The sequence below is a fragment of the Methylopila turkensis genome (genome assembly GCF_027922325.1).
Lineage (GTDB): Bacteria > Pseudomonadota > Alphaproteobacteria > Rhizobiales > Methylopilaceae > Methylopila > Methylopila turkensis.
The window spans coordinates 501,326-611,249 of the sequence record NZ_BSFL01000002.1; the positions used below are offsets into that span (position 1 = coordinate 501,326).

Sequence of the window (109,924 nt, forward strand, 5' to 3'; positions counted from 1 at the left end):
TCGGCTTCTACGTTAACGCTCGAGACTGCCGCGCCATGCTGAAGCTCGCCGGGCCCTCCGGCGTGCGGTTCAAAGAGACCTGGTTCAACGTCAGCGACGGCCTCGAGCTGAAGTTCGTGCCGGTGACCGGCGGCTTCCCGCTCGACCGCATCGAGGTCGCAGGCGCCGAACTGCCGTTCGAGCGCTCGATCCACACCCGGTTCGACGAATGGCCGGGAAAGAAGGGAGCGCGGGTGACGCTCGGGACGGTCGCGTTCTGGAACGGCGACATCGACATTCCGATACCGGCGCCCGCCAACGACTTCGACGCGTTCGACCTTCATCGCCTCGTCGATCGCCGGATGGCGGAGCAACACGGCTGAGGGCGGCGCGGACCGAAGCGCCGCGCCTCTTCGCTGGGCAAGGAAAGGGCGGCGAAACCGGACCGATTGCTCAAAATCAGACCATTTGGTCCGATCGCGCTTCACTCGCTCCACCTAAGCTGTTGCGATAGCTGACGCTTCCTCGTCTGGCACGCCGGCTGCTTCCGTGACGCACGACCTGTCGGGCGGCGATCCGCCCGATCAGCCGGAGCAGAAGGACGCGGCCCATGAAAATCGGCGTATTCATCCCGATCGGGAACAACGGGTGGCTGATCTCCGAGACGTCGCCGCAATACAAGCCGACCTTCGAGCTCAACAAGACCGTGGTGCAGAAGGCGGAGAAGCACGGCTTCGACTTCGCGCTGTCGATGATCAAGCTGCGCGGCTTCGGCGGCAAGACCGAGTTCTGGGACCACAACCTCGAGTCCTTCACCCTGATGGCGGGGCTCGCGGCGGTCACCTCGCGCATCAAGCTGTTCGCGACCTCGGCGACGCTGGTCGTGCCTCCGGCGATCGCGGCCCGCATGGCCTCGACGATCGACTCGATCTCGAACGGGCGCTTCGGCCTCAATCTCATCACCGGCTGGCAGAAGCCGGAATATTCCCAGATGGGGCTGTGGCCCGGCGATGCGTACTTTAGCCGGCGCTACGAGTATCTGGCGGAATATGTCCAGATCCTGCGCGAGCTGTGGGAGACGGGCCGCTCCGACCGCAAGAGCGACTTCTTCCAGATGGACGACTGCCGGCTGAGCCCGCGGCCGGAAGGAGAGTTGAAGATCATCTGCGCCGGGCAGAGCGACGCCGGCATGGCGTTCTCGGCGAAGTACGCCGACTACAATTTCTGCTTCGGGAAGGGCCTCAACACGCCGACCGCCTTCGCTCCCACGGTCGAGACGCTGAGCCGCTGGACGAACGAGACCGGGCGGAACGTCACCTCCTTCGCGCTTTTCATGATCATCGCCGACGAGACCGACGAGGCGGCACGTGCGAAATGGGAGCTCTACAAGTCCGGCGCCGACGAGGAGGCGCTGAAATGGCTCGTCGACCAGTCGAACGTCGACAAGTCGTCGGGCAAGGACACCAACGTCCGCCAGATGGCCGACCCGACGTCGCCGGTGAACATCAACATGGGCACGCTGATCGGCTCCTACGCAACCGTCGCGAGGATGCTGGACGAGATCGACACGGTGCCGGGCTGCGAGGGCGTGCTGCTGACCTTCGACGACTTCGTGAAGGGCGTCGACGACTTCGGCGAGCGCATCCAGCCGCTGATGCGCTCGCGCGCGACGGTCGCGCCGCTGGCCGAGGCGATCTGATGGCCGCGCCGCTCCACGCCGGCTACGTCGCGCCGTCCGCCGACGACCACGTGATCCTGCCCGCGCGGCCTGAGCCGCTGACGCTCAGGCCGAGCGAGACCGCGGTGATCGTCGTCGACATGCAGAACGCCTACGCCTCCACGGGCGGCTATGTCGACATCGCCGGCTTCGACGTCTCCGGGGCCGCCCCCGCCATCCGCCAGATCGGCAAGACGCTCGAAGCCGCGCGGGCGGCGGGCGTCACCGTCGTCTATTTCCAGAACGGCTGGGATCCCGACTATGTCGAGGCCGGGGGGCCGGGCTCACCCAACTGGCACAAGTCGAACGCGCTCAAGACCATGCGCGCCCGGCCCGAGCTCAAGGGACAGCTGCTCGCGAAGGGCGGCTGGGACTACGACATCATCGACCAACTCAAGCCGCAGCCCGGCGACATCCTGATTCCGAAGACCCGCTACAGCGGCTTCTTCAACACCAATGTCGACAGCGTGCTGCGCTCGCGCGGCATCCGCACGCTGGTGTTCGTCGGCGTGGCGACCAACGTCTGCGTGGAGTCGTCGCTCAGGGACGCGTTCCACCTCGAATATTTCGGCGTCGTACTCGAGGACGCCGTGCACCACCTCGGACCGGACTTCATCCGCGAGGCGAGCCTCTACAACGTCGAGAAGTTCTTCGGCTGGGTGTCCACCACCGCCGACTTCTGCGGCGCGATCTCCCAGACCCCGGCCGCGAAGGCTTGAAAGGAGCTCCGATGCCGAAGACCATCATCACCCCGCCCGGAACCGGAACGCCGATCGCGCCCTACTCGCCCGGAACGCTCGCCGACGGCGTGCTCTACGTCTCCGGCACGCTGCCCTTCGACACGAACAACGACATCGTCCATGTGGGCGACGTCGCCGCCCAGACGCGCCATGTGCTGGAGATCATCAAGTCCGTCGTCGAGGCCGCGGGCGGCGCGATGACGGACATCACCTTCAACCACATCTTCCTGACGGACTGGGCGAACTACCCCGCGATGAACGCCGTCTACGCCGAATATTTTCCGCAGGACCGTCCGGCCCGCTACTGTATCCAGTGCGGCCTCGTGAAGCCCGACGCGCTGGTGGAGATCGCCTCGATCGCCCATGTCGGCCGAGCCTGAGCCGGACGGGGACCTGCGGCATGCGCTATGACGTGACGGGCCGGACAGGGCCGGACGCCGGCGCGGTCGTGCTGTCGACCGGCCTCGGCGGCTTCGGCGCCTATTGGAAGCCGCAGCTCGCCGCGCTCGAAGCGCGCTACCGCGTCGTCGTCTACGACCATCGCGGCTGCGGCGCGAACGCGGGTCCGCTGCCGGACGGCTACACGATCGGCCACATGGCCGACGACGTGATCGAGATCCTCGACGACGGCGGCTTCGGGCCGGTTCATTTCGTCGGCCACGCGCTCGGCGGGCTCGTCGGCCTCGATCTCGCGCTCAGGCGGCCGGAGCGGCTCGCGAGCCTGACGCTCGTCAACGCCTGGGCGAAGGTCGCCTCGCCCACCCTGCGGTGCTTTGAGGCCCGCACCGCGCTGCTCCGGCATGCGGGCATCGTGGCCTATGCGCGGGCGCAAGCGATCTTCCTCTATCCCGCGGAATGGATCGCGGCGAACGAGGCGCGTCTCGCCGCCGACGAGGCCCATGCGATCGAAGGCTTCCAGGGCGAGGACACGCTGCTGCGGCGGATCGCGGCTTTGAGCGCCTTCGACGTCTCGCGAAGGCTGTCGGATATCTCGACCCCCACGCTGGTCGTCGCGGCGACGGACGACGTCCTGGTCCCCTGGACCGCCTCGCGCGACCTCGCCGAAGGCCTGCCGCGCGGCCGGCTGCGGCTGGGCTCCGGCGGCCACGCTTCGACCGTGACGGAAGCCCCCGCCTTCAACGCGGCTTTGCTGGAGTTCCTCGATGACCTCTGAGACGGACGTGGGCCGGGGCGATGGGCGGTCGGCGCAGGGCGCAGGCGCGGGGCGGCGCCCATGAACGCGATGACCGGGCGTCCCGCGGCCGATCCCGAGCGCGCCGCGGTCAGCCGCGACCGGTTCCGGCAGGGCATGTCGCGGCTCTCGGCCGCGGTGACCCTCGTCACGACCGACGGGCCGGCCGGACGCGCGGGCTTCACGGCGTCCGCGGTCTGCAGCCTCTCGGACGCGCCGCCGTCGCTGCTCGTCTGCCTCAACCGCTCGGCGTCGGTGTTCGAGACCTTCGCGGGCAACGACGCGCTGTGCGTCAACGTGCTCGCTCCCGGGCACGAAACCCTGTCGCGACTGTTCGGCGGAGAGACGCCGACGCCCGAGCGTTTCGCCGCGGCGGAGTGGCGCGAAGGCGTGACCGGCGCGCCGGAGCTGGTCGGCGCGACCGCCGCGTTCGACTGCCGCATCGTCGACGTCTCGTCCTTCGGAAGCCACGACGTCCTGTTCTGCCACGTCATGAATGTGCGTCTGCACGATATCGCCGCGGGCCTGGTCTATTTCGACCGTCGCTACCACGCGGTGTGACGGATGCCGGGCGGACCCATGCCGACGAGCCTGAAGACGCGGTCGTCCGGAACGACGGCGCGACGCGAGCCCGGGCCGCCTGATCGGCCGCGGCGTCGCCAGCGCGTCGCGGAGCGCAAGTCCGCCATTCTCGACGCCGCGCTCGGGCTGTTCTCGCGCTACGGACTGCGCGGCGTCACCGTCGACCAGATCGCCGAGGCCGCCGACGTCTCGAAGACCAACCTGTTCTATTACTTCCGCAGCAAGGACGAGGTTTACGTCGCCGTGCTGAAGCGCCTGCTCGACGACTGGCTGGCGCCGCTGGAGTCGCTCACCGTCGACGCCGAGCCGCTGCAGGCGATCGAGGATTACGTGCGGCTCAAGATGAGGATGGCGCAGGCCGAGCCGCGCTCCTCGCGCCTGTTCTGTCTCGAGGTCATGCAGGGCGCGCCCATGATCGGCGAGGAGCTGCGCACGTCGCTCAAGGATCTCGTCGACCGCAAGGCGGCGATCATCAGGACATGGGCGGACGAGGGCAAGATCGCGCCGGTCGACCCGCACCATCTGATCTACGCGATCTGGGCGATGACCCAGCACTACGCCGACTTCGCGACCCAGGTCGAGGCGATCTCCGGTCGCGGCCTCGACGATCCCGCCTTTTTCGACCAGGCGACGGACAACGTGCTCCGTCTGGTGATCCGCAGCCTCGCGCCCGATCGCGCCTGAGCCGCGCGCGTCAGTCGTCGGCCTGAGTTCAGCGGGCGAACGAGAGAGCGCGCTGAGGCCTCGAAGTCGGCGGTGGCCTTCGTCGGCTGCAATCCGGCTGTCGTGATCCTGGTCGACCCTCGACCCTTGTTCTCGTCGTCGCAAACTGCCGACGTCGCGATCGAGACGGCGCAGGCCGGCGTCTCGCGGATCGAGGACGACATCCTCAAGCGTGAGCCGCCGCTTGCGAAGATCGCGAAGCCGCAAAAAGGTGAGCCGCTCGACTGCTAATATTTATACGTTCTTTATATCGGCGAACAAGCTTCCGTCTCGATCCTTTATACGGTCACTGACATCTATTGCTGCACATCGCGCAGCTTTCGCACCGGCGGATGACGTTTGCGCGCAACCCACGTGCGGGATGTTGACAATGGATATTCTGATGCTCGGTCTCGGGGGCGGCTTCTTCGCCCTCGCCATCGGCTACTGCTTCGCTTGCGACCGGCTCTGAGGAGATCCCGATGAGCTTCGAATTCACGCTCGCGGCGATCGTAACGGTCGGCCTTCTCGGCTACCTCACCTTCGCCCTGATCCGCCCCGAGCGGTTCTGACGGACATCAAGACATGACACTCAACGGCTGGCTGCAGATCGCGATCTACTTCGCGGTCCTGACGGCGCTCGCGGCTCCGCTCGGGCGCTTCATGGCGAGAACCTTCGACGGCGAACGGACCTTCCTCACCCCCGTCCTGGGCCCGATCGAGCGCGGCTTCTACCGCGTCGCGGGCGTCGACGAGCGGACCGAGCAGAGCTGGACCGGCTACGCGGTCGCGATGCTCGTGTTCAACGCCGCGGGCTTCTTCCTGCTCTACGCGATCCTGCGCCTGCAGGACGTGCTGCCGCTCAATCCGCAGGGCATGTCGGCGCTCTCGCCGGAGCTCGCCTTCAACACCGCGGTCTCGTTCGCCACCAACACCAACTGGCAGAACTACGGCGGCGAAAGCACCCTGAGCTACTTCAGCCAGATGGTGGGCCTGACGACGCAGAACTTCGTCTCGGCCGCGACCGGCGTCGCCCTGCTGCTCGCCATCATCCGCGGCTTCGCGCGCGCCTCGGCCAAGACGGTCGGCAACTTCTGGGTCGATATGACCCGCACGACCCTCTACGTGCTGCTGCCGCTGTCGATCCTCCTCGGCCTGTTCCTCGTCTGGCAGGGCGTGCCCCAGAACATGGCGGCTTACGTCGACGCCACGACGCTCGAAGGGGCGAAGCAGACCATCAGCCAGGGCCCGGCGGCTTCGCAGATCGCGATCAAGCAGCTCGGCACCAACGGCGGCGGCTTCTGGAACGCGAACTCCGCGGTCCCCTACGAGAACCCGACGCCGCTCTCGAACTTCGTCGAGATGCTCGCGATCCTGCTGATCCCGGCCGCGCTCTGCGTCACCTTCGGACGCATGGTGAAGGACGAGCGGCAGGGCTGGGCGATCTACGCCGCGATGTCGGTCGTGTTCCTGGCTTGCGTCGCCGTCTCCTACTGGGCGGAAGGCTCCGGCAACCCGCTGCTCCACGCGCTCGGCCTCTCGGGCGGCGCGATGGAGGGCAAGGAGGTCCGCTTCGGGATCGCCAATTCGAGCCTCTGGTCGGTCGCGACCACGGCGGCCTCGAACGGCTCCGTGAACGCCATGCACGACAGCCTGACCCCGCTCGCGGGACTGATGCCGATCCTGCTGATGCAGCTTTCCGAGGTCATCTTCGGCGGCGTCGGCTCGGGCCTCTACGGCATGCTGCTCTATGTCATCGTCGCGGTGTTCGTCGCGGGCCTGATGGTCGGCCGCACGCCGGAGTATCTTGGCAAGAAGATCGAGGGGCGCGAGGTCAAGTTCGCGCTGCTCGGCATCCTCGTGCTGCCGCTGTTCATCCTCGGCTTCATGTCGATCGCGACGGTGGCGCCGTTCGGCCTCTCCAGCGTGCAGGACGCGGGTCCCCACGGCTTCTCGGAGATCATGTACCTCTACTCGTCGAGCGTCGGGAACAACGGCTCGGCCTTCGCCGGCTTCACCGGCAACACCCCCTGGTACAACATCACCGGCGGCGTCTCGATGCTGGTCGGCCGCTACTTCATGATCATCCCGGTGATGGCCATCGCCGGCGCGCTTGTGGCCAAGAAGACCGCGCCCGCCTCGGCCGGCACCTTCCCGACCCATGGCGGCCTGTTCGTGGGCCTGCTGGTCGGCGTCGTGATCATCGTCGGCGGCCTCACGTTCTTCCCGGCGCTCGCGCTTGGACCCATCGTCGAACATCTCGCCATGCTCGCCGGCCAGACCTTCTGAGCCGCGCGAGGGAGCACCGAAAATGTCACGCAATTCGACAGCCAGCCTGTTCGCGCCCGAGATCGTCGGTCCCGCGGTCACGGCCTCGTTCAAGAAGCTCGACCCGCGCGCGCTCATCAAGAATCCGGTGATGTTCGCGGTCTGGGTCGTGGCGCTCCTCACCACGATCATCTTCGTCCGCGACGTGGCGAGCGGCGGAGCCGAACTCGGCTTCTCGTTCCAGATCGTCCTGTGGCTCTGGTTCACCCTGCTGTTCGCCAACTTCGCCGAGGCGGTGGCGGAGGGGCGCGGCAAGGCGCAGGCGGACTCCTTGCGCAAGGTGCGCAGCGAGACCGAGGCGAACCTGCTGACCGCCGACGGCTCCATCGAGCGCCTCGCCGGCGCGAGCCTCAAGGTCGGCGACGTCGTCGTGGTCGAGGCCGGCGAGATCATCCCGGCGGACGGCGAGGTGATCGAGGGCATGGCCTCGGTCAACGAGGCCGCGATCACCGGCGAGTCCGCGCCCGTCATCCGCGAAAGCGGCGGCGACCGCTCGGCGGTCACGGGCGGCACTCAGGTGCTGTCCGACATGATCAAGGTGCGGGTGACGGCGGCCGCCGGCTCGACCTTCCTCGACCGCATGATCTCACTGGTCGAAGGCGCGCAGCGCCAGAAGACCCCGAACGAGATCGCGCTGACGATCCTGCTCGCCGGCATGACGCTGATCTTCATCTTCGCGGTCGCCTCGATCCCGAGCTTCGTGGCCTATGCGGGCGGACAGATCGGCGTGATCGTGCTCGTCGCGCTGTTCGTGACGCTCATCCCGACCACGATCGGCGCGCTGCTGTCGGCCATCGGCATCGCCGGCATGGATAGGCTGGTGCGCTTCAACGTGCTCGCGATGTCCGGCCGCGCGGTCGAGGCCGCGGGCGACGTCGACACGCTGCTGCTCGATAAGACCGGCACGATCACGCTCGGCAACCGCCAAGCCTCGGAGATGATCCCGGTGTCGGGCGTCACCGAACAGGAGCTCGCGGACGCGGCCCAGATCGCCTCGCTCGCCGACGAGACGCCGGAGGGCCGTTCGATCGTGGTGCTGGCCAAGGAACGATACGGCATCCGCGAGCGCGACATGGCCTCGCTCAAGGCGACCTTCGTGCCGTTCACGGCCCAGACCCGCATGTCGGGCGTCGACATGGACGCCTCGAGCGTCCGCAAAGGCGCGGTCGACGCCGTGTTGAGGCACGTCGCAGAGCCGGCGGCCTCCGCCGCCTATGGGTCCCGCGTCGCCCGCGCCTTCAGCGTCGGCGCGGACGCGAAGGCCGAACAGGACGTTCGCTCGATCGCGGAGCGGGTCTCGAAGGCCGGCGGCACGCCGCTTGCGGTCGCGCGCGACGGCCGCCTGCTCGGGGTGGTCCATCTCAAGGACATCGTGAAGGGCGGCATCCGGGAACGCTTCGCCGAGCTCCGCCGCATGGGCATCCGCACCGTCATGATCACGGGCGACAACCCGATGACCGCGGCCGCGATCGCCGCGGAGGCGGGCGTCGACGACTTCCTCGCCGAAGCCACGCCCGAGGACAAGCTGAAGCTCATCCGCGACGAGCAGGCCAAGGGCAAGCTGGTCGCCATGTGCGGCGACGGCACCAACGACGCGCCCGCGCTCGCGCAGGCCGACGTCGGCGTCGCGATGAACACCGGAACCGTGGCGGCCCGCGAGGCCGGCAACATGGTCGACCTCGACAGCGATCCGACGAAGCTCATCGAGATCGTCGAGATCGGCAAGCAGCTGCTCATGACCCGGGGCTCGCTGACGACCTTTTCGATCGCCAACGACGTCGCGAAGTACTTCGCCATCATCCCGGCGATGTTCGCGGCGGTCTATCCCCAGCTCGGCGCGCTCAACGTCATGGGGCTCTCGACGCCCCAGAGCGCGATCCTGTCGGCGATCGTGTTCAACGCGCTGATCATCGTGGCGCTGATCCCGCTTGCGCTGAAGGGCGTGACGTATCGCGCGATCGGGGCCGGGCCGCTGCTGCGCCGGAACTTGGCTGTCTATGGCCTCGGCGGCCTCATCGCGCCGTTCATCGGCATCAAGCTCATCGACGTCGTCATCACGACCATCGGTCTCGCGTGAAGGAGCGCGCCATGCTGAACCATCTTCGTCCCGCGCTCGTCCTTCTCGGCGCTTTCACCCTGCTCACCGGCGTCGCCTATCCCTTCGCCATGACGGGCGTCGCCCAGGCCGTCTTCCCGAAACAGGCTAATGGCAGCCTGGTGGAGCAGGACGGCAAGGTCATCGGCTCGTCGGTCATGGGTCAGAGCTTCGTCTCCGACCGTTACTTTCAGAGCCGGCCGTCGGCGACCGTCGGCCCGGACCCGGCCGACAGCTCGAGGTCGATATCGGCTCCGTACAACGCCGCGAACTCCGGCGGCTCGAACTACGGCCCTACCTCGAAGGCGCTGATCGAGCGGGTGCAGGCCGACGTCGAGGCGCGCAAGGCGCAGAACCCGTCGCAGCCGGTCCCGATGGACCTCGTGACGACCTCGGCGTCCGGCCTCGACCCGCACCTCAGCCCTGAGGCCGCGCTGTTCCAGGCAGACCGCGTGGCCAGGGCCCGGGGTCTCGCGCCCGATCGGGTGCGCGAGCTCGTGGAAAGGACCGTCGAGCCGCGCACCCTCGGCCTTCTCGGGGAACCGCGCGTCAACGTGCTCGCCCTCAATCTCGCGCTGGACGAACTCGGCGCGCGTTGACGGCCGAAGGCGGCGCTGGGACCCTCGCGCGATGACATTTGACGACAGCGCCGATCGACGCCCCTCGCCGGACGCTTTGCTCGAGACGGCGCGGCGGGAGACGCCGGGCCGCCTCAAGATATTCCTCGGGGCGGCGCCGGGCGTGGGCAAGACGTTCGAGATGCTGTCGGAGGCGCAAGCCGCTCGCGGAGCCGGCCGGGACGTGGTCGTGGGCGTGGTCGAGACCCACGGTCGAGCCGAAACAGAAGGTCTGCTCGAAGGGCTCGAAGTCCTGCCGCGACGCGCCTCCGCGTTCGGCGGGCGCGCCTTCGACGAGATGGACCTCGACGCGCTGATCGCGCGTCGCCCCGAACTCGCTCTCGTCGATGAACTCGCGCACACCAACGCCGAGGGCTCCCGTCACGCCAAGCGCTGGTCGGACGTCGAGGAGCTCCTGTCCGAAGGGATCGACGTCTGGACGACGCTCAACATCCAGCATGTCGAAAGCCTCAACGACATCGTCGCGCAGATCACCCGCATCCGGGTGCGCGAGACCGTGCCGGACAGAATCATCGACCGCGCCGATGACATCGAGCTCATCGACATCACCCCAGACGACCTCATCCGCCGCCTGAAGGACGGCAAAATCTATCTGCCAAAGACCGCCGAGCGCGCCACCGCCCACTACTTCAGCCAAGGCAATCTGACCGCCTTGCGGGAGCTTGCGCTCCGGCGCACCGCGCAGCGCGTCGACGCGCAGCTCGTCAACCACATGCGCGCCAACGCGATCGCCGGGCCATGGGCCGCGGGCGAGCGGGTGATGGTCTGCGTCGAGGACGGCGCGCAGGCCGCGAACCTCGTAAGGGCGGCGAAGCGGATGGCCGACCGGCTGCAGGCCCCATGGCTCGCCGTCCATGTCGAGCTGCCGGGCGGCGTCCGGTCCAGCGAGGAGAACAAGGACGGCGTCGCGCAGGCGCTGCGCCTAGCCGAACGGCTCGGCGGCGAGGCCGTGATCATCCCGGCCGTGCGGCGCGAATTCGTCGACGACATTCTTGCGCTCGCGCGCGAGCGCAACGTCACCCAGATCATCATCGGCAAGTCGCCGCGGCCGCAGTGGATGCGGTGGCTCCAGAACTCGCTGACGGCCGAGCTGATCGACCGCTCCGGCGGCATCAGCGTCCACATCGTGGCCGGAGCGGTCGCCGGCGCGGCCCCTGCTGCGGCGGCGGCGACCCGCGGCCGTATCGTCAACGAGCCGACGTCGTTCGCGGCCATCGGCGCGGCGCTGGCCGCATCCGCCGTCGCGTTGGGCCTCGGCCTCGCGCTGCTGCCCTGGATCGGCGTCGAAACGGTCGACCTCCTGTTCCTGACCGCCATCGTCGTCGTGGCGGTGCGCTTCGGGCTCTGGCCTTCGCTGGTCGCGGTCGCCGCTGGGTCGCTCTGCTACAACTTCTTCTTCCTGCCCCCCACCGGGACGTTCACCATCGCCGATCCGACGAACGTCGCGGCGCTGATGCTGTTCACCGTCGTGGCGCTCGTCGTGTCGAACCTGGCCGCGCTCGTCAGCCGGCAGGCTTCCGCCGCGCGCCGGCGCGCGAAGAATACCGAGGCGCTCTACAGCTTCAGCCGCAAGCTCGCGGGGGTGACGACGCTCGACGACGCTCTCTGGGCGACCGCTTACCAGATCGCCTCGATGCTGAACCTGCGCGTCGTGCTGCTTCTGCCGTCCGCAGCCGGGCCGCTTGAGATCGGCGCGAGCTATCCGCCGGAGGACGTGCTGGACGCAGCCGACCTCGCGGCCGCCAAATGGACGTTCGAGAGCAACACTCCGGCCGGCCGCGGCGCGGATACGCTGCCGGGGGCCAAGCGCCTGTTCCTCCCGCTAAGAACGGCGCGTGGGCCGGTCGGCGTCGTCGGCGTCGACCGCGACACGGTCGGCGACCTTCTCAACCCCGAGCAGAAGCGCCTGATGGACGCGCTCGCCGATCAGGCCGCGATCGCGATCGAGCGCGTCAACCTTGTGGCCGACATCGCGATCGCCGAGCGAGCCGCCGAGACCGACCGGCTCAGGCAGGCGCTGCTGACCTCGATCAGCCACGACCTCCGGACCCCGCTCGCCGCGATCATGGGCGCAAGCTCTACGCTGCGCGACTTCCGGTCGGCCCTGGACGAAACCGCCACCGACGAGCTGCTGCTGACGATCCGCGACGAGTCCGAGCGGCTCAATCGCTTCATCGCCAACCTGCTGGACATGACGCGGCTCGAGTCAGGGGCTCTCGAACCCAACATCGGACCGCACGACGTCAGCGACCTCGTGGGCGCCGCGTTGAAGCGGGCCTCTCAGGTGCTTGGCGACAGACACGTCGACGTCGAACTCGCCGCGGAACTTCCGATGGTCAAGGTCGACGCGGTCCTGTTCGACCACGCTCTGTTCAATCTTCTCGACAACGCCGCCAAATATGCGGACGCCTCGACGATCACGATCCGAGCCGAGCCTGGACGTCGTGGGGCCGTCGTGATCGAAGTTCTGGATGAAGGCCCGGGGATTCCTCCGGGCGATCTTGATCGCGTGTTCGATAAATTCTACCGCGTGACCAAGGCTGACAGCGTCCGCGCCGGCACCGGCCTTGGCCTGGCGATCTGCAAAGGGTTCATCGAGGCCATGGGCGGCTCCATCACCGCCGGCAATCGGCGCGATCGCAATGGAGCCGTCTTCGCGATCTCGCTGCCGGGGGAGATTACGACCGGAGCCCTGCAATGAGCGCGCCTGCGATCCGGGTTCTCGTGGTCGACGACGAGCCGCCGATCCGAAAGCTCCTTCGCACGGGCTTGGGGACGCAGGGCTTTGAGGTCATCGAGGCTCAGAACGGGGCGGAAGCCCGCGTGATGCGGGCTCGCAAGCCGGCGCCGGACCTCATCATCCTGGATCTCGGCTTGCCCGACATCGCCGGGCAAGACCTGCTGCGGGAATGGCGCGCCGCCGGCGACCTGACCCCGGTCGTGATCCTGTCGAGCAGGATCGACGAGCCGGGCATCGTAGAGGCGCTCGAGCTCGGCGCCGACGACTACGTGACGAAACCCTTCGGGGCGGCCGAACTCATGGCGCGCCTGCGGGTGGCGCTGCGCCATCGGCTGCAGAGCCGAGGCGAGCGCGCGATATTCACGCTCGACGATCTTTCGGTCGATCTCGTCCGGCGGGTCGTGAGACTCGGCGATCGCGACGTGAAACTCACCCCTCGCGAATATGAGATTCTGCGGGTGCTTGTGCAGAACGCCGGGCGGGCTCTCACCCATGAATATCTCATACGGGAAGTCTGGGGGGGCTCTTTCGAAGTGCAGAACCTCCGCGTTCATGTCGCCCAGCTCCGGCAAAAGATCGAAGCCGAACCGGAGCGCCCGCGGTTCATCCTCACAGAAACAGGGGTGGGCTACCGTCTTCGGGCGCCCGACTAGCGATGCAGCTTCACGATGCTTTCCCGGCTTCTCACGCCTCCATCAACTATCCGGCGAATTCGAAATCAGAACTGATCCGCGACTTGGGCGTCCGTCTGTGCAGGGTCGCCGGCGTCGACCCCAAAGAGTGCGTCCAAGCGCTTCTCGACCGAGAAGCTCTGGGATCCACGGGAATGGGCGACGGAACCGCGATTCCCCACGCCCGGCTGGCCGCGTTGCGCGAGCCGATCGGCTTCGTGGTCCGCCTCAGGAAGGCTATCGACTTCGAAGCGATCGATGGGCGACCGGTGAGCCTCGTCTGCCTTCTCCTGCTGCCGGCGGGGAACGCGACCCTCGCTTCTGAAACGCTCGCCAAGGCGTCACGGCGATTTCGGGATCCCGTCGCATTGAAGGGCCTGCAGAACGCGGTTTCGAACGCCGCCTTCCATCAGGCATTCGTCACGCGCTGAGCCCGCCCCCCGCCAAGCCGTCCGCGCAGGACCAGCGCCCAAGCGTCTTAGGCTTGGTCTCCGCAGGTCCGCGTCCGGGGCTCCCCTGTGTGGGCGGTGACAAGGCCCGTCGCAATTGCGCAGATAGACACTATGCAAGATGAGGACGATATCCATCCGGAGGCGGCGATCGCCCCAGGATACCTCGCCAACCATGCCGCACGCGCCTTCAATCGCGGAGTGGACGCGGCGCTTAAGCCGCACGGCCTGACGATGGCCTTGATCGGGCCGCTCCTGCTTCTGTCGTGGAAGGGGCCGCTTCTTCAACGCGACATCGTCCGGTCGTCCGCCGTCAGGCAGCCGGCCATGGTGGCCATGCTCGACAAGCTGGAGACTATGGGACTGATCGCCCGCGCGCCGTCGCTGGACGATCGACGGGCGGCCCTGGTGCAGCTGACGGACGCAGGGCGGGACGCCGCCCGGATCGGCGGCGAGGCCCTGATCAACGGCAACGCTCGCGGGCTTCAGGGTTTTGAGCCCGAGGAAGTCGGCCAACTTGTCGCGTTGCTTCAGAGGCTGATCGGCAACCTTGACCGAGCCTAATCCGATTTATATCAGATATGATATTCTTTGACCGCAGAGGTCCATGTCATGTCACGCCGCATCCTCGTTTCCGGAGCCAGCGTCGCCGGCGCCACCGCAGCCTGGTGGCTCGGTCGCCTGGGCCACACGGTCGATGTCGTCGAGAGAGCCTCGGAGTTCCGCGACGGCGGTCAGAACATCGACGTACGCGGCGTCGGACGCGAGGTGCTGCGCCGCATGGGGTTGGAGCAGGCCGCGCTGGAACGGGGAACGGGCGAGGAAGGAACGGCATGGGTCGATCGGAATGGCGCCGTCAAGGCGGCGTTCTTGACCGACGAGCTGTCCGGTGACGGCCCAACCGCCGAGTTGGAGATCCTGCGCGGCGACTTGGCGCGTCTCCTTTACGAACCCGCGCGCGAGCACGCGACGTTCCGCTTCGGCGATTGGATCGAGCGCATCGAGGACGAGGCGGACCGCGCCGTCGTCACCTTCGCCGGCGGCGCGACCGAAAGCTACGATCTGGTCGTCGTTGCCGAGGGCGTCGGGTCGCGGACGCGCGAACTCGTGTTTCCCGGCGAGAACGATCCGCGTTGGATGGATCTCACCATCGCCTACTTCACCATCGCCCGCGCGCCGGACGACGATCGGATGTGGCGCTGGTGCAATGCGACCAAGGGACGGAGCATCTCGTTGCGTCCCGACAATCACGGCGCGACGCGCGCCAGCCTGACCCTTCAGCAGGCGCCGGACGGAGAGCATGAGTGGGATGTGGACCGGCAAAAGGCCTACATGCGTGAGCGCTTCGCGGACGCAGGATGGCAGACGGAGCGTGTCCTAGCAGGGATGGACGGCACGCAGGACTTCTACTTCGACGTCTTGCGCCAGGTCCGGATGAAGCGCTGGTCGAAGGGTCGCGTGGTGCTGACGGGCGACGCGGCGTGGTGCGCGACGCCGCTCGCCGGCGTCGGCACGACGCTCGCGTTGACGGGAGCCTATGTGCTGGCGGGAGAGCGCGACCGCGACGGCGACGTGTCGGCCGCGCTGGAGCGCTATGAGGCCGCGATCCGCCCCATGGTCGAGGACGGCCAAGGCGTGCCGAAGATCGCGCCCCGCCTGATGCATCCCCGTAGCCGGCTCGGCATCCGCCTTCTGCACGGTGCGTTGGGTGTCGCGAGCCGGCCAGCCGTGCGCAATCTGGCCGCCAAGCTGTTCGCGGGGGAGACGAAGGCGCCCGACCTGTCCAGCTACCCTGAACATCCGTCAGACAGCCGCACACGTCCGCCATCGAGAGGCGAAGCGGCTTGGAAATGACCGTGGGGGCTAGGCAGGCGCCTGCCCGCGGCGGTCCTTGCCGCGGCGGTGGAGCGTCGCGCCGGGCGTCGCGCTGACGCTGTCGATCGCGCTGATCGGAATCCAGTTCCGATGAAAGGCGCAAGGATCAAGCGTCGACGGCGCTCGTGTCCCGATCGGCGGAATACGCCACGCTGCGCTGCCCTCTCGCCTCGGCAAGACGCTTTTCCAGCGCGGCGGTGATGGCCTCATAGGCCGAGCCGCCGAGAACCAGACGGAAGGGAGGCGTCGCCATGTCGGCGGCTGCGATGATCGCGTCCACCGTGCGCGCCGCATCGCCCCTGACGACGAAGCTGCCGTCCGCGATGGCGCGCCGAACCGCCCCGGCCGGCGTGTCGTCGTAGACGGTCATCTCGGACGCGCGGTCGAGCCCGGCGCCGAAGTTCGTCGCCGTGGGACCTGGTTCGGCGATGATGAAGTCGATCCCGAACGGGCGCACTTCCTGAGCGACGGCTTCGATGAAGCCTTCCACGCCCCATTTGGTGGCGTGGTAGAGGCTGAAATTCGGGTAGGCGATCTGGCCGCCTTCCGACGACACCTGAACGATACGGCCGCCGCCTTGGCGGCGCAGGTGCGGGATCGCGCTTCGGATGAGCTCGATCGGGCCCATCAGGTTGGTCGCAATCTGACGGTCGATCTGCTCGCTCGTCACCTCTTCGGCCGCGCCGAACAGGCCGTAGCCGGCGTTGCTGACGACGACGTCGATCCGTCCCGCGCGGGCGAACGCGTCGTCGATCGTCGAGGAGACGGCGGCTTTGTCGGTGAGATCGAGGCGCAGCGTCGTGAGACGGTCGCCGTGGGCGCGCTCAAGCTCAGACAGCGCGTCCACGCGCCTGACCGTGGCGACCACGCGGTCGCCGCGGACGAGCAGCCGCTCGGTCGCGATCCTGCCAATACCGGAGGAGGCTCCGGTGATGAACCATGTTTTGCTCATTGGGGCTCTCGGGTGGCGACGCGCTCGGCTCGCTGGCTGAGGCGTCTCGATGCGAGGGATGGCGGACGAGACCGCAGGGGACGATCAGGCGGCGCCCAGCTTCTGCAGAAGCGATCGGACGTCGTAGCTCACCCATTCCTCGGCCAGGCGATCCTGCTCGTCGTAGCGGAAGAGGTTCATCACCTCCCACTCGACATGCCGGCCGTGGGGCCGCAGCGGCCCGACCGGCGAACGGCTGAACGTCGCCGTGAAGGTTCCGGAAAACATCGTCCGGGACGCCAGATAGCGTCCTTCGCCGACGATCGCGGCCCGCCTGATCCTGAGATCGGCGAACGCCGCCCGAAGCGCCGCGAAATAGGCCTTGAGTTCGCCGTAGGGCAGGTCTCCGCCGGGGCTATGGATGACGAAGTCCGGCGCGAAATAGGCGTCGAGCGCAGCGTCGTTCTCACGCGCGATCGCGTCTTCGCCGATGCGGATCAGGCCGGCCGCGAACCGGCTTTGCGACATGGGCCGGGGCGCGCCGGCGGCGGCGTCCGCGGATTCGCCGAACGCCACGGTCGGCGCCCCGATCAAGCCGAGAACCATGCCCATCTGGACCGCCTGCCGTCGGTTCGGCCCGGACGATCCGCCTGGGCGCACCGTCGTCGCGTCGCCGGCCATGGGTGTGGCCGAAGTTTCGGGCTCGCTCATGATCGCTCCTGCAGCCTGTTCCTCCAGCCCATATGGACGATGCCCTCTGGCGCGATAATCATCGCAATCCGGCATGACCTCGTGAGGAGCGGTCACCAATGCAAAGGCCCAGCCTCAACGACCTCGAAGCGTTCGTCGCTGTCGCCGACAATCGCAGTTTTCGAAAAGCGGCCGAGCGGCTCGGCGTCTCGCGATCGGCCTTGAGCCACGCGCTCCGTGAGCTTGAGCTGAAGCTCGGCGTCCGTTTGCTTCACCGCACGACGCGGAGCGTGTCGACGACCGATGCAGGGGCGCGGCTGCTGGCGCGGCTGAGGCCGGCGCTGGACGATCTCGACGCCGCGTTCGACGTCGTGGCGGAAGCTCGCGGAAAGCCGAGCGGGTCGCTTCGCATCAACGCAGGCAAAGTCGCGGCGCGGTTCCTTATGCGGCGTCTCGTACCTGAGTATCTGGCGCGCTTCCCCGATGTCGAGGTCGATCTCGTCTCGGAAGGCCGCCTGATCGACATCGTGGAGCACGGCTTCGACGCCGGAGTTCGGCTCGGCGAGGCCGTTCCCCAGGACATGATCGGCGTGAAGCTTCTGGATGAGACGCGCTTCGTCGCGGTGGCGTCTCCGGGCTATTTCGCCGAACACGGCCAGCCGGAGACGCCGCTTGCGCTCGCGCGGCATCGCTGCATCCGCCAGCGCCTGCCCAGCGGAAAGCGCTACAGGTGGGAGTTCGGCCGACATGGCGAAGAGATCGCGATCGACGTCCCCGGCGTTCTGACGCTCGACGACAACGATCTGATGGTCGAGGCGGCCGCGGCCGGAGAGGGCGTGGCTTACGTCCCGGAGCTCGCCGCGCTGGACCGCCTGTCGGACGGTCGTCTCGTGGCGACGCTCGACGATTGGTGCCCCTCCATCCCCGGCTTGATGCTCTACTACCCCGGCCGCCGCCACGTCCCGTCGCCGCTGCGGGCGTTCATCGATCTCGCGACGCATCAGCGGCAGGAACGAGGTTCTGAGGGCTCGGCTGCTAGGCGGCGGGGTCAACCCACCGCCTAAGAGCCGAACAGCCGGCGCTCAACGCCATCTCGGGCGTCGTCCTCTGGCGCGGACCGCGCCGCCGGGTTTCTTCGGAGCGACCTGCCGCATGCGTCACGTGCGGACGGCTGCGATGGCCTCGATCTCGATCATCGCGGCCGGATCGTAGAGCGCCCGGACCTCCGCGATCGTGTCGGCCGGATAGGGCTCGGAAAAGAACGTCCGTCGCAGTTCGACCACTTCCGAAAACTGTCCCATGTCGGTGACGAAGATGGTCACCTTGATCACGTCCTTGAGGCTCGATCCGCCGGCCTCCAGAGCGCGGCGGAGGTTCGCGAAGGCCTGTTCGCCCTGCGCCCGAAAGCCGCCCTCGACGATCTTGCCGTCGTCGCCCGCGCCCGCCTGGCCCGAGATGAACAGCAAATCTTTGAAGCGGATGCCCTGCGACAGCAGGTAGGGCGCGTAGTTGTCGGGCTCGGTGATGACGCGTTCCAGCATGATCGTCTCCTCGGGATGATGATGAGCCGCCTTCAGGCGGCGAGCTCGCGATCCTTGACGTCCGCCACGGGACCAAGGATCGCGGGGTCGAAAGCCTCGACGGCGCGTCCCTCGCGCGCCCGGACCGGAAGGTCGGGATTGGCGAGCGCGCCCTTGCCGAGCGAGACGAGGTCCGCGCCCTGGGCGATGACGTCCGCCGCGCGTGCGAGGTCGTGCAGGCCGCCGTTCGCGATGATCGCGACGTTCGGCGCGTAGCGCCTGGCGAGCGCCGCGAGGCTCGCGTCGCCGCCCTCGAAGGCGGGACGCCAGGCCTCGTGCTCGGTGACATGGATGTAGTCGGCGCCGGCGTCCTTCAGCGCGCCGAAGATCGTCTCGGCGTCGGCCTCGCCGCCCGCCCATTTGTGCGCGAAGTCGTTGACCTTTCCCTGGGAGATCCGGACCCCGACCGCGACGGCGGCGCCGACCCGCTCGCGGACGGCCCCGAAGACCGCAAGGGTCAGCTCCATCCGCCGCCGCGTGTCGCCGCCCCAGCGGTCGGCCCGCCGGTTGGTGTGGTCGGTCAGGAACTGATCTAGCAGGTAGCCGTTCGCGCCGTGAATCTCGATCGCGTCGAAGCCCGATATCTCGACGGCACGGGCGGCCGAGGCGGCGAACCCTTCGATGGCGTCGGCGATCTGCTCTTCCGTGATCTCGGAGGGCGTGGGGTATCGGCCCTCGCCGCGATAGAACGCCATCTGCTCGCCCTTGGGCCGGATCGCCGACGGGCCGACGGTGGTCGGGCGGAAGCGGTTGCCCTGGCTGAGCGCGCCGGCATGCATGAGCTGCGCGACGATGCGCGCCCCATGGCGGCGCACGGTCTCGACCACCGGCGCCCAGCTGAGCGCCTGCTCCTCGTCGGCGAGGCCCGGCTGGTGCAGGTAGCCCTGCGCGTGAGCCCGGTCGGTGTAGAGCCCCTCCGTGATGACGAGGCCGAACCCGCCACGCGCGAAGCGATCGTAGTAGCGCCGCATCCGCTCCGTCGCGACGCCGTCGGCCGTGGCGCTGACGCGCGTCATAGGCGCGACCGCGAACCGGTTGCGGAGCGCCAGCCCGTTTATATCGATTGCCGTGAAGAACGTATCGTTGGACATCTTTCGCCCGCCATGTCTTTGGGTCCGTCGCGCCTCGATGACGACGCTCGGACGGCAAGTTCCATGCGGTGAAAATAGACAGGCGTCGCGCCGCCATGAAGCGCGGCTCGACGAGAAGCAGTTTATCGTTCAGTGATATGATATGGACCTCGACGACGTCGCTCTGTTCCACGCGATCGCGTCAGCCGGAAGCCTGTCGGGCGCCGGCAGGCAGGCCGGGCTGTCGCCGATGGCGGTCAGCCGACGGCTCGCGACGCTCGAAAAGGAGCTCGGCGTCCGGCTGTTCCACCGCACCACCCGCTCCGTCGCGCTGACCAGCGACGGAGAGACGTTCCTGCCGCTCGCGCAATCGATGCTGGAGGCGCGCGAGGCGGCGGCCGCGGCCTTCGCGGAGAGCCGGGAGGCGGGCCTCAGCGGCGTCCTCCGGATCACGGCCCCGAACCTCATCGGCCGATCGATCGTGGTTCCGCTCGCCGTGCGGCTCATGGCGGAGAACCCGCTCCTCACGGTCGATCTGACCTTGAGCGACGGCATCGTGGACATCGTCGCTGGCGGCATCGACGTCGCGATCCGCGTCGCGACGCTGCAGGAATCCGGTCTGGTCGCCATCAAGGTCGCGGACAATCCGCGGATCCTGTGCGCTGCGCCGAGCCACGTCCAGGCGAACGGAGCGCCGCGCACGCTCGCCGAGCTCGACGATCATGTCTGTCTGACCCTTCACGCCATGGACGCCTGGGTGTTCGTCCAGGCCGGACGGCGGGTCGCGAAACGCGTCGTCGGCCGCCTGTCGGCGAGCAGCGTCGACGCGGTCCGGGCGGCGTGCCACGCGGGGGCGGGCTTTGCGCTGCTGACCTACTGGGACGTGGCGCAAGACCTCGCCGACGGAAGGCTTGTGGCGGCGCCGCTCGGCGACGCCGCGACCGAACCGCTCGCGATATGGGCGGTGCTTCCGACGCGGCGCCACGTGCCTGTGCGTGTGCGGCGCTTCATTGATGAGATGAAGGCCCTGCTTTCGAAACCGCCGGCCTAACGTCGACCAAGCGCGGCGCGCTGAATGAATGTCCGCTCGCCGTAGGGCTTCAGGGTCGGCTTTTGGCGCTTCGCGCCTGACCGCCATGGACCGATCCGTCGATGCGAACGCATGCGGCGGCATGCGCTGAATCCCCATGACGCTTCAGGAGCAGTCGGGCCGCCGGAACCCGGTTCCGGCGGCCCGGTCCTCAATGGGCGCCCGAGACTTTCGCCTGCAGGCGCTGGGCGGCCCAGCCGGCCGCGATGCCGAGGCTGGCGGCGGCGCAGAGCTCGGCGATCGACAGAAGGCTCGGCGCGAGGTGCGAGGCGAAGAACGTGATCAGGCCGAGGAACCAGGCCAGCACGTTCTCGAACGGAGGCGTCGACCGAAAGGCGAGCACGATGGACGCCGCCACGAACACGACGGGTATGATGGACGCTTGGCCAAGCGTCGGGGTCAGGGCGCCGAGAGCGAGCGCGGCGCCGGCGCCGAGCGTGATCCCGAGCCAGACGCAGAGGCCAGTCTTGAGGCCCTCCGCCGCGGAGATCGGGCGCGTGAAGTAGGCGACCCAGCCTACGAACATCGCCCAGGGCGCAAAGCCCATCGTAAGGGATGCGAAGGCCGAGCAGGCCGCCACAATCGCGGCGACGCTAATGAAGATCAGGGACGCGGCCGGCGCCGCACGCCGCTCCACGACGGCGTCGTTCATGGGTTCGGACATTGTGAGGTCCTTTCAGGTTCCGATTGAGGGTGTCTGGCGCGCGGGCTTCAGGGCGCGACGCGGGGCGACAGCAGGTCTTCGAGTCCGATGTTGCGGAACATCTCGCGCCGCACCCGGTCGCCGACCGCGAACACGACCTCCGCGCCGTCCTGGGAGGGGTCGACATGCACCCGGAACGGGCGCTTGCCGTGCGGCGCGTCGACGATGGCCACCATGGCGCGCGCGACGTCCGCGACGTCGGCGTCGGGGGGCTCGAGCGCCGCGAGCCGGGTCATCACCTGGTCGGCGACGCCTTTGTAGGGGCCAGCCGCGTAGTCGTCGGCGCGCTCCTGATCGTCGGGCGCGCCGGCGTTGGCGAAGTGCTGGGTGCCCTTGGTGAAGGCGCCGGGCACGAGGATCGTGGTCTCGATCCCGTAGCGCGACAGCTCCGCCGCATAGGACACCGCGACCGAGTCCATCGCGGCCTTGGCGGCGAAATAGGGCGCGAGGTAAGGCGGCGTGCCGCCGCGCGCGCTGCTCGATCCGACCCAGAGGAGCAGGCCTTCGCCCTGCCGACGTAGATGCGGCAGCGCCGCGCGGTTGACGCGCTGGGTCCCGAGGACGTTGACGTCGTACAGGGCGCCGTACTGCTCGGGCGTGAAGGCTTCCGCCGGTCCGAACACCATGTGGCCCGCATTGTGGACCACGACGTCGATCCGACCGGCTTCGCCGATTATCGCTGCGACGGCCGCGTCGGCGGACTCCTGCGACTGCACGTCGAGTTCGACGGCGCGCAGCGCGACCGAACGCTCGGCTGCATAGGCGCGGACCTCGTCGACCTTGGCGGCGTTCCGCGCGCGGGTCGCGCGCATCGCGGCGTAGACCGTGTGGCCGGCGTCGGCCAGCCGGCGCGCCGCGAGCGCGCCGAAGCCGGAGGATGCGCCGGTGATCAGGATCACCTTGCTCATGTCTGTCTCCCTTGTCCGGTGTGGTTGTTTCGCCGTGTCAGGCGATCGGCGGCCGGCGCGGGGACCGGCCGCCGAGGCTCGCGATCAGACCATTCCGCCATTGGCCCGCAGCGTCTGACCGTTGACCCAGCCGCCGTCGGGGCCGGCGAGGAACGCGACCGCCGCGGCGATGTCGGCGGGCTCGCCGAGCCGCTCCAGCGGGTTCATCTTGGCCATCCGCTCGATCACGTCCTGCGGCTTGCCGTCGAGGAACAGGGCGGTGGCGGTCGGCCCGGGCGCGACGGCGTTCACGGTGATCCCGCGGCCGCGCATCTCCTTGGCGAGGATGGCCGTCATGGTCTCGATCGCGGCCTTGGTGGCGGCGTAGACGCCGTAGGTCTCGAGATTGAGCCCGACCACGGACGTCGAGAAGTTCACGACGCGACCGCCGTCGCGCAGCCGCCGCGCGGCCTCGCGCATGGCGTTGAACGACCCCTTCAGGTTGATCGCGACGTGGCGGTCGAACAGCGCGTCGTCGCTGTCGGCGATCGGCTTGAGCGCCATGACGCCGGCGTTGTTGACCAGCACGTCGACGCCGCCGAAGGCGGTTTCGGCCGCGTCGAACATGCGTCTGACGGCGGCGGGATCGCTGACGTCGGCCTGCACGGTCACGGCGTCGCCGCCGGCCGCCTTGATGCGAGCCACGACGGTCTCGGCGTCCTTGTGGCCGCCGGCGTAATTCACCACGACCGTGAAGCCGTCCCGGGCGAGGCGTTCGGCGACCGCGGCGCCGATGCCGCGCGACGAACCGGTCACGATCGCGACCTTGTTCGGCTTAATGTCCGTCATCTTGGGTCTCCTTCGCTGACCGCCATGTCCGGCGGCGATGCGGGGAAGGTAGACCGCTGGTCGTTTGGAATAATCCCGGCTAGGCTGGCATCATAATTCGAGTTTTCGAACAATGGATCGCTACGACGCCATGCGCGTCTTCGCCCGGATCGTCGAGCGAGGAAGCTTCACCCGCGCGGCCGAGGACCTCGGCGTGCCGCGCGCGACCGCGACCGAGGCGATCAAGGCCATGGAGGCGCGCCTCGGCGTGCGGCTGCTGCAGCGGACCACCCGGCACGTCAGTCCGACGCTCGACGGCCAGGCGTTCTACGAGCGCTGCCTGCGGCTCATCGCGGACCTCGAGGACGCGGAAGGCGCGTTCGCCGGCGCGAAGCCCAGGGGCATGCTGCGCGTCGACGTGCATGGGACGCTGGCGTCCCACCACCTCATGCCGCGGCTGCCCGAGTTCGTCGCCGCCTATCCCGACATCGAGCTCCACTTCAGCGAAGGCGATCGCTTCGTCGATCTGGTGCGCGAGGGGGTGGACTGCGTGATCCGGGTCGGGACCCTTCAGGACAGCGACATGATCGTCCGCCGCCTCGGGCTGCTGGAGGAGGTCACCTGCGCCTCGGCCGCCTATTGCGACCGCTGCGGCGTCCCGCGCGCGCTGAAGGAGCTGTCGGGCCACCGCATGGTCGGCTTCCGCTCCTCCGCCGCCGGCGCGATCCTGCCGCTCGAGTTCACGGTCGGTGGTCAGTTGCGCACCGTCATGCTGCGCTCCAGCGTCACGGTCTCAGGCGCCGAAACCTACACGGCCGCAGCGCTCGCCGGGCTCGGGCTGATCCAGGCGCCGCGCTATCGGCTCGAGCGCCATTTCGCCTCCCGCGAACTCATCCCGCTGCTCGAAGAGCACCCGCCCTCTCCGACGCCGGTGTCGGTTCTCTACCCCCGCGCAGGACAGCTCTCCGCACGGCTGCGCGTCTTCATCGACTGGATCGCCGACGCCATGGTCTTCCGATAGGCGGACTGCGAACGTTTCTCGTCCGCAAAGGGCGTGCGCCGGGATGGCTCAGGCTCCGCAGCGGCGGCTTGGTTGCAAGACGAAGGCCCGCTTTCGAGCAGTGGGCCAATGTCCTTCGTGGCGCCGAGTGGCGGCCCTTCCAGGTCGCAGCTGGCCCCCCCCCCGACATCAGGCGGGGCGCCGGATCCGACGGTGACGAGTGGTCCCGCCTGGATCATCGCCACAGTCGCAAAAAGGTCGATTGCTTCGCCTCCACCTGGCGCATCGCCCCGATAGTCACAGAGCCAGTCGGCTTTGCGCGTGGCCGATAGCTCTGCGTCGAACAAGCCGACAAACATCGTCTCGTTGGGAGCTGGGCAAACGAATGCCGCCCACAGGCGACGCTCGCGAAAAAGCTTACGGCCGGCCGTCTGGGTGGCCTGGTATCGAGCAAAACCCTTTGCGTCGTTCCGCCAAAGATCGAACAAGGTCGCGTAGCGCGCGCCGGGTTTAGACGTGTGATGACGGATCACGCAGACATCGTGTGGCCTTAAGCCAGCGGCCATCAGAAGGTCATTGAAGGTCACGCTTGGCCGGCCCCCATCGAGTGGTCCGGTTGCAATGTTAGTTCATGAGCGGCGCTGATGCGACGGTTGGTGTGGCCGGCGGAGCTGGGCGGGGTTGCGCAGCCGGCCATAGCGCGACCTCCGGCGCGGGCGGCCTGTAGCCGAGCGCCGAGTGCGGGCGAACAGCGTTGTAATGCCGCCGCCAGCCTTCGATCACGGCCTTGGCCTCGGCGAGCGAGTAGAAGATCTCGCCGCTGAGAAGCTCGTCCCGAAGACGGGCGTTGAAGCTCTCGCAGTAGCCGTTCTCCCAAGGACTGCCTGGCTCGATGAAGGCGGTCCGAGAGCCGACGGCCGCGATCCATTCACGGACGGCTTTGGCGACGAACTCTGGACCGTTGTCCGACCTGATGTGGCCCGGCGCGCCGCGCAGGATGAGCAGATCCGACAGAACGTCGATCACGTCGGTCGACCGGAGCCTCCGTCCGATCCGGATCGTCAGGCATTCGCGCGTGAACTCGTCGATCACGTTGAGCATCCCGAACTTGCGGCCGTCGTGCGTGCGATCCTCGACAAAGTCGTAGGACCAGACGTGGTTCGGCCGCTCCGGCCGCAGCCGCACGCATGAGCCGTCGTTGAACCAGAGCCGCCCGCGCTTGGGCTGCTTCACCGGGACCTTCAGCCCCTCCCGTCTCCAGATCCGCTCGACCCGCTTCAGGTTCACGACCCAGCCGGCGGAGCGCAGCAGAGCCGCGATCCGCCTGTAGCCGTAACGGCCGTACTGGACAGCCAGCGCCACGATATCGGCGGTCAGCGCCGCCTCGTCGTCAAGCCGGGTCGGGATCTTGCGTTGTGTCGATCGGTGTTGGCCGAGAACCAGACAGGCCCGGCGCTCCGTGACGCCGAGCTTCTCCATCACCCGATCCACGCAGTCGCGACGACGGGCGGGGCTGATCAGTTTCCCCGCGCCGCCTCAGCCAGGATCATCTTGTCGAGCGTCAGGTCCGACACCGCTCGTCGGAGCCGGGCGTTCTCAGCCTCGAGCTCCTTCAGGCGCTTCACCTGATCACCCTTCAGCCCGCCATACCCGGTACGCCAGCGATAGAACGTAACTTCGGTCACGCCGATCGAACGGATCGCTTCCGCCATCGGTCGACCCTGTGCGGTCAGCACTTCAACCTGCCGCAGCTTCGCGACGATCTCTTCAGGCGCGTGCCTCTTCCTCGGCATCAGAAGGTCCTCCAAATGGCCAAAAGCCATACATCAGGGAGGACCACTTCTCAGGGGGCAGACCAGATCTGGAATGCGCAAGCGCTTCAGGCTACGTCATTCTTTCGCTTCCGTGGGATCGCACCGGCGCTCTTTGGTCGGCCCTTGTAGTGCTTCCCGACCGTCAACTTCGGCGCTGCGACAGCCAATGGCCGTTCCTCAATAATTTTGCCGCTCGCGTCCTTGATCGTCATCTCAGCGGATGGTCGGAAAGGTTTCGCTTTTGGGATCCGGCCTGGAACGAACTTTTCGCCCGGACTGAGGGCAGGCTCAAGCTTCGACGCGGGCCAAGGGTCAAGTAGGGCCTCGCCGACAGTCTCGGCGTATCGTCTCCGAACCCTTCTTTTAAGCTCAGCAACGACCGGCTTAGGCTCGGCAGCGACAGGCGCAACATCGGGCTGCGCGGCGCGCGCATCCATCCGCTCGGCCAGCGTGCGGACGCCGTTTTCGTCAAGTTTCTTGAGACCATCGACGATGAGGTCGCGGATCAGCTCGCCTTTGCTTTTCTTCTGCGTGAACGCAATGCTTCTCAACCGCTGATCGAGCTCAAGCGGAAGATAGACGGTCCGTAGCGCCATTTTCTCGGCGTGAGCATCAGCCATCGCGCGCCTCTTTTGAATGATGCATTCATATGTACATATGAACAGGCTGACTTCAAGCCATCAGGGCTTCGATGTAAGGCAGCAGGATCGCATCCGACATATCGCCCAGCGCGATGAGAGAAGCGAAAGACGGACTGATCAGTTGCGAAAGCATCGGCGCATGAAGTTTCGGCGCGCCAGCCAGCGGGAGCGCCGTCGAGGCGTCCATGCCCGAACGCATCGCTCCGATGTCGTCACGCACTTGGCGGCAAAGCGCAGGCGGGAGGAGGTCTGCGAACCACGCAAGGTCAAAGCCGCTGGCGTCGACGACGATAACCGCCTCCTGGCTGACGGCGGTCGGCGTCGCGGATGTGGCGTACTCGACATATGTCCCGCCTGAATCGGCCACGCGCGCGGCGCTGACCGTGCCAGGCCGATAGAAGACGCGGTCTGACCGGCTGAGATCGTCCACGACGTTGGCCCATACTGCGCCACGCGTCAGACGATCGCTGAACGCCAGGCGATGCGCCTCGCTCAACGTTGCCCAGATGTCAGGGTCGCGAAACGCGCGGTTTTCGAAGAAGCTGTCGGTCCGTGCAAACAACGCCGGTTGCCCGCCCAGGATGATGATCTCGTTCGGAACGTCAGCCCTGACGAGCCAGCTCGCTGTCGCAGCAGCCGTTCCGCCAGAGCCGACGATGACCACCGGCTCATCGGGTTGGCCGAGGCAAGCGGTCCGCGCATCCTCGAGCCGGTTCCAGAAGTCGACGCTGTCGTAGACGACCGCTCCCGGAGCCACATCGAATTTCGGCGCGGCCGGACCAGGCCCAGTCGCCACCACGCCGTCGAACTCGCCGTGAACGCGCCGCGCCGAAGGTTCGTTAACGCCGATCGACCACTTGGAGCCTGTGGGCGTCAGTCCGACCACCTCGCCCTGCACGATCGGATACCCGGACGCCCTTATGCAGGCATCCAGATAGTTGGCGAACTCATTGTGGCCCGGCCGCGGACGACCGCGATCGACCCAGTCTCCATAACTTCCGGATGACGCCTTGTAAGCGAGCCAGGAATAGCGGCTGTACATCGCCCGGCTGACCGCATCGCCGTAAGACGCGGGGTCGTAGGGAAAGCCGATATCGCGCTCAGCCGGCGTGCAGAGCCTCTGCGCGCCATCGGAATAGCCGTGATCCCCGGTCCAGTTCGCGCCAGGCCTGTGACGCTCAAACACGGTCACCTCGATCGGCAAGCGCGTCTCATCGCGGATGCATGCGGCCTTGGCGCAAATCGCAGCCGCCTTGGCGCCTGCTCCGATCACCGCCAGTCTCTGAACGTTCGCCAATTCCCAACCTCTGTGCGCGGAACGGAGTCCGTTTGGCATAAGCGCGCCGCGCCTTGTCTCCAGGGGCCGGCGCGCCGACAAGACAATCCTGCAAATCGCTCTGCTTGGCGGCTGATGAAGACCAATCGGCGGCCCGAAGGGCGGTCAGCCGGACGGCAGGCTCGGCGCCGGTCCAGCGGAGAGCCGGGCTGCGACCCGACGGTCTATCTTGAGCTTGCGACCGTCGGCGGACGCCCAGACCAGCTTGCGGCCCTTGCTCAAATCCTTGTTGTGCAGGAACACATGGCTCCTCGCATCGCGCGCGTCCGCTTGCGTCACGATATAGACGACGTAGTCCTGCCGATGCTCGCGAGCCTGCATCATCCGATATTCGTTCGGCGTAAGCTCGACCACCACGTCCGACCCCGATAGCCCTTTGACCTCGACTTTCAGAACCGCGCCGGTGGGAGCGGTCACGGTCAGATCCCAGCCGACATTGTCGCCCTCTACAGACTTCACATGGTGACCGCCGCCCGCCACCGACTCGTAGAACTCGGTCGCATGCTTGACGGCCAGCAGTTCGATCTTTTTCCGCGCCTCCGGATCCAGGTTCCTGTTGCGGTTCGCCTTGTTGGACGGCTTCGACTTTGGAAAAGCCCCCCCGGCTTTGACATAGTCGAAGACCTTTTCGCGAAACGCGTCCGTTCCCCCGTACCAGACCGGACTCTGGCCAAGGTTTCCCTTCACCTTCGCGGTCGGAATGACGAACTGCCTGCGTGGGGGCGTCAACAAAGTCGCGTCGTCGCTTGCAGCATGGATCTTGTAGCCAACTTCGATGCCGCCTTTGCGCTTCAGCACGATGTCGTCGGAGCGGCCGAGAATGGTGGCGTTCTTGTACCAACCTACGATGTAGTTCTGGTGATCCCGGGGACTTTTGGCGATCCAGACGACCGTGACGCCCGCCATGGACGCGTCGTTTTTTCCGCCGCCGAGCTTCTCGAGATTGGGTCGCGCGGACCGTGGGATATAGCCGTAAACCCGTCCCCGATGAGGCGCGAAGTTCCACGTTTCATGACCGATCGAACTGCTCTTCAGGAAACCGAAGTCGCCGACGGTCGGATCCGCGGGCGAGATGCCGGCATACTCAACCATCCAGCCGATATTGATGAAGATGACGGGCGCTTTCGCCATTCGATCTGGTCCCGGTGCGTTTCAAGAAAAGCCTGGCCAACGTTCGTTTCGAACAAGCGCTCGCGAACGAAGCGCGACGTCCCGGCGCGAGCAAAAGAGGGCGTTGGGCGTTGAGCTTTGCTGACCTGAGGGCCAGTTCTGGCTTCTCGATGGCGCCTGTGCACGATGGCCAATAGGAGAGTTTGCTTGGCGTTCGAAGAGTTTGTAGCTGCAACGCCGACCGCGCTATTGGGCGAAAGTGGCAAAGTGTTTTACGCGGGACGGGCAGCGTTCAGCGCGCCGTCGGATATCTACATTCTTGGACTGAACCCTGGCGGCGATCCCGCCGATCCGGGGGAGTGCTCAGTGCAGGACAACATCCGCTTCGTCTCCACCAAGGCGCCCGATCTGTGGTCGGCGTATCAGGACGAGGCTTGGAAGCGGTGGGCGCCAGGCGATGCGCCCCTGCAGCAGCGTCTGCAGCACCTCTTTCATGACCTCGCCGATCTACGCACGGTTCCGAGCAGCAATCTCATCTTCGTTCGATCGCGACGCGAAACAGGACTTGGCGCAGGCGCGAAAGAGCTCGAGGATCTTTGCTGGCCATTTCATGAAACCGTGCTGCGACGGCTGTCCACAAAGGTCATCGTTTGCCTCGGCGACAGCGCCGGTCGCCGCGTCAGGCGGCGCATCGGCGCCATCGCCGAGGTCGATCGCTTCGTCGAACAGAACGAACGCAAATGGACAAGTCGCACCCACCGTAGCCCAACCGGAATGGCGGTCGTCACCCTGACCCATCCTGGCGTCGCGGACTGGACGACGAGCGCGGCCGACCCTTCAGCGCTTCTGCGTCGGGGGCTTCGTGGAGAATGCGGCAGTTTTCGAATCGCGGCTACGGATTTGGTCGGCCCGGCGAGCCGACAGCGCGAACAATCTGGTCGATGATATCGGGACCTGCGGCCGGGGCTGGCGGGCCATCGACGAAATCCGTGCCGGCGTCCACCGGGAAAATCTTCAGCTCGCCGACGCCGGCGTCGATCGCATGACGGAAGAAGTCTTCGTCCTGGTCCGTCTTGTTCGGCGACTGAAAGCGGCTGACGAAACCGGCGACCAGGTCGCAGAGCTGCAGCGATGGTGGCCGGACGCCATTCCCGGCGTGCTCACCCTCGAGCAGTCCGTCTCGGAGCCTCGGACCCAGGCGATCGTCGCGCTCGCGCTGAGCTGCATTCTTCCGGTCATCTTGGCCTACGTGTTCTACTCCTACTGGGTGTTTCGAGGGAAAGTCGCTGAGCTCGACTGAGAGGGGGCCGAGGAGCGCGCGGCTCTCTATCCGACGAGCAGGCTTCGGCGGGGGCCCGCCCCAAATGACCCATCCGTGAGAGGCGCAGCCGTTTCGCCTCGATTGGTCGGACCCGGTGAAGCACGCCACGTTCAACGTCAATGGAATCAACGGGCGCCTTTCGGTTCTCCTCGACTGGCTGGAGGAGGCCAGGCCCGACGTCGTCTGTCTCCAGGAGCTGAAGGCGCCGCAGCACAAGTTTCCGGAAGCGGCGATCCGCGACGCCGGCTACGGCGCGGTCTGGCTCGGACAGGCCCGCTGGAACGGCGTCGCGATCCTGGCCCAAGACGCCGATCCGATCGAGACGCGCCACGGCTTGCCCGGCCTCAAGGACGACCAAAGCCGCTACATCGAGGCCGCGGTGAACGGCGTGCTGATCGGGTGCCTCTATCTGCCGAACAGCAATCCGGCCCCCGGTCCGAGATTCGACTACAAGCTCGACTGGTTCGATCGCCTCGACCGACACGCGGCGGAGCTCATCCGGGCGGACCTGCCTGTGGCGCTGATCGGCGACTTCAACGTCATGCCGTGCGAGCTTGACGTCTACAAGCCGGAGCGATGGGTCGACGACGCGCTGTACCGGCCGGAGGCGCGCGACGCCTTCCACCGGCTCGTCGCCCAGGGATGGACCGACGCGATCTGCAAGCTCCATCCGGACGAGCGGATCTACACCTTCTGGGACTATTTCCGGAACGCCTGGGGGCGAAACGCCGGGCTGAGGATCGACCATCTTCTGCTCAGTCCGTCGCTCGCCGCCCGTCTTGAGAGCGCGGGCGTCGACCGCGAAGCGCGCGGACGCGAGAAAGCGAGCGATCACGCGCCGGCCTGGGTCGAGATTTCCGACGCTGCGCCCGACAGGGCGACCGGACGACCGGCCGCCGGGAGAAGCCGAAATGGGTGAGGATCCTTATGACCTGAGCCGCTTCGCCTCGGCGCAAGACGGCGTGTTCGAACGCGCGCTCGTCGAGCTCGAAGCCGGCCGCAAGACGGGCCATTGGATGTGGTTCGTGTTCCCGCAGCTGCGCGGCCTCGGCGCGTCTCCCGCCGCTCACTTCTATGGTCTGAGTTCGATCGCCGAGGCGCGCGCCTATCTGGGGCATCCCGTTCTCGGCCCCCGGCTGATCCGCTGCACGCAGACCGTCCTCGGCGTGGAGGGACGCACGCTCCACGAGATCTTCGGGTCGCCCGACGATTTGAAGTTCAGGTCGTCAATGACTCTGTTCGAGCTCGCCGCGGCCGGCGAAGACATTCCGTTCTCGACAGCGATCGCCGTGCTTTGCGAGGCCCAGCGAGATCAGCGGACCTTGCAGCTCGTCGAGGCCCGCTAGGGCTGTCGTCTTCGGCTCGTTGTTCAGTCGCGCATCGTCAGCCCAGTGGCGGGGCGCGGCGGCGCCGACTGCCGGGTCCACGCAAGATCTACGCTTATTCGTCTATATGAATAAGATCGAGCGCGGCCAGGACGATCTGGCGGAACGGTTCTGAGACCTCCAGAGCCTTTGCGGCCCGCTTCTGGAGACGAGCGTCGCGGGCGATCTCGGGCGCGTGCGTGTCGGCCAGCTCGAAGGCCAGCCGCGACGCGGTCTCACGCAAGCGGCTCTTGCCTTTGAGCGCGCGCGAAATCATCGGCTGCGACATCTCGAGCCGTCGGCCGAAAGTCGTCTGGTTTTCACCGAGCGCACGCCACAACCGCTCGAGATTGACCGCGTCCAAACTACACCTTGAGTTATTCGAAGATGTGAATAACAATGGTTTTCGGGATCGCGTCAAGCTTGACGATGGCGACGACGCGACGATGTGCGAAGCGTGGACAACTCGACTCCTGGCCTTGCGCAGAGACCGCCAACCGATGTTCAAGTAGCTCCAGACGGCAGAGGGCGTAGAGATGATTGCAGTCAATATCGCCGTCGGCCCAAGAATGATGCTGCAGAGCGGCGCATGGTTCGACTTTCTCGACCCGGAAAGCAGCGACTTCACGATCGAGGACATCGCAGCAGGACTGTCTAATACTTGTCGATATGCGGGCCAGTGCTCCGGATTCTATTCCGTTGCAGAGCACAGCCTGCTGGTGAGCGAGGTCGCTCACGAGCATTCCTATGCAGCCCTGATGCATGACGCCGCCGAAGCGTTCATCGGCGACATCACCCGGCCGCTGAAGCAGCTCCTGCCTGATTTCAAGCGCATCGAGGCCCGGGTCGAGACGGCGATCTTCGACCGTTTTGGCGTGCCGAACCCGATGCCGAAGGCGGTGAAGGCTGCGGATCTGCGGGTGCTCGCTGCCGAGCAGGAGCAGATCATGCCGCGCGAGACCTCCCTGTGGGCGTTTACCGACGGCGTCGAGCCCGCCCCGGTCAAAGTGCGGCTGCTGACGCCGCCGGAAGCGCGAGAGGCGTTCCTCGCGAGATACGCCGAGCTGCACGCCCCCTCGGCCGCCCGGAAGCATGCCCGCTTTGCGTAACGCATCGTATTTGAGGCTTGTCGCCGATCCGCGGGAGGCCGACGCTGCCGTCGTGACGACGCAGCTCCAGACGCCGAAAATCCGCAAGGACCGCTCGCTTGACCGGCTGGCCGAGACCGGCAACGTCGCGCAGTTCGTGAGCTTCTCGCCGGACGGCGGCAGGACCCGCCAGGAATTCAGCAGGGTCGCAGGCCACGCGCCCAACGACCCGTTCCTGTCCGAGCGGCTCGCGCTCGAGACGCTGCTGATGCGCAGCCCCGAGGCGTCGATCAACCTCAGGAGCTTCAGTCCCGACGATCCGCGCAGCCGCGAGTTCGTCTACGGCATCACCAATGTCGACGATGCGGTCAACGCGCTCGACCGGCTGTCAGGCGACGGCCTGTTCGTCATCGCGAACGAGACCGTCGACGTTAAGGACGGCGGCGTGTCAGGCGTCGCGCAGGGCGGCGTCATCGAGTTCTCGCCCGACGACACGCCGCGTTGCGTGGAGAAGGACGGCGTCGCGTCGCTGCCCTTGCATCTCGGTCTGTCGATGCTCGAGACGGTCTACGGGTTCAGGCCCGAACTCGGCGAGACCCACGGCGCGCGGCTCGAATTCAGCGTCCATCCGCGGCCGCGCGGATGGCGCCAGACACATACGCTGCTCTGGGAGCATGAGCAGATCGGGCCGGAGCAGCACCGGCCCGCGCTCACCTGGCCGAACAATTTCAGCCGGCATCTCGGAGACAAGGCCTACGGCTTGCTGATGGCGTATCTGGTCGGGCTTCCGACGCCGCGGACGACCGTGATCGGGCGGCGCGTGGCCCCGTTCAGCTTCGGCCTGGCGACCGCAAGCCGTGAGGTCTGGACGCGGACCTGTCCGCGCGAACCCGAGCCCGGGCTTTACACGACGGTGAAGGGCTGGATCGACCCCTTCGCCTTGCTCGCCGCCGAAGACAAGACCGGCGACGCCATCCGTTCGGTGCTCTGCCAGGCGGCGGTCCCGGCGCGCTACTCCGGCGCCGCCATCGTCACCGGCGACGGGTCGCTCGCGGTGGAAGGCCGCGAGGGCGAAGGCGACCTGTTCATGCTCGGCGTGAACGCGCCGGAGCTCCTGCCGGCGACGATCGTCGACGCCGTCAAGGCCGCTCACCGGCGGCTCGAGGACGCGCTTGGGTCGGTCCGTTTCGAATGGGTCCACGACGGCGACCGGGTCTGGATCGTCCAGCTGCACCTCGGCGCGACACGCAGCACCTCAAAGGTGCTGGTGCCGGGCGACGCCGAGGACTGGGTTCGCTTCGACGCGCGCAACGGCCTCGAGAAGCTTCGGGCCGCCTTGCGGACGCTCGGTCCCGGCGCTGGCCTTCAGCTCGTCGGCAATGTCGGCCTGACGAGCCATATCGCGGACGTCGTCCGCAAAGCCGGCAAGCCCGCCCGCATCGTGGTCGGCTGACCGGATCAGGCCGGCAGGTAGGGACCCTCGTCCTCGGATGAGCCGGGCCTGCGCCAGATCAGCTTGGCCTTCTCCTCGTGCACGCGGTGGACGGCGAGCACATGGTCGCGGATGTCCGGCACGCCGCCGGTAATGACGAGCTCGACGACCGCGTCCTGCTTGCCACGAGCCTTTTTCCAGGTGGCGTAATCGTAGTCGGCGACCGTCCTGAACGTGCCCTCTCCCCGTTTCACCGGGTTCATGATGGTCGACCCGCTGTTGTAGGGGCAAAGCAGGACGTTCTGCTCGTTGGCCTTCACCAGGCTCGCCGTGTCGATCGTCAGCACGACCTGCGGATCGGCGCGATACGCCTTGGCGTGGAGCAACCGCTGCAGGCGCTTGCCCGACAGCCAGAAGAAGCACTTCTTGTTGAGCGTGCGGTACCAGTCCTCGGGCGTCATCCCGTCGAGCAGGCATTTTTCGAGCGCGCTGTCCGACATCGGCTTCTGGTCACGCACCATCGCGCCGGGCAGCCCGTCGGCCGCGATCGGAATCGACTCCGGGCGATGCTTCGCCTCGATGGCGTGGCGTTTCTCGCCGGAATAGCCGTAGAGATCGAGCAGCGCGCTCGTGCTGAGCAGGCCGTGCTTTTTGATCGACGGCCAGCTTCCGTCCATCGCCATGTGCCAGAGACGCGGATAAGCCGCGAGGAGCTCGTCGACGGTCATCGCCAGCGCCTCCGGTCGATGATTCCGCGCTTCTCGAAGCGGGTCGAGATCAATGAAACCGGCGCGTTCGTCACGCGCTCGACGCCCTCGATAAAGCGGCGGGTCTCCTCCGTTAGATCCTCGTACTGCCGCGCCTTCTGGTTCTCGATGCTGATGTAGTCGGCGAACGACAGGGCGATGTCGGTCGCGCCATTGAGCGAAGCCGCCCGACGCACCTGCTCCCAGTCGAATTGCGCCATGCGGCGCGGATTCCTGGAGACGGTGCCCTTCTCGGTTTTGGCGATGTCTTTCTCCGGCACGCCGCTGCGGTCCGAGATCACCTTGTACTCGATCGGCCGGGCGATCGGACCGGACGTGCCGCCGACGCGGATCGGGTAGGTCCGGGTGACCATGATCACCTTGCGGACCCGGCCGGGCGCGATGCCGGCGTCGGCGAGGCAGCCCGCGGCGGTCGTGTCGCGCGACGTCACGTTCGGCCATGCGCCTTGCGCGATCGGACCGTCCTCGCTCGGGCAGACGCCGTGATGCAGGCTGAGGTCGGTGCCCTGCGTGCCCTCCAGAAAGACCTTCTTGCCCTTGGCGAACGCCAACTCGAACAACGGGATCGCGGGCCGCACGAAGTCCTTGAGCTCGCTGACGTCGCGGGCCAGCCGGACCGGGATGCCGAGGGGGCTCGGATCGAACCGCCCGAGAATCTTCCGCGCGGTAGCCGCGCCGACGCCCTGCTTGGTCGACCCGATCCTGTCTCCTCGCTCGAACTCGTAGTCTCGGTCGGCGTCCTCGATGATCATCGCCTGAGGATCGATCGACAGCCTGGCGCCGGTCAGACCGAGCTTGCCGATCTCCTCCAGCACCTGCGGCAGGTAGAGCGTGGCGCCGGCGCCGATGACGATGTCCGCCTTCGGATTGGCGGCCGTGCCGGAGGGCAGCTGGATGTACTTGATCTTCTCGGGCAAGGCCGCCCAGTGCCCGGCGTTCGGTCCGCCGACGCGCACCAGCATGTCGTAGCTCGGGGCGAGGTAGCTGCAGACGTGGCCCTTGCCCTCGCTGCCATATTGGCCGCCGACGGCGACGTCGACGAGTCGCTCGACCTCCAGCGGAAACAGGCCGAGACCCGCGACCGCCTGGGCCGCGACAGAGTCGGGCTCGCAGCGCGACGCGTCGACGACGCGGTCGGCCACCTCCTTGAGCGACCGGATCTCGCGCTCGGTGGCGCTCCGCTTCAGATCATCGTAGTCGGCGAACTCGCCGATCGGGCTGTCGCGCTCCGCGTAGCGCGCGCGCAGAATGTCGTCGTCGGCGTCGATGAAGACGTGCCAGACCCGAAACCGGCCGCTAAACGCGCGGCGAATATGATCGATCTGCTTCTTGATCCGGATCGAGTCGACCACGACGACGTCAGGACCGTCCTCGGTCAGCTGCTTCGCGAGCGCGTCCGCCACCCACTGGCCGTCGGTCTCGCGGTCGAGGCGCTCGCCGGCCTCCTGAAGATCTTCCCGCTCGCTTTTCGCACCGGTCGCCAGCAGCAATTCCCGCGTCGACAGACGCTGCGCGCCGAAGCGCTGCTTCAACACCTCGTAAAAGCTCGTCTTGCCGACGCCGACAGGGCCCGACAACGCAATAAGCACGCGCATGCTGACGCTCCCTCCGTCCGCGGCTCTTCAGGCGTTCTCGCTGATCGCAGGCACGACCAGGGACAGCGTCGACGCGCGGATCTCGAAATTCACGGATTAAAAGTCCCGCAAGAACGAGCTTGCATTATGGGTGCCGCTTGTCCAGCGGGCGACGCCGCCGACGGTGGGATCGTCGGTCGCGTTGTCGCCGTCCGCGTTGGGGATGTAAGGTCAATGCCGCTACGACGCCGTGCGGACCGGCGTCGCCATGACGGGACGGGCCGATTTTCGCGCGCGCAGCGCAGATTTCGGACCCTCTGCTGAGGATGGCTTATGAAGCAGACTCCGCTGCGCGACATGCCATGTCCGATCGCCAAAGGCCTCGACCGGGTCGGCGAATGGTGGAGCCTTCTGATCCTTCGCGACGCGTTTTATGGCGTGTCGCGCTACGACGATTTCCAGACCAGCCTCGGCATTGCGAGCAACACGCTGACGCGACGTCTCGCGGCGCTGGTCGACGAGGGCATACTGGCGAGATGCGCCTATAGCAGCCGTCCGAACCGCTACGAGTATCTCCTCACCGACAAGGGCCGAGACCTGCGGCCGGTCCTGGTGGCGCTTCTGGCGTGGGGAAACCGGCATTATGCGCCCGACGGCGCGCTGATCGAACTCGCCGATCTCGAGACCGGCGACCGGGTCGACCCGGTGCTCGTCGACCGACGCACCGGGCGCTCTCTCGAACAGGGCGTGCGCCTTTCGGACGGGCCTTCCGCCGACGAGGCGTTGCGCGACTGGATCCGCCGCGGCGTTACGCTCTGAACCTTCGTAGCGGCACGAACGAAACGCCCGCCGTCATGTCAGCGCGCACTCCGAATGGGCGTCCGCGCCGACCACGGACTTGGCGATCTCGACCAGATGCGGATGGTGCGTGAAAAACAGCACTTGGGTCGTCTTCGCGAGCTCGGCCAGAACCTGGAAGCCGGCCGCCGCACGTTCATTGTCGAAATTCACGAACAGATCGTCTGCGAGAAACGGCAGCCGGACGCCGGCCGCGACGGATTGCTCGACCGCGGCGACCCGAAGCGCGAGAAACAGCTGATCGGCGGCACCCTCGCTCATGTCGTCGACCCTGACCGCGCTTCGGCCGTCTTTCAGCAAGCCGAGAAGCCTCGGCGTCTCTGCTTCCGTATCGATGCGAAGGCCAAGATGAGCGCCCACCGTCAGCGTCGAGAACAGATCACTTGCGCGCGTCAGCAGCGGGTCCTGAAACTGTTCGCGATATTTCTCGATCGCCCACCGCAGGATCAGCGCCTCGGAGCGCTTCAGGATGTAGTGTTCCGCGAGAACGTCGAGTTCCGCACGGGCCTGCTCGGCGTCCGCGGCGGCGTCCGCAGCGGACGCGTCGCCGGCGTCAATATCCTCGAAGGCGCGCCGCGCGGCGCCATGCTCTTCGCCGCGCTCGGCGACCTCGGCGCTGATCTCGGCATGCGCCGCCTCGAGCGCGGCGACCCGCCCGGCGATCTGATCCGGATCGGACGCATCGACCGCAGCGACCAGGTCGCCGAGCGAGAACCCGTCGCCCTCGGAGATGATGCGGGTTTCGGTTTCGGCGTGAGCGAGCCTGACGTCCCGCTTCGCTCGGGACCGCTCGATCGCCGTCGTGAGCGCGGCGCGATCGGCCGCCCCGGTCTCCGTCATGAGCGCGACCAGCGCAGCGTCGGCCGCCTGCAAGGAGGCGTCGGCCTCCAACGCTTCCTTTTCGCGCCGCGCCACCTCGTCGGCCAGCGTGCGCACGATCGCATCCCGCTCGCGCGCAAGCGTCAGCCGCGCTCTCAACGTCCGCAAGGTCGCGACGGCGTCGTCGCCCGGAACGCTGTGCCGTTTGGCGAGCGCCTCGATCCTCTCGGCATGATCGCCGGCGTCGCGCTTGATGCCTTCGATGCGGCGCCCGAGCTTAGCGTGCGCTTCGACGGCCTCCCTGAGACTGTCCAGCAGGTCGAGCACGACGGCCGCCGTCGCACGCTCGAGCGACAGGCCTGACGCCTTAAGGGTCTCGCGCCAGGCGCCGTCGTTCGCCTCGAGCGCCTGCTGCTGCGGTTGGCTGCGTCGCGTCAGCGCCGCGAGATCGAGATCGGCCTGGTCGAGCTCTTTCTGATCCAGCGCGCGCTGCCTGACGACGTTTTCCGACTGCGTCCTCAATCGCTCGCCGATCGCGAGAATCGGCGCCAGCGCCGCGCCAGGCGCGGGTTCCGCGTCTCCTATCACCGCCTTGAGCCCGTCAATCATGGTTCGCCGGCGACGGTCGAGAACATTCGCCTCGTCGCGGAGAGCTTCCAGTTCAACCTGTTTCGCCTCGACCAAGACCCGGTTCTCCTGCCAGCCGGCGAGCTGGGTCGGATCAAGATCGGGGAGTCCGGCGTCGACGAGGCGCTTGCGCCATTCGCCACGCGCCTTTGCGAGCTCTTCCGCCGCCAGGCCGGCGCGCCGTTCGGCCTGCCGCGCCTTCAGCTCCCGATCGCTACGATGTTGACGGCTGAGCGCCAGGCGGCTCGACGCCTCCGCCACGGCGAACCGGCTGTCGGATCGCTCATCAGCCCGGGCGACGGTAAGCTCGAACGCCTCGACGGCCTGGGCCGGATCCGGGATGGCGGCGCCTGTCAGCATGTGATCGCGCAGCGGCGCCCAATGGGCGGATCGGTCCGATCGCGCCAGCTCGATGTCCTCTCCCGAAATGGCGTGGCCGGCCTCGAGACCGGCGGCCTCGAGCTCGAAGGTGGCGGCCTCGTCGTCAAGGCGACGGGCTTCGGCGAGCTCCCGCTGACGCTGCCCCTCGAACTCAGCCAAAGCGGATTTCGCGCGATCGATCTCGTCCGCGGTCAGCACCGGAAGCCTGAGGAGCGCGTCGACCTCGCCCCGCCAGGGCGCAAGTCTGGCGATCAGCGCCGGCAAGGCGGATTCGCACGCGGTCGCCGCTGACGCTGCGGCGTCGCATCGCTCGTCTGCGTCCGCGCCGAAGGCGCGCGCGGCGTCGACGGCCGTCAGCAGAGCCTGCGGCGCGTCGCCCGCGTCTGCGGCCTTCAGGCGAAGCAGCGCGCTCTCGCGACGCTCCTCGAGCGTGCGGCGCGTCTCGGCGAGTTCGCCGAGCGCCGAGGTCAGTTCGCCATGTCGGCGGGATAGATCACGCAAGGAGGCGGCGGCCGCACGCGTCGGCTGGGCGTCCGCGTTCGCGCCCGCCTCGCGACGCAGCGTCTCAATGTCCTCCGCAAGACCGTCCTGCTCAGCCTTAAGGCGCACCAGATCGAACGCTGCTTTCTCGCTCGCTCCGGCGCCCTCGACCAGCCGGTCCAAGGCCTCGGCGTCCTCCAGGATCGTCGGGTCCGCCTCGGTCGACTGGATACGCCCCTTGGCCTCGTCGCGCAGGCGCTCAGCCGTCGCTTTCGCGCGTTCGGCGATCCCCGCTTCGCTGATGGCGGTCTCCGCAGCCTCGGCGCGCGACGGCTCGATCTCGACCACATCGGCCTGGTCGGCGAGCTGGGCTGCCTTTTCGGCGCGCAGGCGCACAAGCGGCGCGAGTCTCCGGACGCGCTGCGCGGCGCTCAATTCCTCCAGCACGGCGGCAGACCGTTTTCTGGCGTCCTCGAGCGCTTGACCGGCGCGCTCGACCGCAGCCTTCGCGTCGAGCCAGACGCGCGGTTTCAGCGCATCATCGCGCGCCGCGCGGCTGCGTTCGGTCAGTTCGCGATGCGCCTGGGTAAAAGACCGCTTGTTGCTGGCGTGCGGTCCCCATATCGCGTCGATCTCACCGTCGAGCGCTGCGAGTTTGTCGGAGACGCCCGTCAGGCCGGATCCTGCAGCGAACAGGGTGCGCCCGAGGTCGTTGCTTCCCTCGACGATGGCGCGACCGCCCTCGCGGAGCCCGACCTGGTTGAGGCTGAACGACAAGCGGAACGTATCGCGCGTGTAGCCGCGGAGCATCGCGAGAAGCGGAGCCTCGTCGATCGCTTGGTCCTGAGCGTCGAGCAGCGTGCCGACATTGCCCTTCCTGCGGCGGCAGGCGAGCCTGGCGGCGTCCTCCTCCAGCTCCGCGCCGACCCGCAACAGCGCGTTGTCGAACACGAAATTGTAGGGCGAGCGCCCGGGAAACCCGAACAGGAGGTCGGAGATCGCGGCGAGCGAGGTGGATTTTCCGGCTTCGTTGCCGCCGTAGATGATGTGCAGATCGGGATCGCCGGACCGGAAGGAAAGCTCGCAGCCGTCGAAACGTCCGTAGCGCTCCAGCGCCAGCTTCGCAAAACGCATGCTCAGGCCCTCTCGGCGAGCCGGGCGCGAAGGGCGAGCGAGGCCGTCCGCACGATTGTGGGCCAATCGCCGCCAGCGGCGGCGCGGCGTAGCGCTCCGTCTTCCGCCGGTCCCGCGGCGCCCTCAACGATCCCGAGAAAGCGGTCGAGGTCGGCTTGCAGGACTGCGACGAGCGCGGCGTCAGACGCCGCTTCGTCGATCAGCGCGGACAGGTCCCCGGACGTGACGACCTGCGCCGTCGCCGGCGCCGTGACCGCAACCCGGACCTTCTCGACGAAGAGGTCCGGGGACAAGGACGCGGCGATCGCGCGCGCATCGTTCCGCAGTTGCTCCGCAGCATCGTGGTAGGCGCCGGCGGCGGAGGTCGCTCCGACAAGCGTGAGCCGGACGATCAGCGGCCCTCCCGAGACGTCGGCCGCCTTCGCGTCCCTGAGGGCCGCTCTCGCCAGCGCGGCGAAATCGTCGAATGACGCGCCGCCGCAGTCGAGCTCGACCGAGGTCCAGCGCACGACGTCGAACGGCACATGCTCGACCGCGCGGATTTCACGATCCGTCACCGTGACCACGACCGCGCCCTTGGGGCCGGTCTCTCGGATCGTGCGCCCCTGGACTGCGCCCGGGAAAACGATCCAAGGCTCGCGGCTGACGATCTCATGCTCATGCACATGACCAAGCGCCCAGTAGTCGTAGCCCTTGGCTGAAAGGTCCTCGACGCTGCAGGGCGCATAGGCGGCATGGCCGCGCCGCCCCGCCAGCGCCGTGTGCAGCATCCCGATGTTGAACATGTGGGACTCTGCGGCCGGATAGCCGGCGGCGAGGTTTGCGGTCACGGCGGCGGTCGCGAAGCTCTGGCCGTGAATGGCGACGCCCAGCTCATCCAGTCTGTGGGTCTCGGGTTCACGGCTGCCGAACTGCCTGACGTTCGGCGGCCAGGGCACGTTGCGCGTGATCACGGAGGTCGCATCGTGATTGCCGGCCAGAATGAACACCGCGACGCCGGCTTGATCGAGACGGCCGAGCGCGCGCGCCAGATAGAGCCCGGTGCTCATGTCCCGCCATTCGCCGTCAAACAGGTCACCGGCGATGAGAACGAAATCGACGGCCTCGGCGATGGCGTGGCCGACGAGGTTGTCGAACGCGGCCCTGGTCGCGGCCCTGATTTCGTCGGCCGGAAGTCCCTCGTAGCGCGACAGGCCGTGCAGCGGACTATCGAGATGAACGTCGGCGGCGTGCAGGAAACGAAAGCTGGTCAAGGATAGCATGTCCGGTTCCCGCAATCGCATTGGCGCGGATTGCGGTCAGGTCGCGCAGGCGCACGACGGAATCCAGAACATAAAACGAACAACGCGGTTGTGCGTCAACTGCTCTGCAACGCTTCTCCACGGTCGTTTCCAGCTCGCGAAGCGACCGAAGGCGGGGCGGCGATGAACGCCGCCTCGTGCCCCCGCCGTCGCCTCGTGACGCCAGGAATTGGCGCGCGGGCGCAAGAGAAAATCACGCCAGGTGACTTTGTGGCTGTCGCCTTATAGGCGATCATTCCGATCGGCTCGCCGGGTGAAACGCACCCCGCCGAGCCCTTTGCGAGAGATCCTGGCGCGCAACGTCAAAGAGCTGCGCGCCGAACGCGGCTTCAGTCAGGACGAGCTCGCGCATCGCGCCGACGTGCACCGGACTTACATGTCCGCGGTCGAGCGCCGTCGGCGCAACGTGTCGCTCGATGTGCTCCACAAGATCGCGGCCGCCCTGGGCGTCGCCGCCAGCCTGCTGCTCGAGGATGGCGCGACGCGCGATCAGGAAACGACCTGACGCTCCCTCAAAATCAGTATAGCTATTCCTGTCTTTAGCGACTGCAAATCCTGATGCTTGCGTTCTGAACTATACCTTAGCAGGATAGCAGTCTATATCCCGCATGAACGCGGCTTCAGGATCGATTCATCTTTTATTAAAGAGACGAACTATATAAGTCACCTGTCCTCGCCAATGAGGCGGACAGGTTCAACAACGTGCGCCGCTCAAGGCGCGACGATCTCCGGGCGCCAGACGGGCGCCGACGTGAACGCAGGCTCGGACCTGCTCACCGGAGAACCTTGTGATGTCCATTCGTCATCCCGAGCGCCAGCGCAGGCTGAGCGGCGAGGGCCACGCGCTCATGAAACGGCTCGGCCGCATCGCCCGCGATCGCGGCATGCGCACGATCGGTCCCGATTCCTATGTCGAACGCCTGGCTCTCTGCCATGCGCCGAACGTGGCGGGCGTGCGCGCCCTGTCGGTGCACGGCGCGACTGCCCTGACGCTGATCACCGCGCCGGGGATCGCGTTCCGTGACCCGGATCTGCGCGGCGAACTGAAGGCGCTCACCGAGGCGGCGCGCAGCAATGACCGCCGCGCCATCCTGGTGCCGAAGCGCTCGATCATGCTGCGCGCGCCGGCCGGAGACCCCGGCCTGCGCCCGCGCCGCCGGCGCAAGCGCAGGGGCGGCCGCGCCGCCGCGTCGTCGCGGTCGCCGCGGCCGTGATCGTCACTCATCCGCGCCTCCAGCGCGCGGTCACAGGGCGGACCGGCGCGACCGCGCCGTTCCGGATCTGGATGGAGGCCGCGCGCTTGGCGCCGGCGGCTGCGCGCGAACAGCTGGCGCGTGACCTCGCGCCAATCGCCTTGCTGGATGACCGGCGGTTCGCTCTCGCCGCCGCCGGCTGCCCGCAGGCGGCGATCGGGCTTGCTCTCGACCGTATCCGTCGGGGGCCGGTCGTCGACATCCGTAGCCACCTGATCCTCGCCGCCCTGTGGCGCTGCGCGGCCGACGGCGACGCGGCCGCGGCCGCGGCCCTGGCGGTCGTCAAGCGTCGCGTTCCCAGGACCCTGTCATGAGCAAGCAAAAATTCGACGATGTCAGCGACGACGACGACGAACTCGTCAGCCGCGCGCCGTCCGCGGCGCTCGCACGCGAGATGCTGCGCGAGGCGATGCCGCCGGCGGTTCGCAGGGCCATATCCGACCAGACGCCGACGCTCGTGGTGCTGACCGCGTCCGGCGCAGGATGCGTCAAATGGCTCGGCATCACTGCAAAACGGGTCTGCGCGTGCGCCTCGGTCATCAGCGTGCCGTCGGCTCCCAAGCCGAGCGCTTCAAGCCAGTTCGAAATGAACCTGCTTTTGCCGACCATCGTGATCACGGGCGACGCCAGCTGGGTTCCGTCGGAGATCATCGCCGCCCAGGATCACAGCGCGACGCTCAGGCTCACGCCGCGCGTCGTCGCCTGCGCGATCGCAGCCTATTGTCGATCGTCGCCCCCGCGATTGACGGCCGCCGATCTTGTCGGCCTCCAGTTCGAGGATGTGGCCTTTGCGATCCGGCACGGCGATCGCGCAGTCGATTGCGTCGCCCGACTGCGGCGCACCCGCGCGCGCCGCAGCGCGCACGGCCGTCCCGCGAGCGCCCCGCCGCTCGAGCGGTTGAGTGGTTTCGGACCCGCGCTCGACGAGATCAAGGCGATCGCCGCCGACGTCAGACGTCAGCACGGACGCGGCGAACGGTCGCCGAGCATCCTGCTTTACGGCCCGCCCGGCACCGGCAAGACCATGCTGGCGGGCTCGCTCGCGCAATCGGTCTCCTTGCCGATGGTTAGGACCAGCGTCGCGGACTGGTTCGTCGGCGACGGCCACCTTGGCGCCGTGGTGACGAAGGCGGATGAGTTTTTCCGGTCCGCGGAGGCTCACGGGGCCTGCGTCGCGTTTCTCGACGAGATCGAGGCCATCCCCGACCGGTCCGGGCTGCGCGACGAGCATCGCGCCTGGTGGACGACGATCGCCACCGGCATCCTGACGATGATCGATCGCACCCGCGCCGCAGCGCCCGGCGTCCTGCTGGTCGCGGCGACCAACCACTACGAGCGGCTCGACGCCGCCGTGAAGCGTCCGGGCCGGTTCGACCGGCACATCCAGATTCTTGGGCCGCGCAGCCCGGACGACGCCAGCGACATTTTACGCTTCCACCTCGGCGAGGCGCTCGACGCCGATGCGCTCGCCGCCGCCGGCGCCATCGCCTCGGCTCAAGAGATGACGGGCGCCGCGATCGAAGCCGCGGTGCGCGCGGCGCGCTCAAACGCCCGCGCGGCCGGCCGGCCTGTTGAACTCGCGGATCTCGTCAGGCTTCTGGCCCCGTCAAACGAGCGCGACGCCGTACGTCGACGCAGCACCGCGATCCACGAGGCGGGACATGCGATCGTCGCCCACGCGATCGGGCTCAAGGTCGACGTCGTCAGCATCGTCGCCTCCGGCAAGGCGCTCGGGTTCACCCGCTACGCCGACGGCGCGTTCGTCGAGAACAGCCGCGCCGCGATCGAGGCGCATGTCATCGCCGGGCTCGCCGGCCGGGCGGCCGACGAGCTCCTGTCCGGCGGCGCGGCGGCGGGAGCGGTCGCGGACCTCAGATTTGCGACCCATCTGATCGCGGCGCTGCATGCCTGTTACGGGCTTGGCGACACGCTGGCCTCGCGCGGCGATCTCGAACGGGCGGAGACGCTGCTCGACTGCGATCCCGGCCTTGCGCGCCTGGTCGAAGACGAACTTCAGCGATTGATGACGGTGTCACGCGATCTGGTCGCGCGTCACCGGGGCGCGATCCTGGCGCTGGCGGAACGTCTGTCGGCGCGACGCGTGGTCGCCGCAAGCGAGGTGGCGGAGATGTTCGACGCGTCGATGAGGGATCACGGGATCGGCGCGATGAGGGATAGCAGGCAGGCGACCGCGCCGGCGCACGAGGCCTGCGCGAACCCTCAAATCGAATGAGGGATCAGCCGATTCTGAGGGACTATCGACTGGTACCAGTCTGGTACATCGTCGATTTGGGCACTCAGGCTCGCGACCGCCCGCGCGAGTCTTCCGCTAAATGCGCGCAGTAAAACGAAGATTTGGAGCGGGCGAAGGGAATCGAACCCTCGTATGCAGCTTGGGAAGCTGCCGTTCTACCATTGAACTACGCCCGCTCGGGCGGGAATGACCTTAGGGGCCGGATGCGGCGGCGACAAGGCCGTTGTCCGCCCTGCGCGCGGCGTCGTGAAGCCGTTCGCGGGCGGGAACGTCGACGGCGGGCTCCGGCGGGTCTATGACAGCGCGCAAGGCTTCTCGAGCGCCTGCGCGCTGTCACATGACCCAACACGAACCCGCGCCATCGCCGCCATCCCCCGCCGCGCGGCTCGCCTGCGCCGCCGCGGCCGTGGGCGTCGCCGCGCTCACCGGAGCGGCGCTCGCCCTCTGGGCCTCCGAAGGCTCCGGCGTCTTCCTGGAGCAGGCCTTCGCGGCGGTCGTCGCCTGTTTCTGAAGGAGTATCCGTCGATGTCGTCCCGCACCGCCTTCCTCGCCGGCACCCTCGCCTTCACCGTCGGAGCGGGCGTCCTCGCCTTCAGCCTGATCCATTTCAGCAAGCCCGGCGGCGAGGTCGCGACCCAGGCGTCGAGCGTCGGCGGCCCCTTCAGGCTCGTCGATCAGAACGGCGCGACGGTCACCGAGAAGGACGTCGCGGGCAAACCCTACCTCGTGTTCTTCGGCTTCACTCATTGCCCGGACGTCTGCCCGACCGCGCTCGCCGACATCACCCAGGTGTTCGAGGCGCTCGGCCCCGACGCGGAGAAGGCTGAGGCGCTGTTCGTGACGGTCGACCCGGGGCGCGACACGCCGGAGGCGCTGAAGTCCTATCTCGACAGCTTCTCGCCGCGCATCCGCGGCCTGACCGGCGCGCAGGAGCAGGTCGACGCGACGGTCAAGGTGTTCCGCGCCTACGCCAAGAAGGTCCCGCTCGAAGGCGGCGACTACACCATGGACCACACCGCGCTGGTCTATCTGATGGACCGCAACGGCGCCTTCGTGGCGCCCTTCAACCTCAAGCGCGAGCCGCAGCAGTCCGCCGACGAGCTGCGCCGCTACCTCGGGGCCTGACGGCGGCTCAGGTCGGCGTGCGGCGTCGGTTCGAGACGCCGTGCATGGTCTTCTCCCAGCGGGTGGAGCTGCCGTAGACGATCTGGCCGAGCGCGCGCCAGGCCGCCACGCCCACCAGCAGCCAGTAGATCGGCATGGTGAAGAGGTCGAGCGCGAGCCGCGCCGGGCCGCGTCGGTCGACGCCCATCCAGCCGCAGGCGAGGCCGGTCGCGTAGCCCACGATCAGGTTGGCGACATGGACGCCGACGAAGGCCGCCTCCGTGAGGCCGCCCGACACGGCGAACAGCGAGCCGGTCAGCCCGCCGATCAGCAGCCCGACCACTACGACCGGGTAGGCCAGCGCCGTCAGGGCGACGCCCGCCACCGCCATGCAGGCGCTCACGAAGCGCGCCGGGCCGAGCCGCGACGCCAGATCGCCGCCGCTGCGGCCGTGCACGACCGCCGTCACCATGAACCCCTTCATCCAGCGCGTGCGCTGCTTGAGCCACGGCCACAGCGAGGTCGTCGCCTCCTCCCAGGTCGTCGAGCGCACCGTGGTCGTCCGCCATCCGAGCCGGGCGAGCCTCAGCCCGAGGTCGGCGTCCTCGGTGACGTTCGAGGCGTCCCAGCCGCCGACCATGCGCAGCGCCGAGGTGCGGAAATGGTTCGACGTGCCGCCAAGCGGGATCGGCATGCCGAGCGTGGCGAGCGCGGGGACGGAGACGTCGAACAGCGCCGCGTATTCGACGCCGAACTGCCGGGCGAGCCAGCCGTCGTCGAGATTGTCGATCGCGAGCCGGGCCTGGACGCAGGCGAGATCCGGCCGGTTGCGGCGGAACACCTCCAGGGCGCGCCGCAACTGGTCCGGCTCCGGACGATCCTCGGCGTCGAACACCGTCAGCAGCGTCCCGCGCGCGGCGAGCAGCCCGGCGTTGAGCGCGCGCGGCTTGGTCTTCGGACCGCCGGGCGGCAGCGTCAGGACCTCGATCCCCGCGCGTGGCGGCCGGCGCGCGAGCGCGCCGAGCGTGTCGTGGTCGCCCTCCTCGATCAGCAGCTTGATGTCGAGCTTCGCCGCGGGATAGTCGAGCGACTCCAACGCGTCGAGCAGTCCGGGCACGACGGCGCCCTCGAACGCCAGGCCGACCAGCACGGTGTAGATCGGCAGATCGCCGTCGTCGCCGCGCGGCAGCGCGACGTCGTCGGTCGCCGGCGTCATCGCGAGCAGGAACCGGAACAGGTTCATCGCGAAGAACAGCAACCCGGCGATGGCGGCGAGGGCGAAGAACACCATGTCGAAGGCGAAGGCGGCCGCGACACCCACTGCGGCCGCGGCGAGCGTCGCCTCCCTCCGAGGCTGGTCGAGAACCGGCATGGCGACGGCGGCGGTCAGCTCCGGAGCGATCGCGCCGGGTCCAAGGCTCGCGCGGTCGGCGAGGGCGGAGCCGGCCCGGCGAACGGCGATATTGGCGAAGGCGCGGGGCCCCGCGATGGCGACGCGGCGGCCGTCGGCCGGGCGGCCGCGACGGGAGGACGCCAGCCGACCTATGGCCGGCCCCCGCGCCGCGACCAGCAGGCGCGCGCGCCCGTCGACGTCGAGGCGCATGACGCCCGTGCGGCAGGCGAGCGCGAACTGATCCGCGTCGATCGGGTCCCCGGCCGGCGCGTCCGATCCCAGGGCCTCGAGCCCGATCGCCCGCGCGAGCGCGGCCACGAGTTCGTCCTCGGGGACGCCGCCCGCGGCCATCAGCACGTCGAACGGCGCCGCCCGAAGGCGGGACGCCTCGCCGGCGGCGTCGATCAGCGGCTGAAGCGGAAAGCCCGCCGCCGCCATCGCCGCGAATTCAGGCGGGAGGCCTAAAGCGGGGGGCGGAGCGCGCCGGGCGCGCGGCGGAAGCACGTCGACCGCAGCCCTCCCCGCCGGCGCAACGCGCCGCGCCTGCTCCGATCCGGCCATGCCGAATGTCCCCGCCCGGACGCCTTCCTTGGATCAGAAGGGTCGAACAAGTGTAGAATCGGCGAAAGTGAGGAGTCGAGTCGCATGCAACCTCTACGGGTTTTCGCGCAGATCGGCGCTGCGATCCTTGGGGTTGCGATCGCCGCCGTGGCCTACGCCGCCGAGACGTCGTCATCTCCGGTCGCGATCCCGCGCTTCAGCGATCCGAAGGCGCGGCTCGAGAAGCCGGATCTGCCCGCCGGGCGCGTCGTCAAATGGGCGACGGGCGACGACTACCCGCCGTTCCATTATTCCGACGCCGACGGCCAGCCCGCCGGCTTCGCCGTCGATCTCGCCCGCGCGGTCTGCTCGGAGCTCGCCCTCGCCTGCACGCTGCAGGCGTGGCGCTGGGACGCGCTGCTCGACACGCTCGACAGGCGCCAGTCGGACGTGATCCTCGCGATGGTCAAGCCGACGCCCGAACTGCGCGCGCGGTTCGCGATGACGGAGCGGATTCACCAGACGCCGGCCCGCTTCGTGGCGCGCCGCGACAAGGCGATCGCGTCGACCGCCGCCGAGGCGCTGAAGGGGCGCTCCGTCGCCGTGGTGACGGGCTCGTCGCATGAAGCCTTCCTCAAGGCGTTTTTTCCGGGCGCCGAGCTGAAGACCTTCGAGCGCGCCGCGGACGCGCAGTCCGCCGTCCGGAACGGCGAGGCCGATCTGGCGTTCGGCGACGCCGCCGCCCTCGCCTTCTGGCTGAATGGCGCGGCGTCCGAGAACTGCTGCGCCTTCGTCGGCGGCGCTTACGCGGAGAGCCGCTACTTCGGCGAGGGCGTCGGAGCGATGCTGCGCCCGAACGACGACCGGCTGCGCCAGGCGATCGATTTCGCCCTGCAGCGGCTCGACGAGAACGGCGTCTACGCCGAGATCTACCTCCGCCACTTTCCCGTGGGACTGTGGTGACATCGCCTTCGATTGACGCGCAGGCGGACGGTTTCTAGTTTCCGCCCTCTTCTACCCTTACGCCTGCAGGCATCATGACCGTCCCTGACGCATTCGCCCTTGTCGAATCCGCGCTCGCATCGACCGCCTGGCCGTTCGAGGAGGCGCGCAAGATCGTCGAGCGGCTGAAGCGCAAGCCCAAGGACGGCCCGGTGCTGTTCGAGACCGGCTATGGCCCGTCCGGCCTGCCGCACATCGGCACCTTCGGCGAGGTGGCCCGCACCACTATGGTGCGGCACGCCTTCCGCACGCTGACCGAGGACAGGATTCCGACCCGGCTGCTGTGCTTCTCCGACGACATGGATGGCATGCGCAAGGTGCCGGAGAACGTGCCGGACCCGGCCGCGCTGACGCCGTATCTGCAGATGCCGCTGACCTCGGTGCCGAACCCGTTCGGCGGCGACTATCCGAGCTTCGGCCACCACAACAACGCCATGCTGCGGCGGTTCCTCGACACCTTCGGCTTCGACTACGAGTTCGCCTCCGCCACCGACTACTACACGTCCGGCAAGCTCGACGCCGTGCTGCTGCGGGCGGCGGAGCGCTACGACGCCATCATGGAGGTGATGCTGCCGACGCTCGGCGAGGAGCGGCGCGCCACCTATTCGCCCTTCCTGCCGATCTCGCCCGTCTCGGGCCGCGTGCTCTACGTGCCGCTGAAGGAGGTGAATGCCAAGGACGGGACGATCACCTTCACGGACGAGGACGGCGTGGACAAGACGCTGCCGGTCACCGGCGGCAAGGTGAAACTGCAGTGGAAGCCGGATTTCGGCGCCCGCTGGGCCGCGCTCGACGCCGACTTCGAGATGTTCGGCAAGGACCACCAGACCAACGCGCCGATCTACGACCGGATCTGCGAGATCCTGGGCGGCGTCGCGCCCGAGCATTTCGTCTATGAGCTGTTCCTCGACGAGAACGGCCAGAAGATCTCAAAGTCCAAGGGCAACGGCCTCACCATCGACGAGTGGCTGACCTACGCCAGCCCCGAGAGCCTCGCGCTCTACATGTTCCAGTCGCCCCGCTCGGCGAAGAAGCTGCACTTCGACGTCATTCCGAAGGCGGTCGACGAGTATTACAACTTCCTCGCGCGCTACGAGGCGCAGGACTGGAAGACCCGGCTCGGCAATCCGGTGTGGCACATCCATTCCGGCAAGCCGCCGGCGAACGACATGCCGGTGTCCTTCGGACTGCTGCTGAAGCTCGCCTCCGCCGCCAACGCCGAGGACAAGGCCGTGCTGTGGCGCATGATCCGGCGCTACGCGCCGGGCGTCACCGCCGAGACCCATCCCGATCTCGACCGGCTGGCGGGCTACGCCGTGCGCTACTTCATCGACCGGGTGAAGCCGCGCCGCGCCTTCCGCCTCGCCGACGAGGTGGAGGCGGACGCGCTCGCGAAGCTCGACTCGGGGCTCGCCGCCCTGCCCGCTGACGCGGACACCGCGGCCATCCAGGACGTGGTGCTCGACGTCGCGCGGCCGATCGAGCGCTATCAGGACAAGAAGCGCAAGGGCCCGGACGGCGGCCCCGGCGTCTCCTTCGCCTGGTTCAGCGCGCTCTACGAGCTGCTGCTGGGCGAGAAGGAAGGCCCGCGCTTCGGAACCTTCGTCGCGGCCTATGGCGTTGACGAGACGCGCGCCCTGATCCGTCGCGCGCTCGCCGGCGAACTGGCGCAGGCGGCCTGAGAGCGGGAGAACACCTATGTCCTATGGTTCGTCAGGCGTCTCGCGCTTCCTCGGCGGTTCGCCGCTCGGTGTGCTGCTGCGCCTGCTGCTGCTGTGCGTGATCGTCGGGCTGGTGCTGGACCAGCTCGACCTCGACGTCTTCCGCCTGCTCGACTACGCGATCGACGTGGTGCGCGATCTGCTCGCAAACAGCGCCGACCTGCTCAGGGCGCTGCTGCGCTACCTGATCATCGGCGCGGCGGTCGTCATCCCGGTATGGCTGATCCTGCGCGTGCTCAAGATCGGCTCCGGCCGGACCTGACGCGTCACGCCTCCGGCCCCGCCGCCGCGACCGCCGCGGCGTCGCGGCCGACGAGCGGAGCGAGCGATCCGGCGCCCTCGGCGGCGATCGCCTCGTTCAGGTCGGCGAGAATCCGCCCGATCAGCGCCGGGCCTTCGAACACCAGCGCGCTGTAGAGCTCGATCAGCGTCGCGCCGGCGCGGATCTTCGCGACCGCGTCGGCTCCGGACGCGATGCCGCCGACGCCGACGAGCGGAATGCGGCCTTCCACACGCTGGAAGGTCTCGGCCAGCATCCAGGTCGCGCGGCGGAACAGCGGCGCGCCGGACAGGCCGCCCGCCTCCTTCGCCGCGGACGAGCGCAGGGTGGCCGGCCGGTCGAGCGTGGTGTTCGATACAATAAGCCCGTCGAGACCCCGGCCGAACGCGACCTCGACCACGTCGTCGAGGCCGTGCAGGTCGAGATCGGGCGCGATCTTCAGCAGAACCGGGCGCCGCCGCGCGCCGCGCGCCACCGCCGCGTTCCGCGCGTCGAGCGCCCGGGCGACAAGGTCGTCGAGCGCGGCGCGCGCCTGAAGGTCGCGCAGGCCCGGCGTGTTGGGCGACGACACGTTGATCGTGAAGAAGGACGCCACCTCCGCGAAGGTTTCGACGCCCTGCGCGTAGTCGGCGGCGCGGTCGGCGGCGTCCTTGTTGGCGCCGACATTGACGCCGACGATCCCCGGCCGGCCGCGGCGGCGTTCGAGCCGCGCCAGCGCCGCCGCGGCGCCGTCATTGTTGAACCCCATGCGGTTGACGACCGCCTTGTCCTCGCCGAGCCGGAACAGCCGAGGGCGCGGATTGCCCGGCTGCGGCTTCGGCGTGACCGAGCCGATCTCCACGAAGCCGAAGCCGAGGCTGAGCAGAGCGTCCGGCGCCTTGGCGTCCTTGTCGAAGCCGGCGGCGAGGCCGACGGGATTCGGAAACAGCATCCCGAACGCTTCCGTCGCGAGACGCGGATCGCAGGCCGGCGGTCGCATGAGCGGCATCCGCTCGAGCGCGGCGAGCGTGGCCCGGTGGGCGGTCTCGGCGTCGAGCGCGTGCAGCGCAAGCCGCGCGAGCGGCCAGAGCGGGCCGATCATGCGCCCTCTCCCGCCGACAGCTCCGGCGGGAACGCATGCGCGCCGTCCGGTCCGAGGGGCAGCTCCTCGACCCACAGCACGGCCGACAGCGGAAGCGGCGCGTAGAGATGCGGGAACAGAGCCCCGCCGCGCGACGGCTCCCATTTCAACGCCGGGCCGAGCGCCTCGGCGTCGACCGCGACCAGCACGAGATCCGTCTGCCCGACGAAATGCTTCGCGGCGGTCTCGCGCGCTTGGGGACCCGTCGAAAAATGGATGTAGCCGTCCGCGACATCGACCGGCGCGCCGTCGAAGCGCCCGACCCGCTCAGCGTCCCGCCAAAGGTCCGCGGACGCGATTTTGTAGATCGTTGGGGCGGGCATGGCGGCGAACTCGTACTGTCATGAAGCGCGGAACGCAGACCTATCCGGCGCGTTTGACACTGGAAAGCGCGCCCGAAGGCCTAAAGCGGCCGGCCCCGCCATGCAAGGCGTGAAGAAAAGCAAGAAAATCATGGACAGGCCGTCCATGAGGTACTAATTCCTATTGGAGCGGCGTTCCGCTCGCCATGAAAGGTGGGAGAGACAGGATGCTCGGGCACGGCCAGATCTGGTCCGCGATCGACGCGCTCGCCGCGAAGAACGGGCTGTCCGCCTCCGGCCTCGCGCGCAGAGCGGGGCTCGACCCCACCACGTTCAACCGTTCCAAACGCATCGCGAGTGACGGCCGGCCGCGTTGGCCGTCCACGGAATCGATCGCGAAAGCGCTCGACGCCACCACGACCGATCTCGACGCCTTCATGACGCTGCTGACGGACGGCGCGCCGCGGCAGCGCAAGCGCGTCCCGCTGATCGGCCTCGCGCAGGCCGGCGAAGGCGGCTATTTCGACGACGCCGGCCTGCCGACCGGCCAGGGCTGGGACGAGATCGAGTTTCCGGACGTCGACCGCGAACAGGTCTACGCCGTCGAAATCCAGGGCGACAGCATGGACCCGGTCTTCCGCGACGGCGACGTCGTGCTGGTCGCGCCGGGCTCGCCCGTCCGCCGCGGCGACCGCGTGGTGCTGCGGACGACCGAGGGCGAGGTGCTCGCCAAGGAGCTGGCCCGCACCTCCGCCAAGCAGATCGAGCTGCGGTCGCTCAACCCCGCGCACCCGGACCGCACGATCCCCGCCTCGCAGGTGGCGTGGATGGCCCGCGTCGTCTGGGCGAGCCAGTAAGCCTCAACTCCCCGCCGCGGCCTCGCGTTCGTCGATCAGCCTCTCGAGGCTTTCGAGCCGATCCGCCTCGTGGGGCGGCTTGTCCCAGCGGATGCGGGCGACCCGCGGAAACCGCATCGCGACGCCGGACTTGTGGCGCGCCGACTTCGCGATCCCTTCGAAGGCGATCTCCAGCACCAGCCCGATCGCCTCGGTGTGCGTCACCTCGCGCACCGGACCGAAGCGGTTGGTGGTGTTCTTGCGCACGAACCGGTCGAGCTCGACCAGCTCCTCGTCCGTGAAGCCGAAATAGGCTTTGCCCACGGGCGTAAGCCGCGGGCCCTCGACGTCCTCGGTCCAGACCCCGAAGGTGAAGTCGGAATAGAACGACGAGCGCCGGCCGTGGCCGCGCTGGGCGTACATCAGCACGGCGTCGACCGTCATCGGGTCGTGCTTCCACTTGAACCACAGGCCCTTGGGCCGGCCGACGACGTAGGGGCTGTCGCGGCGCTTCACCATCAGCCCCTCGACGGCGGCCGCGTCCGCGCCGGCGCCGGCGCCGGCTGGATCGAGGCGGGCGGCGGCGAGCCCGTCCCAGTCGTCGAACGGCACCAGCGGGGACAGGTCCATGCGCGGGCATGCGGCGCGCGCCACGAAGGCCTCCAGCCGTTTGCGGCGCTCGACGAAAGACAGCCCGCGCAGGTCCTCATCGCCGTTGAACAGCAGGTCGTAGGCGCGGATGTGGGCGGGAAACTCGGCGGTCAGCTTCGGCGTCACCGCCTTGCGGTTCAGCCGCTGCTGCAGGACGTTGAAGGTTTGGACCCGCCCCTCGCGCAGGATCAGGAGCTCGCCGTCGATCGCGCCGTCGAAGGTCAGCGCGTCGAGCAGGTCGGGGAACGCGGCCGAGACGTCCTCGCCGGAGCGGCTCCACAGCCGCGCCACGTGGCGACCGTCCGCGTCGCGGCCGGCGGACGCCTGAACGCGGATGCCGTCCCACTTCCACTCCGCCGCAAACTCCGCCGGGTCGAAGGCCCGGAAATTGGCGTCCTCCAGCGGATGCGCGAGCATCGGCGGGCGGAACGGCGCGGGGTCCTCGGCGTTCGGGCGCTCGGCGCGGCCCTCGACCCAGGCGAACAGCGCGTCGTAGGGCGGCTCCAGCCCCGGCCAGACCAGCTCGACATCGTCAGGCTTGATGTCCTCGCCCAACGCCGCGACCGCCGTCTTGGCGAGCCGGGCGGAGGCACCGATACGAAGTGAGCCGGTGATGAGCTTCAGCAGCGCCCAACGCCCGGTCTCGTCCAGCGCGTCGAGCCACTGGGCCAGGCGCTTCGGCAGGTCGAGCTTGGCGGTCGAGGTCAGCCCCTCGACGATCTCGGACAGCGGCGGCGCGCGGTTGGCGCGCGTTTCGCCGGGCCACATCAGCGCGACGGTCTCGGCGAGGTCGCCGACGTAGTCGTAGGACATGGCGAACAGTTCGGGGTCCGCGCGCTCCATGATCAGGCCGCGGATCAGTCCGGCCTTGGCGTGCCGGAACGACAGCGCGCCGGTGATCGCGGCCAGCGCCCAGCCGCGCTCGGGGTCCGGCGTCTCGCGGAAATAGTCCGACATCAGCCGCACCTTGGCGTTGCGGCGCGGCTCGTAGGACAGGCGATCGAGCAGGAAGGCGAAGCGGTTCATGGCGTCGCGCCCTTCAGAAAGAAACGCGTCATGCCTCGGCTTGTCCGGGGCACCCAGATTTCGGACGCGCGCGACGGCCCGCGGGCGATGCGCCGGCGCGAGCCGCGACGGGCTGGATGCCCTGGACAAGCCGGGGCTTGACGGCGCGTTTTATGCTGGAGGCGAACGCTAAATACTGGCGGCGTCTTTTCGTCTCGCCAAGACCCGGCGATGTTGCCGCTATGGAACGGCGGTTCTTCGTCTACATCCTCGCCAGCGACCGGATGGGCACGCTCTATGTCGGCGTGACCAGCAATCTGGTGCGCCGGACATGGCAGCATCGCGAGCACGTCGTCGACGGCTTCACGGCTCGGTACGGCGTCACGAAACTTGTCTATTTCGAGATTCACGCCACAGCCGAAGCCGCGATCCATCGCGAAAAGCGACTGAAGCACTGGCCGAGGGACTGGAAGCTCAACCTGATTGAGCGCGACAATCCGACGTGGAACGATCTGTTCGACCCGATCGCGTCCTTCTGACCTCCCCAGTCCCAGAACCAAGCTCGTCATGCCCCGGCTTGTCCGGGGCATCCAGGTTTCGAACGCGCGCGGCGGTGGGCAAGCGATGCGCCGGCGCGGTCGGTTGCGGGCTGGATGCCCCGGACAAGCCGGGGCATGACGGCGTGCTTTACGCTTGAGCATGAGCGCTCTCGCCACCCTCCGCCGCCGGCTCGTCCGCCTCGCCCTCGTCGCCGTAGCCGACGAGCCTGAGCGGGCGCGCCTTCAGCCCGGAGGTGCCGCACCAGTGCACCAGCGCGTCCTCCTCGCCGTGGGTGACCCAGATCTCGCCCGCGCCGGTGTCGAGGATCGTCCGGCGCAGGTCGTCCCAGTCGGCGTGGTCGGAGACGACCAGCGGCAGCTCGACGCCCTTCTGGCGCGCCCGCGCGCGCACCCGCATCCAGCCTGAGGCCGCGACCGTCACCGGATCCGGGAACTTGCGCGCCCAAAGCTCGCGCAGCGCCGAGGGCGGGCAGAGCACGATCGCGCCGGCGAGCTCCTTGCGGTCGGCGGCCTTGACCTGCACGGTCTCGCCCAGGTCGATCCCGAGATCGCGGTAGGTCTCCGTCACCCGCACCATGGCGCCGTGGAGGTGGATCGGCCGGTCCCAGCCGGCGAGCCGCAGCAGCTTCATCAGCCGCTGCGCCTTGCCCAGCGAATAGGCCCCGACGAGATGGGCTCGGTCCGGGAACAGCTCCACGCTGTCGATCAGCTTCGCGACCTCGTCGCTCGCGTCGGGATGGCGGAACACCGGAAGCCCGAAGGTCGCCTCGCTCACGAACAGGTCGCAGGGGACCACCTCGAACGGCGCCGCGGTCGGATCTTCCTGCCGCTTGTAGTCGCCGGAGACGACGGCCCGGAACCCTTTCCACTCGAACAGGATCTGCGCCGCCCCCAGCACGTGGCCGGCGGGGTGGAAGCTGACGGTGACGTCGCCGATCTTCGTCCGGGCTCCGTAGGGCGCCGGCTGGCGCGTGGCGCAGAACGCTTCGCCGTAGCGCGCCGCCATGATGGCGAGCGTCTCCGGCGTCGCCATCACCGCGTCGTTGCCGGGCCGGGCGTGGTCGGCGTGGCCGTGGGTGACGAGCGCGCGGGCGACCGGCCGCATCGGGTCGATGTGGCAGTCGGCCGGCGGGCAGTAGAGCCCTTGCGGGGTGGGGACGAGCAGGTCTTCGGGGCGCATGCCCAGAGACAGATAAGCCGCGCGCGGCCGGAAAACAGACGGCGGCTCAGCCGTAGCGGCGCGCGGCCTCCAGCGTGAGGCCGAGGCCGACGGAGCCGAACACGTCGCCCTCCACCGGCCGCGCCGCCGGAACGGCGCCCAGGATCGCGCCGCGCACATGGGGGATGCGGGTGGAGCCACCGGTGAGGAACACCGCGTCGATCCGCTCCGGGCCGACGCCGGCGGCCGCGAGGCAGCGGCCGATGCGCTCCGTGATCTTCGCCGTCAGCGCGCCGGTGTGGGCGACGAAGCGCTCGCGCCGCACCGCCGCGGCGAGCCTCGGCTCGGCCCAGCCGAGCGGCACGGCGGTCTCCTCCGTCTCCGACAGCCTGATCTTGGCGCCCTCGACCTCGGCCGCGATCCCGTGCCCGCCCTCGCTCTCGATCACCCGGATCAGCCGGTCGAGCAGCTCCGGCCGGGCCGCCTCGCGCCGCGTCTCGCGGATCTGGCGCACGACGCGGCCGTCGTAGAGCTTGTTGATGCTCGACCAGGTCGCGAGCTCGTGGAACCAGCTCGACGGCGCCTCCAGCTCGCGGCGCTTCATCGGCGAGCGGAAGCCGAGCAGCGGCATGACCTCGCCGAGGCTCAAGCGGCGGTCGAAATCGACGCCGCCGACGCGCACGCCGTCGTTCGCCAGGATGTCGGCCGCCCGGTCGTCGCGGCCGCGCCGGTCCGGCGACAGCCGCACCACCGTGAAGTCCGAGGTGCCGCCGCCGATGTCGGCGATCAGCGCCAGTTCCTCGGCCGCCACGCTGCGCTCGTAGTCGAGCGCGGCCGCAACCGGCTCGTACTGGAACGACACCTCGCGAAAACCGACCGACTGCGCGATCTCGCGCAGCGTGGCTTCCGCGCGCGCGTCGCCCTCGTCGTCGCCGTCGACGAAATGCACCGGCCGGCCGTGGACGACCGCGTCGAGCGACGCGCCGGTCGCGGCCTCGGCGCGGCGCTTCACGATCGCGAGGTAGCTCGCGATCACGTCGCGGAACTTCACGCGGTCGCGGCCGACCTGGGTCGCCTCGTCGATCAGCGAGGTCCCGAGCACGGATTTGAGGCCGCGCATCAGCCGGCCGGGCTCGCCGTCGAGATAGGCGCTCATGGCGGCGCGCCCGACTTTGGCCGCGGCGGTCGGCGCAAAGAAGATCGCGCTCGGCAGCGTGACCTCCTCGCCCTCGAGCCGCGCAAGCTCGGCCCCCAAGGCTTGGGCCCCCAAGGCTTCGGCTCCCTCGGCGCGGGCGAGCCCGAGCGTGGTGTTGGACGTGCCGAAATCGAGGCCGCAGGCGGTCATGGGAAAAGTCGGGGCTCTGGACGAAGGGCGCGTCTTCTATCCGCCCCGCCGGCCGGCGTCCATGCCGGGGGGGGCCGGTCAGCTATGGGCGGCGGGCTCAGGTGAGGAGCGCGTTATCGCCGCCTAGCGAGGCGCCCGATCGGAACGCGCCGCGTCGTCGTAGCCCGGCGCGAGCGCGGAGGCCGCACGCTCCCGTTTGTGCGCTGCGCGCGGAGAGCAAAGGCTTGGAAATCGCCAAGCGTGTCGTGGATCGGCTCGCCGTCATCCACGCTGACGAGGCCGCGCATTGGGATGCGCCCGCTCCGGCTGGTCCGTGAAGCGCATCAATCGCTCTGAGGCGTTCAGCTTCGACGGCGCGTGCGCCAATCGGCGCCAAAAGCTACTTCTCACGCCTGCGCCACATGGTGACCGGCCAGCACCACGACGTCTCGCCGCGCCACCTCAGCCAGTACGCCCACGAGGCGGGTTGGAGGAAGATCACCGCCGGATGGACAACGGCGCTCTGGCGTTCCGCTCGCTCGGGCTGCGGCTTGCGCACGGCGTCAGCAGCAATCGGGCGGGCTACTGGAAGCGGGCGTCTGCGTAACACCCACAAGATGTAGTGTGTCGACTGGGGGATGAAGCGGTGCGACAACTTGACTCACGGACTGAATTCCGCAGAGTCCGATTCGGCACGGAAACCCGGCCGGGGGTCATCACCCCCCGGACCGGGCCCGTGCCGAAACCGCAAGGGCCCTGTCGGGCTTGCGGCGCGACGCCTTAACAGGTGCACCCTGCGTGCACAGCGCTTGTGCTGTCAAGTTCTGGCGGGGCCTCCAACCCAGGAGGCCTTCATGGCTGGAACCGCACGCCTACCCTCATATCGACTGACCTTCGACGACGCTGTAACCGTCTGGCTTCGCTACTGGAATGGCGAATTTCAGAACCGCATTGCCGCGTCGTTCGACACGAATCCCGGCCGCGTTAATGAGGTTTTGAAAGAGCGTTCTCATGTTGGAAGTCGGCAGGTCGCCGCTGAAAAGCGAAGGGCCGCCTAATGAGCGCGGATCAAAAGACCGTCCTTTGCGGCAAGTGCAAGATCGGCCTCGAAGGCCCGACTGATCCGAAACCCGAGAGTGTGTTTTCCTGCCCGCGTTGCGGGGAGGGCGACAAACTCAAAAACATCCACAGGATTGTTGGCGAGTTTGTCAAAGAGGAGACGGCTCGCCACTTCCAGCAGAAACTGCGAGACGTGGCTCGGAGGAGCAAATTCCTCCAATTCAAGGGTAATACGATCCCAAAACGCAGTCACCGCTTCGTGGTCGATCTCAAGCTCTAGCATCGAACATCCTCGGCGGGCGGCTTAGGTCGCCCGCCACTCCCGAGCACCTTTCCGCTTCTCCCCTGCGAGCAGACCGCCCCGCTTCACCTGCATCGTCAGCGCCTGCACGATCTTGAACGCGCTCGTCTTGCGCAGATCGTTGTCGGACGCAAAGCCCTTCGCCGCCATGACCCTGTGAGACAGCTCGCGCGTGTCGAGCGGGCCGCGTTCCGCCAGCGCCGCCGACCGGCGTCCATGCTGGGGTGGGTGGGTCAGCCCCATAGGCCGCGGGCTCGATGAAGCGCTCGCCGCAAACGCGCCGTCATGCTTCCTCGTCATCCTCGGGCTTGACCCGAGGATCCATCGGGCGCGGACGCGCCCGGGAAGATGGATGCTGAGGGTCCAAGTCCGAGCATAACGGGCAGCAAGGCTGAAAACCGGGGGCGGCATCCGCCCCCGCGCCCTCACCCCCCGATCTTCGCCATGATCTCGTCGGAGATCTCGTAGTTACCCCAGACGTTCTGGACGTCGTCGTCGTCGTCGAAGGCGTCGAGCATCTTCAGCAGCGAGGCGGCCTTGTCCTCGTCGAGGGCGGTGGTGGTCGAGGGCCGCCACACGATCTTGGTGCTCTCGGCCTCGCCGAGCGCGGCCTCGAGCGCCTTGGAGACCTCGTTCAGGTCCTCGAAGGCGCAGGTGACGACGTGGTTCTCGTCGTCGGACTCCACGTCCTCGGCGCCGGCCTCGATCGCGGCTTCCAGCACCGCGTCGGCGGAGCCGGCCTTGGCGGGATAGACGATCTCGCCGACGCGGTTGAACATGAAGCCGACCGAGCCGCTTTCGCCCATCGCCCCGCCGGCCTTGGTGAAGTAGGAGCGCACGGCGGCGGCGGTGCGGTTGCGGTTGTCGGTCAGCGCCTCGACGATGATGGCGACGCCGCCGGGGCCGTAGCCCTCGTAGCGCACCTCTTCGTAATTGTCGGCGTCGCCGCCGGCCGCCTTGTTGATGGCGCGCTGGATGTTGTCCTTCGGCATGGACTGCGCCTTGGCGGCGGCGACCGCGAGCCGGAGGCGCGGGTTCATGGCCGGGTCCGGCAGGCCGGCCTTGGCGGCCACCGTGATCTCGCGCCCGAGCTTCGAGAACAGCTTGGCCCGCACCGCGTCCTGGCGGCCCTTGCGGTGCATGATGTTCTTGAACTGTGAATGCCCGGCCATGTTCGCTCCGACGTCGTTCCGGGAACGTCGCTCCGCCGCCGCGCTCGCGCGACGCTCCGGCGGACGGCCGCTCCAATCCCTGAGGTGGGCGGCGTTATATGATTCTCACGCGCCTGAGGGAAGACCGTCAGCCGGCGGCCGCGAAGGCGCCGGCGACATCCTCGGCCGTGACCTCGACCGTGGGCTTCAGAAGCTTCACGGCTTGCGTCTTCCGGCCGACGCGCATGACGAGCACCACCGTCTCCGCGCCGCCGCAGGCGGGGTCGCCGCAGTCGATCTCGCTGACCGTCACGGCGTCGTCCTCGCCGAGCGCGAGCGCGGCGCGCACCAGCCCCGCGACCCGGCGCGAGGCCTCGGCGCGGCCGGGATTTTCAACCTTGGCTTTGAAGAACAGCGGCATGACGGAGGGGAGATAAGCTCAGGCCGCGTCCCGGCGCCAGAGGGGGAAGGGATCGGGCAGGCCGGGATAGGCCGCCCAGTCCGGCGCGGCCTCGTCGCGGCCCACGAGCGCGGCCTCCAGCGCGGCGCGGAGCGGCGCCTCGTCGAGCCCCACGCCGATGAACACGAGCTCCTGCCGGCGGTCGCCCCAGCCCTCGGCCCAGCGCGCGCCGAGCCAGCCGCGCCATTCCTCGTGCTCCGGCCAGTCGCGGCGCGGGACCGCGGCCCACCACGTCCCCGCGCCCTCGGTGCGGCAGATCGCGCCCGCGAGCGACATCTCGCCGGCCCAGTCCGGCCGCGTCGCGAGCCAGAAATGCCCCTTGGCGCGCACCAGCCCCGGCCAGGTCCGCTTCAGGATCGCGTCGAACCGCTGGGGGTGGAACGGCCGGCGGGCGCGGAACACGAAGCTCGACACGCCGTATTCCTCGGTCTCGGGCACGTGGTCGCGGAAACCGAACAGCTCCTTCGCCCACATCGGGTTGCGGCGGGCGCGCTCGAAGTCGAACCTCCCGGTCCCGAGAATCTTCGACAGCGCCACGCGCCCGAAATCGGCGTCGACGATCTCGGCGTCGCCGTTCAGCGCGCGGACGACGCCGCGCACGCTCGCGCGGGTCGCGGCGTCCACGGCCGACGCCTTGTTCAGCACCACCACGTCGGCGAACTCGATCTGCTCCACCAGCAGGTCGACGAGCCTGCGCTCGTCGCCCTCCCCCGCCGTCTCGCCGCGGTCGCCGAGGAAGTCGCGGCTGCCGTAGTCCTTCAGCAGGTTGGCGGCGTCGACCACCGTCACCATCGTGTCGAGCCGGGCGACGTCCGACAGCGAGACGCCGTCCTCGTCGCGGAAGTCAAAGGTGGCGGCCACCGGCAGCGGCTCGGAGATTCCGGTGGATTCGATCACCAGATGGTCGAAGCGCCCTTCCTCCGCGAGGCGGCGCACCTCGGTCAGGAGATCGTCGCGCAGCGTGCAGCAGATGCAGCCGTTGGTCATCTCGACCAGCTTCTCCTCGGAGCGCGACAGATCCGAGCCGCCGCGCACGAGGTCGGCGTCGATGTTCACCTCGGACATGTCGTTGACGATCACCGCGACCCGGCGGCCCTCGCGGTTGGCGAGGATGTGGTTCAGGAGCGTCGTCTTGCCGGCGCCGAGGAAGCCGGAAAGCACGGTGACGGGCAGGCGAGCGTCGGGCATGGCGGCGCGATCCATGTTTAAATGTTATAACATAACATATCAAGACGAGACCGCGCGGACAACCCTTGCGCCGCCGCGCAAACCGTCGCGGCAGGCCGGCGCGAAGGCGGCCGGTCGGCCTGCACCCACGAAAACAGTCGCGCTCGGGCGTCTCGCCTGCTAGACGCGCAACCGTTCCGCCCGCCTGCAACAGTCCCCGCGTGCCTGCCCGATGTCGCCTCTGGTCCCGATCCCGCCGAGCCTGCTCGACCGCTTCGAAGCGGCCGGCTTCGCGCGCGCCGAGCCTTCGATCCTGCAGCCGGCGGAGCCCTTCCTGCATGTGATGGGCGAAGGCCTGCGCGCGCGGATGTTCCTGACGAGCGATGGCGACGGCCGCGACCTGTGCCTCCGGCCGGACTTCACCATCCCGATCGCGCTCGGCCACATCGCGGGCGGCGATCCCGCGCGGGCGGCGTCCTACTACTACGCCGGCCCGATCTTCCGTCACCGTCGCGGCGGCGGCGGCGAGAGCGCGCAGGCCGGCGTCGAGAGTTTTGGCCGGGCCGACGCAATCGCGGCCGAGACCGAGATCCTCGCGCTCGCGCTCGAGGCCTCCGCCCTGCTCAGCGAACCCGCGCCGATCATCCGGCTGGGCGACCTCGCGCTGATCGCGGCGGCCGTCGAGGCGCTCGACGCGGCCCCCGCCTTCCGGCGGCGGCTGAAGCGCGAGATCACTTATGGCGAAAGCCTCGACGCGCTGTCCGCTGCGACGCCGGCGCAGGCGGCGCGGGCCGGCCACGCCGGCCTGTTCGCGGCGCTCGACGCCGCCGGCCCGGAGGCGGCGCGCGCCGTGATCGAGGACGTGCTGTCGCTCGCCGGCATCGCCGCCGTCGGCGGCCGCACGCCGGCCGAGATCGCCGACCGCTTCATCGAGCAGAACGCCGCCGGCGGCGCCGCGGGCCTCTCCGCCGGAGAGCGCAGGGCGCTGACCGACGTGCTCGCCGTCGACGCCGACGCGCGCTCGGCGGTGGAGCGGCTGCGGCGCCTCGCCGACGGCGGGCTCGCGATCGGCCCGGCCGTGGAGCGGCTCGGGAGCCGGATCGAGGCCTTCGCGGCGGCGGGCCTCCCGGTCGAGCGCATGCGCTTCGCGAGCCGTTTCGGCCGCAAGCTCGACTACTACACCGGCCTCGTGTTCGAGCTCGGCCGCGACGGCGGCGACGGGCCGCTCGCCGGCGGCGGGCGCTATGACGGGCTGCTCGGCGCGCTTGGCGCCGCGCCTGCGCCGGGCGTCGGCTTCTCGCTCTGGCTCGACCGTTTCCCCGGAGCCGCGCGATGACCGGTCCGTTGATCCTCGCCGTGCCCTCCAAGGGCCGCCTGCAGGAGAACGCGCAGGCGTTCTTCGCCCGCGCCGGCCTCAACTTCGTGCGGGCGAACGGCGCGCGCGAGTACCGCGGCGCGATCGCCGACCTGCCGGACGTCGAGATCGCCTATCTGTCGGCCTCCGACATCGCCGGCCAGCTCGCGAGCGGCGCGGCCCATCTCGGCGTCACCGGCGAAGACCTGATCCGCGAGCAGATCCCCGACGCCGCCGGCCGCGTGAAGCTGCTGCAGCCTCTCGGCTTCGGCTACGCCGACGTGGTGGTGGCGGCGCCGAAGGCCTGGATCGACGTCCGCACCATGGCCGACCTTGACGACGTCGCCGCCGACATGCAGCGCCGCCACGGCCGGCGGCTGCGCGTCGCGACCAAGTACCTCAACCTGACGCGCGGTTTCTTCGCCTGGACCGAGCCCGGCGGCGGACGGGCGCGCACCAGCGTCTCAAACTACCGGATCGTGGAGAGCCTCGGCGCGACCGAGGGCGCGCCGGCCGCAGGCGCCGCCGACGTGGTGGTGGACATCACCACCACCGGCGCGACGCTCGCCGCGAACGCGCTCAAGGTGCTCGACGACGGCGTCATCCTGCGCAGCCAGGCGCAGCTCGTGGCGAGCCTCGGCGCGGACTGGAGCGTGGCCACCCGCGCGGCCGCCCGCACCATCCTCACGCGCATCGCGGCTGAGGTGCGCGCGCGCTCGATCCGCGAGGTGCGCGCCCGCTTCGACGCCGGCGTGGAACGTGTGCTGATCGACGTCGCCGCCCGCTTCGACGCCCGCGCGCCGTTCGGGCCGCCGGGGCCGGGCGCGCCGCTGGTGCTGCACGCGCCGAAGAAGGCGTTGTTTCCGCTGGTCGAGGCGCTCGCCGCCGCGGGCGCCGGCACGGTCACCGTCGCGACGCTCGAAGACGTGTTCGAGCCGAACCCGCCTCTGGTGGCGAGCCTGTTCGACGCGATCGGCGGAAAATAAAAAGGCGGAGCCGCTTCGGGGGGTAGCGGCTCCGCCTCTGTCCAGGCGCTTCGGTCGGGGGGTCCGAAGGCCGGATCAAAAAGCTCTTCTCGAGCTTTCGGACGGAAAACGCGGACCTCGGCTCCCGGTTCCCGGCCCGCGCAAAAAAATGCGCAGCCGTCGTCCGGACGGCCGATCAGGTCGGCGGCGGCGCCGCGCCGAGATGGCGTTCCAGGAAGGCGATGGTGCGGTCCCAGGCGAGATCCGCCGCCTTCTTGTTGTAGCGGGCGGGATTGGCGTCGTTGTTGAACGCGTGGTCCGCGCCCTCGTAGATGAACAGCTCGAACGGCTTGTCCGCGGCCTCGAGCGCCTTCCGGAAGGCCGGCACGCCCGCGTTCACCCGCTCGTCGAGGCCCGCGTATTGCAGCAGCAGCGGGGCCTTCACCTCCGCCGCCTGCTCGTCGGGCAGCGTCGGGCCGTAATAGGACACCGCGGCCTTCAGTTCGGACGAGGCCGCGGCGAGCCGGTTCGCCATGCCGCCGCCCCAGCAGAAGCCAACGGCGCCGACCGAGCCGTTCGCCTCCGGATGCTGCTGGAGGAAGGACACGGCCGCGACCAGCATGGCGGTCGCCTTCGCGGGATCGAGCCCGCCGATCAGCTCGCGCGCGGCGTCCTCATCCTCCGGCGTGCCCCCGACCGGCGACAGCAGATCGACGCCGAACACCATGAAGCCCGAGACGGCGAGCCGGCGGCAGACGTCCTGAATGTGCGGATTGAGGCCGCGGTTCTCGTGGATGACGACGACCGCCGGCCGCCGGCGCCCCTCGGCCGATCCGCGGGCGAGCAGGCCCTTCACCGGGCCGTCCGGACCGGCGTAGGTCGCGTTCTCGATCTTCAGCCGGCGGTCGTCCGGCGCGACGATGGCGGCGCGGGCGTAGTCGTTCGACAGCGCCGACAGCAGCGCCTGCGCCGCGGCCGTCGAGCCGGCGAGCGCGGTCAGCCGCGCCATGAAACCGCGACGGTCGAGCTCGCCATGGGTGAAGCGATCGTAGAGCGCGATCGCGCTTCGGTCCGGTCTCGGCGTCATCAACGTCCTCGGGACTTGGCTCCCGCGCCGAAGCGGCGGGGGAAGCCCCGGAGACTACACGCTGCGGCGCGCGAAAACCGCCCTCACTCAGAAGTCATCGCGGCGGCTGCACCGCCCGCGCCACCGCCTCGAACTCGGCGCGTCGGGCGTCGAAGTCGGCCCGCGCCGCCACGCAGACCAGCGTGGTCCGGCCCTTCGGCGTGTCGAGCAGCACGAGATAGGAGCGCGCGTCAGGCGCCTGGGTCTCGCCCTCCGCGGCCTTGATGTCGCCGATCACCGCGGCCCCGGCGAGCCCGCCCTGCTCGAACGGATCGACCGAGGCCACGTCGTAGTAGAGCGCGAGCGTCGCCTTGATCAGGTCGGTCCACTCCGGCTTGGCGGTGAAGGCGTTGATCTCCTCCTGCGTCAGGCCCGCGTTCTGCGGGCTCGCCTGGAAGCCGACCCGGCAGCCGGGCTCGTCCGCGCCCGCCTTCTTGACGTTGAAGGCCGCGGCGTAGCGCTGCCCGCCGTCGATCTTCTCGGCGGAGTAGCCTGCCGGCGGATCGATCGTGAGCCCGCTCGGCTCGTCGCGCACCGGCTCGGCCGCCGCCGCGAACGGAAGGATCGCGAGCGCGACGAGGCAGGCGATCGGGGTTCTGACGGTCATTCCGGGCCCTCGCTCGCGCCCCATTATAGGATGAAGCGACGACGGAAGCGGGCCGATCGTGGCGACTTGAAGACATTTCCGCACGAGGACGGTCGCGGGAAGCCGGACCAAAGGACCGGAGCGAGCGCGCCGAGCCTTCTCGACCGCGCGACCTCCGGTCGACGCCGCCGGCCCGCCGCCCGAGACGTCTCCGCTCGGCGCGAACGCCAAGCCGCCCCGCCGAAACTTGCGTCACTTCTCCGTCATCAAGCTTAACTAAAGGTTTCGTCAGGAAGCGCGAGTTTTAGGCGCGGAGACCTGCCGACGAGCATCGCGACATCTTGGCCGTTCCGCGTCTCGCGCGGCGCGGAACGCGAACTCCGGCTTTTTTCAGACTGGGGCGCGTTCGATGCAGCAAGTCGACATCTTCACGCAGATCATCGTTCCAGTGATCGGGGGCCTGGGCATCTTCATGCTCGGGCTCGAATTCATGTCGAACGGCATCCAGTCGCTCGCGGTCAACAAGATGCGCGCGCTGCTCGCGAAATTCGCCGGGACCCCCGCGAAGGGCGTGGTCGCCGGCACCTTCATTACCGGCATTATCCAGTCCTCCACCGCCATGACGGTGATGGTCGTCGGCCTCGTCAACGCCGGCGTCGTCGGTCTTCGTCCCGCGATCTCCGTGATCATGGGCGCCAACATCGGCACGACGCTCGGCAACGGCTTGATCGCCCTGCCGCTCGGGCCGCTCGGCCTGCTGTTCGCCGGCCTTTTCGCGCTGCTCTACATCTTCGCCAAGACGGACAAGCTGAAGAACATCGCGCTCGCCTGCATCGGCTTCTCGCTGATCTTCTATGGTCTCAACCTGATGACCGGCGGCCTGAAGCCGCTGCGCAACATGCCCGAGATCATGGCGGTGATCTCGGCGCTGACGGCCGACACCTATGTGAACCTTCTCTATTGCGTGCTGATCGCGGCCGGCGTCACCGCCATGATCCACTCGTCCTCGGCGACGATCGGCATCGTCATGGGCCTCGGCGCCGCCGGCATCATCGACTGGAAGACCGCCGTCGCCTTTTCGCTCGGCGCGGATCTCGGCACGACCGTCACGTCCTGGCTCGCCTCGCTCAACCTGTCGAAGAACGCCAAGCGCGCGGCCTACGCCCACATCTCTTTCAACATCATCGGGGTGATGGTCACCATACCCCTGTTCTTCGTCTCGATGGACGTCCTGACCTGGGTGATGCAGTGGTTCGGCGGCGATCCGGGAACGCCGGTCGTGGTCAACGGCAAGGAGACGTTCCCGCTGGTGCCGGTGGCGATCGGCCTCTACTCGACCTTCTTCAACATCTTCAACGTTCTCCTGCTCTACCCCTTCGTCGGCGTGTTCGAGCGGTTGCTGATGAAGGTCGGCGCCTCCTCGCTCGACGACGTCGAGGACTATTCGGTCCCGCGGCATCTGACGGCCGAGGCGGCGGGCGCTCCGGAGACCGCGGTGCCGGCGATCCTGCGCGAGAACGAGCGCTACCTCGAGGCGGCGATGAAGTTCCTCGACATCGCCCGCGGCCGGGACGACGCGCCCGACAAGGTCGAGGAGCATCACGCCCAGATGGACGTGCTCAACCGCGAGATTCGCGCCTACACCTCCGGCTTGTTCAAGGCGGAGATGCCCTACGAGCGCGCCGACCTCGTCGCGAGCCTGATCGAGGAGGAGGACCACACCGCGAGCCTCGGTCAGGCGCTTTACCAGATCGCCCGCCGCGTCGAGCGACAGCCTTTCGGGGAGACGGGACGCCCGCTTGTGGACCGGATGCTCGATCAGGTGGCGGACGCGCTGCGCGTGGTCGCCAATCCGGCCGAGGCGCGCCGCGACAACCTCTCGGCCGAGGCCGCGCCGCGCGTCGCGGCGCTCAACGAACTGCGGTCGGAGGCGCTTCGTCTCAACGGCTCGCTGCCCTGGGTGGAGCGGGGCGCGATCCTCGCTCTGCTCGGCAGCGCGGAGCGGGCCTACTTCCTGATCGAGCGGATCGACGCCGAGCGGCGGTCCGTCTCGCGGGTCGTGCCCGTCGAGGCGCCGGCGCCGCGTGAGGTCGGCGGCTTCGACGCCGCGCCCGTCCCGGCCTGAGGCCACGCGAACGCCGGCTTTCGGGCCGGCGCTCGCCGTCATGCCCGGACAACGCCGGGCGTGACGGCGGGACAGGGTACAGACCGCCAGAACGCCCGGAGAAGCCGCATGATCCGCCAAACATCGCACCGGGCGCCCGCCCGCCTCGCGCTCGCCGCCGTCGCGCTCGCCGGCGCGATGCTCGCCGCCGCCCCGGGTCTCGCGCAAAGCGTGACCGGTTCGGGCTCGACTCTCGTCCAGCCGCTGCTGAACCGCTGGAACCAGGACCATCTCCGATCGCAGTGGACGGCCGAATCCCAGCCGTCTGGAGGTCTCGACTACGAGGCCGTCGGGTCGCAGGCGGGCGTGATGCGGATCAGGGCCCGCGCGGTCGATTTCGGCGCGACCGAGGTTCCCCTCTCGCCGGAAGAGGTCAAGGAATATCGTGTCGCGCAGTTTCCGGTGGCGGTCGCGGGCGTCGCGGCGGCGGTCAATCTAACGGGCGTCGCGCCGGGCGCGCTGCAGCTCACCGGCGAGGTTCTCGCGGACATCTATCTCGGGAAGGTCACGACCTGGTCGGACCCTGCGATCAGGGCGCTCAATCCGGGGCTGAACCTGCCGGACGCCGACATCCGCCCGGTGCGGCGCTCCGACGGATCGGGCACGACCTTCGCCTTCACGAGCTATCTCGCCAGGATCAGCGAGCGCTGGAGGCCGGTCGGCGCCGGCCAGACTGTCGAATGGCCGGTCGGACGGCCCGCGAGGGGGAACGGCGGCGTCGCCGAGATGATCGCGCGGACCCCGAACTCGATCGGCTATCTCGATCTGGCCGCCGCGCGCCGCGCCGGCCTCGCCGTCGCCGCGCTCCGCAACGCCGCCGGCGCGTTCGTGACGCCGGGCCCGGACGGGTTTCGGGCGGCGGCCGCGAAAGCCGGCTGGAGCGGAGCGAACGATTTTGGCGTGTCGCTGATCGACGTCGCGGGCGAAGGCGCCTACCCCATCGTCGTCACGACATTCGTGGTCGTGCCCGACACCCGACCGGTCGCGACCGCCACGGCCGCCGCCCTCGCCTTCTTCAACTGGGGTTTTGAAAGGGGCGCCGACGCCGCCTCGGAGCTCGGCTACGTGCCGCTGCCGCCCGAGACGGTCGACGCGGTCCGCGGCTACTGGCGCGACCGGCTCGGCGTCGCGCCCGCAATCGACCCCGGCGCCGGCTGACGCTGCAGGCCGGACGAAGACCCATGCCGGCGAAAGGCTTCTGATCCTGCGACGTTTCGGCGAGGGAGCCGATCGGCCGGTCCGGACGTTGACGCCTATTGAGGCGCAGCGAGGGTGATCGGCATGAGGTTCGTCTGGGGCATCGGCGTCGGGCTTTCGGCGCTCGTCTTGATCGGCGGGCCGGCTTCGGCGCAATCGCAGTCGAACTCGCCGGCTCCCCCGCCCGCCCTCACGGCCGAGGCGATCGACGGCTCCGACTTCGAGGATTGGCGCGCCGGCGCCGACGCCCGCGCGAAGGCCGCCGAGGAGCGCAAGGCCGCCGAGGAGGCCGTCCGCAAGGCCAAGCGCGCGCGGGACAAAAAGGCCGCGCGCGAGCGGCTGGCGCGGCTGCCGAAGCCCAAGGACGCGCCCGACCCGTTCCTCGTGCGCGTCCAGACGCTGCTCGACCGCGCGCACGCCTCGCCCGGCGCGATCGACGGGCGCGACGGCGACAATCTCAAGAAGGCGCAGATCGCGTTCCGCGAGATGCGCGGCCTGCCGCTCGACGGCGGCTTGGACCGCGCGCTCTGGGACGCGCTCGCGGCCGACACGGCCAAGGCGACGAAGACCTACCTGATCTATCCCGAGGACGTGAACGGCCGCTACGAAGCGAAGCTCCCGGCGGACTACGCCAAGCTCGCCAAGCTCAAATGGCTCGGCTATCGCGACGCGGTCGAGATGCTCGGCGAGCGGTTCCACGTCGATCCCGGCCTGCTGAGGGCGATGAATCCGGGCGTCGACTTCAAGACCGCCGGCGTCCCGATCGTCGTGCCCGACGTCGGCGCCCGGGCGGAAGGCAAGGTCCGGCGCATCACCGTCGACAAGCGCCTTGGCGAACTGCGCGCCTATGACGAGGCCGGCAAGATCTTGCTGATTGCGCCCGCGACCATCGGCTCGCCCGACACGCCCTCGCCGGAGGGCAAGATGACGATCAACGGGTCGTTTCCGGACCCGCACTACATCTACGACCCGAAAAAGAACTTTCAGCAGGGCAAGAACACGCGGAAGCTCACGCTGCCGCCGGGCCCGAACGGGCCGGTCGGCTCCATGTGGATCGACCTGTCGAAGCCGACCTACGGCATCCACGGCACGCCCGAGCCGTCGCAGATCAGCAAGACCGCGAGCCACGGCTGCGTGCGGCTGACCAACTGGGACGCGGCGGAGCTCGGCCGGCTGATCGAGCCGAAGGTGACGGAGGTGGAGTTCGAGGGGTGAGGCCGCGGCCGGTCGCCGAGGTCACGTGTCGAGGCCGGGGATCGCCGGGCGCGCGACCATCAGCCAAACGATCGCCAAGACCATGAGGAAAGCCGGCACACCGCACCAGAACCACAGACGGAACAGCCGGTGATATCGGAGCGGCAGAGGAGTCCCCTCCGCCGCCGCCGCTCGCGCCAGATCGCGCATCACGATCTGCATGCGCACCACCGGCAGCCAGAGGAGGCCGATTGCGACGTAGAGGATGAGCGACAGCACGATCCAGCCGGTGTCGAGCGGCCAGCCGACGAGATGCGCGAGGACAGCGCCGGTCACAGGTTGAAGAAGGGCGGCCGTGGCGGTGAAGATCATGTCCGCCAACGCGACGGTCCCCGCGACGTGGGCGATCAAAGCGGGCGCGCGGGTGCGGTGCGCCATCAGCATGAAGAACGCGATGCCGGAGCCGGTTCCGAGCAGGACGGCCGCGCCCACGACGTGCGCCCAGCGAAGAAGGTCGATGAGCGTCATCGGTCCTCCGCGATGGCGGCGACGACGAGCGCCAGCGCGAGCCCCGGCCATGTCTTGACGAGAGGGCCGAGCGGATCGAGCCAAAGATCGGGCGCCAGCACGCTTCCCAGCAACAGGTAGATGCAGGTCGTCGCGACCATGCCGAGCGCCGCCGCGACATGCGTGCGCCGGAGCAGAAGCCCGAACCCGAGGGCGAGGTCGAGAACAGCGCCGCCTCCGACCGCGAGAGCGGAGAGCCCGGGCGAGCCTGCCCGGTCGGCGAGCACGCCGACCGCCGCGTCGAAACGGAAAAGCGCGATCGCGCCGGAAGCGATCCAGAAGGCGGCCAGCACGCTGATGGCGAACGGCTTGAGGAGGAACAGGCGCGCAAACCAGCGCTCCTGGATCGACGAGGGCATCCGCGCGAGCGTGTCCCCAAGGGGTCTCAGGCCCGCTCCGCGCGCCGCGCGCCATCGGGCGGCGTCGCCGCGGACACCAGCCTCGATCTCGTTGAGGGCGGTCGTCCGCAGCGGCGGACGCCACCCAAGCCATCCGAAAAGGTCTCCGGCTCGGCAGAGAACCCGCGCCAGGCCGCGAGGCAGGGCGATGCGAACGCCCGCTGGATGCCCGAGCCAGACCCGGAACGCCGCGACGATTTCCTCGAGACTATGAGGCGCGTCCTCCACGAGGTCGTAGACCACGTTCGGCGGAACGCGGCCGTCGAGCGCGGCGACGACCGCTTCGGCCACCTCGTCGACGCCGGCGGTTTGAATGGGGCCCGCGCCGGCGAGCGTCGGCGAGACGATCGGGAACGCCGCCAGCCCACGGAGCAGCGCCGTGCCGCCGTAAGCGCCCGGCCCGACGACGAGGCCCGGCCGCAGGATCGTCCAGATCAGCCCTGACGCCTTTAGCGCCGCGTCAGCCTCGCCCTTGCTGCGCATGAAGACCGTATCGGCGTCTTCGGCCGCGCGCGTGGCGGAAATCTGCACGATATGTGCGACGCCCGCGCGTGCGGCCGCGCCGTAGAGCGCGAACATGGCGCGCGCCTGCACCGCCGATACGTCGTCGCGTCCGCCGTCCTGGAGCGCTCCCGCGCAGTTGACGACTGCGTCGACGCCTTGGAGCAGCAGCGCCCAGTCGTCCGGCGCGGCGAGGCGCGCGATATCGGCCGCACGCCATCTGACGTCCGGGCGCCTGCGGCGGGCGGCGTCGATCGAGCGGCCGACGCCGATGACGTCCCATCCCCGCGCGACGAGAGCGTCGACGACGGACGAGCCGATGAAGCCGTAGGCGCCGAGCACAAGAACGTTCATGGGTTCGCGCCGCGTCGTGGTTCCGCGTCGCCAGAATCGCATGCAGACATGAAAAAAGGGCCTCGGATGTCTCCGAGGCCCTTCGCAGTTCCGACGTTCAGGTCGCGTGGATCAGAAGTCCATGCCGCACGCCAAGTCGGGTGTTCCCGACTTGGCCATCCCTTAAGGGATGGGCGGCTTTTATGGACGTCCTCAGAAGTCCATGCCGCCCATCCCGCCGCCGCCCATGCCGCCCGGCATGCCGCCGCCGCTGTCCTTCTTCGGCAGCTCGGCGATCATCGCCTCGGTGGTGATGAGCAGCGCCGCGACCGAAGCCGCGTCCTGAAGAGCCGTGCGCACGACCTTGGTCGGGTCGACGATGCCGGCCTGGATCATGTCGACATACTCTTCCGTCTGGGCGTTGAAGCCCGACGTCGCGTTGTCGGTCTCGAGCAGCTTGCCGACGACGATCGAGCCTTCGACGCCCGCGTTGGCGGCGATCTGACGGATCGGAGCCTCGAGCGCCTTCAGAACGATGTTGAAGCCGGCCTGGATGTCCGGGTTGTCGTTCTTGATGTCGCGGATCGAGGTCTTGGCGCGGAGCAGAGCGACGCCGCCGCCCGGCACGATGCCTTCCTCGACGGCCGCGCGCGTCGCGTTGAGCGCGTCGTCGATGCGGTCCTTCTTCTCCTTGACTTCGATCTCGGTCGCGCCGCCGACGCGGATGACGGCCACGCCGCCGGCCAGCTTGGCGAGACGCTCCTGGAGCTTCTCACGGTCGTAGTCGGAGGTGGTCTCTTCGATCTGGGCCTTGATCTGGGCGACGCGCGCCTGGATCGCGTCCTTGTCGCCGGCGCCGTCGACGATCGTGGTCTTCTCCTTCTCGAGCGTCACCTTCTTGGCGCGGCCGAGCATGTCGAGGGTCACGTTCTCGAGCTTGATGCCGAGGTCCTCGGAAATGACCTGGCCGTTGGTCAGGATCGCGATGTCCTCGAGCATCGCCTTGCGGCGATCGCCGAAGCCCGGAGCCTTCACGGCCGCGACCTTGAGGCCGCCGCGGAGCTTGTTGACGACGAGGGTGGCGAGCGCCTCGCCCTCGATGTCCTCGGCGATGATGACGAGCGGCTTGCCCGACTGCACGACCGACTCGAGCACCGGCAGGATCGCCTGCAGGCCGGAGAGCTTCTTCTCGTGGATGAGGATGTAGGGGTCCTCGAGGTCCGCGATCATCTTCTCGGCGTTGGTGATGAAGTACGGCGAGAGGTAGCCGCGGTCGAACTGCATGCCCTCGACGACTTCGAGCTCGGTCTCGAAGCTCTTGGCTTCCTCGACCGTGATGACGCCCTCGTTGCCGACCTTCTGCATGGCGTGAGCGATCATCTCGCCCACTTCCTTGTCGCCGTTCGCGGAGATCGTGCCGACCTGCGCGACTTCCGCCGAGGTGGCGATCTTCTTGGACGAAGCCTTGAGGTGCTCGATGACCTTCGAGACGGCGAGATCGACGCCGCGCTTGAGGTCCATCGGGTTCATGCCGGCGGCCACCGACTTGGCGCCCTCGCGGACGATCGCCTGGGCGAGCACGGTCGCGGTGGTGGTGCCGTCGCCGGCGAGGTCGTTGGTCTTCGAGGCCACTTCGCGCACCATCTGGGCGCCCATGTTCTCGAACTTGTCCTCGAGCTCGATCTCCTTCGCGACGGTGACGCCGTCCTTGGTGATCCGCGGAGCGCCGAAGGACTTCTCGATCACGACGTTACGACCCTTCGGGCCGAGCGTGACCTTCACCGCGTTGGCGAGGATGTCGACGCCGCGCAGCATCTTGTCGCGCGCGTCGGCGGAAAAACGTACGTCTTTCGCAGCCATGTGAGTGCTCCCTTGAGCGAAGTTTCAGGTTCGATCCCGCCGGCCGCTGCGCCATGAAGGGCGCGGCCCGGCCGGGCGTAAAAAAAGCCGGAAAACCTCAGGCGATGACGCCGAGGATGTCCGACTCCTTCATGATGAGCAGGTCTTCGCCGTCGATCTTGACCTCGGTGCCCGACCACTTGCCGAACAGGATCTTGTCGCCGGCCTTGACGTCGAGAGCGACGATCTTGCCGCTGTCGTCACGGGCGCCGGCGCCCACGGCGACCACTTCGCCTTCCTGCGGCTTCTCCTTCGCCGTGTCCGGAATGATGATGCCGCCCTTCGACTTCTCTTCGGCGGTGAGGCGGCGGACGACCACGCGGTCGTGCAGCGGACGAAATGCCATTGGTGAACCCTCTCGAGCGCGCGCGTTGGCGCTTCGCGTTCCAATATCTCGACCGGACGCCGTACGTCCGGGTGTTAGCACTCGCTTATGGAGAGTGCTAACACTTCGGCGAGATACGAAGGCGGAGGTCGACTGTCAAGGACGAGGCCGGACGCGAGGCGCAGGATTTTTTGCGTCAGGCGGAGGGGGGCGCGCCGCGTGGGCTCCGGATGCGCGGATAAGGCCTCAGCCGCCGCAGCAGCGCGGCCGCCCTGCGCCGGAGACGCCGCCATGCGACGCGTCCCGCCCAGCCCGGCGGAGCCGGCCTCGGCGATAGGTCGAAGGCGGCGTCGATGTGCTCGTCGACGGTCGGGAGCGCGCCGGCCGCAAGGATCTCGCGCACGAGCGTCAGCCGCTGGGCCTCGTCCGCGAACAGGCCATCATCCGCTGCGTCGCCGCCGAACATGCGGTCGACGCCGGCCCGGACCTCCTCCTCCGGCCGCCGGATCAGGTTGAGGAAGCCCATGGCGTTGTGGATTGCGGTGGGGACCGCGGCGTGGCGGACGTTCGGCCCGTCGAGGGCGAGCGCCTGCTCCATGTCCTCGGCGTTCCGGCCGGGATAGACGACCTGGGCCACCAGGTTCGGGAGCTCAGCCACGAAACGGACGTCGCCGAAGCGGCGCATGTCGGCCCTGAGGCCGGGCTCCTTCGACGCGCGCCGGTGCTGGCGGTGATAGCTCGGGACCCTGCGCTCGCGCTGGTAGGGCCAGATCCAGGCGCGCGGCTGGAAGGCCAGCACGCGGATCACCCGGTCCGGCCGCATCCGCGCCGCCACGCCCCCCACCAGCAGCGCGCCGAAGCCCGCCTTACTGCCGCCAACCAACAGCACGCGCTCATAGTCGCCGCGATCCGCGATCGCCATGATCGCCTCGGCGAGCGCCTCGGTTCCGTGCACGTAGAAGCCGACCCGACCGTCCGCGACGAACAGCACGTCGCGCGAGAACTCCCGCCGGTACATCGCGAAGCGCCGCTTGGTGGACAGCACGACCAGCAGGTCGCCGCCGCCCACCTCGGCCCTTCGGAGCTGCAGCGTGAAATCCGCGACCTGAACCGCGGCCTGCGGCGGCGCGGTCATGCGGGGACGGCCGCGCAAGCGTAGGCGGAAGCACGGCGCATCGTCGTCATCGGGCCTCGGGCGTCCTCGCGCGTCGGGCGCCGCCGCGCCGACCCTTCAGCCAGACTATCCGCCCGGCGTTCCGGGGGAAGCCCGCGCGACGCCGCTGTGGCGTCTTGGCGCTTGATCTTTCGCAGGATTCGGCGCGATCTTCACGGAATGGCGACCCGCGAGGAAATTCTCGACATCCACACCATGTGCGCCTGCTCGCACACGCGCATGGCGGCGCGCGCCGTCACGCGCTTCTACGACGACGCGCTGCGGCCGTCGGGCCTAAAGGGCACCCAGTTCGTGCTGCTCGCGGCGATCGAGGCCGACGAGGCGGGCTCCATCACCGATCTCGCCGACCGCATCGAGATCGAACGCACCACGCTCGTCCGCAATCTCCAGCTTCTGCGCAAGGAAGGCCTCGTCGCCCCGGAAAAGGGCGCGAACGGCCGACGCAAGCCGACGCTGACCGAGAAGGGCCGCGGGGCGCTCGACGCCGCGCTGCCGCTGTGGCGCATCGCCCAGGGCGAAATCGAGAACCGGCTCGGCTACGGCTCGTGGCAGGTCACCCGCCGCCGCCTCGGCGAGCTGCGCAAGGCGGTCGGCTGACGCTCACGCCGCCTGCGCGACATCCCGCGCATAAGCGTGCTGGAGAGTGTCGCCGGCGTCGTGGCGTGCGCGGACGCCCGGGAGCCTGAGAAACCCCTGACGCTCGTAGAACCGCGCGCCGCTGTCGAAGCGGGCGTCGAGCCACGAGGTCAGACGTACGCCGCCCGAGGCCGTCGCGAAGGCGGTCGCGCCCGCCAGCAGCGCCGCCGCCAGCCCCTGCCCGCGCACGTCGCGGTCGAGATAGAGCAGCGCGATCTCGAACTCGCCAGCCCGGAAACGGCGGGCGACGGCGAGCGCGCCGACCAGCGTCTCGCCCCGCGCCACCACCCAGAGCCGGCCGCCGCGCCCGGCATAGGCGCTCGCCGGCTGGTCGAGCTCGGGATGCCGCGCGGGATCGAACGCGGCGCCGCCGTGCTCCTCGAACACGCGGCGGGCGAGGCCGACCAGCTCCGAGCCGTCGCCGTCGTTCGCTTCGCGGATCAGGAATTCGCTCATCGCAGGTCCGTCCCGTCGGCTGGAGGAGCGTCGCGTTCTGTCACGACATGCGGAGCCGGACAACCCGGCGCCGCCGGCCCTCGTTTTCGCCATGGTCGCGCAGGACAAGGCTCACGCGCTCGTTCATGCAACGTAAGGCGGTTTCCGTCCATTGTAGCGTAAGATGTCGTCCGGCCGCGTCTCCGGTCGGGCCTGTTTTCGAGGAGTAAGCATCCGTGACCGCATTCCGCGCTCCTCTCGCCGCGATGCTCGGCGCGCTCGCCATCGCAGCGCTGGCGCCGGCGGCGCCCGCCGCCGCCCAATCCCGCGTGATCGAGACGCGCGAGTACGCGCCCCGCGCCGGCGCGCGCTATTACTATGAGGACGAGCCGCGCGTCGTCCGCCGCGCGCCGTCCCGCAGCATGGGCGGCGGCCTGATCGAGGAGATGTTCGGCGACGAGGAGCCGGTCTACCGGACCCGCCGTATCCCGACCTCGCGGGAGCGTCAGACCGAGCGGCGCAGCGGCCGCATGGCGCTCGACGGCGGCGACGTCCGCGTCTACCGCTACGGCGACGAGCCGCGGGTGCTCTACGGCCGCGAGTACCGCCGGTACGATTACGACGACCGCTACGACGATCCTTACGAGGCGCGTGAGCCGCGCGTCGAGCGCTATGCGCCTCGCCGCCTCGCAGGGCCGCCTTCGGCCGCAGGCGCCGGCGACGCCGCCCGCCGCACGGTGGACCCGAAGTTCGCGCGCACGACCGTGCAATACGCCGGCGCCGAACCCGCCGGCTCCATCGTCATCAACACCCGAGAGCGCTTCCTGTACCTCGTGCAGGGCGACGGCACCGCGATCCGCTACGGCGTCGGCGTCGGCAAGGAAGGCTTCTCTTGGAAAGGCACCGAGACCATCTCGCAGAAGCGGGAATGGCCGGACTGGCGTCCGCCGGCGGAGATGCGCCAGCGCCGTCCCGAGCTGCCGGTCTTCATGCCGGGCGGCCCGGACAATCCGCTCGGCGCCCGCGCGCTCTATCTCGGCTCGACGCTCTACCGCATCCACGGCTCCAACGAGCCTTGGTCGATCGGCCGCGCCGTCTCCTCGGGCTGCATCCGCATGACCAACGAGGACGTGACCGACCTCTACGAGCGCGTCCGCATCGGCACCGTCGTCAAGGTGATCTAAGGCTCAGGAACGAGGGGCCCGCCACCGCGCCGGCCCCTCGCTCGCTGTCAAAATTAATTCCTCGTCGACCATGAAACCGGACAGGCCTGAGCGCGTTTCTGTGCGAGTGAAATCCGCCAGGAGTACCTGCGTTGGCGCCGTTCCGCGTTCTGATCCTCGAAGATGACGCCATTCTGGCGCTCGATCTCGAAACCATCGTCCGCTGCTGGACCGACGCCCGCATCACGTCCTGCCGGTCGATCGCGCAGGCGCAGAAGGCCATGAAGGGCGGTTTCGATCTCGCACTGCTCGACATCGACGTTGTCGACGGCAAGTCCTACGACTTCGCGCGCAGCCTGAAGGAGCAGGAGCTCCCGTTCGCCTTCGTGACCGGCTCGGACGTCTCCGGCTGCCCGGAGGGTCTGCGCGACGCCGCATTCATCGCCAAGCCCTACAGCCAGCGCGCGATCGAGGCGGTCGTCGCCTCCGCGTCGGGCGGCCGCCGCCACCCCTGAGATCAGGCGGACTGAGGCAAAACAGGCGGCGCCAAGCGCCGCCTGTTTTCGTTGGATCGCCCGTCTGTCCATTGCCCGGCGCGTCGCCTCCGGCTTGACTGGAGGACGACGCGGAGGTGAGCGACGTTATCCGCCGCTCGATCTTGGGGGCACGAACCGGTCCAGGAACGAGCCCGCGCCGGAATCCTCCGACCCGGTCGCGCCGTCGTCTATGTCGTCCGAGGCCATGAGGTCGAGCTCCTGGCCGTCGCGCTGGTCCGGCTCGACGCCGGGCTCGCGGATCATCTCGGGTTCGTCGTATCGCTTCCGTTCAGCCATCGCTGAAATCCATCTTCTGGCGACCGCCCGGCTGCCGCGCGGCCGCAAACTCGCCCCTGCTTCGATGTCCTGGCCGTCAGATCCAGTCGCTGTCGCCGCCGTCGTCCGGCGGGGTCGACCCAGCCTCGTCGCCGCCGAGCAGGCCGGAGAACCAGCCGCCGCCCGCGTCCTCGGGGGCGGCGCCGGCGTCCGCCTGCGGCTCGGCCGCGTTCGCAGCGGCGCCGGCGGCCTGGGCTTCCTCCCCGCCGAACAGCGACTGGATGCCGGAGACCAGCAACGCGCCGCCTGCGACGCCGGCTGCGGTTGTCAGGGCGCCTGCGAGAAAACCGCCGCCGCGCGACGGAGCGGCCGCCGGCGGCGGAGCGCCGTAGGGGTTCTGCCCGAACGGGCGATCGCCGTAGGACAGCCGTCGCCCGTAGTCCTGATCCGGATCGCGTTCGCCTTGCCCGCCGAAGCCGGCGGGAGCGCCCATGGCCTCGCTCGCGCGCGGGCCCCAGGGCGTCGCCGTCTGCGGCCCGCGCGGCGTCTCGTCGAGCGCGCGCTCCAGCTCGCCGATGCGCGCCTGCGCCGCTTCCAGCGCCTGATTTTGCACGATCAGCGTCTGCGCCATCGCGTAAGGCGCATGCGGCTGTCGCGCGACCTGCTCGCGGATGAACTCGTCCGCCTCGGGGTCGCGATAGCCATTCTCCACGCCGCGCAGCCTGTCGAACAGGCCCGCGATCAGACGGCGTTCTTCGGCGTTCATGACGAAGCCCTCCTGAGGCGTCGAAACCCTTGCAACGCTTGAGGATCGCCATTGGTTGTGGCGGGGTTCCGATAACGTCGTGACGTTTTGTTGGCGGAAGCGCGGCCGATGGACGGCGGCGGAGCTTCGCAGGGAACCAAAGCGCCCCGCTGCCCCTTTGAGGATGACGGCGGCGCTCTGGACGGCGCCGCGCAACCCTGAAGGAGACGACGGATGGAAGGCGGAGGAGTCCTCTGGCTGATCCTGACGGTCGGCGGCGTGATCGTGCTGGGCGTCGCGCTCAGCTACGGCATGCTGCGCAACCGCCAGACGACGCGATCGGAAAAGATCGCCGCGGAGCGTGGAGCCGAGCGGGTCTACGACGCGGAGAGCCGCGATCCGGCGAACTAGCGCGCGGGCGGAACGTTCACGACCGTTCCGTTCGGCAGGATGACGTCGCCGGGCCGCTGGTCCGGCTGGCAATCGCCGAGACGGCGCGCCTCGATTGCGGAGGTGAAGGTGCGCGGCCCGGCTTCGCCCGGCAGGCCGGACATCACCGTGACGGTGGCCACGCGCGCGAAGGTCGCGAAGTCGCCAGTGATCTCGACCTTGTTGTCGACCGACATGCCCCCGGAGCGGCAGATCGCGCCGGCGGCGTAGCCTTCGGCCGTTCGCTTGAAGTCGTCGTTGCGGCAGGTCACGCCCGACGTCGCCTGACGCACGATACGGTCGGTGCGCGCGTCGATGCATTCGCGGGCCACCGTGCGGCCGGCGTTGGTGATGGTCGCGGTCTCCCACAGGCCGGGCGCGCGCGTGGGCGGACGGTCGGCGAAGGCCGGCGTTGCGGCGAGAGCGAGACCTGCGAGAGCAAGACCTGCGAAGGCGAGTCGGACGGCGGCGAGCATGGCGGCGTTCATCCTGTGGACCAGCCGCGCGTTGCGAATCCGTGCGGCGGGCGATGCTGCGGCGGCGGGCGCGCCGGAGCAATGGGTCTTGTGGGGTATGCCCGACCTAGCGCCCGAGAACGCGGCCGGCCACGGCGTCGAGCTTCGCGAGCAGCGCGGCGTCGCGGTGCTCGGGCGCCGTGATGATCGCGAAATCGAGCGCGCGGTCGGAGCCGACCGGGCACGGCTCATGCTCGGCGGGGAAATCCGCCGCGAGGCGCGCGACCAGCCGGCGGGCCTTGTCGCCGTTGTCGCGCATCACGGCGATGACGTCCGCCACATCGACGCCGGCCTCGTGCGGACGCCAGGCGTCGTAATCCGTCACCATGCCGACGGTGGCGTAGGAGATCTCCGCTTCGCGGGCGAGCTTGGCCTCCGGCATGTTGGTCATGCCGACGATCGACGCCCCCATGGCCTTGTAGGTCGTCGACTCCGCGCGGGTCGAGAACTGCGGCCCCTCCATGCAGACGTAGGACCCGCCGACCACGTGCGGCACGGATTCCGCCGCTGCGGCGCGGGCGAGCCGGGCCACGAGATTGGGCGCGACCGGGTCCGAGAAGGCCACATGCGCCACGCAGCCCGGCCCGAAGAAGGTGGGCTGGCGCCGGAACGTGCGGTCGATGAACTGGTCCGCCAGCACGAAGGTCCCGGGCGGCAGTTCCTCGCGGTAGGAGCCGCACGCGGAAAGCGAGACGAGGTCGGTGACGCCGGCGCGCTTCAGCACGTCGATGTTCGCGTGATAGTCGATGTCCGACGGCGACAGCCGATGCCCCGCGCCGTGACGCGGCAGGAACACGATCGTCGTCGCGCCGATGCGGCCCTGCTTCGGCTTCGCCGACGGCGTCCCCCAGGGGCTTGTCAGGTCGAGCTCGCGCACGTCCTCGAGTCCTGGCAGATCGTAGACGCCGGACCCGCCGATCACGCCGAGGATGGCTTTCGTCATGGGTCGTCTCCGCTGCGCCGGCCTGACATGAAAACGGCGGGCCGATGGCCCGCCGTCGATCCTATCCGCTTCGGCCGAGGCCAGGCGATCAGGCGTGAACCGGCTTCGCCGCGCTCCACACCTTCTTCTTCACGTAGACGAGCAGCCCGAGGAAGATCGCCAGGAAGATCATCACCACCAGACCGGTGCCCTTGCGCGCCGCGAGGTGCGGCTCGGCGGTCCACATCAGGAAGGCGGCGAGGTCCTTGCCGTACTGGTCGATCGTCGTGGGCGTCCCGTCGGTGTACTCCACCTGCCCGTCCTGGATCGGCTGCGCCATAGCGATCCAGTGGCCGGGGAAGTACTTGTTGTAGTGCAGGCCCGGCGAGCTTGGCTTGACGCCCTCCGGCGGCGCTTCGTAGCCGACCAGCAGGGCGTGGATGTAGTCCGGCCCCTGCTCCTGGTACTGCGTGAAGATATCCCAGAGGAACCAGGGGAAGCCGCGCTCATAGGTGCGGGCCTTGGCGAGCAGCGAGAAGTCCGGCGGGTAGGCGCCGCCGTTCGCCGCGCGCGCGGCCTGCTCGTTCGGGAACGACTTCGGGAAGGCGTCGGAGAGCCGAGCCGAACGCTCGAACATGTCGCCGCTGTCGTTCGGCCCGTCCTGAACCTTGTACTCTTCCGCGATGGTGCGGACCTGTCCTTCCGAGAACTGCGGGCCTCCCGGCTGCATCAGGTTGCGGAACGACACCAGCGAGAGCGAATGGCAGCTGGAGCAGACCTCGCGATAGACCTTGAAGCCGCGCTGGAGCTGGCCGGGATCGAACTTTCCGAGCGGTCCCCAGAAGCTCCACGACTGCATCGGCGGCTTGGGGCCGGCTTCCGCGGCGTGGGCCGCGCCGGCTCCGCCCAGCGTGACGGCGAGGACGGCCGCGGCCGCAAGCGACCGCGCGAGGCGGGAGAGGGTCATGGGCATGCTTTCCGAACGCATGGTCATCGCCGCCTTCAGCCCCGTCGCTCGGGCGCCGCCACGGCGCCGGCCGGCGTCCCGTGCCCGCCGAGCACGGATTCGGCGATCGAGTTCGGCAGGGGCTTGGTTTTTTCGTACCAGCCCAGCAGCGGCAGGATGACCAGGAAGTAGCCGAAGTAATAGACCGTCGCGGCCTGCGCCACGGCGACGTAGGGCTGCTCCGCCGGCTTGGATCCGAGCCAGCCGAGCAGGATCGCGTTCGCTACGAACAAGCCGAAAAAGATCCGGAACATCGGCCGGTAGTTGCCCGAGCGCACCTTCGACGTGTCGAGCCACGGCAGCACGAACAGGACGGCGATGGCGCCGAACATGGCGATCACGCCGCCGAGCTTGGAGGGGATTGCACGCAGGATCGCGTAGAACGGCAGGAAGTACCATTCCGGCACGATGTGCGACGGCGTCACCAGCGGGTTCGCCTCGATGTAATTGTCGGCGTGCCCGAGGTAGTTCGGCACGTAGAATACGAAGTAGGAGAAGAACAGCAGGAACGCGACCAGCGCCACAGCGTCCTTCAGGGTCGCGTAGGGCGTGAAGGGCAGCGTGTCCTTGCGGAAGTCCTTCACCTCGACGCCGGTGGGATTGTTTTGGCCGACATGGTGGAGCGCCCAGATGTGCAGCCCGACCACGCCCGCGATGATGAACGGCAGCAGGTAATGCAGCGCGAAGAAGCGGTTCAGGGTCGGGTTGTCGACGGCGAAACCGCCCCACAGCCACGTCACGATCGCCTCGCCCACGCCCGGCAGCGCCGAGAACAGGTTGGTGATAACGGTCGCGCCCCAGAACGACATCTGGCCCCAGGGCAGCACGTAGCCCATGAAGGCGGTGGCCATCATCAGCAGGAAGATCAGCACGCCGAGGATCCAGAGGATCTCGCGCGGCGCCTTGTAGGAGCCGTAGTACATGCCGCGGAAGATGTGGAGGTACACCGCGATGAAGAACATCGACGCGCCGTTGGCGTGCAGGTAGCGCAGCAGCCAGCCGTAATTCACATCGCGCATGATCTTCTCGACCGACGCGAACGCTTTGGTCGCCTCCGGCGTGTAGTGCATCGCAAGCACCACGCCGGTCAGGATCTGGGCGACGAGCATGAAGGTGAGGATGCCGCCGAAGGTCCAGAAGTAGTTCAGGTTACGCGGGACCGGGTAAGCGACCGCGCTGGAATGGACGAGGCCGACGATCGGCAGCCGGTCCTCCAACCACTTCGCGACGCCGCCCTTCGGCTGGTAGGTCGAGTGTCCTTGCATCGTCCCTCTTGCCTCATCGCCGCGGCTTCAGCTGGGCCGCAGTCTCGTTCAGCCGATGGTGATCTTGGTGTCGCCCATGAAGGCGAACGGCGGCACGTGCAGGTTCTCCGGCGCCGGCCCCTGGCGGATGCGCCCGGCGCCGTCGTAGTGCGAGCCGTGGCAGGGGCAGAACCAGCCTCCGAAGTTGCCCTGCTGGCTGATCGGAACGCAGCCGAGATGAGTGCATACGCCGACCACCACCAGCCAGTTCTCCTTGTCCTTCGCCGCGCGGTTCGCGTCGGTCGCCGGAGCGTCGTCGGGGAGATTCTGGTTGCGGGCCAGCCGGTCGGGAAGCTGCGACAGCTCGACCGCGTTGGCCTCGTCGATCTGCTGCTTCGAACGGTTCCAGATGAAGACGGGCTTGCCGCGCCACTTGACCGTGATGACCTGGCCTTCGGCGATCTGGCTGATGTCCGCTTCGGTGGTCGCCAGCGCAAGCGCCGAAGCGTCCGGATTCATCTGCGCCACGAACGGCCAGGCGAGGAACCCGCCGCCAACGGCGGCCGCCGCGCCGGTGGCGAGAAACAGGAAATCCCGGCGATTGGGATCCTGCGCGTCATGCGTCGCTGCCAAGAGATCAGTCTCCTCACGCATCCATGCCGCGCCGGGTTGGAGGGCTTTCGCGCCCCCGTCCCACCGCGCGAGCCGCATCTTGGAACGGCTCTGATCTTTGAGGCTATCTCGCACTAAGGTCGGAGACTGTCCACCCCGGCCCCAACCCTATGACACCGTGTCGCACGGGAACTATTGCCGCGCCTTAATATTCGGCGCGCCAGAGATCGCAGCGGTGGCGTGGCGTTCGTCAGAGGCGTCTAGAGCAGATCGCCTTCGGCTTCGTTCTCGCGGCTCATGGCCTGGTCGCGAAGCTCCTCCGGCGACGGCGAAAGCGTGCCCGCGAAGCTATGGAGAATGAACAGAACGAGCATCGTGTACAGGCCGCCGGCAACGCCGAAAACGACCACGGGAGGGATCCAGTGCACCGTCTTCACGATGTAGATGCAGAACGCTCCGATTAAAAAAAACAGCCCTATCGTGAGCGCGAAGACCAGCAGGCCGCTTGCGTAACGCGCCATCGGACCGCCTCCGCTCCAAGCGGCGTCACAGTGCCATGAAAGCGCCGCTGACGCGAATCGCCGACTTCCTCAGACGTGAAGGTTCGCGCGCGGGAGAAGCGTCGACGGCGACGACCCGAAGGCGCCTTTCGGCCGGCCTTTCCAATAGGGCGACAGCGCGAAGCCCTCCGGGGGCGCGACCTCCTGCCCGCCTTCGAGCCGCGCCTGGACGAAGGCGAGCACGGCGAGGATGCGGGCCTCGTCATAGGGTTTTTCCACCAGCCCCACCGCGCCCGCGAAATCGTTCGGCACAAGCCCGGAGTTGGCGGTGGTGAAGGCGGCGACGGCGCCGGAGGCGACGGCCGCGCGGACGACGTCGACGCCGGTCCAGCCGTCGATCAGGTGGATGTCGACGAAGGCGAAGTCGACCGTCGTGGACTGGAGCAGCGCGATCGCGCTGCCGCGGTCCGCGGCGAGGCCGACGAGTTCATGGCCCGCCCGGGCGACCAGAGGCCCGAGATGACCGGCGATGATCATGTCGTCCTCGACGATCAGAACCCGCATCGTCTCGACCCCCGGAGTCCGCGAAAGGCCCGCAGGGTTAACGCAAACTTGCGGCGCGCGCCACCGGCGCGCCGGAATTCGTGAGCGACGTCAACGCGTCAGGGCGGCGAGAGCGGCGGCGAGATCGCCCTTCGGCTGCACCGCGACCTGGTCGAGGCCGAGCCACGCCCCCGCGCGGCGCAACTCGTCGGCCGCCGCCTCCGCCGTGGGTCCGGCTGCGGAGCCGGGTTCCAGCCAGGCCGCGGCCACCACGAGGCGCCGGCCGGCGCGGTCGGCCTTGAGGTCGAGCCGCGCTGAGATCCGCTCGCCTATCAGCAGCGGCAGCACGTAGTAGCCGTGCTGCCGTTTGTGCTCCGGCACATAGATTTCGATGCGGTAGCGGAAGCCCAGCAGCCGTTCGGCGCGGTCCCGCTCCCAGAGCAGCGGGTCGAAGGGCGACACCAGCGCCGCCGCGCGAGGACGCCGGCGCGGCGGCTCGGTTCCGGCCGCGAGATAGGCCGGCTGCCGCCAGCCCTCCACCCGCGCCGGGATCAGCGCCCCCTGATCGACCAGCTCGGCGACCCGGGCCGCCGCATCCTGCGGGCCGATCCGCCAATAGGCGCGCAGATCGCCGACGGTCGCGACGCCGAGCGCCTGCGCGGCCGCCCCGATCAGGCGCCGCTGCCCCTCGGCGTCGTCCGGCGTGGGCAGCGCCGCGATCTCCGGCGTCGCCCGCTCCGGCAGGTCGTAGACGCGCTCGAATCCGTGGCGGCCATGGGTGGTGACGAGCCCGCCCCAGAACAGCCATTCGAGCGCGCGCTTGGCGTCGCTCCAGCCCCACCAGCCGCCCGCGCCCTTCTCGCCGGCGTCGAGGTCGCGCGCCGCGAGCGGGCCGCGCCGGGCGATCTCGGCGAGCGTCGCGTCAATGAAGGCGCGGCGCTCGCGGCCGAATCGGGCGAGCCCGTCATAGATCCCTCGCCCGTCGCGCGCCCGCGCCATGCGCCAGCGCAGGCTGGGCTGGAGATCGGCGCGGATCAGCGAGGCCTCATGGCCCCAGTACTCGAACAGGGCGCGCCGCTTGCCCGAGCTCATCGTCTCGAGCAGTCCGACGTCGTAGCCGCCGAACCGGGAGAACGCCGGCAGCGTGTGCGCGCGGGCGAGCACGTTGACGCTGTCGATCTGCGCCATCCCCAGCCGGTCGAACATGCCGAAGAGCGCGGCGCGGCCCGCGCGCGCCGGCCGCGGCCGGTCGAGGCCGACCGCGGCGAGAGCGACGCGCCGCGCCTCGGATGCGGAAAGTTCGATCATCGCCCCGATCTGGAGCGCGACCCGCCGGCCGTCACTGGTCCCGCGCCGAGATCGCCTCGTGCCAGGCCACCGCGCGCCGCGCCATGCCGATGTGCTGGCGCTCGTACATGCGGCCGTCGATCTTGATCGCCCCTTTTCGGGCGTTCTCCGGCAGGTCGAACACGTCGATGACCTTGCGCGAACGCGCCACCTCCTCGGCCGTCGGCGCGAAGGAGGTGTTGGCGGGCTCGATCTGGTTCGGGTGGATGATGGTCTTGCCGTCGAAGCCCAGATCGCGCGACTGGCGGCATTCGGTTCGGCAGCCCTCCACATCCGCGATGTCGTTCCAGACGCCGTCGAGAATCGACAGGCCGTCGGCGCGGGCGGCGGCGAGCGCGAACATGATCCAGGGCAGCATGGGCGCGCGTCCGGGCACGAGCTGCGCCCAGGTGTCCTTGGCGAGATCGTTGGTGCCGAGAACGAGGCAGGTGAGCCGCGCCTCCGGCATCACCCTCCGGACGGCCGTGATCTCCTTGATGTTGAGAATCGCCGCCGGGGTCTCGATCATCGCCCAGATCTTGATGTCCTCGGGCGCGTCCATCGCCTCCAGCCGGTTCGCGATGCTCTCGAGCACCGCCGGCGACGACACCTTCGGCATCAGGATGGCGTCCGGCTTGGCCTCGATCGCGGCCTTCAGGTCCTGCTCGCCCCACGGCGTCTGCGGCGCGTTCACGCGGATGATCAGCTCGCGGTGGCCGTATTCGCCGCTCTTCACCGCAGCGCACACCTGCTCGCGGGCGAGCTCCTTCGCGTCCGGCGCTACGGCGTCCTCGAGATCGAGGATCAGCGCGTCGGCGGCCAGGGTCTTCGCCTTGTCGAGAGCGCGCTGGTTCGAGCCCGGCATGTACAGCACGCTGCGGCGCAGACGCAGATCCGAAGCCATTCTCGATCTCCCCTTCCGATGTTATCGTTGGCGACGAACCTAGTCCGGCCGACAAGGCCATCGCAACGTCGCCTTTCGCAGGTGCGAGATGGCGGGCGGGGCGCCGCCGTGGAGCCGCCGGCCTTGCAAATTGGGCCGCGTCCGACTAGAAGGCGGCCCGAACCGGCGGTCGCCGAGGTCGCGGCCGGGCCGTGACCTGTCCGCCCCGACGAACACGAACACGACCGACGCAAGTCGCCGCGCCAGCGGCCGGCGTCTTGAGGACGAGACCGATGAAGATCCGCAACTCGCTGAAGTCCCTGCGCAACCGCCATCGCGACAACCGTCTCGTGCGCCGCAAGGGCCGCGTCTACGTCATCAACAAGACGCAGAAGCGCTACAAGGCCCGCCAGGGCTGAGACCGCGCGGCCGGCGGACGCCCATGTCCGCCGCGCTTCACGCCGAAGATTTTTGACGCCGCGCCGGTCCGGAGCCTAAGCTCCGGGCCATGACGCGTTTCGCTCAGTCCGCGGCGCTTGCCGCCCTCCTCTCTCTCGGCGGCGCTTCAGCCGCCATGGCGCAGCCGGCGCTGCCGCCCGACGCCTCGCCGGAAGGCTCCACCCCGATACTGCCGGCGCCGCCGCCTCCCGCCGCGCCGCCGCCCGCGGACGCCCCATCGACCGCCGATCAGGGCAAGGCCGTCGACGGGCTGCTGGAACGTCTGGCCAAGACCGAGGATCCCGCCGCCGCCCGCCGCATCGCGGGGGCCGTGCAGGCGCTGTGGATGCGGTCCGGGAGCGACACCGCCGACCTCCTGACCTCGCGCGCGCTGGAGGCCCAGCGCAAGGCCAAGGCCGACGTCGCGATCAAACTGATGGACCGTGTGGTGTCGCTGAGGCCCCAGTTCGCGGAAGGCTGGAATCGCCGCGCGACGCTGCACTTCCTCGGCAAGGACTACGACCGCGCCATGATGGACCTGCACGAGGCGCTCGTGCGCGAGCCGCGCCACTTCGGCGCCTGGCTCGGGCTTGGCCGCATCTTGCGCGAATCCGGTCTCGACAAGCCGGCGCTCGGGGCGTTCCGCAAGGCGCTCGCGATCCATCCGCAGATTGACGGCCTCAAGCGCGAGGTCGACGAGCTGACGCTGAAGGTCGAGGGCCAGCCGATCTGATGCGCGCGGGTCTCGCCGCGGCGGCCGTCCTCGCGACGCTCGCCGCCCTGCTTGCGGCCGCCACCGCCGTGGAGGCCCGGCGTTCCGCCGCCCTCGCCGAGCATGGCGTCGCCCGCCGCGTCGCCGTCGCCGGCGGCGCGCTCAACGTCGTCGTGCTGGAGCCGCAAGGGACGAGCTCCGGCCGCACGCTGCTGCTGCTGCACGGCGCGAGCGGCAACCTCAAGGACCTCGAGCTTTCGATCGGCCATCTTCTGGCCCGCCGTCACCGCGTCGTGCTGGTGGACCGCCCCGGCCATGGGCGCAGCGACCGGCTCGGTGGCCGCGAGATGGCCTCGCCCGCCCGCCAGGGCGCCGCCATCCTGCAAGCGCTCGACGCGATCGGCGTGAGACGGGTGGTGGCGGTCGGCCACTCCTGGTCCGGCGCGCTTGCGGCCAATCTCGCGCTCGACCATCCCGATCGGGTTTCCGGCCTCGTCACCATCGCCGGCGCCACCCATTCCTGGCCCGGCGGCGTCGCCTGGTACAACAGCGTCGCGGCGACGCCTCTGATCGGCGACCTGTTCGTAGCGACCGTGGTGGCGCCGGTCGGCCTCGCCACCTTCGACAAGGCGGTGGAGAGCGTGTTCGCGCCCGCGAGCCCGCCGCCGGACTACGTCGTCCGCACCGACGCGCGGTTGCTGCTGCGCCCGTCCGAGTTCCGCGCCAACGCGCAGGACCTGACGGACCTGAAGCCGTTCATCGAAGCCCAGGCGCCGCGCTACGGCGCGATCCGCCAGCCGACGCTGATCGTCACAGCCGACGCCGACTCCACCGTTTCGCCGACGCTGCATTCCCGCGCGCTGCACCGTCAGGTCGCCGGCTCGAAGCTGGTGGTGCTGCCCGGCGCCGGGCACATGCCGCACTGGAGCGCGACCGAGCGCGTGGTCGCCGAGATCGACGCGCTGGCGCGCCGCGCCGGCCCGGACCGCTGACGCGGGCGGCCGTCGCGGCTCTTTCCACCGCCGCCGCCGGATTCTAGAGTCGCGGCGGCGTCCACCCGTTCGCGAGCGTCCCGCGCATGACCGCCCACGATCTCGCAGCGCCCCCGGACCTCGCCGGCCGGCTCGCCGCCCGAGGCTATTCGGTCACGATGGGCTCCGGCGCGGAGGCGCTGTGGCGCGAGGGCGCGGTTCCCGCCTCCGATCTCGCCGACGCGCTCGCGGAGACCCACGGCCTGCCGCGCGCCGCCTTCGCAGAGGTGGCGCAGCGCCGGCCGCTGATCGGCGGGCTCTCGCTCCGGTTCCTGCGCGACGCCCGCGCCTACCCGTTCGACGACAGCGGGGCTCCGACCGCCGCGATCGCCGATCCATCGGACCACGACGCGCGCGACGCCATGGCGCTGGCGCTCGGCCGCGCGCCGGCCTTCGTCGTGCTCTCCTTCGAGGAGATCGAGCTGCTGTTCGAGCGCTGCGCGCCCGAGGCGCCCGCTCTGGACGGCCCGGCGGAGGCCGCCGACGGCGCCCGCGCCGACACCGTCGAGGCGCTGCAGGATCTCGCCCGCGGCGCGCCGATCGTGCGCACCATCGACGAACTGCTGGAGCGCGCGGTCGAGACCGGCGCGACCGACATCCATCTCGAGACCGGCCGCGACGAGGTGCGGATCAGGCTGCGCGTCGACGGGCGGCTGAAGGTGGACCAGACGCTGCCGAAACATCTCGCCGCCGGCCTGATCTCGCGGGTGAAGATTCTGGCGGGCCTCGACATCGCCGAGCGCCGGCTGCCGCAGGACGGGCGCGCCAACGTGCGCGTCGGCCGCGTCGAGGCCGACCTGCGCGTCGCCATCGCGCCGACCATGTATGGCGAGACCGCGGTGCTGCGCATCCTGATCAAGGACGGCCGGCTGCTGGATTTCGACCGCCTCGGCCTCAGCCCCCGCGACCGCTCGACGCTCGAGCGCCTGCTCGCCGAGCCGCACGGCGTCGTGGTCGTCACCGGCCCGACCGGCAGCGGAAAGACCACGACGCTCGCGACCGCCATGGCCGCGCTCAACGATCCGTCCCGCAAGATCGTCACGGTCGAGGACCCGATCGAGTACCAGATCCCCGGCGTGCACCAGACCCAGATCAAGCCGGCGATCGGGCTGACCTTCGCGGCGGCGCTGCGCTCCTTCCTGCGGCACGACCCCGACGTGATCATGGTCGGCGAGATGCGCGACCGCGAGACCGCGAGCGTCGGCGCGCAGGCCGCGCTGACCGGCCATCTCGTGCTGACGACGCTCCACACCAACACCGCCGCCGACGCCGTGCTGCGGCTCGCGGACCTCGGCGTCGAGCCCTACCTGATCCGCGCGGCGCTGCGCGGCGTGGTGGGCCAGCGGCTGGTGCGGCGGCTGTGCGATCGCTGCAAGGCGTCCGACCCGCTGGCGGCCGAGCTGGCGCGCGGCGTCGGCGAGGCCCGCGGCGCGGCCGCGCCCGCGCGCGCCGCGTTCCACGCCCCCCGCGGCTGCGCGGCCTGCGGCGGCTCCGGCTTCCGCGGCCGGATCGGCGTGTTCGAAGCGCTGCGCGTCGACGACGCCGTGCGCGCCTGCATCGACGACCGCCCCGACCCGACCCGCATCCTCGCCGCGGCCCGCGCCGGCGGCATGACGACCATGCTCGAGGACGGCCTCGCCAAGGCCGGCGCAGGGCTGACCACCGTGGACGAAGTGCTGCGCGCGACCGGCTGACGCCGTCATGCGGATGTCGTTGACCTCGGCGCGCCGCAGGCTAGGGTCGGCGCGGAGGGCGATCGCCCGAACCGATGCTGGGGGCCGGCGCCGTGGCGCTTGCGGGCGTGTTTCGTAACCTCGCGGACGACCTCGCCGCTCTGGCGGCGCCGCTGTTCGCGCGCGCCGGCGGCCGGCGCCGCCGCGTCGCGGTGGCCGAAGGCGACGCGCTAGCGCTCTACGAGATCGCGCCCGATGGCGCCCCCCGGAAGCTGACGCCGCCGGTCGTGGGCGCGAACGGCGCGCTGACGCTGCCGCCGGGCGCGGCGCTGCGGCGCGAGCTAAGCTTCCCGGCCGCCACGAAGCCCTATCTCGACGCCGTGCTGGACGCGCGCCTCGACCGGCTGACGCCTTGGGCGCCGGAGCGGGTCGTCTACGCCTACCGGCAGGAGGACGCCGCCGACGGCGCGCTGAAGGTCGAGGTCTTCGCCGCCGCGCGCGAGACGGTCGAGCTCTGGAGCGCGCGCGCGGAGGCCGCCGGCTTCACGCCGACCGCGATCGGGCCCGGCGGCGGCGACCCAGGCGCGCCGCTCGCGCTCGATCTCTGGCGCGGTCGCCGCGATCCCGCGCGGGCCCGCGCCCGCCGCGCGGTCGCGTTCGCGGCGGCGGCGAGCGCGCTCGTGCTGCTGCCCCTCGCCGGCTGGTCGTTCGTCGCGCTCGGGGCCGGCGAAGCCCGCGTCGCCGATCTCGAGGCGCGCGCCGCCGCCGCCCGCGCCGCCCTGCTCCGCCTTGCCGGCGGCGGCTCCCGCGAGGCCTCGCTGATCGCGGAAAAGCGCCCGGAGACCGCCGCGGTGACCTTCGTGGACCGGCTCGCCTCCGCGCTTCCCGACGGCGCTGCGCTGCGCGAACTTGAACTCGACGGCGCGCGGGTGCGGCTCGCCGGCGACGCCGAGGCCGCGCCCGAGCTGATCGGCCTGCTGGAGGCGACGGGCGCGCTGCGCGGCGCGCATTTCGCGGCCCCCGTGCAACGCCGACCGGACGGCCGCGACGGGTTCGAGATCGCCGCCGAGCGCATGCCGGCCGCGCCTCCTGCCGCCGGAGGAACGCCATGACCGCGCCCCGCGGCCCGCTCCGCTTCGCCGCGCTCTGCCTCGCGCTCGCGACGCCGCCGGCGCTCGCCGCACTCGCGGCCCTGAACCTGCTGGCGGCGCGCGACCTTGATGACCTCGCCGCGCGCCAGGAGGCGACCGTCGCAAGCCTGGAACGGCGCGTAAGCGAGGCCGAGAGCCGCCCGGCCGTGCAGCGCGACGGCTCCGCGATCTACGTTCCGGGCGCGACGGCGGAGCTCGCCAAGGCCAGCCTGCGCCGCCTGCTGACGGACGCCGTCGCGGCGTCCGGCGGGAGCGTGATCGAGACCCTGGACGCGCCGGCTCCGGAGGCCGAAGACGCGGGCGGTGAGCGCGTGCGCCTGCGCGTCGCCTTCGACGCCGACAACGCCGGCTTGCTCGCGCTGATGCACGGGCTGGAGACCGGCCTGCCCCTGATCGCGATCGAGCGGCTGGAGATCCGGCGGCTCGAAGCGGGGGGAGACGGCGACCCGGAGAACCCGGCCCTGCGGGTCGGCCTGGTCGCGGCGGGCCCGGTGCGGAGCGCCGCGCCATGAGCCTGATACGTACGTTCGGGACATTGGCGTTGGCCGTCGCCGGGGCGCTGTCCGCGCGGGCGCAGGAACCCCCGCCCTCCGGCCTCAACCCGCTGCAAAGCCTCGGCGCTGCGAGCCTGACCGGGTTCCGCGACCGCCCGCTGTTCACGCCTTCGCGCCGGCCGCCGCCCGCCCCGGTGGCGGACGAAGCGCCCGCGCCGCTCGAGGAGGCCGCGGCGCCGGAGCCGCCGCCCGCGGTTCAGCCCAGTCTCCGCCTCACCGGCGTGATCGAGGGCCCGGACGAGTCCGTCGCCGTGATCGAAGAGCTCGGCTCGAAACAGGTGAGCCAGCTTCGGCTCGGCGACATGCTTGACGGCTGGCTCGTGACGGCGATCGACCCCGCGGCGCTGCGCCTGACGCTCGGCGAGCGGGAGGAGGAGTACCGGCTGTTCGATCCGAAGCCGGACGCGCCGGCGCAGGGCGGAACGCAGGACTGACCTCCGCCTCGTTGGGTATCGGCTCTCGCCGAGGCCTTGCAGAGGGAGCCCGTCGTCCTCCGGACTGACCGGAGGACCATCCCCGACCAAGACCGGGCGCTCGGACGGCCGGGCCTCGTGTCCCGCGTGCGCTGACGATCGCGGTCAGACCACCTGGAAGTCGAGGTTGGTCAGGCTGAGGCCCGCGGTCAGCGTCGCGAACTGGACCTGCCCCGCGCCGCCGACGCCGTCCTGGTCGAAGAACAGCGCGCCGGTCGTGGCGTTGTAGATGATGCGGTCGAACGCGTCCGTCGCCGCCGCGCCGATCGTGAACGCGCTCGCGGCGAGCACGTTGCCGACGGGGGTCGGCGTGACCGCGAGGCCGGTGAAGATCGCGTTCTCCAGCCGGATGGAGTCGTCGACCACCGAGAAGTCGTTGATGCGGTCGATGTTGCCGCCGCCGAGCGCGGTGTCGAACACGAAGATGTCCGCGCCCGCCCCGCCCGCGAGCGTGTCCGCCCCGAGCCCGCCGTTGAGCACGTTCGCCGCGCTGTTGCCGAGGATCAGGTTCGACAGCCCGTTGCCGGTCCCGTCGATCGCCGACGTCCCCGTCAGCTTCAGGTTCTCCACATTGGCTGCAAGCGTGTGGCTGACGGTCGCCTCCACCGTGTCCAGCCCCGCATTGCCGTTCTCGACCACCCGGTCCCCGACATTGTCGACATAGTAGCGGTCGTCGCCCAGCCCGCCGCGCATCTCGTCCGCGCCCGCGCCCCCGTTCAGGCGGTTCGCCGCCACATTGCCCAGAAGCAGATTGTCCAGCCCGTTGCCGATCCCGTTGATCGCCGACGTCCCCGTCAGCTTCAGGTTCTCGACGTTCGCGCCCAGGGTGAACGACACGGAGGATTCGACCGTGTCGAGGCCGGCGCCGCCGGCCTCCGTCACCCGGTCGCCCGCATTGTCCACGATGTAGCGGTCGTTGCCGAGCCCGCCCCGCATGTCGTCCGCGCCAACGCCCCCGTTCAGCACGTTGTTCGCGACGTTGCCGAGAAGAACGTTGTCCAGCGCGTTGCCCGTGCCGTTGATCGCCAACGTTCCCGTCAGCTTAAGGCTCTCCACATGCCCGGACAGGGCGTAGCTGACCGACGCCTCGACCACGTCGTAGCCCTGATCGGCCCGCTCCACCACGACGTCGCCCGCATTGTCCACGATGTAGCGGTCGTTGCCGAGACCGCCGCGCAGCTCGTCCGCGCCCGCGCCCCCGTTCAGGATGTTGTTCGCGACGTTGCCGAGAAGGACGTTGTCCAGCGCGTTGCCGGTCCCGTTGATCGCCGACGTCCCCGTCAGCTTCAGGCTCTCGACGTTGCCCGTCAGGGCGTAGGTGATGGAGGCCTCGACCACGTCGTAGCCCTGGTCGCCGCGCTCCGCCACGACGTCGCCCGCATCGTCGACGATGTAGCGGTCGTTGCCGAGCCCGCCGCGCAGCTCGTCCGCGCCCGCGCCCCCGTTCAGGATGTTGGCGGCGGCGTTGCCGAGGATCAGGTTCGCAAGCGCGTTGCCCGTGCCGTTGATCGCCGACGTCCCCGTCAGCTTCAGGTTCTCCACATGGTCCCCGAGCGTGTAGCTGATCGACGCCTCGACCGTGTCGGTCCCCTCGCTCTCGTACTCGAACACGATGTCGTCGACGTTATCGACGATGTAGCGGTCGTCGCCGGCGCCGCCGATCATCTCGTCCGCGCCGCCGCGCCCGTTCAGCACGTTGCGGCCGGCGTTGCCGACCAGCACGTCGTCCCCCGAGCCGCCGGTCGCGTTCTCGATCACCACGCCGTTCGCGATCGTGAAGCCGCCGATCACGTCGCTGGCGTAGGAGATGAAGCCGCCGCCGCCATATTCATACAGCAGCGTCGCCGCGCGCAGGTCGATCGTGGCGCCCGCCGTCCCGTCGTAGCGGATCTCGTCGACGCCGCCGCCGTCCCAGATCGCCGAATAGAACGTCCCGAGCGCGTTGGCCGAGGGCAGCGCATAGACCGTGTCGCCCGAGTTGTAATCCGTGTTGGCCCCGTACTTCTCCTGCAGTACGGCGATGTCGAGCGCCATCGGCGTGCCCTGCCACCCATAGGCGAAGGTCCCCGACAGGCCGAGCGGGCCGAGCGGCCACGCGTCGTTGTAGGACATCGTCGTGAACACGCCCTGGTTTAGGTCCGCCACGCCGTAGCTGCCGAACGGACCCGTCACGCCGTCCATGATGACGGACGTGCCGCCCGTGTCGTGCGGATGCGCGAGGCCGAGACCGTGGCCGAACTCGTGGATCAGCGTGATGAAGCCGTAGCCGCCCTGCTCCAGCCCGTCGCTCCAGCCCGACCCGTCGGCGTTGAACCAGCCCACGCCCTCGTTGAACGTGCCGGGCGGGTTGAAGTAGCCGAGGAACCCGCCGGCCTCAGCGTCGAGCACGAGCTGGAAGTCCGACGACGCAGCATCGTCGACGACCTCGAAGGTGAGGTCGACGATATGGGCGAAGGTCTCGAAGGCGAGCATCGCCTGCGTGATCTCGTAGGCGCTCCAGCCAATCGACGTCTCGCCGTCGAAGGTCTCGCCGTCCTCCGCAAAGTAGACGCGGATCACCCCGTCCGGCGTCGAGACCTGCGTGCCCCAGTCGATCGAGTCGAGCAGGTCCGCCGGCGGCGGGGGCACGTCGATGTCGATGCTCAGCGTGTACTCGCCGGTGTTGCCGGTGTCGAGGTAGGCGGCGGCGCCGAGGTAATACTGGCCGGTGTAGGTGGCGGTGAAGGTCAGGCTGGAGTCAAAACCCGGCCCGTTGTCGTCATCCTCGTAGAGCAGGCTTCCCGCTTCATCGTAGACGTAAAGATACGGGTCCAGCCCGCTTCCGCCGCTCGCGGCGAGGTTGACCGTGTAGGTCTCCCCCGCGGTCAGCGTGACGCCGTACCAATCCTGGTCAAAGGTGTCGGGCCCGATGTAGCCGACTTCCGAGCCGCCGACGGCAATCGTCTCCGTCGTGGTGGCGTCGCCCGGAATGGTGTCGTCGAACACGCGCGACGCCGCTCCGGACGCCGGATCGAGCCCATCGAAATCCGCGACGCGCATGCTGTCCTCCCCCGGCGTCGGCCTATGGCCGATCGTTCCCCAGCCAGAGGCAAGCAAATCCTGATCGCGGAAACAACTGGTGGTAGTGCGTAGCGCGTTTGGACCATGGCCGGCGGGCGGCCCGAGAAGTCCCGCCGCTTGATGTCGCGGCCGCGACGCGGGATCGTCTTCGCCAGAGGAGGCCGCCCATGAGCCACGATCACGACCATGACGCCCAGACGGGCGAGCGCTGGAAGCACGACGGCGTGCGCGTCATCCGCGGCGACCGGCTCGACCCCAACACGGCGCAGACGCCCGGCATGTTCCGGCAGGCCGCAATCAATCACGCCCGCGTCGGCGCGCAGAAGATCTGGGCCGGCACCGTCTCGATCCAGCCCGACGCCAAGACCGGCGTGCACCATCACGGCGCGCTCGAAAGCGTCATCTATGTGGTGAGCGGCCGGGCGCGGATGCGCTGGGGCGAGCGGCTGGAGTTCGTCGCCGAAGCCGGGCCCGGCGACTTCATCTTCGTGCCGCCCTTCGTGCCGCACCAGGAGATCAACGCCGACCCCGACAACCCGCTCGAATGCGTGCTGGTGCGGTCTGACAACGAGGCGGTGGTGGTGAACATCGCCGACGTCGACCCGGTCGAGGCCCCGGAAGAGGTCTACTGGATCGATCCGATCCACACCCGGCCCTGATCGGACCGCGTCTCAGTCGATCGCGACGATCTCGACCTCGCCGCCGGCGACCGTCGCGGAATCGCCCACGGCCTTGCCAACCAGCGCGCGGGCGAGCGGCGACACGTAGGACACCGAGCCCTTGGCGGGGTCCGCCTCGTCCTCGCCGACGATGCGGAAGCTCTGGCGGCGCCCGTCCTCACGGTCGAAGGTCACCCGGCTGCCGAAGGTCGCGACGCCCGATCCGCGCTGCGGCTCGACCAGCTCGGCGCTCGCCCGGCGGGCGGCGTAGTAGCGCAGGTCGCGGGTCGCGCGCGCCATCGCGGTGCGGTCGGTCTGGATGTCGCCCGAGGCCTGCGCGGCGGCGTAGGCCGCCCTTGCTTCCGCGAGCGCGGCGTCGAGGGCGGCGAGGCCTTCGGCGGTGACGAGATTGGGATGCGGCGAGATCGGGCGGTCAGGCAGGTCCGCCGCGGTCGCCTCGTTGTCCTGCTCGCGGGTGAACGCGACGCTCATGCAGTGTCGTGCCTTCCTTTGGCGCGGACTTCTGTCGGGGCGGCTACGGGGCCGCACCCGTCGTCAAGGGTTCCGCAACGCCCTGCACTCTAGCATGTCCCGGCGGCGCGCGACGTCTCGCGCCGCCGGAGACCGACCACGTGGGTATTGACGCCGCAGCCCTGCTCCTCGCCGCCTTCGCCGCAGCGATCGCCGTCGTGGCGACGGCCGCCTGGACGCGGGCCCGGCGGCGTGTGGACGCGCTCGAGGATGCGCTCGAAAACGCCGGCGACGCGCTGTGGGAGGCCCGCGACCGCGAGGGCGCTCCGCGGCGCGACGACCGTTCAAACCCCGCCGGCGACGCGTCGTCCGCTGCGCGGGCCAAATCCCGGTTCCTCGCCGCCGTCACCCATGAGATGCGCACCCCGCTGACGGGCGTCGTGGGCGCCGGCGAGCTGCTGCTCGACACGCCGCTCGCGCCCGATCAGCGCACCTACGCGCTCGCCATGAAGACCTCCGCCGAGGCGATGCTGTCGCTCGTCGACGAGATTCTCGACCTGTCGCGCATCGAGGCCGACGCGGTCGCGCTAAAGGCCGCTCCGTTCGATCCGGCCGAGGTGCTGGAGGCGGTCGCCGAGTTGCTCGCGCCGCGCGCGCACGACAAGGGGCTAGACCTCGCCATCCGCATCGCCGCCGACGCGCCCGCGCGGATGACGGGCGACGCCGCGCGGCTGCGGCAGATCCTGCTCAACCTCGCCGGCAACGCCGTGAAATTCACCGCGTTCGGCGGCGTCGGCCTCACGCTTGCGCGCGACGGCGACGGCGCACGCTTCGAGGTCGCCGATACCGGGCCGGGCTTCGACCCGGAGGACGGCGCCCGAATCTTCGCGGAGTTCGAGCGCGCGGGCGCCGATCCCGCCCTGCCCGGGGTCGGCCTCGGGCTCGCGATCTCGGAGCGGCTCGCAAAAGCCATGGGCGGCGCGCTGACCGCCCGGTCCACGCCTGGGGCCGGCGCGACCTTCACGCTGCGGCTCCCCGGGGCCGACGCCGCCGCGCAGCCCGTCTCCGCCGATGCGCTCGCGGGCCGCCGCGTCGCGGTGCTGTCGGCCGCGCCCTTCAGCGGGCCGTTCCTGGTCGAAGCGCTCGCCGCGCGCGGCGCAACGGCGACCCTGATCGCCCAATCCGCCCCGCACGAGGTGGCCGCCGCCGTGCGCGACGTCCGCGCCGACGCGGCGCTCATCGACCGGGACGCGACGGGCCGGGCGAACGCCTTCGCGATCGCCGCCAAGCTCGGCGGCGCTTCGCACTGCGTCGCGTTGCTGGCGGCCTCCGAACGCCGCGAGCTGCCGGCGCTCGCAGCCGACGGGTTCGACGGCTTCCTGATCAAGCCGGTGCGGCCGGGTTCGCTCGTGAGCCGGCTCGCCGACCCTCGTCCGATCGCCGCGCTTGCTGGCGCGCCGGCGGCGGAGGCCGCCGGATCCGCGCCGCCGCGCGCCGGCGGGCTGCGCGCGCTGCTGGCGGAAGACGATCCGGTGAGCGCGCTGATCGCCTTCGCCCATCTCAACCGGCTCGGCTGCTCCGTGCAGCAGGCCGGCGACGGCGTCGCCGCCTGCGAGGCCTTCGACGCCGAGCCGTTCGACGTGGTGCTTCTCGACCTGCGCATGCCGCGCCGCGACGGCCTCGCGTCCGCCCGCGCCATACGCGAGGCCGAGCGCGCGTCGGGACGTCCGCGGGCGCTGATCCTCGCGGTTTCGGCGAACGTGGCCGAGGAGGACCGTGACGCCGCGCGCGAGGCCGGCATCGACGAGATGCTCGCCAAACCTCTCGACGCCGCGCGCCTCGGAGAGCTGCTCGATGCCCGGCGCGAGGACCGCGCGCGCGTCGCCTGACGTCCGCTCACGCCCTGTTTTCAGGCGACCGCCGCCGCTCGCGTTGTCACACGTTCGTCGGCTGACTATGTTGATCTCCGTATCGCGACCGCCTGATCGGTCGTCGGCGGACGAGCGCCAGCGGCGTCCGACGCCCGAGAGCCGCGGCGCGGGCGGTCCCGCGCCCCCATCCGCAGAGGCTTCCCATGGCCATCGTTCGTGCGACGCGCGCCGCTCCCGGGGGGCTGGTGCGCCGCTTTCGCTCGCACCGCCCCGCGTCGGGAGCCGCGCGCTGGCCGATGTTCGGCCGCAAGGGCGCGCCGGCGGCGACGCCGACCCGCGCTGAACTCGCCGCCTCCGCAGCGCTGCTGCCGTCGCCGCTCGGCCGCATAGGTCAGCTCGAGCTGAAGCTCGCCGACCGGCCGAAGGACGTGAAGCGCGCCCAGCGGCTGCGCTACGAGGTGTTCTACAAGGAGATGTCGGCCGTGGCCGACCCGCTGGCGCGCCTCGCCCGGCGCGACATGGACGCCTACGACACGGTTTGCGACCACCTGCTCGTGCTCGACCACAGCGCGAAGCGCAGTCCGGCCGCCGCGCTGTTCGCCGGACTGCAAGGCTTCGACCTGCGGGGTCTGGACCGAACGCGCCTGGTGGAGGCCGCGGAACCGCCGGCGCCTGCCAAGCCGAACAAGCCGCGCGTCGTCGGCACCTACCGGCTGCTCCGGCAAGAGACCGCCGACCGCGCCTTCGGTTTCTACACCGCAGGCGAATTCGGCATCGACGAGCTGATCGCGCGTCATCCGACGCGGTCGTTCCTCGAGCTCGGCCGCTCCTGCGTGCTGAAGCCGTTCCGCGACAAACGCACCGTCGAGCTGCTGTGGCACGGGATCTGGCGCTACGTGGTGGCCCATGACGTGGACGTCATGATCGGCTGCGCCAGCCTCGAAGGCGCCGATCCGGAGCGGCTGGCGCTGCCGTTGTCCTACCTCCACCACTTCCACGCCGCGCCGCCGGAGTGGCGCGCGAGCGCCCTGGCCGACCGGCGATCGCCGATGGATCTGACGCCGAAAGAGGCGATCGATCCACGCGCGGCGCTGCGCGCGCTGCCGCCGCTGATCAAGGGCTATCTCAGGCTCGGCGCCTATGTCGGCGACGGCGCGGTCGTCGACCGCCAGTTCGGCACCACCGACGTGCTGATCGTGCTGCCGCGCAGTGTGATCAATCCGCGCTACGTCGCCTATTACGGCGCGGACGCCAGCCGCCACGCCGCCTGACCACCTTGCGGCTCCGAACGCAAAAGGCCCGGCGCGAGCCGGGCCTTTTTCGTGCGTCCCGCAGGCGCGCCTGCTGCGCCTTACTGCTGCTGCAGGCGCTGAACGGTCTGCGCGGTCTGGGCGATGTTGCGGGCGCTCGCGAGAATCTGCAGGAACTTCTGCAGCTCCGACAGCTTGGCGTTCGCCACATAGAGCACGTCGCGATCGCGGACCACGAAGGCCTTGGCGTAGAAATAGGCGGCCGGGTCGCGCAGGTTGACGCGGTAGACCACCGGCACGCGCTCGCCGAAGCGGCCGTTGTAGTCCGGCCGTATGGCGCGAACCGCCGAGGCCGGCTCGTAGCGGAACACGAACAGCGCTCCCGGATCCGAGCGCTGGTCGATCAGACCTCCGGCCTTGCCGACCGCCTCAAGCAGCGAGATCCGCTCGAGATCGAACGGGATCGGTCCCGGCTGCGGCACCGCGCCGAAGGCGAGGAACTGTTCCGGGTCCTTGGTCACGAAGATGCGGTCGCTCGGCTGCACGAACACGTTGTCGGCCGGACTGTCGATCAGCGTCTTCATGATCGCCGACGCCTGCGACGAGCCGCGCACCAGCGTCACGCGCGTCTGGAACGCCTCCTGCTTGGAGCCGCCGGCGATCGCGATCGCGTCGAGCACGCGGTCGCCCGCGGCGGTGACGGGGAAGCGGCCGGGGCTGTTGACCTCGCCGTTGACGACGAAGCTGCGGCTCACCGTCTCGGTGACCTGAACAAGCGCCTGCGGCTGGATCGCGCGGCCCTCGAGCGCGGCGACGATCCGGCGCTCCACCGCCTGCGTCCCGGAGCCGGCGGCCATGATGCGCCCGGCGTAGGGGACCGTGACCGAGCCGTCCGAATCGACCCGCTGGGTGAACTGCACGCGCGCGCCGATGTCGCTGGAGAACAGGCCGCCCTGGCCGGCCTCGAACAGCTGGATCGCCAGCACGTCGCCGACGCCGACGATCTGGCCGGGCGCGGGACGCGCGGCCGCGAAACGCTTGGAGAACGGCGCGGCGCGGTACTGCGAGACGATGTCGACGACCTGCTGGTTCATGTCGACCAGCACGTAGTCGCGGATGGCGTCGTTCGAAACGCTCGGCGGGTCGATCTGCTCAGTCGACGGACCCGTGGCCGGCAGCGTGGAGCAACCGCTCAGCAGTCCAGCCACGATCGCGAACGCGACCGAGCCGGAAGCATGTTTGGAGTGCATACGCCCTCGCTCTGACCTTAACCCCGGTCCGCCGAGGTAGCACCGAAGCCCTTTCGTGCCAACTAACGGAACCTTAAGCACGGCCTTGATCACGAAACCGCCATGCCGTGTTCGCCGGGGTGAGGCGTTAGGGCAACATGCCGGGCCCTTAAACGGCGGCCAGAAGCCTCCGGGCAAGGTCCGAAACGTCGAGAGTCTCAGGCGCCGCCGGCGAATCAGCCACCTTCCGCGAGTCCCACAGCAGGTAGTCGGTGGCGCGACGATCGGGCAACTCCCGATGCAGCGTGAGGCCGGGCGCATGGTCGCCGTAAAGGCAGAGCACGCCGCCGCCCGGCAGGGCGCGCAGCGCCTCGGCCACCCGGCCGATCATGCGGTCGGCGTTGGCGAGATGGAGCGCGTATTGGGCCGCGGCGTCGTCGGTCTGCGGCAGCCGTCCCGGCCCCCACGGCCCGTGGTTCTCGATCGTCACGGCGAACAGGAACGCGGGCCGCAGGGCCGCCTTGATCTCTGCGACGAGGGCGTCGGCGACCACGCTGTCGGCGACATAGGGCCCGAAGCGCGCGGCGCCCGCGAAGGCCTCGCCGTGGACGAAGCGGCCGAAGCCGAACTTCGGCACGAGAAGGTGGCGGTCGAAGAACCGCCGGTCGTAGGGGTGCAGGAAGGTGGTGGCGCGGCCGGAGGCGGCGAACAGCGCCGGCAGGCTGCGCGCGAGATAGGGTTCGGCCGTCAGATAGGGGTCGAAAGCGTCGAGGCCGAGCGCCTCCGGGGCCAGGCCGGTGAGGAAGGCGAACTCGCTCCGCATGGTGTAGGCGCCTTCCGCCGGCACGCGGCAGCGGCCCCAGGCCAGCGCCTCGGCGCGCAGCCGGTCGAGCGCCGGCAGCGGCGGCCCGTCGAACCCGCGCGCGGCGATGTCGACGAAGCTTTCGCACTGGATCGCGACCACGACGCGCGGCCCCTCGGCCGCCGGGCGCGGAGCCGGCAGCGCCGCCGCGGCCGCCATCGCCGCCTCGGACGGCCGTGTGGCCGACCGCCAGGCGAGCCAGTGCAGCACGAGCGCCGCGACGAGGCCGAAGCGCCGCACGTCGCCGTCCGCGTCGGCCGGATCGGCGACGACGGAGCGCGCGAAGGCCGCGACCGGAGCGGAGCCAAGCGCCGCCCATAGGCCAAGCACGATCGCCGGCGGCGCGAGCACGAGCGTCGGCGCGTCGCGGGGCAGGATCGACGGCTCGATCGCGAACCACAGCACGGTCGCCACCAGCAGCGTGGCGAGCGCCGCGAGCGCCGGGGGCCGAGCGAGCCGCTCGGCGTAGTAGAGCCGCGGGTGCCGGATCGCGTGCCGCACCAGCGCCGCGTCGGTGAAGATCAGCGGCTCGCCGAGAATGCCCTGCTTGACGTTGCTGCCGGCCGCGAACAGGCCGGTCGTGACCGTCACCACGAAGGCCGCATGCCAGGGCCGCCACGACAGCGCGAACAGGGCGGCGAACAGGGCGAGATGGACCGCGAGCCGCAGCAGCAGCGCCTTCGGCGGCGCGCGGAAGGCGCGCAGCGACGGCGGCATGGTCTCGACCGCGAGCGAGGCGGCGAAGGACAGCGCGAAGGCGAGCGCGAGCCCGGTCAACGCGCCCTCCGGTCGAACGGCCCGAGCAGGCGGTGGCGGGCGAGCGCATAGACGCGCCGGACGCGGGCCAGGGCCCGGCCTTTCGCCGTCGCCGCCCGGGCGCGCGCCTCGGCGATGCGGTCGAGCGCGGTCTCCGGCCCGCAGGGAAGGCCCGAAACCGGATCGCGGTAGAGCGGGTAAAGGATCAACGTGGCCGCCACCAGTTCGTCGAGGCTGCGGCGGCGACCGTGGCGCGGCTGCGCGGCGAGATCCTCGGTCAGGCCCCAGCCGGCGTAGAACGGCTGGCCGTGGACGGTCACCTTGAGACCGCGCATCAGCGCCTCGAAGCCGGACAGCGACGTCATGGTCTCGACCGCGCGGCACTGCGGGTAGAGCGCCGCGATCGCGCCGTCGGTCACCACGGCGTCGGCGAGCCGGCGCAGCTCACGCTCGGGGACCGCGCCGGCGCGATAGCCCGCCACGACGTCCGGGTGCGGCTTGTAAATGATGAAGGCGTCGCTCCCCCGCCGCGCGCGCGCCGCCTGCAGCAGCCCGAGATTGGTGCGCACGGCGCCCGCGCCGCGCAGGATCGAGGCGTCGTCCTCGACCTGCCCCGGCACCAGCACGCCGAAACGGCCCGCCGGCACGATCGAAGCGACGCTCTCGCCGACATTGTACTTCGTTACGGCCTCCGCGATCAGCCGCTCGCGCAGCGCCGCCGCGCGCGCGGCGAGCGCCGGCGGAATCGCGCCCTCGCTCAGGATGCGCTCGAGATCGCTCGGCGCCGACGGGTCGTAATAGACGCCGCTGTCGTCGAGCACGAGCGACAGCGGCTCCACGAAGGCCGCGCCGAGGCCGACCGAGCGCAGGAAGCCGTCCTCCATGCGGGCGATCGGGACGCCCGCCGCCTCGGCGGCCGCGACCGCGGGCCCGGCGCCGCGCGAGGCCCAGACCACCACCCGCCCTGAACAGGCCTGCGCGGCCCGCGTGGCCGCCTCGGGCGAGGCCTCGAACAGCGGCGGACCGTTGGGACCGTCCAGAAAGCCCGCCACCGTCGTCCGCTTCCAGCCGGTGACGCCGCAGCCGACCGACCGCCGCGCGGTGCGCGCCCGGTGACGCAGGATGTCGCAGGCCGAGCGCAGGGCATGCTCGGCCGGGACGAGGCGTCGGACATGGGGATCGAGCCAGGCGAGCGCGGGATCGGCCGGATCGAAATCCGCCTCCATGCGAAGTTCGCCCGGCCCAGCAAGCTCCAGCAGCTCGGCGCGGAGCTCCGCCAGCCGGTCCGGCGCGCCGGGCGGCGGCGGCGCACCATCGAAATTAATCAATCGATAACAAAGAGTTCGGCCGGCGCGCCCGAGGACCGACAGCGCGACGGGACCGGGCGCGAACCGCACGAGCCCGACCCCGTTCGCGCGCGCGAAGGCCTCCGCTTCGCGCTCGCGAACGTCGCCCGTGGCGGTCGCGACTGCGGCGACATGGGTCAAACGCCTCATTCCAGAGACGACCGGCCGCCCGACGATCGCGGCCACGTCGGCCGCGCGTCGCACCAAACGCTCGGAGATGATTGCCACTGTGCGGGGGCTATGGTTCAATCAGTCACGTCCGGGTGAATTGCGACAGGGGCTCGCGCAGCGCTATCGGCCTATCGACAGCGTGGCAATGGCTCAGAAAAACTCAATCGTCGACGCGCCTGTCTCGCAGGCGCAGCATCCGTGGAATGGGGCATCGTTTTTATCGGCGTGCGGCGGCTGCGTCCGGCGTGTGCTATTGGGCGATTGATGAGCCGTACCGGAGACGATCCGCATACCCGGCCTGACCGGACCTTCCTGTTTTTGCAGGGTTTGGCCTCGCCGTTCTTCCGTCGTTTGGGCCGCACGCTCGCGCGGAAGGGCTACGGCGTCGAACGCATCAACCTGAACCTCGGCGACCGGCTGTTCTGGACGCTGCCCGGCGCCGCCGACTATCGCGGCCGGTTCGAGAACTGGCGCAGCTATCTCGCGAAATTCATGGACGAGCGCGGGGTAACCGACCTCGTGCTGTTCGGCGACGGGCGCCCCTACCACCGCGTCGCGATCGCGACGGCGCAGCTCCGCGGCGTGAACGTGCACGTGTTCGAGGAAGGCTACATCCGGCCGGACTGGATCACGATGGAGGCCGGCGGCGTCAACGGCTTCTCCAGCCTTCCGCGCGAGCCGGAGGCGATCCGGGCGCTGGCGCGGGCGCTCCCCGAGCAGTCCCGCCCGGCGCCGATCCGCGGCGACATGCGGACCCGCACGCTGTGGGACGTGATCTACAATTCCGCCAACACGTTCTTCCCATATCTCTACCCGTCCTACCGCCGCTACCGGCCGCACCACCCTTACGTGGAATACGCCGGCTGGGTGGCGCGGCTGTTGCGCTCCAAGGCCGAGACCAAGCGCGCCGAGGCCGTGCAGGCGAGCGTGGCGGACGGAAAGACGCCCTACTTCCTGCTGCCGCTCCAGCTCGACAGCGACTACCAGATCCGGCTGCATTCGCCGTTCAGCGCGATGAACGAGGTGGTCAATCTGGTCGCCCGCTCCTTCGCCTCCCACGCCCCGGCGGAGGCCAAGCTGATCGTGAAGCTGCACCCGCTCGACAACGGGCTCGTGAACCGGCGGCGCACCACCAGCGTGACGGCGCGCAAGACCGATCTCGGCGACCGGTTGATCTTCATCGACGGCGGGCACATGCCGACGCTGATCGAGGGATCGCGCGGCGTCGTGGTGGTGAACAGCACCGTCGGCACGCAGGCGCTGCACCATATCAAGCCGGTGGTCGCGCTGGGCCAGGCGATCTACGACATGCCCGGCCTCACCCATCAGGGCTCGCTCGAGTCGTTCTGGACCGCGCCGACGCCGCCCGATCCGGAGCTCGCGGCCGACTTCCGCCGCGTGGTCATCGCGCGCACGCAGCTCAACGGCGGCTTCTATTCCCGCGAGTCGGTCGAGATCGCGGTGGCGAACGTGGTCGAGCGCCTCACCGAGATCGCGCCGCTGTCGCAGCGCCGCCCGGTCGCGCTCGGATGGCGGCCGCCGGCGGTGGTCGACGTCGGATCGACCGTTCCGGGCGAGTGAGCGCCGTCCCCGCCTTCACCAACGTCGTCGTCACCGGCGGCGGCCGCGGCATCGGCGCCGCGCTCGCCCGCGCCTACGCGGCGCCGGGCGTGACCATGCTGCTCGTCGGCCGCGACGCCGGCCGGCTGGAGGCGACCGCGACCGACGCGCGCGCGCGAGGCGCGACCGTCGAGACCGCCGCGGCGGACGTCTCGGACGCCCCCGCGCTGGAGCGCATCCTGCTCGCCTTCGACGCCCGTCATCCCGTCGATCTCGTGATCGCCAACGCCGGCGTCTCGGGCGGGCTTGGCCCGAACCGCGAGGCCGAGACCTTCGCGAGCGCCCAGCGCCAGCTCCGGATCAATCTCGAGGGCGCGGTCGCGACCGTGACGCCGCTGCTGGAGCCGATGCGCGCCCGCAAGCGCGGCCGGATCGTGCTGATGAGCTCGCTCGCCGCCCTGCAGGCCGTGGGCGACACCGCCGCCTACTCCGCCTCCAAGGCCGGCATCCTGATGTGGGGACGCGCGCTCGCCGATTTCCTGGCGCCGGACCGCGTCGGCGTGTCGGTGGTGTGCCCGGGTTTCGTGACCAGCGACATGAGCGCCCGCTATCTCGGCCCGAAGCCCTTCGAGATGTCCGCGGACGACGCCGCGGCGCTGATCGCCCGGCGCGTCGCCAAGGGCCGCGAGATGATCGCCTTTCCCTGGCCGATGGTTGCCCTCATCCGCCTCTCCAACCTGCTGCCGCGGCGGGTCGCGCGTTACGCGCTGACGCATTTCCCGGTCACGATCGCCCCCGACCGGCACGGCTGACGGCCGGAGCTTCGACGATGACGCCCTCCCCCCGCCGCCGGACCGGCGCCGAGATTCTGGTCGACGCGCTGATCGCGAACCGGCTCACGACCGGCTTCGGCGTGCCGGGCGAAAGCTACCTCGCCGTGCTCGACGCCATGCGCGACCGCGATTTCGACTTCGTCGTCTGCCGGCAGGAAGGCGGGGCGGCGATGATGGCGGACGCCTGGGGCAAGCTGTCCGGCGCGCCGGGCCTGTGCTTCGTCACCCGCGGCCCCGGCGCAGCCAACGCGATGAGCGGGGTCCATGTGGCGAGCCAGGACTCGACGCCGCTGCTGCTGTTCGTGGGGCAGGTCGAGCGTGGCTTTCGCGAGCGCGAGGCGTTCCAGGAGCTCGACTACCGCGCGGTGTTCGGCTCGGTGGCGAAATGGGTGGTCGAGATCGACGAGACGGCCCGCATTCCGGAGCTGGTCACCCGCGCGATCCGCGTCGCGACGCAGGGGCGGCCCGGTCCGGTGGTGATCGCGCTGCCGGAGGACATGCTGGCCGAGGCCGCCGAGGTCGCGGACGCGCGGCCCGTCGCGCCGGCCGAGACCTGGCCCGGCCTCACCGACATGGCGCAGCTCCAGAAGCTGCTGTGGGCGGCGAAGCGTCCGATCGCGCTCGTCGGCGGCGGGCGCTGGTCGGAGAAGGCGACGCAGAACCTCGCCCGCTTCGCCGAACGGTTCCGCCTGCCCGTCGCGACCACCTTCCGTCGACAGATGCTGTTTCCGGCCGACCACCCCTGCGCCGCGGGCGATTTCGGCATCGGCCCGAACCCGGCTCTCGCGGCGCGCGTCAGGGACGCCGACCTCGTGCTGCTGATCGGCGCGCGGCTGGGCGAAATGCCGAGTCAGGGCTACACCGCGCTCGCCGTGCCGACGCCGCGCCAGACGCTCGTCCATGTGCACGCCGACGCCGAGGAACTCGGCCGGGTCTATCAGCCGACGCTCGCGATCAACGCCACGCCCAACGCCTTCGCCTCCGCGCTCGAGGGGCTGCAGCCGCCGAACGCGCTCGGCTGGGAGGGCGAGGCCGAGGCGGCGCACGCCGACTATCTCGCCTGGTCGGAGGCCGCGCCCGAGCATCCCGGCGCG

112 protein-coding genes, 1 tRNA gene and 1 pseudogene (2 of these 114 cut by a window edge) are annotated in these 109,924 nt (G+C 69.5%); 62 read left to right on the plus strand and 52 right to left on the minus strand.

The genetic code is table 11. The features are described 5' to 3' along the window. The 17 genes from PKE78_RS09050 to PKE78_RS09130 all read left to right on the plus strand — a co-directional run. Positions 1–362 carry the end of a hypothetical protein gene (locus PKE78_RS09050; RefSeq protein WP_271200542.1) on the plus strand. 697 nt of this gene lie to the left of the window's left edge, so the window shows 362 of its 1,059 coding nt (coding positions 698–1,059); its start codon lies beyond the left edge, outside the window; it ends in the stop codon at positions 360–362. Positions 363–589: 227 nt separating this feature from the next. Continuing rightward, positions 590–1,678: a pyrimidine utilization protein A gene (gene rutA / locus PKE78_RS09055; RefSeq protein WP_271200543.1), complete on the plus strand. Its 1,089-nt coding sequence runs from the start codon at positions 590–592 to the stop codon at positions 1,676–1,678. Continuing rightward, positions 1,678–2,415, plus strand: a complete 738-nt coding sequence (rutB, locus tag PKE78_RS09060; protein WP_271200544.1) for a pyrimidine utilization protein B — start codon at positions 1,678–1,680, stop codon at positions 2,413–2,415. Before rutA ends, rutB begins: the two co-directional genes overlap by 1 nt. 11 nt (positions 2,416–2,426) lie before the next feature. After that, entirely contained in the window at positions 2,427–2,816 is a 390-nt protein-coding gene (rutC, locus tag PKE78_RS09065; protein ID WP_271200545.1) for a pyrimidine utilization protein C, read from the plus strand. A 20-nt stretch (positions 2,817–2,836) separates the two neighbouring features. Next, complete coding sequence (gene rutD, locus PKE78_RS09070; protein WP_271200546.1) at positions 2,837–3,610, plus strand: pyrimidine utilization protein D; 774 nt, start codon at positions 2,837–2,839, stop codon at positions 3,608–3,610. 60 nt (positions 3,611–3,670) lie between these two features. After that, a complete protein-coding gene (locus PKE78_RS09075) occupies positions 3,671–4,189 on the plus strand; it encodes a flavin reductase (protein ID WP_309299101.1) in 519 nt (172 codons plus the stop codon). A gap of 18 nt (positions 4,190–4,207) precedes the next feature. Continuing rightward, entirely contained in the window at positions 4,208–4,894 is a 687-nt protein-coding gene (gene rutR / locus PKE78_RS09080) for an HTH-type transcriptional regulator RutR (RefSeq protein WP_271200547.1), read from the plus strand. Positions 4,895–4,966: 72 nt separating this feature from the next. Next, on the plus strand, positions 4,967–5,164 hold the full coding sequence (locus tag PKE78_RS09085) for a hypothetical protein (protein WP_271200548.1): 198 nt from the start codon (positions 4,967–4,969) through the stop codon (positions 5,162–5,164). A 230-nt stretch (positions 5,165–5,394) separates the two neighbouring features. Continuing rightward, complete coding sequence (kdpF, locus tag PKE78_RS09090) at positions 5,395–5,484, plus strand: K(+)-transporting ATPase subunit F (protein WP_271200549.1); 90 nt, start codon at positions 5,395–5,397, stop codon at positions 5,482–5,484. A gap of 13 nt (positions 5,485–5,497) precedes the next feature. Beyond that, positions 5,498–7,201, plus strand: a complete 1,704-nt coding sequence (gene kdpA / locus PKE78_RS09095) for a potassium-transporting ATPase subunit KdpA (RefSeq protein ID WP_271200550.1) — start codon at positions 5,498–5,500, stop codon at positions 7,199–7,201. 46 nt (positions 7,202–7,247) lie between these two features. Next, positions 7,248–9,317, plus strand: coding sequence for a potassium-transporting ATPase subunit KdpB (gene kdpB, locus PKE78_RS09100; RefSeq protein WP_428981261.1), 2,070 nt, complete (start codon positions 7,248–7,250; stop codon positions 9,315–9,317). Positions 9,318–9,328: 11 nt separating this feature from the next. Beyond that, positions 9,329–9,934, plus strand: a complete 606-nt coding sequence (locus PKE78_RS09105; protein WP_271200552.1) for a K(+)-transporting ATPase subunit C — start codon at positions 9,329–9,331, stop codon at positions 9,932–9,934. Positions 9,935–9,965: 31 nt separating this feature from the next. Further along, positions 9,966–12,674, plus strand: a complete 2,709-nt coding sequence (locus tag PKE78_RS09110) for a sensor histidine kinase (RefSeq protein ID WP_271200553.1) — start codon at positions 9,966–9,968, stop codon at positions 12,672–12,674. Further along, positions 12,671–13,366 carry a response regulator transcription factor gene (locus tag PKE78_RS09115; RefSeq protein ID WP_271200554.1) on the plus strand — a complete coding sequence of 232 codons (696 nt, stop codon included), beginning with the start codon at positions 12,671–12,673 and terminating at the stop codon, positions 13,364–13,366. The genes PKE78_RS09110 and PKE78_RS09115 overlap by 4 nt, the downstream gene beginning before the upstream one ends. Positions 13,367–13,368: 2 nt before the next feature. Then, positions 13,369–13,815, plus strand: coding sequence for a PTS sugar transporter subunit IIA (locus tag PKE78_RS09120; protein ID WP_271200555.1), 447 nt, complete (start codon positions 13,369–13,371; stop codon positions 13,813–13,815). Positions 13,816–13,947: 132 nt separating this feature from the next. Continuing rightward, the gene (locus PKE78_RS09125) at positions 13,948–14,397 is read left to right on the plus strand and encodes a MarR family winged helix-turn-helix transcriptional regulator (RefSeq protein WP_271200556.1); all 450 of its coding nucleotides are present in this window, start codon (positions 13,948–13,950) and stop codon (positions 14,395–14,397) included. A 48-nt stretch (positions 14,398–14,445) separates the two neighbouring features. Continuing rightward, complete coding sequence (locus PKE78_RS09130; protein WP_271200557.1) at positions 14,446–15,687, plus strand: FAD-dependent monooxygenase; 1,242 nt, start codon at positions 14,446–14,448, stop codon at positions 15,685–15,687. A 127-nt stretch (positions 15,688–15,814) separates the two neighbouring features. Here PKE78_RS09130 and PKE78_RS09135 read toward each other — a convergent pair whose 3' ends face one another. Then, positions 15,815–16,660: an SDR family oxidoreductase gene (locus PKE78_RS09135; protein WP_271200558.1), complete on the minus strand. Its 846-nt coding sequence runs from the start codon at positions 16,658–16,660 to the stop codon at positions 15,815–15,817. A gap of 84 nt (positions 16,661–16,744) precedes the next feature. After that, entirely contained in the window at positions 16,745–17,350 is a 606-nt protein-coding gene (locus tag PKE78_RS09140; RefSeq protein ID WP_271200559.1) for an ester cyclase, read from the minus strand. A 98-nt stretch (positions 17,351–17,448) separates the two neighbouring features. Between PKE78_RS09140 and PKE78_RS09145 the strand changes: the two genes are divergently transcribed. After that, a complete protein-coding gene (locus PKE78_RS09145) occupies positions 17,449–18,393 on the plus strand; it encodes a LysR family transcriptional regulator (protein ID WP_271200560.1) in 945 nt (314 codons plus the stop codon). Positions 18,394–18,486: 93 nt separating this feature from the next. Here the strand turns inward: PKE78_RS09145 and PKE78_RS09150 are convergent, their stop codons facing one another. Then, the gene (locus PKE78_RS09150; protein ID WP_271200561.1) at positions 18,487–18,870 is read right to left on the minus strand and encodes a RidA family protein; all 384 of its coding nucleotides are present in this window, start codon (positions 18,868–18,870) and stop codon (positions 18,487–18,489) included. 32 nt (positions 18,871–18,902) lie between these two features. Continuing rightward, a complete protein-coding gene (locus PKE78_RS09155) occupies positions 18,903–20,000 on the minus strand; it encodes an NADH:flavin oxidoreductase (RefSeq protein ID WP_271200562.1) in 1,098 nt (365 codons plus the stop codon). 142 nt (positions 20,001–20,142) lie between these two features. On the opposite strand from PKE78_RS09155, the gene PKE78_RS09160 reads away from it, so the two are divergent. After that, the gene (locus PKE78_RS09160; protein ID WP_271200563.1) at positions 20,143–21,030 is read left to right on the plus strand and encodes a LysR family transcriptional regulator; all 888 of its coding nucleotides are present in this window, start codon (positions 20,143–20,145) and stop codon (positions 21,028–21,030) included. 190 nt (positions 21,031–21,220) lie between these two features. On the opposite strand, the gene PKE78_RS09165 is transcribed toward PKE78_RS09160, so the two are convergent. The 3 genes from PKE78_RS09165 to PKE78_RS09175 form a co-directional block, all read right to left on the minus strand. Beyond that, a complete protein-coding gene (locus PKE78_RS09165) occupies positions 21,221–21,733 on the minus strand; it encodes a DUF1097 domain-containing protein (RefSeq protein WP_271200564.1) in 513 nt (170 codons plus the stop codon). A 47-nt stretch (positions 21,734–21,780) separates the two neighbouring features. Further along, complete coding sequence (locus PKE78_RS09170) at positions 21,781–22,680, minus strand: SDR family oxidoreductase (RefSeq protein WP_271200565.1); 900 nt, start codon at positions 22,678–22,680, stop codon at positions 21,781–21,783. An 84-nt stretch (positions 22,681–22,764) separates the two neighbouring features. Beyond that, a complete protein-coding gene (locus PKE78_RS09175; protein WP_271200566.1) occupies positions 22,765–23,508 on the minus strand; it encodes an SDR family oxidoreductase in 744 nt (247 codons plus the stop codon). 112 nt (positions 23,509–23,620) lie between these two features. Here PKE78_RS09175 and PKE78_RS09180 point away from each other — a divergent pair, with 112 nt between their 5' ends. Beyond that, a complete protein-coding gene (locus PKE78_RS09180) occupies positions 23,621–24,508 on the plus strand; it encodes a LysR family transcriptional regulator (protein WP_271200568.1) in 888 nt (295 codons plus the stop codon). Positions 24,509–25,111: 603 nt separating this feature from the next. Here PKE78_RS09180 and PKE78_RS09185 read toward each other — a convergent pair. From PKE78_RS09185 to PKE78_RS09200, 4 genes are all read right to left on the minus strand, one after another. Then, positions 25,112–26,280, minus strand: a protein-coding gene (locus PKE78_RS09185) for an IS3 family transposase (protein ID WP_271200966.1) whose coding sequence is annotated in 2 segments (ribosomal slippage) — positions 25,112–26,016 and positions 26,016–26,280 — 1,170 coding nt in all. Because the reading frame shifts where the segments join, the coding sequence is not laid out codon by codon here. An 86-nt stretch (positions 26,281–26,366) separates the two neighbouring features. After that, on the minus strand, positions 26,367–26,921 hold the full coding sequence (locus PKE78_RS09190; protein ID WP_271200569.1) for a hypothetical protein: 555 nt from the start codon (positions 26,919–26,921) through the stop codon (positions 26,367–26,369). Positions 26,922–26,973: 52 nt separating this feature from the next. After that, entirely contained in the window at positions 26,974–28,239 is a 1,266-nt protein-coding gene (locus tag PKE78_RS09195; protein WP_271200570.1) for a SidA/IucD/PvdA family monooxygenase, read from the minus strand. Positions 28,240–28,383: 144 nt separating this feature from the next. After that, on the minus strand, positions 28,384–29,409 hold the full coding sequence (locus PKE78_RS09200) for a protein NO VEIN domain-containing protein (protein ID WP_271200571.1): 1,026 nt from the start codon (positions 29,407–29,409) through the stop codon (positions 28,384–28,386). A 186-nt stretch (positions 29,410–29,595) separates the two neighbouring features. Between PKE78_RS09200 and PKE78_RS09205 the strand changes: the two genes are divergently transcribed. From PKE78_RS09205 to PKE78_RS09220, 4 genes are all read left to right on the plus strand, one after another. After that, positions 29,596–30,333: a uracil-DNA glycosylase family protein gene (locus PKE78_RS09205; protein ID WP_271200572.1), complete on the plus strand. Its 738-nt coding sequence runs from the start codon at positions 29,596–29,598 to the stop codon at positions 30,331–30,333. A gap of 97 nt (positions 30,334–30,430) precedes the next feature. Then, a complete protein-coding gene (locus PKE78_RS09210) occupies positions 30,431–30,688 on the plus strand; it encodes a hypothetical protein (protein WP_271200573.1) in 258 nt (85 codons plus the stop codon). Between the two features lie 115 nt (positions 30,689–30,803). Beyond that, positions 30,804–31,628, plus strand: a complete 825-nt coding sequence (gene xth, locus PKE78_RS09215; RefSeq protein WP_271200574.1) for an exodeoxyribonuclease III — start codon at positions 30,804–30,806, stop codon at positions 31,626–31,628. Further along, entirely contained in the window at positions 31,621–32,055 is a 435-nt protein-coding gene (locus PKE78_RS09220; RefSeq protein WP_271200575.1) for a DUF1810 domain-containing protein, read from the plus strand. Before xth ends, PKE78_RS09220 begins: the two co-directional genes overlap by 8 nt. A gap of 94 nt (positions 32,056–32,149) precedes the next feature. On the opposite strand, the gene PKE78_RS09225 is transcribed toward PKE78_RS09220, so the two are convergent. Beyond that, a complete protein-coding gene (locus tag PKE78_RS09225) occupies positions 32,150–32,437 on the minus strand; it encodes a hypothetical protein (RefSeq protein WP_271200576.1) in 288 nt (95 codons plus the stop codon). Between the two features lie 172 nt (positions 32,438–32,609). Here PKE78_RS09225 and PKE78_RS09230 point away from each other — a divergent pair, with 172 nt between their 5' ends. Then, the gene (locus PKE78_RS09230; protein ID WP_271200577.1) at positions 32,610–33,182 is read left to right on the plus strand and encodes a hypothetical protein; all 573 of its coding nucleotides are present in this window, start codon (positions 32,610–32,612) and stop codon (positions 33,180–33,182) included. 52 nt (positions 33,183–33,234) lie between these two features. Further along, the gene (locus tag PKE78_RS09235) at positions 33,235–34,614 is read left to right on the plus strand and encodes a hypothetical protein (RefSeq protein ID WP_271200578.1); all 1,380 of its coding nucleotides are present in this window, start codon (positions 33,235–33,237) and stop codon (positions 34,612–34,614) included. A 5-nt stretch (positions 34,615–34,619) separates the two neighbouring features. On the opposite strand, the gene PKE78_RS09240 is transcribed toward PKE78_RS09235, so the two are convergent. Then, positions 34,620–35,321 carry a DUF7002 family protein gene (locus PKE78_RS09240; protein WP_271200579.1) on the minus strand — a complete coding sequence of 234 codons (702 nt, stop codon included), beginning with the start codon at positions 35,319–35,321 and terminating at the stop codon, positions 34,620–34,622. Beyond that, entirely contained in the window at positions 35,318–36,955 is a 1,638-nt protein-coding gene (locus PKE78_RS09245) for an adenylosuccinate synthetase (protein ID WP_271200580.1), read from the minus strand. The genes PKE78_RS09240 and PKE78_RS09245 overlap by 4 nt, the downstream gene beginning before the upstream one ends. 312 nt (positions 36,956–37,267) lie before the next feature. Here PKE78_RS09245 and PKE78_RS09250 point away from each other — a divergent pair, with 312 nt between their 5' ends. Beyond that, complete coding sequence (locus PKE78_RS09250; protein WP_271200581.1) at positions 37,268–37,753, plus strand: winged helix-turn-helix transcriptional regulator; 486 nt, start codon at positions 37,268–37,270, stop codon at positions 37,751–37,753. A gap of 33 nt (positions 37,754–37,786) precedes the next feature. Here PKE78_RS09250 and PKE78_RS09255 read toward each other — a convergent pair whose 3' ends face one another. Continuing rightward, a complete protein-coding gene (locus tag PKE78_RS09255) occupies positions 37,787–41,233 on the minus strand; it encodes an ATP-binding protein (RefSeq protein ID WP_271200582.1) in 3,447 nt (1,148 codons plus the stop codon). A 2-nt stretch (positions 41,234–41,235) separates the two neighbouring features. After that, positions 41,236–42,486, minus strand: coding sequence for a metallophosphoesterase family protein (locus PKE78_RS09260; RefSeq protein WP_271200583.1), 1,251 nt, complete (start codon positions 42,484–42,486; stop codon positions 41,236–41,238). 301 nt (positions 42,487–42,787) lie between these two features. Here PKE78_RS09260 and PKE78_RS09265 point away from each other — a divergent pair, with 301 nt between their 5' ends. The 4 genes from PKE78_RS09265 (at position 42,788) to PKE78_RS09280 (ending at position 46,020) form a co-directional block, all read left to right on the plus strand. Beyond that, positions 42,788–43,039 (plus strand): helix-turn-helix domain-containing protein, encoded by a 252-nt coding sequence (locus PKE78_RS09265; protein ID WP_271200584.1) that lies wholly within the window; start codon positions 42,788–42,790, stop codon positions 43,037–43,039. 343 nt (positions 43,040–43,382) lie between these two features. After that, on the plus strand, positions 43,383–43,748 hold the full coding sequence (locus PKE78_RS09270) for a hypothetical protein (protein ID WP_271200585.1): 366 nt from the start codon (positions 43,383–43,385) through the stop codon (positions 43,746–43,748). 71 nt (positions 43,749–43,819) lie between these two features. After that, positions 43,820–44,101, plus strand: coding sequence for a hypothetical protein (locus tag PKE78_RS09275; RefSeq protein WP_271200586.1), 282 nt, complete (start codon positions 43,820–43,822; stop codon positions 44,099–44,101). Then, positions 44,098–46,020: an AAA family ATPase gene (locus PKE78_RS09280; protein ID WP_271200587.1), complete on the plus strand. Its 1,923-nt coding sequence runs from the start codon at positions 44,098–44,100 to the stop codon at positions 46,018–46,020. The genes PKE78_RS09275 and PKE78_RS09280 overlap by 4 nt, the downstream gene beginning before the upstream one ends. 123 nt (positions 46,021–46,143) lie before the next feature. Here the strand turns inward: PKE78_RS09280 and PKE78_RS09285 are convergent. Next, a tRNA-Gly gene (locus PKE78_RS09285) sits at positions 46,144–46,217 on the minus strand. A 161-nt stretch (positions 46,218–46,378) separates the two neighbouring features. On the opposite strand from PKE78_RS09285, the gene PKE78_RS09290 reads away from it, so the two are divergent. Both PKE78_RS09290 and PKE78_RS09295 read left to right on the plus strand, forming a co-directional pair. Beyond that, a complete protein-coding gene (locus PKE78_RS09290) occupies positions 46,379–46,552 on the plus strand; it encodes a hypothetical protein (protein WP_271200588.1) in 174 nt (57 codons plus the stop codon). 14 nt (positions 46,553–46,566) lie between these two features. Continuing rightward, complete coding sequence (locus tag PKE78_RS09295; RefSeq protein ID WP_271200589.1) at positions 46,567–47,166, plus strand: SCO family protein; 600 nt, start codon at positions 46,567–46,569, stop codon at positions 47,164–47,166. 7 nt (positions 47,167–47,173) lie between these two features. Here PKE78_RS09295 and PKE78_RS09300 read toward each other — a convergent pair whose 3' ends face one another. Next, positions 47,174–48,976: a glycosyltransferase gene (locus PKE78_RS09300; protein WP_271200590.1), complete on the minus strand. Its 1,803-nt coding sequence runs from the start codon at positions 48,974–48,976 to the stop codon at positions 47,174–47,176. A 207-nt stretch (positions 48,977–49,183) separates the two neighbouring features. On the opposite strand from PKE78_RS09300, the gene PKE78_RS09305 reads away from it, so the two are divergent. The 3 genes from PKE78_RS09305 to PKE78_RS09315 all read left to right on the plus strand — a co-directional run bounded on the left by PKE78_RS09305 (position 49,184) and on the right by PKE78_RS09315 (position 52,063). Next, the gene (locus PKE78_RS09305; protein ID WP_271200591.1) at positions 49,184–50,041 is read left to right on the plus strand and encodes a transporter substrate-binding domain-containing protein; all 858 of its coding nucleotides are present in this window, start codon (positions 49,184–49,186) and stop codon (positions 50,039–50,041) included. A 74-nt stretch (positions 50,042–50,115) separates the two neighbouring features. Next, positions 50,116–51,762 (plus strand): lysine--tRNA ligase, encoded by a 1,647-nt coding sequence (locus PKE78_RS09310; protein ID WP_271200592.1) that lies wholly within the window; start codon positions 50,116–50,118, stop codon positions 51,760–51,762. Positions 51,763–51,778: 16 nt separating this feature from the next. Beyond that, the gene (locus PKE78_RS09315; protein ID WP_271200593.1) at positions 51,779–52,063 is read left to right on the plus strand and encodes a DUF6460 domain-containing protein; all 285 of its coding nucleotides are present in this window, start codon (positions 51,779–51,781) and stop codon (positions 52,061–52,063) included. Positions 52,064–52,067: 4 nt separating this feature from the next. Here PKE78_RS09315 and PKE78_RS09320 read toward each other — a convergent pair whose 3' ends face one another. Together PKE78_RS09320 and PKE78_RS09325 are read right to left on the minus strand one after the other, a co-directional pair. Then, the gene (locus PKE78_RS09320) at positions 52,068–53,162 is read right to left on the minus strand and encodes a quinone-dependent dihydroorotate dehydrogenase (RefSeq protein ID WP_271200594.1); all 1,095 of its coding nucleotides are present in this window, start codon (positions 53,160–53,162) and stop codon (positions 52,068–52,070) included. Next, positions 53,159–53,524, minus strand: a complete 366-nt coding sequence (locus PKE78_RS09325) for a DUF952 domain-containing protein (RefSeq protein ID WP_271200595.1) — start codon at positions 53,522–53,524, stop codon at positions 53,159–53,161. The genes PKE78_RS09320 and PKE78_RS09325 overlap by 4 nt, the downstream gene beginning before the upstream one ends. A 206-nt stretch (positions 53,525–53,730) precedes the next feature. Between PKE78_RS09325 and PKE78_RS09330 the strand changes: the two genes are divergently transcribed. Next, positions 53,731–54,360: a S24 family peptidase gene (locus PKE78_RS09330; protein ID WP_271200596.1), complete on the plus strand. Its 630-nt coding sequence runs from the start codon at positions 53,731–53,733 to the stop codon at positions 54,358–54,360. Between the two features lie 3 nt (positions 54,361–54,363). On the opposite strand, the gene PKE78_RS09335 is transcribed toward PKE78_RS09330, so the two are convergent. Further along, positions 54,364–56,016 (minus strand): cisplatin damage response ATP-dependent DNA ligase, encoded by a 1,653-nt coding sequence (locus tag PKE78_RS09335; RefSeq protein WP_271200597.1) that lies wholly within the window; start codon positions 56,014–56,016, stop codon positions 54,364–54,366. Between the two features lie 221 nt (positions 56,017–56,237). On the opposite strand from PKE78_RS09335, the gene PKE78_RS09340 reads away from it, so the two are divergent. After that, a complete protein-coding gene (locus tag PKE78_RS09340) occupies positions 56,238–56,534 on the plus strand; it encodes a GIY-YIG nuclease family protein (RefSeq protein WP_271200598.1) in 297 nt (98 codons plus the stop codon). Between the two features lie 148 nt (positions 56,535–56,682). Here the strand turns inward: PKE78_RS09340 and PKE78_RS09345 are convergent, their stop codons facing one another. Both PKE78_RS09345 and PKE78_RS09350 read right to left on the minus strand, forming a co-directional pair. Next, entirely contained in the window at positions 56,683–57,735 is a 1,053-nt protein-coding gene (locus tag PKE78_RS09345; protein WP_271200599.1) for a ligase-associated DNA damage response exonuclease, read from the minus strand. Between the two features lie 46 nt (positions 57,736–57,781). Further along, positions 57,782–59,059, minus strand: coding sequence for an Hsp70 family protein (locus tag PKE78_RS09350; RefSeq protein WP_271200600.1), 1,278 nt, complete (start codon positions 59,057–59,059; stop codon positions 57,782–57,784). Between the two features lie 117 nt (positions 59,060–59,176). Between PKE78_RS09350 and PKE78_RS09355 the strand changes: the two are divergent. Further along, positions 59,177–59,645: pseudogene (locus PKE78_RS09355) on the plus strand (transposase); the annotation flags it as partial. A gap of 247 nt (positions 59,646–59,892) precedes the next feature. Further along, positions 59,893–60,096: a hypothetical protein gene (locus tag PKE78_RS09360; RefSeq protein WP_271200601.1), complete on the plus strand. Its 204-nt coding sequence runs from the start codon at positions 59,893–59,895 to the stop codon at positions 60,094–60,096. Here the strand turns inward: PKE78_RS09360 and PKE78_RS09365 are convergent. From PKE78_RS09365 to zigA, 5 genes are all read right to left on the minus strand, one after another. After that, the gene (locus tag PKE78_RS09365) at positions 60,093–60,380 is read right to left on the minus strand and encodes a hypothetical protein (protein WP_271200602.1); all 288 of its coding nucleotides are present in this window, start codon (positions 60,378–60,380) and stop codon (positions 60,093–60,095) included. The two genes, PKE78_RS09360 and PKE78_RS09365, sit on opposite strands and share 4 nt — an antisense overlap. A gap of 21 nt (positions 60,381–60,401) precedes the next feature. Further along, positions 60,402–60,641, minus strand: coding sequence for a hypothetical protein (locus PKE78_RS09370; RefSeq protein ID WP_271200603.1), 240 nt, complete (start codon positions 60,639–60,641; stop codon positions 60,402–60,404). 182 nt (positions 60,642–60,823) lie between these two features. Continuing rightward, a complete protein-coding gene (locus PKE78_RS09375) occupies positions 60,824–61,570 on the minus strand; it encodes a YebC/PmpR family DNA-binding transcriptional regulator (protein ID WP_271200604.1) in 747 nt (248 codons plus the stop codon). A gap of 127 nt (positions 61,571–61,697) precedes the next feature. Then, the gene (locus tag PKE78_RS09380; RefSeq protein ID WP_271200605.1) at positions 61,698–61,970 is read right to left on the minus strand and encodes a hypothetical protein; all 273 of its coding nucleotides are present in this window, start codon (positions 61,968–61,970) and stop codon (positions 61,698–61,700) included. Between the two features lie 18 nt (positions 61,971–61,988). Then, complete coding sequence (gene zigA, locus PKE78_RS09385; RefSeq protein ID WP_271200606.1) at positions 61,989–63,197, minus strand: zinc metallochaperone GTPase ZigA; 1,209 nt, start codon at positions 63,195–63,197, stop codon at positions 61,989–61,991. Between the two features lie 211 nt (positions 63,198–63,408). Between zigA and PKE78_RS09390 the strand changes: the two genes are divergently transcribed. Continuing rightward, complete coding sequence (locus PKE78_RS09390) at positions 63,409–64,512, plus strand: ATP phosphoribosyltransferase regulatory subunit (RefSeq protein ID WP_271200607.1); 1,104 nt, start codon at positions 63,409–63,411, stop codon at positions 64,510–64,512. After that, positions 64,509–65,516: an ATP phosphoribosyltransferase gene (hisG, locus tag PKE78_RS09395; protein WP_271200608.1), complete on the plus strand. Its 1,008-nt coding sequence runs from the start codon at positions 64,509–64,511 to the stop codon at positions 65,514–65,516. Before PKE78_RS09390 ends, hisG begins: the two co-directional genes overlap by 4 nt. 175 nt (positions 65,517–65,691) lie before the next feature. Here the strand turns inward: hisG and PKE78_RS09400 are convergent, their stop codons facing one another. Further along, positions 65,692–66,582, minus strand: a complete 891-nt coding sequence (locus PKE78_RS09400) for a dienelactone hydrolase family protein (RefSeq protein WP_271200609.1) — start codon at positions 66,580–66,582, stop codon at positions 65,692–65,694. A 94-nt stretch (positions 66,583–66,676) separates the two neighbouring features. Further along, on the minus strand, positions 66,677–67,228 hold the full coding sequence (locus PKE78_RS09405; RefSeq protein WP_271200610.1) for a hypothetical protein: 552 nt from the start codon (positions 67,226–67,228) through the stop codon (positions 66,677–66,679). Between the two features lie 388 nt (positions 67,229–67,616). On the opposite strand from PKE78_RS09405, the gene PKE78_RS09410 reads away from it, so the two are divergent. The 3 genes from PKE78_RS09410 to PKE78_RS09420 all read left to right on the plus strand — a co-directional run bounded on the left by PKE78_RS09410 (position 67,617) and on the right by PKE78_RS09420 (position 71,783). After that, positions 67,617–69,332, plus strand: a complete 1,716-nt coding sequence (locus PKE78_RS09410) for a Na/Pi cotransporter family protein (RefSeq protein WP_271200611.1) — start codon at positions 67,617–67,619, stop codon at positions 69,330–69,332. Positions 69,333–69,440: 108 nt separating this feature from the next. Further along, the gene (pstS, locus tag PKE78_RS09415; protein ID WP_271200612.1) at positions 69,441–70,529 is read left to right on the plus strand and encodes a phosphate ABC transporter substrate-binding protein PstS; all 1,089 of its coding nucleotides are present in this window, start codon (positions 69,441–69,443) and stop codon (positions 70,527–70,529) included. Between the two features lie 123 nt (positions 70,530–70,652). Further along, positions 70,653–71,783 carry a L,D-transpeptidase family protein gene (locus PKE78_RS09420; RefSeq protein WP_271200613.1) on the plus strand — a complete coding sequence of 377 codons (1,131 nt, stop codon included), beginning with the start codon at positions 70,653–70,655 and terminating at the stop codon, positions 71,781–71,783. A 21-nt stretch (positions 71,784–71,804) separates the two neighbouring features. Here PKE78_RS09420 and PKE78_RS09425 read toward each other — a convergent pair whose 3' ends face one another. From PKE78_RS09425 to PKE78_RS09445, 5 genes are all read right to left on the minus strand, one after another. Further along, positions 71,805–72,290 (minus strand): DUF2269 family protein, encoded by a 486-nt coding sequence (locus PKE78_RS09425; protein WP_271200614.1) that lies wholly within the window; start codon positions 72,288–72,290, stop codon positions 71,805–71,807. Then, positions 72,287–73,582: an SDR family oxidoreductase gene (locus PKE78_RS09430; RefSeq protein WP_271200615.1), complete on the minus strand. Its 1,296-nt coding sequence runs from the start codon at positions 73,580–73,582 to the stop codon at positions 72,287–72,289. The genes PKE78_RS09425 and PKE78_RS09430 overlap by 4 nt, the downstream gene beginning before the upstream one ends. A gap of 192 nt (positions 73,583–73,774) precedes the next feature. Further along, positions 73,775–75,421, minus strand: coding sequence for a chaperonin GroEL (gene groL / locus PKE78_RS09435; RefSeq protein ID WP_271200616.1), 1,647 nt, complete (start codon positions 75,419–75,421; stop codon positions 73,775–73,777). Positions 75,422–75,518: 97 nt separating this feature from the next. Beyond that, the gene (groES, locus tag PKE78_RS09440; protein ID WP_271200617.1) at positions 75,519–75,806 is read right to left on the minus strand and encodes a co-chaperone GroES; all 288 of its coding nucleotides are present in this window, start codon (positions 75,804–75,806) and stop codon (positions 75,519–75,521) included. Positions 75,807–75,981: 175 nt separating this feature from the next. Further along, positions 75,982–76,920 (minus strand): alpha/beta fold hydrolase, encoded by a 939-nt coding sequence (locus tag PKE78_RS09445; protein ID WP_271200618.1) that lies wholly within the window; start codon positions 76,918–76,920, stop codon positions 75,982–75,984. 198 nt (positions 76,921–77,118) lie between these two features. On the opposite strand from PKE78_RS09445, the gene PKE78_RS09450 reads away from it, so the two are divergent. After that, positions 77,119–77,556 (plus strand): MarR family winged helix-turn-helix transcriptional regulator, encoded by a 438-nt coding sequence (locus PKE78_RS09450; protein ID WP_271200619.1) that lies wholly within the window; start codon positions 77,119–77,121, stop codon positions 77,554–77,556. A 3-nt stretch (positions 77,557–77,559) separates the two neighbouring features. Here PKE78_RS09450 and PKE78_RS09455 read toward each other — a convergent pair whose 3' ends face one another. Further along, positions 77,560–78,051 carry a GNAT family N-acetyltransferase gene (locus PKE78_RS09455; RefSeq protein WP_271200620.1) on the minus strand — a complete coding sequence of 164 codons (492 nt, stop codon included), beginning with the start codon at positions 78,049–78,051 and terminating at the stop codon, positions 77,560–77,562. A 215-nt stretch (positions 78,052–78,266) separates the two neighbouring features. Between PKE78_RS09455 and PKE78_RS09460 the strand changes: the two genes are divergently transcribed. Then, positions 78,267–79,214: a L,D-transpeptidase gene (locus PKE78_RS09460; RefSeq protein WP_271200621.1), complete on the plus strand. Its 948-nt coding sequence runs from the start codon at positions 78,267–78,269 to the stop codon at positions 79,212–79,214. 131 nt (positions 79,215–79,345) lie between these two features. Continuing rightward, the gene (locus tag PKE78_RS09465) at positions 79,346–79,708 is read left to right on the plus strand and encodes a response regulator (RefSeq protein ID WP_271200622.1); all 363 of its coding nucleotides are present in this window, start codon (positions 79,346–79,348) and stop codon (positions 79,706–79,708) included. Positions 79,709–79,834: 126 nt separating this feature from the next. Here PKE78_RS09465 and PKE78_RS09470 read toward each other — a convergent pair whose 3' ends face one another. Both PKE78_RS09470 and PKE78_RS09475 read right to left on the minus strand, forming a co-directional pair. Further along, entirely contained in the window at positions 79,835–80,026 is a 192-nt protein-coding gene (locus tag PKE78_RS09470; protein ID WP_271200623.1) for a hypothetical protein, read from the minus strand. Positions 80,027–80,102: 76 nt separating this feature from the next. Continuing rightward, entirely contained in the window at positions 80,103–80,771 is a 669-nt protein-coding gene (locus PKE78_RS09475; RefSeq protein ID WP_271200624.1) for a DUF2076 domain-containing protein, read from the minus strand. Between the two features lie 213 nt (positions 80,772–80,984). Here PKE78_RS09475 and PKE78_RS09480 point away from each other — a divergent pair, with 213 nt between their 5' ends. Next, on the plus strand, positions 80,985–81,161 hold the full coding sequence (locus PKE78_RS09480; RefSeq protein ID WP_271200625.1) for a hypothetical protein: 177 nt from the start codon (positions 80,985–80,987) through the stop codon (positions 81,159–81,161). Here the strand turns inward: PKE78_RS09480 and PKE78_RS09485 are convergent. From PKE78_RS09485 to PKE78_RS09525, 9 genes are all read right to left on the minus strand, one after another. After that, entirely contained in the window at positions 81,158–81,655 is a 498-nt protein-coding gene (locus PKE78_RS09485; protein WP_271200626.1) for a DUF3617 domain-containing protein, read from the minus strand. The two genes, PKE78_RS09480 and PKE78_RS09485, sit on opposite strands and share 4 nt — an antisense overlap. A gap of 106 nt (positions 81,656–81,761) precedes the next feature. Beyond that, positions 81,762–82,637, minus strand: a complete 876-nt coding sequence (locus tag PKE78_RS09490) for an S-methyl-5'-thioadenosine phosphorylase (protein ID WP_271200627.1) — start codon at positions 82,635–82,637, stop codon at positions 81,762–81,764. Between the two features lie 88 nt (positions 82,638–82,725). Next, positions 82,726–83,583 carry a cytochrome c1 gene (locus tag PKE78_RS09495; protein ID WP_271200628.1) on the minus strand — a complete coding sequence of 286 codons (858 nt, stop codon included), beginning with the start codon at positions 83,581–83,583 and terminating at the stop codon, positions 82,726–82,728. Positions 83,584–83,618: 35 nt separating this feature from the next. Beyond that, positions 83,619–84,887, minus strand: coding sequence for a cytochrome b (locus tag PKE78_RS09500; RefSeq protein WP_271200629.1), 1,269 nt, complete (start codon positions 84,885–84,887; stop codon positions 83,619–83,621). Positions 84,888–84,935: 48 nt separating this feature from the next. Beyond that, positions 84,936–85,499, minus strand: coding sequence for a ubiquinol-cytochrome c reductase iron-sulfur subunit (petA, locus tag PKE78_RS09505; protein ID WP_428981248.1), 564 nt, complete (start codon positions 85,497–85,499; stop codon positions 84,936–84,938). A 239-nt stretch (positions 85,500–85,738) separates the two neighbouring features. Then, entirely contained in the window at positions 85,739–85,999 is a 261-nt protein-coding gene (locus PKE78_RS09510) for a hypothetical protein (RefSeq protein ID WP_271200632.1), read from the minus strand. 69 nt (positions 86,000–86,068) lie between these two features. Beyond that, positions 86,069–86,542 carry a response regulator gene (locus tag PKE78_RS09515; RefSeq protein WP_271200633.1) on the minus strand — a complete coding sequence of 158 codons (474 nt, stop codon included), beginning with the start codon at positions 86,540–86,542 and terminating at the stop codon, positions 86,069–86,071. A 90-nt stretch (positions 86,543–86,632) separates the two neighbouring features. Continuing rightward, entirely contained in the window at positions 86,633–87,829 is a 1,197-nt protein-coding gene (locus PKE78_RS09520; RefSeq protein ID WP_271200634.1) for a winged helix-turn-helix domain-containing protein, read from the minus strand. Between the two features lie 31 nt (positions 87,830–87,860). Then, complete coding sequence (locus tag PKE78_RS09525) at positions 87,861–88,751, minus strand: HpcH/HpaI aldolase/citrate lyase family protein (RefSeq protein ID WP_271200635.1); 891 nt, start codon at positions 88,749–88,751, stop codon at positions 87,861–87,863. A 272-nt stretch (positions 88,752–89,023) separates the two neighbouring features. Here PKE78_RS09525 and ykgO point away from each other — a divergent pair, with 272 nt between their 5' ends. The 7 genes from ykgO to PKE78_RS09560 all read left to right on the plus strand — a co-directional run bounded on the left by ykgO (position 89,024) and on the right by PKE78_RS09560 (position 94,723). Continuing rightward, the gene (gene ykgO / locus PKE78_RS09530) at positions 89,024–89,149 is read left to right on the plus strand and encodes a type B 50S ribosomal protein L36 (RefSeq protein ID WP_271200636.1); all 126 of its coding nucleotides are present in this window, start codon (positions 89,024–89,026) and stop codon (positions 89,147–89,149) included. 89 nt (positions 89,150–89,238) lie between these two features. After that, entirely contained in the window at positions 89,239–89,901 is a 663-nt protein-coding gene (locus PKE78_RS09535) for a tetratricopeptide repeat protein (protein WP_271200637.1), read from the plus strand. Next, positions 89,901–90,872 carry an alpha/beta fold hydrolase gene (locus PKE78_RS09540; RefSeq protein WP_271200638.1) on the plus strand — a complete coding sequence of 324 codons (972 nt, stop codon included), beginning with the start codon at positions 89,901–89,903 and terminating at the stop codon, positions 90,870–90,872. Before PKE78_RS09535 ends, PKE78_RS09540 begins: the two co-directional genes overlap by 1 nt. Positions 90,873–90,958: 86 nt before the next feature. Beyond that, a complete protein-coding gene (locus PKE78_RS09545) occupies positions 90,959–92,605 on the plus strand; it encodes a GspE/PulE family protein (protein ID WP_271200639.1) in 1,647 nt (548 codons plus the stop codon). A gap of 74 nt (positions 92,606–92,679) precedes the next feature. Further along, positions 92,680–93,696 (plus strand): PilN domain-containing protein, encoded by a 1,017-nt coding sequence (locus PKE78_RS09550; RefSeq protein ID WP_271200640.1) that lies wholly within the window; start codon positions 92,680–92,682, stop codon positions 93,694–93,696. Then, a complete protein-coding gene (gspM, locus tag PKE78_RS09555; protein WP_271200641.1) occupies positions 93,693–94,247 on the plus strand; it encodes a type II secretion system protein GspM in 555 nt (184 codons plus the stop codon). The genes PKE78_RS09550 and gspM overlap by 4 nt, the downstream gene beginning before the upstream one ends. Further along, a complete protein-coding gene (locus PKE78_RS09560) occupies positions 94,244–94,723 on the plus strand; it encodes a hypothetical protein (RefSeq protein ID WP_271200642.1) in 480 nt (159 codons plus the stop codon). The genes gspM and PKE78_RS09560 overlap by 4 nt, the downstream gene beginning before the upstream one ends. A 144-nt stretch (positions 94,724–94,867) precedes the next feature. On the opposite strand, the gene PKE78_RS09565 is transcribed toward PKE78_RS09560, so the two are convergent. Further along, on the minus strand, positions 94,868–97,801 hold the full coding sequence (locus PKE78_RS09565; RefSeq protein WP_271200643.1) for a pre-peptidase C-terminal domain-containing protein: 2,934 nt from the start codon (positions 97,799–97,801) through the stop codon (positions 94,868–94,870). Positions 97,802–97,989: 188 nt separating this feature from the next. On the opposite strand from PKE78_RS09565, the gene PKE78_RS09570 reads away from it, so the two are divergent. Further along, the gene (locus tag PKE78_RS09570; protein WP_271200644.1) at positions 97,990–98,481 is read left to right on the plus strand and encodes a cupin domain-containing protein; all 492 of its coding nucleotides are present in this window, start codon (positions 97,990–97,992) and stop codon (positions 98,479–98,481) included. Positions 98,482–98,493: 12 nt separating this feature from the next. Here PKE78_RS09570 and greA read toward each other — a convergent pair whose 3' ends face one another. Continuing rightward, the gene (gene greA, locus PKE78_RS09575) at positions 98,494–98,973 is read right to left on the minus strand and encodes a transcription elongation factor GreA (RefSeq protein ID WP_271200645.1); all 480 of its coding nucleotides are present in this window, start codon (positions 98,971–98,973) and stop codon (positions 98,494–98,496) included. 140 nt (positions 98,974–99,113) lie between these two features. On the opposite strand from greA, the gene PKE78_RS09580 reads away from it, so the two are divergent. Together PKE78_RS09580 and PKE78_RS09585 are read left to right on the plus strand one after the other, a co-directional pair. Beyond that, positions 99,114–100,841 (plus strand): ATP-binding protein, encoded by a 1,728-nt coding sequence (locus PKE78_RS09580; RefSeq protein WP_271200646.1) that lies wholly within the window; start codon positions 99,114–99,116, stop codon positions 100,839–100,841. Between the two features lie 185 nt (positions 100,842–101,026). Next, positions 101,027–102,094: a GNAT family N-acetyltransferase gene (locus tag PKE78_RS09585; protein WP_271200647.1), complete on the plus strand. Its 1,068-nt coding sequence runs from the start codon at positions 101,027–101,029 to the stop codon at positions 102,092–102,094. 80 nt (positions 102,095–102,174) lie between these two features. Here PKE78_RS09585 and PKE78_RS09590 read toward each other — a convergent pair whose 3' ends face one another. From PKE78_RS09590 to PKE78_RS09600, 3 genes are all read right to left on the minus strand, one after another. Continuing rightward, a complete protein-coding gene (locus PKE78_RS09590) occupies positions 102,175–103,323 on the minus strand; it encodes a polysaccharide biosynthesis/export family protein (RefSeq protein WP_271200648.1) in 1,149 nt (382 codons plus the stop codon). Positions 103,324–103,471: 148 nt separating this feature from the next. Continuing rightward, positions 103,472–104,941 (minus strand): LTA synthase family protein, encoded by a 1,470-nt coding sequence (locus PKE78_RS09595; RefSeq protein WP_271200649.1) that lies wholly within the window; start codon positions 104,939–104,941, stop codon positions 103,472–103,474. Continuing rightward, positions 104,938–106,470 carry a capsular polysaccharide export protein, LipB/KpsS family gene (locus tag PKE78_RS09600; protein ID WP_271200650.1) on the minus strand — a complete coding sequence of 511 codons (1,533 nt, stop codon included), beginning with the start codon at positions 106,468–106,470 and terminating at the stop codon, positions 104,938–104,940. Before PKE78_RS09600 ends, PKE78_RS09595 begins: the two co-directional genes overlap by 4 nt. A gap of 231 nt (positions 106,471–106,701) precedes the next feature. On the opposite strand from PKE78_RS09600, the gene PKE78_RS09605 reads away from it, so the two are divergent. The 3 genes in view from PKE78_RS09605 to PKE78_RS09615 are tightly spaced (at most 17 nt apart) and all read left to right on the plus strand, a layout consistent with a single transcriptional unit that may run on beyond the window. Continuing rightward, on the plus strand, positions 106,702–108,018 hold the full coding sequence (locus PKE78_RS09605) for a capsule polysaccharide biogenesis protein (protein WP_271200651.1): 1,317 nt from the start codon (positions 106,702–106,704) through the stop codon (positions 108,016–108,018). Then, the gene (locus PKE78_RS09610) at positions 108,015–108,809 is read left to right on the plus strand and encodes an SDR family NAD(P)-dependent oxidoreductase (RefSeq protein ID WP_271200652.1); all 795 of its coding nucleotides are present in this window, start codon (positions 108,015–108,017) and stop codon (positions 108,807–108,809) included. Before PKE78_RS09605 ends, PKE78_RS09610 begins: the two co-directional genes overlap by 4 nt. Positions 108,810–108,826: 17 nt before the next feature. Further along, positions 108,827–109,924, plus strand: partial view of a thiamine pyrophosphate-binding protein gene (locus PKE78_RS09615; protein ID WP_271200653.1) — the 5' portion only. The gene runs 579 nt beyond the window's last position; the window shows 1,098 of its 1,677 coding nt (coding positions 1–1,098); it begins with the start codon at positions 108,827–108,829; the stop codon falls past the right edge of the window.

Bases quoted from the DNA above. Each gene is read 5' to 3' on its own strand.
- ykgO (WP_271200636.1), top strand. From the start codon at position 89,024: ATGAAGATCCGCAACTCGCTGAAGTCCCTGCGCAACCGCCATCGCGAC.
- zigA (WP_271200606.1), bottom strand. From the start codon at position 63,197: ATGCCCGACGCTCGCCTGCCCGTCACCGTGCTTTCCGGCTTCCTCGGC.
- PKE78_RS09520 (WP_271200634.1), bottom strand. From the start codon at position 87,829: ATGATCGAACTTTCCGCATCCGAGGCGCGGCGCGTCGCTCTCGCCGCG.
- PKE78_RS09340 (WP_271200598.1), top strand. From the start codon at position 56,238: ATGGAACGGCGGTTCTTCGTCTACATCCTCGCCAGCGACCGGATGGGC.
- PKE78_RS09315 (WP_271200593.1), top strand. From the start codon at position 51,779: ATGTCCTATGGTTCGTCAGGCGTCTCGCGCTTCCTCGGCGGTTCGCCG.
- PKE78_RS09470 (WP_271200623.1), bottom strand. From the start codon at position 80,026: ATGGCTGAACGGAAGCGATACGACGAACCCGAGATGATCCGCGAGCCC.
- PKE78_RS09325 (WP_271200595.1), bottom strand. From the start codon at position 53,524: ATGCCCGCCCCAACGATCTACAAAATCGCGTCCGCGGACCTTTGGCGG.
- PKE78_RS09190 (WP_271200569.1), bottom strand. From the start codon at position 26,921: ATGGCTGATGCTCACGCCGAGAAAATGGCGCTACGGACCGTCTATCTT.
- PKE78_RS09330 (WP_271200596.1), top strand. From the start codon at position 53,731: ATGCTCGGGCACGGCCAGATCTGGTCCGCGATCGACGCGCTCGCCGCG.
- rutC (WP_271200545.1), top strand. From the start codon at position 2,427: ATGCCGAAGACCATCATCACCCCGCCCGGAACCGGAACGCCGATCGCG.
- hisG (WP_271200608.1), top strand. From the start codon at position 64,509: ATGACCGGTCCGTTGATCCTCGCCGTGCCCTCCAAGGGCCGCCTGCAG.
- PKE78_RS09535 (WP_271200637.1), top strand. From the start codon at position 89,239: ATGACGCGTTTCGCTCAGTCCGCGGCGCTTGCCGCCCTCCTCTCTCTC.
- PKE78_RS09490 (WP_271200627.1), bottom strand. From the start codon at position 82,637: ATGACGAAAGCCATCCTCGGCGTGATCGGCGGGTCCGGCGTCTACGAT.
- PKE78_RS09375 (WP_271200604.1), bottom strand. From the start codon at position 61,570: ATGGCCGGGCATTCACAGTTCAAGAACATCATGCACCGCAAGGGCCGC.
- PKE78_RS09495 (WP_271200628.1), bottom strand. From the start codon at position 83,583: ATGACCCTCTCCCGCCTCGCGCGGTCGCTTGCGGCCGCGGCCGTCCTC.
- PKE78_RS09560 (WP_271200642.1), top strand. From the start codon at position 94,244: ATGAGCCTGATACGTACGTTCGGGACATTGGCGTTGGCCGTCGCCGGG.
- PKE78_RS09125 (WP_271200556.1), top strand. From the start codon at position 13,948: ATGCAAGATGAGGACGATATCCATCCGGAGGCGGCGATCGCCCCAGGA.
- PKE78_RS09525 (WP_271200635.1), bottom strand. From the start codon at position 88,751: ATGGCTTCGGATCTGCGTCTGCGCCGCAGCGTGCTGTACATGCCGGGC.
- PKE78_RS09540 (WP_271200638.1), top strand. From the start codon at position 89,901: ATGCGCGCGGGTCTCGCCGCGGCGGCCGTCCTCGCGACGCTCGCCGCC.
- PKE78_RS09430 (WP_271200615.1), bottom strand. From the start codon at position 73,582: ATGAACGTTCTTGTGCTCGGCGCCTACGGCTTCATCGGCTCGTCCGTC.
- PKE78_RS09445 (WP_271200618.1), bottom strand. From the start codon at position 76,920: ATGACCGCGCCGCCGCAGGCCGCGGTTCAGGTCGCGGATTTCACGCTG.
- PKE78_RS09585 (WP_271200647.1), top strand. From the start codon at position 101,027: ATGGCCATCGTTCGTGCGACGCGCGCCGCTCCCGGGGGGCTGGTGCGC.
- PKE78_RS09370 (WP_271200603.1), bottom strand. From the start codon at position 60,641: ATGGGGCTGACCCACCCACCCCAGCATGGACGCCGGTCGGCGGCGCTG.
- PKE78_RS09350 (WP_271200600.1), bottom strand. From the start codon at position 59,059: ATGACCGCCTGCGGCCTCGATTTCGGCACGTCCAACACCACGCTCGGG.
- PKE78_RS09550 (WP_271200640.1), top strand. From the start codon at position 92,680: ATGCTGGGGGCCGGCGCCGTGGCGCTTGCGGGCGTGTTTCGTAACCTC.
- PKE78_RS09155 (WP_271200562.1), bottom strand. From the start codon at position 20,000: ATGTCCAACGATACGTTCTTCACGGCAATCGATATAAACGGGCTGGCG.
- PKE78_RS09480 (WP_271200625.1), top strand. From the start codon at position 80,985: ATGGAAGGCGGAGGAGTCCTCTGGCTGATCCTGACGGTCGGCGGCGTG.
- PKE78_RS09160 (WP_271200563.1), top strand. From the start codon at position 20,143: ATGGACCTCGACGACGTCGCTCTGTTCCACGCGATCGCGTCAGCCGGA.
- PKE78_RS09075 (WP_309299101.1), top strand. From the start codon at position 3,671: ATGAACGCGATGACCGGGCGTCCCGCGGCCGATCCCGAGCGCGCCGCG.
- PKE78_RS09405 (WP_271200610.1), bottom strand. From the start codon at position 67,228: ATGACCGTCAGAACCCCGATCGCCTGCCTCGTCGCGCTCGCGATCCTT.
- PKE78_RS09120 (WP_271200555.1), top strand. From the start codon at position 13,369: ATGCAGCTTCACGATGCTTTCCCGGCTTCTCACGCCTCCATCAACTAT.
- PKE78_RS09570 (WP_271200644.1), top strand. From the start codon at position 97,990: ATGAGCCACGATCACGACCATGACGCCCAGACGGGCGAGCGCTGGAAG.
- PKE78_RS09165 (WP_271200564.1), bottom strand. From the start codon at position 21,733: ATGTCCGAACCCATGAACGACGCCGTCGTGGAGCGGCGTGCGGCGCCG.
- pstS (WP_271200612.1), top strand. From the start codon at position 69,441: ATGATCCGCCAAACATCGCACCGGGCGCCCGCCCGCCTCGCGCTCGCC.
- PKE78_RS09380 (WP_271200605.1), bottom strand. From the start codon at position 61,970: ATGCCGCTGTTCTTCAAAGCCAAGGTTGAAAATCCCGGCCGCGCCGAG.
- PKE78_RS09590 (WP_271200648.1), bottom strand. From the start codon at position 103,323: ATGCACTCCAAACATGCTTCCGGCTCGGTCGCGTTCGCGATCGTGGCT.
- PKE78_RS09210 (WP_271200573.1), top strand. From the start codon at position 30,431: ATGACGGAAGAAGTCTTCGTCCTGGTCCGTCTTGTTCGGCGACTGAAA.
- PKE78_RS09130 (WP_271200557.1), top strand. From the start codon at position 14,446: ATGTCACGCCGCATCCTCGTTTCCGGAGCCAGCGTCGCCGGCGCCACC.
- PKE78_RS09170 (WP_271200565.1), bottom strand. From the start codon at position 22,680: ATGAGCAAGGTGATCCTGATCACCGGCGCATCCTCCGGCTTCGGCGCG.
- PKE78_RS09275 (WP_271200586.1), top strand. From the start codon at position 43,820: ATGGAGGCCGCGCGCTTGGCGCCGGCGGCTGCGCGCGAACAGCTGGCG.
- rutD (WP_271200546.1), top strand. From the start codon at position 2,837: ATGCGCTATGACGTGACGGGCCGGACAGGGCCGGACGCCGGCGCGGTC.
- gspM (WP_271200641.1), top strand. From the start codon at position 93,693: ATGACCGCGCCCCGCGGCCCGCTCCGCTTCGCCGCGCTCTGCCTCGCG.
- PKE78_RS09290 (WP_271200588.1), top strand. From the start codon at position 46,379: ATGACCCAACACGAACCCGCGCCATCGCCGCCATCCCCCGCCGCGCGG.
- groL (WP_271200616.1), bottom strand. From the start codon at position 75,421: ATGGCTGCGAAAGACGTACGTTTTTCCGCCGACGCGCGCGACAAGATG.
- rutR (WP_271200547.1), top strand. From the start codon at position 4,208: ATGCCGACGAGCCTGAAGACGCGGTCGTCCGGAACGACGGCGCGACGC.
- PKE78_RS09240 (WP_271200579.1), bottom strand. From the start codon at position 35,321: ATGACCGTCGACGAGCTCCTCGCGGCTTATCCGCGTCTCTGGCACATG.
- PKE78_RS09305 (WP_271200591.1), top strand. From the start codon at position 49,184: ATGCAACCTCTACGGGTTTTCGCGCAGATCGGCGCTGCGATCCTTGGG.
- PKE78_RS09280 (WP_271200587.1), top strand. From the start codon at position 44,098: ATGAGCAAGCAAAAATTCGACGATGTCAGCGACGACGACGACGAACTC.
- PKE78_RS09335 (WP_271200597.1), bottom strand. From the start codon at position 56,016: ATGAACCGCTTCGCCTTCCTGCTCGATCGCCTGTCCTACGAGCCGCGC.
- PKE78_RS09135 (WP_271200558.1), bottom strand. From the start codon at position 16,660: ATGAGCAAAACATGGTTCATCACCGGAGCCTCCTCCGGTATTGGCAGG.
- PKE78_RS09545 (WP_271200639.1), top strand. From the start codon at position 90,959: ATGACCGCCCACGATCTCGCAGCGCCCCCGGACCTCGCCGGCCGGCTC.
- PKE78_RS09150 (WP_271200561.1), bottom strand. From the start codon at position 18,870: ATGCTGGAACGCGTCATCACCGAGCCCGACAACTACGCGCCCTACCTG.
- PKE78_RS09320 (WP_271200594.1), bottom strand. From the start codon at position 53,162: ATGATCGGCCCGCTCTGGCCGCTCGCGCGGCTTGCGCTGCACGCGCTC.
- PKE78_RS09140 (WP_271200559.1), bottom strand. From the start codon at position 17,350: ATGAGCGAGCCCGAAACTTCGGCCACACCCATGGCCGGCGACGCGACG.
- PKE78_RS09475 (WP_271200624.1), bottom strand. From the start codon at position 80,771: ATGAACGCCGAAGAACGCCGTCTGATCGCGGGCCTGTTCGACAGGCTG.
- PKE78_RS09345 (WP_271200599.1), bottom strand. From the start codon at position 57,735: ATGCGCCCCGAAGACCTGCTCGTCCCCACCCCGCAAGGGCTCTACTGC.
- PKE78_RS09365 (WP_271200602.1), bottom strand. From the start codon at position 60,380: ATGCTAGAGCTTGAGATCGACCACGAAGCGGTGACTGCGTTTTGGGAT.
- kdpA (WP_271200550.1), top strand. From the start codon at position 5,498: ATGACACTCAACGGCTGGCTGCAGATCGCGATCTACTTCGCGGTCCTG.
- PKE78_RS09255 (WP_271200582.1), bottom strand. From the start codon at position 41,233: ATGCGTTTTGCGAAGCTGGCGCTGGAGCGCTACGGACGTTTCGACGGC.
- PKE78_RS09270 (WP_271200585.1), top strand. From the start codon at position 43,383: ATGAAACGGCTCGGCCGCATCGCCCGCGATCGCGGCATGCGCACGATC.
- PKE78_RS09360 (WP_271200601.1), top strand. From the start codon at position 59,893: ATGGCTGGAACCGCACGCCTACCCTCATATCGACTGACCTTCGACGAC.
- PKE78_RS09230 (WP_271200577.1), top strand. From the start codon at position 32,610: ATGATTGCAGTCAATATCGCCGTCGGCCCAAGAATGATGCTGCAGAGC.
- PKE78_RS09295 (WP_271200589.1), top strand. From the start codon at position 46,567: ATGTCGTCCCGCACCGCCTTCCTCGCCGGCACCCTCGCCTTCACCGTC.
- kdpF (WP_271200549.1), top strand. From the start codon at position 5,395: ATGAGCTTCGAATTCACGCTCGCGGCGATCGTAACGGTCGGCCTTCTC.
- PKE78_RS09200 (WP_271200571.1), bottom strand. From the start codon at position 29,409: ATGGCGAAAGCGCCCGTCATCTTCATCAATATCGGCTGGATGGTTGAG.
- PKE78_RS09450 (WP_271200619.1), top strand. From the start codon at position 77,119: ATGGCGACCCGCGAGGAAATTCTCGACATCCACACCATGTGCGCCTGC.
- PKE78_RS09500 (WP_271200629.1), bottom strand. From the start codon at position 84,887: ATGCAAGGACACTCGACCTACCAGCCGAAGGGCGGCGTCGCGAAGTGG.
- PKE78_RS09455 (WP_271200620.1), bottom strand. From the start codon at position 78,051: ATGAGCGAATTCCTGATCCGCGAAGCGAACGACGGCGACGGCTCGGAG.
- PKE78_RS09510 (WP_271200632.1), bottom strand. From the start codon at position 85,999: ATGGCGCGTTACGCAAGCGGCCTGCTGGTCTTCGCGCTCACGATAGGG.
- PKE78_RS09105 (WP_271200552.1), top strand. From the start codon at position 9,329: ATGCTGAACCATCTTCGTCCCGCGCTCGTCCTTCTCGGCGCTTTCACC.
- PKE78_RS09180 (WP_271200568.1), top strand. From the start codon at position 23,621: ATGGATCGCTACGACGCCATGCGCGTCTTCGCCCGGATCGTCGAGCGA.
- PKE78_RS09400 (WP_271200609.1), bottom strand. From the start codon at position 66,582: ATGACGCCGAGACCGGACCGAAGCGCGATCGCGCTCTACGATCGCTTC.
- PKE78_RS09390 (WP_271200607.1), top strand. From the start codon at position 63,409: ATGTCGCCTCTGGTCCCGATCCCGCCGAGCCTGCTCGACCGCTTCGAA.
- greA (WP_271200645.1), bottom strand. From the start codon at position 98,973: ATGAGCGTCGCGTTCACCCGCGAGCAGGACAACGAGGCGACCGCGGCG.
- PKE78_RS09220 (WP_271200575.1), top strand. From the start codon at position 31,621: ATGGGTGAGGATCCTTATGACCTGAGCCGCTTCGCCTCGGCGCAAGAC.
- PKE78_RS09605 (WP_271200651.1), top strand. From the start codon at position 106,702: ATGAGCCGTACCGGAGACGATCCGCATACCCGGCCTGACCGGACCTTC.
- PKE78_RS09485 (WP_271200626.1), bottom strand. From the start codon at position 81,655: ATGCTCGCCGCCGTCCGACTCGCCTTCGCAGGTCTTGCTCTCGCAGGT.
- PKE78_RS09310 (WP_271200592.1), top strand. From the start codon at position 50,116: ATGACCGTCCCTGACGCATTCGCCCTTGTCGAATCCGCGCTCGCATCG.
- PKE78_RS09250 (WP_271200581.1), top strand. From the start codon at position 37,268: ATGAAGCAGACTCCGCTGCGCGACATGCCATGTCCGATCGCCAAAGGC.
- PKE78_RS09565 (WP_271200643.1), bottom strand. From the start codon at position 97,801: ATGCGCGTCGCGGATTTCGATGGGCTCGATCCGGCGTCCGGAGCGGCG.
- PKE78_RS09410 (WP_271200611.1), top strand. From the start codon at position 67,617: ATGCAGCAAGTCGACATCTTCACGCAGATCATCGTTCCAGTGATCGGG.
- rutB (WP_271200544.1), top strand. From the start codon at position 1,678: ATGGCCGCGCCGCTCCACGCCGGCTACGTCGCGCCGTCCGCCGACGAC.
- PKE78_RS09515 (WP_271200633.1), bottom strand. From the start codon at position 86,542: ATGCGGGTTCTGATCGTCGAGGACGACATGATCATCGCCGGTCATCTC.
- PKE78_RS09175 (WP_271200566.1), bottom strand. From the start codon at position 23,508: ATGACGGACATTAAGCCGAACAAGGTCGCGATCGTGACCGGTTCGTCG.
- groES (WP_271200617.1), bottom strand. From the start codon at position 75,806: ATGGCATTTCGTCCGCTGCACGACCGCGTGGTCGTCCGCCGCCTCACC.
- PKE78_RS09300 (WP_271200590.1), bottom strand. From the start codon at position 48,976: ATGGCGGCGGCGGGCTTTCCGCTTCAGCCGCTGATCGACGCCGCCGGC.
- rutA (WP_271200543.1), top strand. From the start codon at position 590: ATGAAAATCGGCGTATTCATCCCGATCGGGAACAACGGGTGGCTGATC.
- PKE78_RS09115 (WP_271200554.1), top strand. From the start codon at position 12,671: ATGAGCGCGCCTGCGATCCGGGTTCTCGTGGTCGACGACGAGCCGCCG.
- PKE78_RS09420 (WP_271200613.1), top strand. From the start codon at position 70,653: ATGAGGTTCGTCTGGGGCATCGGCGTCGGGCTTTCGGCGCTCGTCTTG.
- PKE78_RS09110 (WP_271200553.1), top strand. From the start codon at position 9,966: ATGACATTTGACGACAGCGCCGATCGACGCCCCTCGCCGGACGCTTTG.
- PKE78_RS09425 (WP_271200614.1), bottom strand. From the start codon at position 72,290: ATGACGCTCATCGACCTTCTTCGCTGGGCGCACGTCGTGGGCGCGGCC.
- PKE78_RS09145 (WP_271200560.1), top strand. From the start codon at position 17,449: ATGCAAAGGCCCAGCCTCAACGACCTCGAAGCGTTCGTCGCTGTCGCC.
- PKE78_RS09245 (WP_271200580.1), bottom strand. From the start codon at position 36,955: ATGCGCGTGCTTATTGCGTTGTCGGGCCCTGTCGGCGTCGGCAAGACG.